Origin of the sequence: Polyangium jinanense, assembly GCF_028435265.1 — a bacterium.
Lineage (GTDB): Bacteria > Myxococcota_A > Polyangia > Polyangiales > Polyangiaceae > Polyangium > Polyangium jinanense.
The window spans coordinates 57,672-171,271 of sequence record NZ_JAGTJK010000024.1 but is presented as its reverse complement, the minus strand read 5'-3'; the positions used below and the strand labels follow the sequence as shown (position 1 = coordinate 171,271).

Sequence of the window (113,600 nt, the reverse complement as noted above, 5' to 3'; positions counted from 1 at the left end):
GCCGCCGGCGGTACCGGAGGCACCGGCGGCACCGGCAGCACAGGCGGTAACGGCGGCACCGGCGGCACAGGCAGCACAGGCAGCACCGGTGGCACCGGCGGCACCGGCGGCGGTGAATGCATGACCAGCGACAAGGCCATTCGGTTTGGCAAGCTCGTCAATCCCGAGGATGGCTCGGTCATCGACAAGGCGATCGTCGTGATCCACGAAGATCGGATCAGCTACGTCGGCACGGACGAAAAGCAGATTCCGTGCGGAGCCAGCGTCACCGACTGGACGGCGTACACCGGGCTCCCCGGGCTCGTCGACGCACATGTTCACTTCTCTTACCAGACCGACCAGGAGCCGGGCACGCTCCCGTGGACCCGTGTCACCTGGCTGATGAACAACAACGTCTACAAGCTCATGGACCTGGCCCGCGGCGCCGCTCTGGCGACGCTCAAGACCGGCGTCACCACCGCGATCGACAAGGGAGGCCGCGACTTCATCCTGAACCCCCTGCGCGCCGAGATCATGTCCGGCAAGACGCTGGGACCGCGGATGTACAACTCCATCGGCGGAATCTCCAATTACAAGTACCCGGCCTCGGTCCCCGCCGAGGAATTGAAGAACTGGGTGCATCTCCAGGTGCTGCGCGGCGCCGATCTCGTGAAAGTATGGGCCGACAAGTGCACCGACCAGACGCTCGATTGCACGCCGACGTTCACGTTCGACGAGCTCAAGCTGCTGGTCGACACATCCCACGAGGAGGGGTTGCCCATCGCGATCCACGCATACCACCAGGACACGGCCAAGCTCGCCATCATGGCCGGCCCGGACTCGATCGAGCACCCGGAGGGCCTCGACACGGTGGACTGCGGCAACATGATCGACAGGGGGACGATCTACGTGCCGACCATCGATCACAACCGATATTACAAGGACAACCTCGCGTTCTTCGGCTACGCCCCCGACCTGGAGGCGAAGTTCGACGCCTATATCCAGGACAACCTCGCGAGCGCGGCCCAGGCGCACCTGGTGGGCGTGAAGATCGCAATGGGCTCGGACGCCGTGTTCACCGGCTTCGGCGAAAATACAAAGGAGCTCGCCTGGCTCGTGCAGGCCGGGATGACCCCGCTCGACGCGATCCGTGCCGCCACCATTCATGGAGCCGAGAGCATCGGCGCGCAGAACGAGATCGGAAAGGTCGCGGTGGGCTACTACGCCGACATCATCGCGGTCGAGGGCGACCCTCTGGCAGACATCAACGTCGTCATCAACGGGGTCCGCAAGGTGATGATGGGCGGGCGAGTCGCGGAGTTCTGACGAGTCCTGAGCATGGCCGCCGCGCCGGGGCGCTGCCCCGGACCCCGCGGGGGCTGTTCGCCCCTCGACCCGAACCAGGGCAAGCCCTGGACTCGTGGTGGAAGAACTGCGCGGTGCGCAGTTCTTCCAACGGGCCGGTGGCAAGACCGTGGACGGTGTGCCGGTCGAAATGGCAGCGCGGCGGTCTTGACGGGCAGGGTCGCTCCTGGTCTTGACTCGGCTGTTCGATGAACTGCGCATCGCGCAGTTCTTCGAACCCGGGTCCAGCGCTTGCGCTGGTCCGGGTCCAGGGGCGGATAGCCCCTGGTGGGGCCTGGGGCAACGCCCCAGCGCAGCGCCTCCCAGATGAAGCATCCTCTGCCTCATGCACATGTTACTGTAGCATCACGCTGGCCTCCTGCGGCATGACGAGTGCGAGGCTCTCCTCGGGGCCGCGCGAGGCGAGCACGACGTACGTCGCTGGGCAGAGCGAGACGATCTGCTCGAGCCATGCGTCTGCTTCGAACGCCGAGAGTTCGTCGTGCGACGATGTGATCCAGCAGAGCAGGCCGAGGAGCGAGGACGTGGCGAAGATCCGGAGCTCGGCGCGCCCGCCCTGGAAGATTCCTCGTGTGGCCGCGCCGCGGACGAACGACACCGAGAGCCTGAGGAGGCCCGCGGCCGGCTCGTACGCGAGGGTGAGCGTCGAGTCCACGGCGATACGCCGCATGGAGAGCCCTCCCGCCGGCGCGCCGGCGATCGGCGAGAAGCCCGCCTCGTGAAGGTGGCGCTCCGCGCGCTGGCAGAGATCCTCGTGCTCATGTTGCGTGTTGCAGTCCATGTCGAACTATAGTTGCAACTATGATGCGTTTGCAATATAGAAGCGCCCATCATGATCAAGCAGCCGGAGCCCGGCCTCTACCGGACCACGAAGCCCTACCCTGGCCAGGAGGAGGCGATCCCTGCCGGTGTCCTCGTGTACGTCGGCGTCGAGGACGGCGTCGCCTTCGTGGTTCGCCCCGGTCAGAACCGCCGGAATCGCTGGTTCTGGGGCAAACCCACCTACGTGCTCCGCTCCGTGAGCTGGGCCGAGTCGCTGAAACGGCTGCCTTCGGAGGGTTTTTACACCCTCCCCCACGACCTCACGCTCGACGGCGGCGGGCGCTGGCTCGAGAACGCGATCGTGCAGCTTGGATACAACGGCGAGGGGCGCGGGATCCTCTTCGTCGCCGAGGACCACGACGGCGAACCGCGCAACGTGCTCGTCTTCTCGGACCGCGGGGTGCTCGTGAGCGACGAGCTGCTCGCGAAGCTCGTCTGGGCGCCGATCCTGCCGGTGCGCCCGGGAGCGTCCTCATGACGAACCTCGCCGTCCTCCCTCTCGAGGCGGCCCCCCGCACGAGCAGCGCCGAGGAGTCGGGGCTCCTGCGCCCCGGCGCCTTGGTTCGTCGGATGAAACCGGGCGACGTCGGTTTCCTCAAGGGAAAGGGATTCCCGGGCCATGAGCGGCGCGGCGCCGTCCACCGATCGCCGCCGGAGACGGGCGCGGAGGCGCCCCGCTTGCTCCTCACCCTCGACCCTCTCGATTGACCGTATTCATGAGCCTCCCTCTCACCCTCGGCGTGGGCATGCTCCTCGGCGCGCGGCACGCCGTCGACGCCGATCACCTCGTCGTCGTCGCCGCCATGCTCGAGCGCGAGCGTGGTTTGGGGGGCGCCCTCCGCACCGCGGCGCTCTGGGGCTTGGGGCATTCCCTCACGTTCCTCGGCCTCGGGCTCGCGATCGTCGCGCTCGGGCTGCGTGTCCCCGCCTCGTTCGAGCGTGCCGCGGAGCTCTCGGTGGCCGTGATGCTCATCGGGCTCGGGCTCCTGCACATGACGAGCCGCGCGCCTGGCGTCGAGGGCAAACCACGGATGAAACACCGCTCGGTTTTCCGGCCGCTCGCCGCGGGAATCGTACATGGGCTCGCGGGCTCGGCGGGCATCGCACTCCTCGCGCTCACGACCATCCCGTCCGTGCGCGGCGCCATTCTTTATCTGCTCGCCTTCTGCGCGGGCACCGTGCTCGGGATGGGCGTCTCGACCGCGCTGCTCTCGTTTCCCCTCGGTTTGTCGAAGCGTGCCTCCCCGGCGGTTCGCCGCGGCATCACCCTCGCCGCCGGCGCCTCGAGCATCGGCCTCGGCTTGATCCTCGGCAGCGGAGCGCTGACGGGCGGCTGAACAACGAATCACGATTCACCCACGGAGAACCATTCGAAACATGATACCCACGCGGAAGGATGGTCGAATCCCCGTCACCGTGCTCACGGGGTTTCTCGGCGCGGGCAAGACCACGCTCCTGAACCGGATCCTCACGGAAAACCACGGTCGTCGTATCGCGGTGATCGAGAACGAGTTCGGCGAGATCGGCATCGACCAGGCCCTCGTCATCCAGGCGGACGAGGAAATTTTCGAGATGAACAACGGGTGCATCTGCTGCACCGTGCGCGGCGACCTGATCCGCATCCTCGAGAGCCTCGCGAAGCGGCGCGACAAGTTCGATCGGGTCATCGTCGAGACGACCGGAATGGCCGATCCAGGGCCCGTGGCGCAGACGTTCTTCGTGGACGAGGAGGTGTCGGAGCAATTCGCGCTCGACGGGATCGTGACGGTCGTGGACGCGAAGCACGTCGCGCTGCACCTCGACGAGAGCGACGAATGCAAGGAGCAGATCGCCTTCGGGGACGTCATCCTCCTGAACAAGACGGACCTCGTCTCCTCCCCGGAGCTCGATCGTCTGGAAAAACGTATCCGCTCGATGAACGCGATGGCCGAGGTGCACCGCACGGTGACCGCATCCGTGCCGCTCGACGTGGTGCTCGACGTCGGCGGGTTCGACCTCGAGCGCGCGCTCCAGAAGAAGCCGACGTTCCTCGAACCGGAGTATCCTTTCGAATGGCTCGGTGTGTACCTCCTTCCGGAGGGCACGACGGAGCTTTGGCTCGACGACGGGCCCGATCCGACGATGGATGTGGCCTTGATCCCGATCGCCAGCACGGACGACGCGGAGCTCGGTCACGCGGCGGAGGCGGCGATGCGCGTGTTCTCGGACGAGCCGTGCCGCACGCGATCGGGCGGCACGATCGGCCCTGAGCTGCGCCCGTTTCGGCTCGATCTCACGACTCCCGGGCGGAAAGGCTTCGTCATCGAGGTGCCCCGCTCCGGTCCTCATGTGCTCGCGACGCAGCACTTGCCCGAAGAGTTTTCCCTCTCGCTCGCGTCCGGCGGCGAGCGGATCGTGCCGGTCGCCGAGAAGACCTTCGCGGCGGGGCACACGCACGACGAGACCGTCACCTCGGTCGGCATTCATTCGGATCGTGTGGTGGACCGCGCCAAACTCGAAGCGTGGCTCGGCGAGCTCCTGCGCGAGAAGGGCTCGGACATCTTCCGGATGAAGGGGATCCTGAGCATCGCGGGCGAGGACAAACGGTTCGTCTTCCAGGGCGTCCACATGCTCTTCGACGGCAAGCCGGAAAAGCCCTGGGGCGACGCAGAGCGCTCGAGCGACCTCGTGTTCATCGGGAGAAACCTCGATCGTGCCGCGCTCACGGAGGGTTTTTCGCGATGCCTCACCTGAGCGAAGTGGAGAAGCGGCCCGCGAAGCACGAGATGCCGCTCGTTTGGTCGGGGGAGGTCGACGACTGGGCGACGTGTTTGTCGTGGTCCAGCGACGCGCTCGTTTGCGCCGTGGGCTCGGCTTCGGGCCTGGTGCGCCTCTTCGACGGGCGGACCGGGGCGGTCTTGCAATCGATCGCGGCGCACCCGGGCGGGGTGCTCGATCTCGCGTTTTCCCCGACGAAGCGCCTCCTCGCCACGGCCGGGCAAGACGGGACGGCGCGGCTGTGGAGCGGAAGCGACGGCGCGCTCGTCGCGAAGCTCCCGGGCACGAGCGCGTGGGTCGAGCGCGTCGCGTGGTGCCCCGATGGGAAGAAGCTCGCGACGGCGTCCGGAAAAACCGTGCGATTGTGGACCGCCGAGGGCGCGCCGCTCCTCGAGACCGAGCCCCACGAGAGCACGGTGACGGGCCTTGTGTTCTCCCGCAAGGGGAGCGACCTCGCGACCTCTTGTTATGGCGGCATCCGCGTCTTTCGTATCGCCGCGGGCGGCAAGTCGAAGCACCACGCCTGGAAGGGCTCGATCATCTCGCTCGCGTGGAGCCCGGACGACCGCGTGATCGCTTGCGGCGGGCAGGATTGCAGCATCCACTTCTGGCGATTGCCCTCCGGCAAGGACTCGTTCATGGAGGGGTATCGCAGCAAGCCGAAGGCGCTCGCGTGGTCGGCGGATTCGACGTTGCTCGCCACGGGAGGCGAGGCGATCGTCACGATATGGGATTTCGGGGGCAAAGGCCCCGAGGGTACGGAGCCGATCCTGCTCTCCGGACACCTCGGGCTCGTCACGGATCTCTGCTTTCAAAGGCGCGGGACGATCCTCGCCTCGGGTGCGCAGGACACGGGCGTGCTCGTCTGGGATCCGCGTCGCGGCGCGGAGCCGCTCGGCTTTGCGTTCCTTCGGGATCGGGTGAGCAAGCTCGGCTTCCGGCCGAATCACGATCACCTCGCCGGGATCGACGCGGCTGGCACGGTCGCGTGCTGGGCGCTGCCGGCGTGAACGTCAGAAGGCGCGCGGCGCCGGGGCCGCGATGATCTCGAAATCGGCGCCGCTGTCTTCCGTGTCCGCGAGGACCTTCCTGCCGTCTTTCTCGGCGACGACCCGCCGCCGTGCACTCTCGCCGGTGTAGGTCCCGGATGCGAAGACGAACCCCTTGTCGAGCGCCGCGGGCACACGCTTGTAAGCACCGCTCTTTTCGTCCTGGAGCGCCTCGAAGGCGTCGATGACGAGTGCGTTCGGCACCTTGATACGCGGGCCGAGCTCACTCGCGCCGGGGATGTCGACACGCTCGAGCGTCGCCGGGTCGTCGGCCCGGAAGATCACCACCGCCGCGCCGAACACCGGCAAGAGCCAGTCGAACCCCCCCGTGAAATGCACACGGACGAGGTTCGGCGCGAGCGGCCAGTCAGTGTCCTTCATGTCGTCGCGCTCGTTGTACGTCTCGAAATCGGCGTCCGTGAGGTCGATCGTGCTGTCGGGTTGATGGTTCGTCCCGTCCTGCGCGATGATCAGGCTGGCTCCCGCCGGCACGGGGTGTTCCTGCCCGCTCCCCGGGATTTGCCAGACGCTGTTCAGGTACACGTGCTCGGTATCCGAGGCGAAAGGCGACGCCTCCTGCCCCGGGTTGATCTCCCCGGCGGGCCCGTACACGTCGCCGATCAGGAGCCCGTCTGCGTACAACGTGCCATTCGCCGCGTTGGAGAGCTCCAGGAACTGATCGTGGAAGTAATGCTCCCCGGCCGCGCCGGGCGAGCCTGGCCAGTAGACCTCCTCGAACACGAAATCGCCGACGATGGGCGCGGACGGAGTGGACCCACCCGCGGTCGGTTCTCCCTCCGCAGGCCCACAACCGGCGAGCCAACCCCACGCAAGCATCGTCGCACACACGAAGCGCTTTCTGCTCATGCCCGCAGATGCTAATGTAATTGACATCATGTTACAAGAGCATCCAACCGTTCGCCTCCATCTCGGCGTCCTTTCGCTCGCGCTCTCGCTCGTCACGGGCGGGTGCGGGACGGACGAGGCCGCGCCTCCCGTCACGGCGGAGCCCCCGCGGATCGAGCTGGGCGCGGGGCGGGTCGATTTCGTCCCGATCCCGCCGGACGGCTCCGTGGAGATCGTCTCCGGGCCGCAGGGGGGGTTTCACCTGGAGCTCACGGTCCGCCTCTTTCACCTCGATCCCGAGGGGCTCGTCCTCGACTACGACGTCAGCGACGCGGAGACCGGGGCGCTTTTGTCGTTCGCGGCGCAGTACGCCATCAGCGCCGACCGCGTGCTCGACCGCGGCGACCACCTGCTCCGCGTGGGGGATCGCGCGGTCCTCGTGGTCCCGTCGGCAGAAGCCGCGCGCGGGCGTGTGGCATCCATCACCTGCCGCGCCGTGCACGGCGAAGTCGTGACGGCGGAAGACGCGCGCGAGGTCACGCTGGTCGACGAGGTCGACGAGCTTGGCCCTTGAGTATGCAGTTGCAATTTTGTTGCATCTTACAAACAGCGCGGTAGATGGAGGGCTTCCCATGCTCCAGCACGCCTCTCTCCCTTCCTCTTCGCGCCTCGTGGCTCCCGAGGACGGCTCGTTCCGCATCGGCGGTGATAGCGACGTCCTCACGTCCATCCACGATCCCTCCGTGAACGTCGCCATTTGGGCGCGCCTCCTCCCACCCGACCTCGGCCCCGAAATCGCGGCGCGGGCCAGCCGCAAGGACGACTTCGAGGGGATCTTCGACGCCGCGGAGATAAAAGAGGGCCGGCTGTTCGATCCCGCGGACGAGGCGAGCCCGCTCCGCGCGGATGTCGGGCGCCTGCTCCAGCTCTTCGCGGCTCTCTCAGGCGTGCCGCGCATCCAGGTGTTTTTCGGAGCCGTACGCAACGATCAATGCCGCAAGTTCCACGTGGATTACGTGCGCCTGCGCCTCGTCACCACGTACCTTGGCCCCGGAACGGAGTGGTTGCCGGAGGACGCCGTATGCCGGGAAGAGCTCGATCTCGCGCCGCCTTCCCCCGCGGAGGCCAATCGGCGGATCGTGCGTGATGCCAGCAAGATTCGCCGGGCCAACGCAGGCGACGTCGTGCTTCTCAAAGGGGAGCGTTATCCGGACCATGAACGGGCGGCGGTGCATCGATCGCCGCCGATCCAGGAGCTCGGCCTCACCCGCGTCGTGCTCGTCGCGACGACCTACGACAAGGGCTCGTGATCGCGCTCCAGCAACAGCATCATAGTTGCAACTGTAACATCGGCCTGCTAGGGTCTGCCCCGGACGCGGACGTCTCCCTCCTCCACGCGCGGCCCTCTCTGCCAGCGTTGGTGACGTCCGCGCCCTTTTTCTTTTCCAAAGGAGTGTCATGCGAATTCTCAGGTGGATGCTGATCGCGTCCCTCGTGATGGGCGCCTTCGGCTGCGAGGACGGTGGAAGCAATGGCCAGGGCGGCGGCGGTGGGCAGGGCGGGACAGGCGGCCAGGGCGGCGCCGGCGGCGGCCAGGGCGGGACAGGCGGAGCAGGCGGCGAGGGTGGCGGAGGCGGCGGATCCGGCGGATCCATCACGCCTGCGTGCTTCACGGGCACGGCGACGTGCAATCCGCTGACGAACGCGGGGTGCATGGGTGCGGGCGAAGCCTGCGACTTCGGGGAAAAACAGGGCAAGCCAGGGTTCTCTTGTTACCCGCCCCCGAACGAGGCCAAGGAGGGCGAGGCGTGTAACAATGCCAGCGGCCCCTTCTGCGCGCCGACGTTGCATTGTTACGGCACGTGCAAGAAGTTCTGCTGCGCGAGTGCCGAGTGCGCCCAAGGCGAGACGTGCGAGCCATTCGACGCGGCGCTCGGGACGCTCGGCTTCTGCCGTGATCCGAGCGCCTGCTCACCCGCGGGCGGGCCTTGCCAGAAGCCCGAGGATTGCTGCTCGATGGATTGCCACGTGGACCATTGCCACTGAGCGGATCCTCAGTGCGCGCCGGGCGCGAGGTCGATGTTCCTCGCGTCGAGCCCAAGCACCACGATCCCGCTCGGCGCGCCTCCGAGGACGTGCCGCTCGACCATCACGAGCGGCTCGGCGTCGATCTCCAGGACCTCACCCGAGCCGGGTGCCGTCACGAATACCCGATCGGGCATGAGCGCGAGCCCGTGCCTCGGCCCCTGCCCCTCGCAGGCGAACGGCGGAACGATGCCGTCGAGCATTGTAATCGCACCTGTCGCGAGCTCGATCCGCCGAAGGGCGCCATCGCTCGTTAAGGCGAAAAGCGCCTCGCCGCGCGGCTCGATCCCGAAGAGGCACGTCTCTGCGCCCACGTCGAAGCGCGCCGAGGCTCCCGTGCCTGCATCGATACGAAACACGGCCGCAGGGCCGAGATTGCCGACGACGATGCCGCTCGGGCCATGCCCCACGAGAGCGCACGCAGGGCCGTCTCCGGGATATGGCCACTTGGTGCCGATCATGCCCTCGCCGCCCTCGGATGGCTCCACGACGAGCACACCGTCCTCGCATGCGAAGGCCACGCGGCGTTCGACGGGTGCCGCCCCCGAAAGCGCGGGGCAGCTCGGCAGGATCACCTCCGCGCTGCCGCTGTCGTTCACGAACGAGACGCCCTCGGCTCGCCCTTCCGGGTCGCCCGGAAGGGGGCGCGTGACGAGGGCGCCTCCCTCCACGGCCGCCGCCGCCCCGCGATGGGGCGCCTCTGCGACGAACCACTTCGGCACCGGCGTCTCGCCACGAATCCGGAGCGCCTCCTCCGAGACCACGGCGGCTTGCGCAGGTGCTCCGTCCGCCGCCGATCCCTCGAAGAAAAGCGCGACCTGCCCCGCGCTGGAGAGGACGGCCCCCGGCGCCGCGCCCTCGATCGTGAGCTCGTGCAGGCTCGGCTCGAATTTATAGATGTGGAGGTGGTCGTCGTGCGGCGCGACGGACACACCCGCGCGCAAGAAATGCCCTTCGCCCCGCCCGGAGGAGATCAGCACCGCGAAATCGCCGGACTCCGTCGCGTGCATCGATACGGGGCCGTCCCCTGGGAGCGCAGCCATCCACGCGTCCTCTGCGACGTCGAAGATCGAGAGCGCGCCCGAAACGCCATCCGCGACGGCCACCCGCGCGCGGCGCCAAGAGGGGTGGCGGGCTTCGACAGCCGCCGCGGGACCCGCGGCTTCGCCGTCGGGACCACACGCCGCCCCCACGAGCGCGGAAAGGACGAACCCGAGGCGCGACAAACCAGCACGTTTCGTATGAAAAAACCGGTCGAGCATCCGCTCGTTCCTATCACGCGCAGATTGTTGTTGCAACTCAGATGCTTTAGCAGTACAGACCACCCACCGTGACCCTCGGTTCGTCTGGGAAAGGACAGGCCCCGATGTGGGCTCGTGTCGCGAGGTGCTGCGCGCGCCGGTTCGTGCCGGTGGTGCTTGCCTGCGCGCCGGGGCTCGCGTCCGCGGACGAGCTCTCGCCGCCGGCGAAGGACGCGCCCCTCGCGACAAACGCGCCGGCCGGCGTGTACGTGGGGCCGCCGCGCAAGAATGCGGCCTCGAATGAGCCCATCAGCGAGACGAAAAAGCCGGCGACGAGCAGGCCAGACGAGCCTGGGGAGCCGCCCGGCGAGGTGGTCGTGCTCGGTTCGTCACGGCCGCCGCCGCCCAGCGCGGCCGGGGATCACCGCATCCGCGTGGGGCAACTCGCCGACGTGCCGCGGCGCTCGGCCGAGCAATTGCTGACGCTCGCGCCCGGGTTTCTCCTGCAAAACCATGGCGGCGAGGGGCACCCGTCGGCGATCTTTCTGCGGGGCTTCAGCGCGGCCGAGGGGCAAGACCTCGAGATGTCCGTGGGCGGCATCCCGCTGAACGAGCCATCGAACGCGCACGGTCACGGATACGCCGATACGCATTTCGTGATCCCGGAGCTCGTGGAGGAACTGCGCGTGGTGGAAGGCCCCTTCGACCCACGCCAGGGTGATTTCGCGGTCGCCGGGTCGGTCGCGTACACGCTCGGGCTCGCAGAGCGGGGGCTCGTCGTGCAGGCGGGTCTCGGCTCGTTCGATACGAAGCGCCTCCTCCTGCTGTGGGGCCCCGGGGGCGCGCCGCGCGGGACGTTCGTCGGCCTTTCCGTGACCGACAGCGACGGGTTCGGGCGGAACCGCGCGAGCACGGCGGCCCGCTCGATGGCGCAATACGAGCACCGTTTCGGCGACGGGCGGCTCGTCGCGCTCGTCTCGGCGTACACGACACGCTTCGACGGCGCGGGTGTGGTGCGTCAGGACGATTTCGAGGCACGCAGGCTCGATTGCCCCAAAGACCACGACAGCCAGTTCTTCTGCACCTACGACCCGAACCAGGGCGGCGCGACGGCGCGGCTCGACGCATCCCTCCGATTCGAGCACAAGGGCACGCGCGAGGAACATGCGCACCAGGTCTTCGCCACGATCCGAAAGACCCGGCTCCGCGAGAACTTCACGGGGTTCGTCACGGACATGCGTCCCTCGGGCGAACCGCAGCGCGGGGACGGGACAGAGCAGATCTACGATGCGACGACGTTCGGCGCGCGGGGGAGTTTTACGAGGGCCGCGGACGCGTGGGGACATAGGCAATCGCTGGAGCTCGGTTATTTCGCGCGGCACGATCGGGGCGACACCCTGCAGCGGAGGCTCCGGCGGGTGGGCGGTGTGCCGTACCGTGTGGATTTCGAGAGCGGCCTCGCGCTCACGAACATCGCGGGATACGCGGCGGGCAAGCTCCGGCCCGCGTCGTGGCTCACGCTCCGCGGCGGGATCCGGCTCGATACATTCGGCTTCGTGGTCGAGGATCGGAACAAGCCCGAGAAGGATCGCAGCGGTTCGCGGGAGCCGTCGGATACCATCGAGGCCTTCGGGATCACGCTCGGGCCCCGCGCTTCCTTGGAGATCAGCCTCGCGAGGGGGCTCGCGTGGATGACGAGTTACGGCGCCGGATCGCGTTCGAGCGACGCGCAAGCGCTCTCGGACGGCGAGAGCGCGCCGTTTGCCCGGGTCCACGCTTTCGAGACGGGCGTGGTCTTCGAGCGATCCGAGGGGAAGACGCTCGACGTCTCTGCGCGAGCGCTCGCTTATTTTACGCGCGTGGATCGGGATCTCGTATTCGACGCGGCGCGCGGGCGTAATGTCCTCGTGGGGACGTCGAACCGGTTCGGCGCGTCAATCTCCGGGCGGCTCACTTCACGCGCGGGCATCGACACGCAGGGGAGCTTGACGTACGCGGAGGCCCACCTGCCCGAGGCGGGCGCGCCGTGGTATGCGATCACCAGCGGCAAGCGGCTCCCCTACATCCCCCGCTGGGTGGCGCGGCTGGATACCTCGCTCCGCAAGGACCTCCAGATCTCGGGCGTGCGCCTCCGCGCCACGGGCGCGCTCGGAACGACGTACGTGGCGCCGCGGCCCCTGCCGCTCGAGCAGTTCGGCCACGAGATCTTCACGGTCGATATCGCGGCGCGCCTCCGGTATCGCTTCGTCGAGGTGGGAATCGAGGCGACGAACGTGCTCGATCGGCGCAACCGAGCGGCCGAGTTCAATTACCCGTCGAATTTCAGCTTGCCCGACGCGCCGGCTTCGCGGCTCGCGCACCCGCATTTCGCGGCAGCGCCGCCGCGGCAGATCCTGGGGACGATTCGTTTCCATCTGGAGGCGGCGAAGGGCGAGGAGGAGGCTCTGCGATGAACTTCGACCCTCGTTTCGCGTTCGCGCTCTTCGCCTTCGGGGGACTCGGCTCTGCCGGCTGCGATCTGCCGAGCGGAACCGGCGGGCGCGCGATCGAATTCGAGATGCAGCTCGGCGCGGCGTCGAAGCCGGGGCTCCCGATCGGCTCATTCGAGACGAGCACCGGCTGGAAGGTCGAGCTCGGGGAGGCCCTTGTGGCAATCGGGCCCGTGTACGTCCACGAGAATCCGCCGCCGCTCGCGGGGCTCGTGGCGCCGAGGGGCAAATCTTTGTCCGGCATGCTGTGGGACGTGGTGGTCCCTGACGCGCATGCCCACGCAGGGGACCAGCATTTCGACGGCGGCGAGGTGAAGGGGGAATGGTTGGATCAGCGCGCCTTCGACGTGCTCGACCCCGGCGGCGTCCGTATCGGCCCCGTGCCAGGGACGGAGGGGCGCGCGCGTTCCCTGTCGATCCGGCTCGATCCGCCACGCGCGTCGATCGGGGGCGACGGCGCCGCCTTGCACGGCCATCACGCATACGTGATCGGCGTGGCGGAGAAGGACGGGCTCGTCATCCCCTTCGAGGGGGGGCTCGACATCGAGGAGGAGGGCACAAAGCGCAGCGTCGACGGCATTCCCGTCGACGTGTCGCTCGGCGACGGCACTATCGTGGGGATCGTGATCCACCCGAGCGCCTGGTTCGACGGCGCCCATTTCGACCGGCTGACGGAGAAAAACGCGGCGGGGCGGTTCGTGATCACGCCCGAGAGCCAGGTGCGAACGGCCTGGTTCCTGGGCGCCCGGAGTTTTTCCGCATTCTCGGCGGAGACGCGCGACGCGCAGTGAGGCGGATCCGCCGCCCTCGGCGCGTCCAATCGGAGGACATGACGATGAAAACGATGGTCGGGTTCGTCCTTTCTCTTTTCTCTGCAATCGTGATAGGCTGCGGCGGGGAGGACGCCTCGAGCGGCGCGGGCGCGCTCGCCGTCCGCATCACGGGCGAGGACGCGGCGAAGACGGGGTTCCCGGTCGAGGAGGAGGGCGAAACGATTGCCTTCGCGGATGGATGGACCATACAGTTTTCGAAGGTGCTCGTCTCGTTCGGGGGGCTGGACCTGCGCAGCGCGGACGGCGCAGTGGCAATCGAATCGAAAGGGTGGTGGGTAGCCGATCTCCACGCCGGAGACGCGTCCTTGCCGGTGTTCGAAGCGCTCGAGGCGAGGCGCTGGGATCGGTTCGGCTACGAGATCGCCGCGCCCGACGCGAGCGCCGTAGCCCTCGGCAGCGTCGCCCAGGCCGACGTGCAGGCCATGATCGACGGAAAATTCAATTATTGGATGGAGGGGACGGCGACCAGAGCCGGTGATACCTACACGTTCGCCTGGGGCCTCTCGAACCCGACCCGGAATACGAATTGCACGAACGGGCTCGACGGGACAGACGGAGTGGTCATCCGGAGCAACACGACGACCGAGGCGGAAATCACGATTCACCTCGACCATCTCTTCTGGGACACGCTCGGCACCGAGGAGGCATCGCTCCGCTTCGACGCGTTCGCGGCAGCCGCCGGGGCCGACAAGGAAATTTCGCTCGAGGATCTCGCGACACAGGCGTTGTCGGACCTGAAGGGACTCGACGGAATGCCACTCGTAGACGCCGAGGGCAAGCCAATCGTCTACAACCCCGGGAGCGTGCCGCTCGCCTCGCAGGACCTCCTGTCCTTCATGCTCGCATCGTCAGCGTCAATGGGCCACCTCAACGGCGAGGGGCTCTGCACGGTCGGCCCCCTGTGACCTCCAGCTGAGCATTGGTCTCATCCGGGAGGCGCTTCGCCGGGGCGCTGCCCCGGACCCCGCGGGGGCTGTCCGCCCCTCGACCCGGACCAGCGCAAGCGCTGGACCTTTTGTGGAAGAACTGCGCGATGCGCAGTTCTTCCAAGGCGCCGGTGGCAAGACCATGAAGGTGCGTTTCACGCTGGCGGTCACGTTGCCAGTTGAATCGTCCGTGGTGGGCAGGGTCGTCGTTGGTCTTGACCTGGCCTGTTCGATGAACTGCGCATCGCGCAGTTCATCGACCCCGGGTCCAGCCCCTGGCTGGTCCGGGTCCAGGGGCGGATAGCCCCTGGTGGGGCCTGGGGCAACGCCCCAGCGAGGCAAGCGCCAAGAACATGTTTACACGCCCTCCCCGCTCGCTGATAATCGGCGGATGGGTCACGCCAAAATTCAGGTCTTTTATCCCGTGACGCGGGGGCGCGTCGTGCTCCGGACGGAATTCGACTGGAATCGGTCCGTCGAGCCCACGTATGTCAGCGACGATCGCACGATCACGGAGTTCGCGATCGACTCCGACCAGAAGTACTTCTACTTCAAACCCGGCCTCGAAGGCGAGGACGGCGGCTTCACTTGGTCGCAGGGCGACAATTACCTCGCCACCACGATCGACACCACGATTCGCCGGTGTTATCCGCACTTCTTCTGTCCCGCACGGGGCACGTTTTCCCCGGTCGTCCGGATTCCGGAGGGCGACGTGGAGGCGAATCACCTCGTCCGGGTCTACTTTCCTCCGGGCTACGACGAGAACAGCTTGAAGCGGTATCCCGTGCTCTACATGCACGACGGGACGAACCTCTTCTTCGGGGACGAGGCTTTCGGCGGCAACGAGTGGCGCGTCGACGAGAACGTCGAGCTCCTCCATTCGATGAACCTCATCGACAAGGTCATCGTCGTCGGCATCTACGCCAAGGACCGCATGTACGAGTACACGAAGCCCGGGTACGAGCGGTACGGCGATTTCATGGTGAACCAGCTCAAACCGTTCATCGACGCGCGCCTGCGCACCCTCACCGACCCGCAGAACACGGCCGTGATGGGCTCCTCGCTCGGCGGCGTGGTCTCGTTTTTCCTGGGCTGGCATTACCCGCACGTTTTCGGCAAGGCGGCCTGCCTGTCGAGCACGTTCGGCTACCAGGACGACCTCATCGAGCGCGTGGCGTCCGAGCCCAAGCGGAACGTGCGTTTCTACATCGACAGCGGCTGGCCGCGCGACAACTACGAGCGCACCACGGCCATGCGCGATCAGCTCCTCACGAAGGGCTACGAGTTCGGCAAGGACCTGCTCTATTTCGCCTTCCCCGGCGCCCTCCACAACGAGGACTCCTGGGCCGCTCGCAGCCACGTCCCCTTCCAGTATTTCTTCGGCAAGGCCGCGCGCGTCTGACACGCCCCGGCCCCGCCCGCTCGGCCCCGAGGGCCGACGGCTCGCGTCTTGCTCCGACGCGTCCCCATGCCGTTCGGATTCCTGTTCGTCATGTTGCTGATCGTCGCCGGCCTGGTGCTGGGCATCTGGGCGACGTTCAGCGTGCTCGGCGTGCTCGTCACCCTGGCCATTGCCGCTCTCGTCGGCTGGGTCGCCGATCGCATCGTACCCGGCCGCCTGCCGTACGGCTGGGCTGGCGCGATGGTGGCGGGCCTGCTCGGCAGCTGGATCGGCTCCCTGCTCATCGGCCCCGTCGGCCCCACGATCGCGCGGATCCCGATCATCCCGGCGATCCTCGGCGCGGTGATCGTGGCCTTCGCGGTCCAGTTTCTCATGAAGCGTGGCATCGTCGGCCCGCGCCCGCCGGGGCCGGAGACACGCGTGTAGCGCAGCGCCTCCCACCTCGCGCGCTCGTCGGGCGCGACATTTTTCTCGTCCGTGCCTATCGTTCCGCTCGCATGACCGTCGAGCGTGCCCCCTACCCGCCTGTCGAGATGGGCCCCCACCGGGTGCAGCGGGAGGGGCCCATCGTGCATGTCTCGATTCGCGGCAACACTTCGCTCACGGAGATGCAAACGCTCGTCTCCGTCTACCAGGCGACCGTCGACGAGTTCGGCTACCTCCTGATCCTGCTCGACATGAGGGCCTCGGGGGATCTCACCACCCCGGCCCGCAAGCACGTCACCGAATTCGTCCAGGCGCACCCGACGAAGATCGCCTCCGCCATCTACGGCACCACGTTTTACCTCCGGATCACGCTGGAGCTCATCAGCCGCAGCGTCCGGGTCCTCGCCCACCACACCCCTGCCATGGCGTTCCACGCTACCGAGGCAGAGGCCCGCCGCTGGCTCGCCGCGCAGGTCCCTCTCCTCCACGCGAAGGGATGAACGACGACGGGTCGCCGGAGCCGTTGCTCGCGCGCCGGGCGTGCGCCTATCCTGGAAGGGTTGATCGGCCGTAAGCTCCAGGAAAGGTTCGAGATCCTCCGCGCCATCGGCCATGGCGGCATGGGGACCGTCTACGAGGCGCGCTCGCTCTCCGGGAACGAGCGGGTCGCGATCAAATGGATGCACGCGCGTCCCTTCGCGAAGGAAGATCCGGAACTGCTCCGCTTCGTGCAGGAGGCGCGCATCGTGGGCGCGCTCGAATCGCCGCACGTGCCGCGCCTCGTCGAGCTCGCGCAGGACCCGGATGTCCAGGTGCCGTACCAGGTGATGGAGCTGCTCTCCGGGGAGGACCTCGGCGCGCTCCTCGATCGCGTCGGCGCGCTCTCGCCCGACGTGGCGCTCCGCGTCGCCGCGCAGGCGTGCAAGGGGCTCGCCGTGGCCCACGCAGCGGGCGTCGTGCATCGCGACGTCAAGCCGCAGAACCTCTTCCTGTCGCGGCAGGACGGGGGGGCGCTGGTGGTCAAGGTGCTCGATTTCGGGGTCGCCAAGATCCGCCGCGCCCCCGCGGGCGCGCCGAAGGGCCTGACGGCGCCTTCCAGGTCGATGACGGACAGCGGCCAGGTCGTCGGGACGCCGCTCTACATGGCGCCCGAGCAGCTCGAAGGCGCCAAGCACGTCGACGCGCGGAGCGACGTGTATTCGATGGGCGTGACGCTGTATGCATTGCTCGCGGGAAAACCGCCCCACGCGGACGCGAAATCGCTGCTCGAGCTCTTGAGCCGGCTGGTCAGCGGGCCCCCGCCCTCCCTCGCGGAGGTGGCGCCCTGGGTGTCGCCCGCGATCCAGGCCGTCGTCGCGCGGGCCATGTCGCCGGACAAGGAGCTTCGGTATCGGGATGCCGGCGAGATGCTCGAAGCGCTCCTGCCGCTCTTGCCTGAAGGCGCGGATCTCACGGAGGAAATGCTCGTCCCGGTGGACGAGGCGGCAAAACGAGAGGCGCTCGCGCAAAAGGAGCAGGCGAAGGGCGCGGCGGGCGGAGGCGCCGCGGCGGAAAAGCGTGCGCCCGAGGTGCAACGAAGGTCGCCGGGGCGAGCGATTGCCGTCGCCGTGCTGATCGCGGCCCTGATCGTCGGGATTTTGGCGCTGCTCCGCAGGTGATGGCTGGCGCCTGCAGGCGCCAGGCGGACCTCTGAGGTCGGCCCCGGCGAGGATGCGGCGCGTGAAGGGCATTTCGTGGTGGCATGGCCCCTACTATGCCTCGATCGTGCCCTCCAAGGAGCCTGTCATGAGATACCACGCTGGCGACGGGCACGTTGCCCGCTGGCGGGTCGTCGTTGGTCTTGACCTCGCCTGTTCGATGAACAGCGCATCGCGCAGTTCATCGACCCCGAGTCCAGCGCTTGCGCTGGTCCGGGTCCAGGGGTGGACAACCCCTGGTCGGGGTCCGGGGTGAAACCCCGGGGCGCTACGCTGCCGCGTCCGCTCGGCGATGGGCTCGGTGCGCTCGCTCGTGCAGACGCGTGTCGTTTGGTCGGGACGAACGAAAAGCGTGCAGTGCGGTTTCTGTCTCCCTGGCACTGCCGTTGCTGATGTTTCGTCTGCGAGCGAAAGGAGATCGACTCATGATCCGACGCTACCTGGTTCACGCCGCGGCATGCGTTGCCTCGGTCCTGCTCTTTGGCTGCGGGGGTGACGAAGGGGGTACGGCCGAGCGCGACACGGGTCATTTTACCGCGAAATGGACGATCAGCAACCAGCGAGCCCCGAACTACTGCGTGGCGTACGATGCGACGGGGGCGTTGATCGACATCCGCAACGACAAGGAGGAGTTTGTCGCGCAGATTCGGGTGCCGTGCGACCAGTTCGAGTCGAGCATCGAGCTGCCCGTGGACAATTATCACGCGTCGATCGTCCTCGTGAAGGAGAACGGGGACGCCGTCGGCAACAAGATCGACCTTGGCACGTTCAAGGTCGGTGCCGGCGCCGATATTACCCGCGAAGCGACCTTCGCGATGCCGCCGCCCGAGTCCTGACGCAAAACTACAGCAATGCCACCCCAGGGCTCCCGAGCGTCCGCGCTCTGGAGCCCTTTTTCGCGTCCGCCCGCACGGAATCGGTCAGGTTGCCCTCGTCTCCGGGAGGCATTTCTTCTATCCTGGTCGCCGCCGTGGCGCCTCTGCCCGGCGATTTCGGACATCTTTCCAGGAGAGATTCTTCATGCAGCCTCGAAGCCTCACGCGTCTGCGTGTGTCCCTCGCGCTGTCCTTCGCTTTCCTCGCCTTCCCGTCCGCTGCCTCGGCGATCGTCGCGGCGCCCTACGCGCATCGCTGGTATTTCGACGAGGAGGACGGCGCCGTCGCGTACGACGAAGCCGGCGTCTTCGACGGGACCCTCGGCGACCATGCCACGCGAACGGCGGGCCCCTTCGGCTCGAACGTGCTCACGATCGTGCCCACGAGCACCACCGACTACCGTGGATACGTCGACTTCGGCAAATCCGTGGCCTTCGGGACCGCCGACTTCACGATCAGCCACTGGTACAAGACGACGTTCAGCGGCAGCGGCCTTCGAGGCGAGATTCTCGGCAACCGGATGAAGGACGCGAAGGGGAACTTCATCTCCGTGTACCTGGGCGGCGACGGAAGGGTCACGGTCGAGCTTTGCGAGGACCCCTACGGCAAGAACTACGTCTCGTTGGTCTCGGACCCTTCCCTCCCCGTGAACGACGGGCAATGGCACCACCTCGCCTACGTCCGCGAGGGAGGCATGGTCTCGCTCTACATCGACGGCCAGTTTGCCGCCTGGAGCAACACGGGAGGCTGGGAGCCCACGAACCTCGACGGGCTCCAGTCGTTCCGCATCGGTCGGCGCCTCCCGGCATTCTACACCGACTTCCACACGATCCCGGCGTCCTACGAGGACCTGCGCATCTTCGACCGCGCCCTGACCGACACCGAGGTCCTCGACGTGGTCGACGGCGTGCTCTGAGCGCCCCTGCCTTCCCTCTGCCCGCTGCGCCGGGCGCTGCCCCGGACCCCGCGGGGGCTGTTCGCCCCTCGACCCGAACCAGGCACGGCCTGGACCGAGGGTGGAAGAACTGCGCGATGCGCAGTTCTTCCAGCGGACCGGTGGCAAGACCGTGGAGGTCTGGTTCACGCTGGCAACGGGGACACCCGTGCCGATTGAAACGTCCGGCGCTGCCGTCTTGGCCGGCAAAACTACCGAAGAGCGCTGCCCGTGCGGGTCCTGGGCGAGCCCGCGCGGGTCCCACGGGAACGCCTGCGGAAAGCGATTCCCAGGGCCAGCGCAATCAGCGCACTCGGCGCGAGGGACCTCGCGCGGGGCGCACCCGCCACCTTGCATCCGCAACCTTCATCGCCCGTGGAATCGCGCCCGCCGGAGCCGGAGGAAGCGCCACCACCGAAGCCGCCTACGCCGCCCCCGGAGCCGCCCACGCCGCCCCCGGAGCCGCCCATGCCGCCCACGCCGCCACCGGAGCCGCCGGTACCGGAGCTGCTGCTGGCGCCGCCGCCGGTACCGGAGCTGCTGCTCGAGCCGCTCTGCATCATGGGCTCACACCATTTCATCGCGACGTTGCACACGTACCCCGCGGCGCACGCCGTGTCGTCCGTGCAGCTCGTCGCGCACTTGTTCCCGACGCACGCATATCCTTCCACGCAGCTCATCTGCGTACCCGGGGCGCACGTGCCGCTTCCGTCGCATTGCGAAGGGTTCGCCTGCGTGGTGCCCATGCACGAGCCTGCCGCGCACTGCGTACCCGCCGCATAAAGCGAGCAGGCGCCGGCCCCGTTGCATTGACCATCGAGCCCGCAGCTCGAAGGCGGCTGCGCCGCGCACTCGTCGTCGGGATCCGTGCCCGTCTTGATGGGCGCGCACTGCCCGTCGGCCCCCTGCCCCTTCTTGGCGGCCGTGCAGGCCTCGCAGGATCCCTCGCAGGCCGTATCGCAGCAAACGCCGTCCACACAAAAGCCCGAGCTGCAATCGGCGCCGGCCGCGCAGGGGACTCCCGGCATCCCCGGAGGCTTGCAGGCCCCGGCCAGACAGATGTTGCCGGACAGGCACTCGTTGTCGTTCGTGCACGGGTTCTTGCACGATCCCGCCGAGCAGACATAGGGCGCGCAATCCTTCCCCGCCGGATCGGTCACGCACTGGCCCATACCATCGCAGATCTGCCCCTTGACCACGGTCCCCTGGCAAAGCGAGGCCCCGCAGGAGGTCCCCTGGGGGTGGAGCTGACAGGCCCCCGCGCCGTTGCATTGGCCGTTCTGCCCGCAGCTCCCGGCGGCTTCGAGCGCGCATTCGTTCTCGGGGTCCGTCCCGCTCGCGATCGGCCCGCACACGCCGTCCGCGCCGACGCCCTTCTTCGCCGCGGTGCAGGCCTCGCAGAGCCCGGTGCATGCCGTGTTGCAGCAGACACCGTCGACGCACGCGCCCGATTGACACCAGACATCACTCGAGCACGCGGCGCCGTTCGGCGCGAGCTTGCCGCAGACGCCGGCAACGCACACGTTCCCCGCCGCGCAATCGCCATCCGCGGCGCAGGTCGTGTTGCACGCGCCCGCCACGCAGGCGTACGGCGCGCAGTTCGTGGATGCACCCGCGGCGGTGCACGTGCCCGTTCCGTTGCACGCATTCGATTGCGCGGCGTCCCCCACGCAGACCGCTCCGCACGACGTACCCTGGGCGTGCATCGCACACGCGCCCGCGCCATTGCAGCTCCCCGTCGTGCCGCAGGTGCTCGCGCCTTGCTCCGCGCATTCGCTATCCGGATCCGCGCCCGTGGCCACGGGACCACACGCGCCGTCGACGCCCGCGCCCTTCTTCGCCGCCGTGCACGCCACGCAGGTGCCATTGCATGCCGTGTCGCAGCAGACCCCGTCGACGCACGCGCCGCTCTCACACGTGGCCCCGGTCTGGCACGATACGCCATTCACGCCGAGCGTCGGGTCCGTGACGAGACGCGCCCAGACCCGATCGGCGCCATAAGGCTGCGCGGTGTCGAAGTGCTGGTAGACGAGCAACGCCTCCTTGGAAGGCCCTGCGGCAATCGCGGGGGCGAGCTCGTTTTGCGCCGGATCATTCGCGAGGACGATGCCCGTCGTATCCGTCACGACCCCGCCGGGCGTGAGGCGCGCGCCGTAAATGTCTTGGCGGCCACTCACCGCGCGGTCGTCTTGCCAGACGACCCAGTACTGCGTGCCGTCCCAGATCGCTCGCGCCGCGCGTTGCGTGTTCGCCGCCGTGGAGATGCCGATCCCCATAGGATCGAGCACGGCGCCGGTGCTCCCCACCCGCGCACCACGAACGTCGGCGCTATTGTCCCACGTGACCAGCCAGTCGACACCATTCGACGTGACGGAGGCGTTGTTCTCGCTCCCGGAGGCGGCTGCGACGTTGATGGCGAAATTGCCCGTGTCGAGCACGACGCCGGCCGGCGTCAGGCGCGCCGCCGCGATGTCGTACCCCATCGCTCCGGGCCTCGACCATGCGACGAGGTAGTTCGTCCCATTGTAGCCCACCGCGGGCATCCAGCCGCCGCCCGTCGAAATTTGAATTCCCGAGGCATCGAGCACCGTCGCGGCCGGGGAGACGCGGCTCGCCCAGATCTCGGCGTTGGCGGAGTCGTACCAGGTCACGAGCCAGTTCGTCCCGTCGGACGAGACCGCGGGGTTGCTCTGGCTGCCCGTGGCGGTCCTGATCGGCACGCCTGACGGATCCAGCACGCTCCCGGCGCCGCTGACGCGCGCGGCGTAGATGTCGTCGTTGCCGGCGCGGGTATCGTTCCAGGCGACCAGCCAATCGCCGCCGAGCGAGGCGATCGAGGGATAGGATTCGCTGCCCGTGGCCTGCGAAATCGCGATCCCGCTCGGATCGAGCACCGCGCCGCTTGTCGTCAAGCGGGCGCCATAGATGTCCGTCGTCGTGCCCGGGCGCCGGTCCTCCCAGACCGCGAGGTAATTCGTCCCGTTGTAGGCCACGGCGGGGCGCGTCTCCGCGTTCGCCGCGCGAGAGACGAGCTGGCTCGTCGCGTCGACCTTGGTGAGCGCGTTCGAGACGCGCAGCCCGAACACGTCCGACGGGCTGTACGAGTTCGACAGCCGCGTATCCGTGAAGGCGAGGAAGAAGTTCGTCCCGTCGTGTGCCGCCGCCGCCATCGAGCTCGAGCCGGGCTCGGCGACGAGGGCCGTCTTCGGGATCGTCACGTTGCCGAGCAAATCGACGAAGAGCCCGTAGATTTCGCTGCTCGTCGTCCCGAACACGCCATAGCCATTGCCCGCGAAGGCCACCGAGAGGCCGATGGCCGAGTCCGCGAGGTATTTGCCGGAGATCGTGTCGAGCACCGCGCCCGCATTCGTGATGCGCTGGCCGCGGATGCCGCTGTCCGCCCGCCACACGGCAAACCAGTTCGTGCCATCGGAAGCGACGTCGAGGTCGCTCGTACTGCAATAGGCGCAAATCGTGAGGTTCGACGCGTCGAGCACCGTGCCCGAGGGCGAGACGCGGCGGCCGTGGACGTAGCTGGTGCTCGCGTCGATGTTGTCGAACGCCACCAGATAGTTCGCCCCGTTGAACGCGATGCTGATGTCGTCGAGGTAGATATTGTTGCTGGACGCGAACGTGAACTCCGGGGTCATCGTCCCATCGGGCGCGATCAAACGACCATAGAGGTCGTAGCTCCGCCTGTAGGCGACGAGATGGTGCGTGCTGCCGAACGCGACGGCCGCCGGCCCCTCCCCGCCCGCCACATCCGCCGTGGCAACCGGGATCCCGCCGGGATCGAGCACGGCGCCGCTGCTGCTCACGCGGGCGGCGTAGATGTCCCCCTGAGGGTCTTCCCGCTGGTCGGTCCACGTGACCATCCAGTTCGTTCCATCGTAGGCAATGTCGGGCTTCTGCTGGATGCCAGCGGCATTGGAGATCACGATCCCGGAGGTATCGAGGATCGTACCCGTGCTCGAGACGCGAACACCATAAAGGTCATCCGTACCCGCACGTGCGTCACGCCAGACGACGAGGTAATTCCCACCGCCGAAGGCGATGGCCGACTCGGTTTGGGTCCCGGCAGCTCCGCCCTGGATGGCCCCGTCGATCCCGATCTCGGGTCCGATGACGGGATCGAGCACCGCCGGAAAAACGCTCTCGTCGAGCGCGCGCTCCGGGACACGCAAGACGATGTGCCCCGCCTCGAAGTCGATGGGCACCGCGGTCTTCTGCCCGCGCGCGTCGATCCACGTCGCGACGCCATACCGCACGCCGAGCCCCGTCTCGGGATCCACGAAATGAAGCCCCGTCTCGGTTTCCTGCGTGAAGACCTCCCCCGACACCGCGATCCGGACCTCGAGATCCCCGCGTCCCTCGGGCTTCGTCGCGAAGGAAAAGCTCTGCTCGACGCCCTCCTCGGTGTTCTCGAGGTGCTCGACGACGTCGCCGCGCGTGACGGCGACGCGCGAGCTCGGATCGAGGTCCGCCCGCGCGCTGCCCGCGTCGAGAACGGACACGCCGGCGCGCTCGATCGACGTCAGGGTGGCGACGAACGCAGCGGCTTTGACCCCCTCGCGCACAGGCCCATCCGCCGCGGGTCGATACGGCGCGACCTCGAACGAGCGCGCATCCGCGCGCACCGCATACGTCGTGTGGCCCCCCTGGAACGAATCACCTTCGGGGCGAAACGCGAAGTGGACACGCCGCATGACATCGCCAAGCCCGAGCTGCCCCGCCGCGGAGGCCGGGTGCGGGGGCGTCGCAGCGGCCTGTGCTCCGTCCTCGGGCCGCTGCTCGTTCGTACATCCGAGCGAGGCGCCCATCAGCGCCACGCACAACGCGACCCGCTCCGTGCGCGGCCGCGTTCGACTCATGAACCCAAGGAAGCGCGACGCTCGCCTGACCGTAGACATGCCAGTTTCCTCGCAGGATGTTGGCGAGCCTCGCGCAGGAGAGCCGAGGCTGCGCTCATTGCGGCGCGATCTGGAAACATGTAAGCGCAGCTGTCAACCGAAATTACGCGCCGCGCAACATCCACGATCCCCGGTCAGTGCGCCGCGTACCACGCTGCCCAGGTGGTCCACAGGTGCACCTGGTGGGCCGGCTCCCCGAAGCCGTGTGGCTCGCGGGGGTAGCGGTGGAACCGCACCTCGCAGCCGATGTCGGTGAGCGCGCGGTAGAGGAGCAAGCCATTGATGGGGGGCACGCGCGAATCCTCATCGCCGTGCGCGATCAAGGTCGGGGTGACGACCTTGCTCACCCAGCGCAGCGGATTCGAATCGGCAAACTCCTCGGGCTGCTTCCAGGGATCGCCGCGGAACTCCCATTGCGCGGCAGCGCCGTGGTTGATGTCGGATCCGGCGTACTGCGCCACCACGTCGACGACGCCCGCGCCGACCATCGCGGCGCGATACCGGCGCGTGTGGCCGATGGTCCACGCGGTGACGTACCCTCCCCAGGACCAACCCCCATAATAGAGGCGCTGCGGATCGGCGCGTCCGGAGGCGATGAGCGCGTCCACGCCACTCTCGATGTCGGCGAGCTCGACCTCGCCCAGGCGGCCCCGATTGGCCGCGTAGAATGCCTGGCCATAACCGAAGCTGCCGCGGTAGTTCGGGCGCAGGACGGAGTAGCCGCGCGCCGCCATGTACTGCACGAAGGGATTGAACCCGTCCTGGCTCACGTCGTCGGGCCCGCCATGCGGGGCGACGAGCAGCGGCGCCGGGCCCGCGCCCGCATGCGGCGAGACCGTGAGAAGGCCCTCGATCTCGGTGCCATCCGCGTTTTTCCACCGCACCACCTCGGTCTTCGCGACCGTCCACCCCGCGATCCGATTCGATTGCGGCGCGACCACCTGCAGGGCGCCCGTCTGCAGGTCGACCACCGTCGGCGCTTGGGGATCGGTCGGCGTGGACGAGAGCGCCGTCGCAAAGCGCCCCGATCGGTCCGTGGTACCCAGGGGCCCAAGCAGGCGCGTCGTCCGGCCGAGCTGGGTGGCGCTACCGCCCGCAGCGGGGACGCGCACGAGCTTGGTCCCGGTCCGCTCGGCGACGACCAGGGTCAGGTTCCGGCCATCCCCCGACCAGGCGAAGCTTCCAATCGTGGCGTCGAGCTTGTCCACCACGTCCCAGGACCGCCCGCTCTCGGCCTCGTACACATTGAGCGCATTGAGTAGCGAGAGCGTGTTCTTCCCGCTGTGCACGGCCACGTAACGCCCATCCGGCGACCAGGCGACGCTCCCCAGCGGTCGCGGCTCCCGGGTCAGATCACGGACGACGGTGCCATCAGCGGCGCTGAGGATCCGCGCCGATTGCCGCATCGCCGCGTCGTGGGGTTCCGACGAAGGCGAGGTGATCACCGCGAACCTCCGCCCGTCCGGCGACCAGCGGAACGCGAGCACGTTCTCCTGGCCCGTGGTGACACGCCGTGGGGCCTTGCCGCCTCGTTCCAGGACCCAGAGCTGTGACGCTCGGTGGCGGGCGGCCTCGTCGACCACACCACCGCTGCGCCACGCGGCCTCCTTCTCGGCCGCGGTGAGCGGCGGCGCGGCAGTGAAGGCGATGGAGCGGCCGTCGGGCGCGAGCTCGTAATCCTCGAATTCGAGCTCGCCGACATCCAGCACCTCGGCCTCGCCGCCGTCGACCGGCAGGACGTGGATCTTGCGTCCGCCGCCATTCGAGCGCACGAACGCGATGGCGCGGCTATCGGGCAACCATTTCGGGTCTCCGACCGGTTTGTCGGCCCGCGTGAGCTGCCTGGGCGCGCCGCCCGCGCGCCCCACCACCCAGAGCTGCGCCTCGGACTTCCAACCGCCGGAGGTATCGCTGTCCGAGGGTTGTGCTTCCGGATTGAACCGCGTTTCTTTCACCACATAGGCAATCTGCTGGCCGTCCGGGGAAATGGTGACCCCCTGGATCCGCGGCAGAGACGCGACATCCACCGCGAGCGGCCGCGTCTCGGGATGCGGCACCGCCGGGAGCGTGGACACGGCGGCCGGCGCAGGCGCGGCGGGCGTGGAGGGCGTCGGTGTCGCAGTCCACGGAGGGAGTGCAGCCGCACTCGGAGACGTGGGAGCGGTGGATGCATCGGAAGGCGTGGCAGGCCCCGGAGCCGGGGCCGCGCCGCAGCCAAGGAGGGAAAGTGCCAGGAAGGTCGAGAAGCGGGCGCGCATGGCCGGCGACGCTAGCACGCCTCCGGGCATCTGAGCATGGGACGTGGAGCCGGGGCGCTGCCCCGGGCCCCGCGGGGGCTGTTCGCCCCTCGACCCGAACCAGCGCAAGCGCTGGACCCGGGGTCGATGAACTGCGCGATGCGCAGTTCATCGAACAGGCCGAAGCAAGACCGGCAGGCGATCCTGCCAAGCAACGAAGGGCCCTCACGCGCCGAAGAAGCGCAGATAGTAGGCGCGGTTCTCTTCGTCGGAGAGCCCCCGGACGCCGAAATGCTCGAGATCGTCATCCGGAAAGCGCAGCGATTGGAGCGCGCGCCCGACACGCTCACGGACACGAAGCTCCCTGCCGTCGTCGATGGTGCCCCCCGCGTTCGGCGCGTCGCCGGTGCGGATTCGAACGACGCCGCCCGGGAGCGTAGCCATCTGCACGGACGGCGCGAGCGAGGTGAGCTCCTTGTTCACTTGCTTCGCGAAATCACGCCCGAGCAACGTGATCCACCCGATGTGGAGGAGGAACGGTTGATTGGCCCAGATCGTGTACACGTACGGCTCTCCCACGGTGATCCCGGGGAAGTCGCGGCTCCACGAAGCATAACTCGGAAGCCCTCGTTCGCGCAGGGGTCCCCATTGGTCTTCGAGCCATCGCCGCGCGTCTCCGTCGGGGCCGAGGTACTGGGAAATGCCGCACCAACCGGAGGTGAGGTCGAGGCCTCCGCAGAGCTCGTCCACGAGGGTCGCAAGCTCGGAAGGGCGCGACGCCCATGCGATCGGGAGGTACCCGCGCGCCGCGGCGCCTTCGGCCATGAGCTGCCCGACGAGCGCCGGGGGCTCGGGGGAGCGCGCGTTTTTTCCGGCGGCGAGCGAATGCACGCCCATGACCCGCCGATTCTTCGCGTCGAAATGGGAGGACCACGACGCTTCGGTCTGCGCGACGCTCGACGCGCGATATGCCTTGTGGTCTCCCCCCTTCGAGAGAAGGCCCGTGTCAGGGAACCGCGCGAGCCAGCGCGCGCCGAATTCGCGGACCGCCGCGCGCACGGTCGCGTTTTCCCCGGCCGCCAGCACCACGATCTCGACGCAAGGAAACACGAGCACCTCCTGCGTGTCCGGATGGCGAAGGCCGAGAGGCTCGAAGGCGCCGAACGCCGATGCCTCCGTCGCTCCCACGGCATGCTCTTTCGGGGCGGCGCCACGCGGCGGCGGCTCGGCGCGCACGGGCGCGAGCTCCTGATACAGGCGGAGCTCGACGAGCGCTTCACGCCATTGGCTCCGGAGCCGCGTCCGGAGCCACGTGCTCGCCTTGGGCGGCAGGAGGAGACCCTCCACGGAGCACTCCACATCGTGGCCACTGGACCAGACAAAGGACGCGCCGCCCGACATGCCGCCGTGCTGGGATACCTCGTCGAGCAGATGAAGCACGCTCGACTCGACCTCGGATCGCGTGATCCCGTCGGCATCCGCCGCAAAACGAAGGTTCAGGAACGCGGGCTCGGTGGGCACGACGCTCTTTGGCCAATCGATCGTGGCGGAGGAGCGGGCGGGGCGGTTTGCCATGGCGCCCGCCCCGTAACCCGGGCCTCGACGCGGCGCAAGGGCCGCCGTTCGGAGATCGGATGGATCACTTCCGCAAAAGCGCCACGATCCGAAGTGGTCCGCCTGTCCCGTGCGCGATTTTCATGGGCAACGCGATCACCCACGCGCCGCGCTCGGGCACGCGATCGAGGTTCGCGAGGTTCTCGAACCCCGGCACCTCCGCCTCGCTGGCAATCCTGTGGACGATGAAATCACGCGACGGGCCGTGATCGATGCTCGCCGAATCGACGCCGATGGCGGCGACGTGCCGCTCGCCGATGAGCAGACGTGCCGCGTCCTCCCCATACGAGGGGAAATGAAGCTTGTCGATCGCGCCCGGCGTATCATCCCCGAAATAGGCTTTTCGATTGGGATAACGTTTCCCCCAGCCGGTGCGCAAGAGCACGATGGTCCCGGGCGTGATGGGCTCATGCCGCGACTCCCACGCAAGAACGTCGGCGGCGGTGAGCCGGTAGTCGGGGTTCTCCGCTGCTTTCGCGGCGACATCGATGACGACGGCGGGAGCGATGAGCCGCGCGAGTGGGACCTCCGCCGCGGTCATCTTTCCCTCGGCGAAGTGGATCGGCGCGTCCATGTGCGTCCCGCCGTGCTCCGGCGTGCAGAATGCGTTCGCCGCGTAGAAGTACCCCGCCTGCGTCCGTCCGTAGGCGAGCTTTTGCAGCTCGAACGCGCTCGGTGCGTTCGGCCAGTAGAGCGTGTGCTCGTCGAAGGTGTACGTGAGATCGACGAGCTCGGAATGGTCGATGTCGACGAGCGGGCGCGACGCGGCGCATCCGCCAAGGACGATGAGCGCGGGAACGAGAAAAGCGTGTCGCATGAGGGTCCCCCTTTCGAGAGGGTACCTCCACACGGCGAGGCATGCATTCTCGAAAAACTCGGATCTCGACCCCAGCGACCGAGCGCCCATAACGGGAACCTCATTCCGCCTCGCGCCGTCTCCCCCGCGTGCGATTCATCGGCCTCCGCGGCGCGTGGTCGTGGCCGTCATGATCGACGTCGGCCCCGAGGAAAATGCGTTCCTGGCCCCGCTCTTCACGCACCTGCCCCAGAAGGAAGGCGAAGGGACCTGTCTCCAGACCGAGGGCCTCGCCGACGTGCTCCTCGGCGACCGCGGCGGCTTCTATCGGTACGACGGCTCTCTCACGACGCCCGATTGCAGCGAGCACGTGCAATGGATCCTCATGGAGAGGCCGATCCTCGCCTCGGCCGAGCAAATCGGCCGGTTCATCTCGGTCTTCCCGGACAACGCGCGCCACGTGCAGCCGACGGGTGGCCGCACGATCACGTTTTATCCGGGAGGGCCTGCGCACTTGTGACGTTCACGAAATACGGCCTGATGGCGTCTCCGCCGAGCCCGGACGCCGGCGCGAGCGCTTCTAGCTCTCTTCGACGCGGATCGGGATCCAGTCGAATCCGGTGACGCCTGCATCGAGGAAGATGCGGCGGACCTTGGGGGTGACGAGGAACAGGGGACAGGGGAACACGGCTTTGCTCACGTCGCCGTTGAACTTCACCTCGCCGTACCATTCCCAGGTCACGTTCACGTCGCGGATATCGGCGACGTCCGTGGCGCGGTAGGCGAGGCGCATAGGGACCTCTGCAGGGTTCGTGAAGCTGCTCCGCCCGCAAGCGCACGGCTTGTAGGGTTCGATCCCGGTCGAACGCGGCGACATGCGAGGCAAGGTGTGCGCCGCGCAGATCTGCCGCCACGGGAGCTCTATGGGGCCCTTCTCCTCGAAGGCGGCAAAGACGCCGCGGAAGGAGATCCCGGTTAGGCCACTCTCCGCGAGCGTGCCGGCGAGCTTCTCGTCGACGAGCATGTCTTTGTAGTAGGTCGCGGACGCGCGTCGACCTTCGAGTTTGGGCAAATCTTCGCCGTCGATGAACATCGCCGACGTCTGCCGGGCCCCCGCGCCGCAGCGCGGACAAGCCTCGGACATGTCGTACGTCGTGCCCAATCGCGGCCCTCCGAAGACCGTCTCGTTGTTGTCGTACGACATGATGAGCAGGCGCGCCGCGTCGAGCTCCTCCTCGGTGTACTCGTCCCAGCGACGCTCGAGCGGCTCGAGGCCGAGCGCCTGGAAGCGCCCTTGCAGGATGGGGAGCCGCGGGTCGTCGCTATAGAGCTCGACGACGAGGTAGGCGAAGCGCATGCCCTGAATGTCGTCGTCCGTCACCTCGGCCACCTCGGGCCCGCAGCCTGCTGGTTCCAGAATGGATCGCTTCGGATCTGGGATATCGGCGGTGTTCTCGAAGAATCGAACCTTGGTTCTCATGTTGGTTGGTCCGTCCTCCCGCAAGTACGACAAGCTCGTTCAGTCCGCGAAATACGATTCGATAGCCTTGAGCCAGTGCGGACTGTCCTTGTAGACCTTCTGGTACATCTTCCACACGTCCGATTTCTTCAAATCCTCCGGAAGACGCTTCGTCGCCTCCCTCAGTTGCTTCCCTATCGCGATGTGCTGCTCCTTCGTCAAGAGCACACATGGCCCGTCCTTCGGGTCGAACCCGAAGTCCCTCATCTTCGCCGTCTCGAAGATGTGGTGCGCCTCCCACTGGCCTCCCCGGCCCTTCGTGAACTTGCCCATGAGCTTGTACGGGCCAATCGCGCCGAGGCTGTGCAGCGTATCCGCGATCGCCGGCCCGACCTTGCTGTTGCTCAAGAGCTTGGCCATGTCCTCACTGAGATCCGCCTCCGTGAGCACGAGCCGCGTCTTGTTTTTCGCCGCTTGCCGTAGCTTCTTGAAAAACGCCCTCGCCTCCGCTTTCCCAGCGGCCGAAAGCGCGATGAGGCTCGCGACGGTCTGGGCTACGGGGTTGTCGAAGCCGTCCGGGTTCTGGCCGCCGATGATCCCGGAGCGCTTGCCGTCGGCCTGCTTCGTGTCCTCGTTCAAGTTCCCGTCGACCATCGCCGCGAGGAAGGCGAGCTCTTCCGCGAGCTGCTCGGCAGTGGTCTTCTCCTCGCCGTCGCCTTCGCCGTCGCCCGTGCCCTTGCCGTTGCCCTTGCATCCCTCCTTCGTCTGCTCGCACGACGCCACACTGGACACCGGCGCCCCAGGACGAAACACGCGCTCCGGCAGCGCCCCGCCCCGATCCACCAGCGTGCAATGCTCGTCCACGCACTTCGGCGGGTGCACATCGTCCTTCTTCGGCAAGGTCGACGTCGACGGCAACAGCGGCTCGTTCGACAGCACGCCCTCGGGCGGAGGCGGCGCGGGCCGCGGCTTCTCCGGCGGGCGCTCCGGCATCTTCTTCACGCCCGGCGGCACGACCTCCACCTGTTCGTCCTTCGCCGCCTGGGGCGCCGGCTTCGGCGACTCCGAGGCTTCGGCGGCCGGCGCCGCTCCCGCCTTGTTCTCCTCGGCCGGGTCCTTCGGCGCGCTCTTCGACGGCGCCGGCTTCGGACGCGGCGGCGGCTTCGGACATTGCAGCTTGTTGTAGGGCGGCGGCAAGAACCGGACGTTTTCTGGCGGCGCCCAAGGGTCATAGGCGAAGGTCGTGAGGCCGTTGGTCTTGGCCGTGAAGACCTGCCAGCTCTGGGTCATCACGGTCGCGCTCCCCGACAGGGCCCACTGGTCCATCTTCGGGTGCCCCGGGAGCCGCACACAGACGCGGATCTCCGCGCGGACGAGAGACGGCACACACAGGACGAGGAGGAGCGCGAGCAAGAAGAGGGCCCCAGGGCGACGCATGCGAGCCTGGTCACCGAAAGTATGCACGCGGGGCAACTTTCCACCCAAACCGCACGCCGACCCGTCTGGCGCCGATATCGGAAGGTCGAACCGCCGGACGACCCTTCCTCGCCGAAAAAACGGTTCCGTTTTTTTGTCGCTCGACCCTTCCTTTACAAAAAACGGAAGGCTCAGCGGCGCCGCGACCCTTCCTTGCCGGACCGCGCCTCTCCTCGACGCGCCGCGGACGGGTCAGAAGGAGATTTGGAAGACCATCGTTTCGCAGGCGACCCTTCCGCGGCAAATTTGGGAGAGGCCTTCCGCACAAAAGACGCGTCGCGAAGCGATTCAGGGAACCGTTTTTTCGTCGAGGAAGGGTCGAACGCCGGATCGGGAAACCGATATCTGGCGAAGACGGGTCGAAACGCTTCTTTTTCCCCGGTTCCGCTGCCGGAAGAGGGAACGGGAGCCGATGTCACGCGAGCGACAACGCCTTCAAGCGCTCCCGGGCGAGGCGCAGGCGACCGTGAACGGTCTTCGTCTTCAGCCCGAGCGATTCGGCGATCTCCTGGATGGAACGCCCCTCCAGGTACGGAATCATCACGGCTCGAACGCGCGCCCCCACCTTCTCGAGGAATCGAAAGCTTTCGATGATTGCGCGCATGGTTGAGCCCGATCACCACGAGCCACGGACGCGCCTGCTCCGGCGTGCTGTCGTCCATGGGGGAACGAATGCCCGACCTGGCCGCCGAGCTGCAAACGGTGGTAAACTTCTATGGCCAACGGGCCGCGGAAGAAGTCGGCAACCTGAACAAGGCCAGGTTGAAGAGGTAGAGGGCGGGGGCGCTTGCCGCTTCCGCTCCCGCTCCCGCTTCCGCTTCCGCTTCGGATTCCGGAGGCCTTCAGCCGTCGTAACCCGATGGTTCTGCGTCCTGCTGACGGGGTAGCCGAAGCAAGCAAAATCACCCCGCCGTCAGCGTTGACCTAACATCCGAACTCCGAAATTTGGCCACAGATGGTAGTTTCGTGCAGACGAGCCGTTCGTGAGCGAACCGACGAGAGAACCGATGGATTCAACTGACGAGACGCCACGCACTCCGCTCGAATGCATCGACGGCGAACCCTTCGTGTTTGCGGCCGTTTCGCCCATCCCCGGCCGCTCGCCGCGTCTCGGTCTCCCGCTGGCCTGCGTGGGCCCCGCGATCGATCACTACTCGTCGCAGCACGCGCCGCAGGGGCTCGTCGCGTATCGTCTGCGTCGGGGGGACGTGGCGGTCCTCGATGACGTGACGCGCGCCCTCTCGCGTGTGCCAGAAGCGGAAGGCAGCGATGCCGGCACGGCCTATGGGTATCGCGTGTGCGCTTTGCTTTGCGACGATTCGATCGGGCCGAAGATCGTCTCTTGGCTAGAGAGCTGCCTTGCCGACGAGTCCATTCCCCGCGCGGCGCGCGCGGCGCTGGCTCGAACGATCGCCTCCGATCCGCGATGCGCTTCGCTCACGCTCGACGCACTCTTCGCGTCGGCCGTCGTCGACGACGAAGCACGACAGACGTATGCTGCGCGGTGCGGTGCGGGGCAAGGCGCACGCACCGAGCCCTCCGAGCCGGAGCCCGACGATGCGCGGCGCGCGCTGCTCGCGAATCCGTTCCTCGCGGTGCGTGAGCTGAGAGATGGCGCGCGTGAGGTGCTCGCGGCTCACCCCGAGCTTCGCGGGGACGTGCTCGCCGCTCTCACGGTCGCGGTCACGGACGAGACCGAGCAATACTACGTCCGCTTTCACGCGCTCGAGCAGCTCGCGGAGCTCGATCGCGCGTACGCGGTCGCCATCGCCGAGATGGTGGAAGACCCTCGGATGGCCCCGCTCGTCGCGCCGCTCGTGAAGTTTCCCGAGCCCGGCGCGCTTGCGCGCTACGCGCACAACGTCGGGCTTCTCCCCGAGCTCACCGACGGGGAGCTTCGTGCGGTCACGATCGAAAACGTCCTCGGCTCGCGTACAGCCCTCTTCGCGAAGGAGACCGACGAGTACCCGAATCACTACGACCGCGTGCTCGCTCGCTTGGCGCGACTCGTGTCGCCGGTGCTCGACGACGTCCTCTTCGAGGAGGTGCCACACCATGAGTTCTTCGATGACGATGACGACGACGAGGACGACGACGAGGACGCGTATCGACCGGTAAACGACCCCGATCAGTTGCGCGACGCGTACAGGCTGCGCGCGTTCTTGCCGGATTGCACCTACGAGATCATCGCCGGCAACACCACGGATTGGATCACGGTGGAGCCGGTGCTGGGGCTCCTGAACACGCTGTGCGAGGCGCGCGGGTCGGACCTACGCTTCGTCGAGCTTCCGACCGGCTCGCAAGACGCGTGCGTGCTCGCGGCGCCAGCGCGGGCCATTCAAACCGCCGTCGACGAAGGCATCCTCGTCGTGATATGGCCGAGCTGAGAGGTGAGACGGTGACGAAGGTCGTGACGGGATGCTCGTGCAAAGCCTTTGCCGACGCACGCAACTACGGATTCGTGCGCGAGGATGCAACGGGCTTCTGGCTCGCCGATCTCGAGCAGGGCTCGTCCGGCATGGGGGGTTATCAGCGGACGTATGGCCCCGCGATCGCGTTCTGCCCGTTCTGCGGCACGAAGCTCGCGACGGCGCCGCGCGACGCAAGCGGTCCGCGCGGCTAAGACCGGCCTGCCGCCGGGTGGGTTCATCGAGTACCGTGCGCCCATGTGGCGCCTCTTCGCGAGCCTCGTCATCGCCCTCTTCGTCACCTTCCCGCTGTGCTTCGCCGCCGTCGGCCTCGCCGTCGAGTACGCGGCCGGCAGGCTGGTCGTCGACGATACCGCTCTGCCGGTGAGCATCGGCCTGGTCGTGCTCATCGCCCTCTCGTCTTTCGGCGCGCTCCGCCTCTTCCAGGCCTGGCGCCGGACCCGCCCGCCGCGCAACGAGACCACCGAGACCCGCGGCTTCCTCGAGCGCTTCGCCCTCGCCAATCCCGGCCTCTTCGAGAGCGCCCTCAGCTTCAACGGCTTCGGCCTGCGCTACCTCGACCCGCACCACCGCGGCCCCGGCGGCGCCCTGACCATGACCTTGTGGCTGACCGTCGCCTTCCTGCCGGTCGCGCCGGTCCGTCGCGAGCGCCTGCGCTTCCTCGGCCCCGAGAAGCAGCGCGGCCTGCCCTTCGTCCTCACCTGGCAGACCGCCACGATCCAGACCGGCGAGCGCCTCCCCGTCGACCGCCCGCGTAGCCGCCGCGTCTACGGCTTCTACTACGGCATCTTCCTGCCGCTCCTCGTCGCCCCGCCCGTCGTCGGCTTCGTGATGGTGGTGCAGCGCCACTTCGACGGCGCGCCCTGGCAGTTCTTTACCGCGGTCGCGCTCTACCTCGTCTGGGGCATCGGCCTCGTCTTCCTCGAGCGCCGCGTCATGGGCACCCCCGACGCCCTGTGAGCCGCGGTTGGAAGCGCAAAGCGGTCTCGGCGATCAAGACCGACCCGCTCGGGAGTGAACAGATCGCCCGAAGACGCCCCCTTCTAGCGACAATGGGACGGTCGACTCGGTGGCAGACGCGAGTCAGCGGCGCGCACACGGCTTGTCGAACCGAACGGCCCCGTCTATGGTCGCGCCGATGTCGGCACAGCGTATTCCGAAGTGGTTCCGGGCGGTCGCGGGAGCAACAGCGGGCCTCTGGATCATCGTCAGCATCTACTACTGGCTCGGCGCCGGAGGCGTGCGCGCCCATGGCGCGTCGATGTCGTTCGAGCGTCAGCACGACTTCGCGCTCCTGCAGATCGACGATGGTCGCGCCTTCCGTGTCGACAAGTACGGCGTCAGCATCACGAAGTACCGACGGGGCACGTTTCCCTTCTGCCCTCTTTGCGGAGTGAACGAGTCGGCCGGAACGGTCATGAACGGCGCGCAGTACCGCAAAGGCGACTGGGTCTACACGGATTACCCGCAGCCGTTCAACGAGGCGGTGAACCTCAAGACCGGCGAGGTGATCGATATCCCGGCGGCCGAAGACCAGCTCGAAAAGCCGCCGTCCGAGTTCGCCGCGCGCGGGCTCGACTTCGAGAGCGAAAGCAAGCTCGACGCGGGCCGCTTCCTCGCCGAGTTCACGCCGCTCTCGACGATCAACGAAAGCTGCATCGTGTTCAACATGGCGTTCCTCTTGATCTTCGCGGTGCTCCTCGTGGTGGGGATCGTGCTCGCGATCCGTCGGCCGAAGGAGGCTTGAGGGCCGACGCCGCCTGCGTAGCCCCACGAGCGAGGTGGATGCCTGTGGCATGCTACACTCCGCCCGTGCGCCAGGCCGCCCCCCTCCTCGCCCCGCTCCTCGCCCTCGCGTGCGCGAGCGCGAATCCACCCTCCAGCGCGAAGCCCGCGGAAAACCCCCCCACGCCCGCCCGGGCCGACAACCCCGCGCCCGCGCCTGCGCCCAGGCGCCCCGCTTTCACGATGACGAAGGCGATGGTCCCCATGCGTGACGGGGTGAAGCTCGAGACGGTGATCTTCTCGCCCGTCGACGCGAAGAAGCCATTGCCCGTGCTCTTCATTCGCTCGCCTTATGGCATCCCCGAGGACGCCTCTGACCTGGAAAACCCCGGGGTAGACGCGCTCCGCGCGGACGGCTACATCATCGCGGCCCAGAACTGCCGCGGGCGCTTCGGCTCCGAGGGGACGTTCGTCATCACCCCGCCGCCGCACGACCCGGCCGACCCGCGCGGCGTGGACGACGCCACCGACGCGCACGACTCCATCGAATGGTTCGTGAAGAACGTGCCCGGCAACAATGGCCGCGTGGGGATGATGGGCACCTCGTACGGCGCCTGGACGGCCACCATGGCCCTGCTCGAGCCGCACCCCGCATTGCGAGTGATCGTCGAGGAGGCCTCTCCCGCCGACGAGTTCACCGGCGACGACTTCCGCCACAACGGCGCATTCCGGCTGGCCTACGGCTTCGAGTACGTCGCCAGGATGGAGACGAGCAAGGAGGCGAACACGGTCTTCTCGTACGGCCGCTCCGATCTCTACGATTTTTTCCTCGACCTCGGGCCGCTCGCCAACGTCGACGCGCGCCATTTCCACGGCAAGATGCCGACCTGGAACGATTTCGTCGCGCACCCGAACCTGGACGCGTTCCTCGAGCGGCGCGCGATCGTGTCGCACCTGCGCAAGGCGACGATCCCCATCCTCAACGTCGCGGGCTGGTGGGATCAGGAGGATTTTTACGGGCCCTTCGGCATCTACGCGACGCTGGAGAAGAGCGACGCCGCGCGCAAGAACCACCTCGTCGTGGGCCCCTGGAACCACGGCGGATGGGGCAGCCCCGGGCGCAAGCTCGGACCCGTGGATTTCGGCAGCGACACCGGCGTGCATTACCGGGACAAAATCGTGGTCCCCTGGCTCGCCCACTGGCTCCACGACAAACCCACCGAGGACCAGCCCGAGGCGACGATCTTCGAGACCGGCACGAACCGCTGGCGCACCTTCGATCGCTGGCCGCCCGAGGCCGGCGTCACCAAGAAAAAGCTCTACCTGCGCGCGGGCCGGGCCTTGTCGTTCGAGCCGCCCACGGAGACGGGCCGGGGCGCCGCCGACAGCTACGTCTCCGATCCGCAGAACCCGGTGCCCTTTGTCCCTCGCCCGATCCAGCCGCTCCTCACGGGCAGCCAGTGGCGGACGTGGATGGTAGAGGACCAGCGCTTCGTCGATCATCGGCCCGATGTGCTGAGCTTCTCGACGGGCCCGCTCGACGCGGATCTCACGGTGGCCGGCGATATCGTCGCCGAGCTTTTCGCGTCGACGTCGGGCACGGACAGCGACTGGATCGTGAAGCTCATCGACGTCTACCCGGAGGGCGATCCGATGCCTCCGCCCGAGCCGCAGGCGGACGGTGAAAAACCCGCCGAGCCGGACGCCGACATGCGCGGCTATCAGCTCATGGTCGCGAGCAGGGTCCTGCGCGGGCGCTTCCGAGACAGCTTCGCCAAGCCCGCGCCCATCCCGCCCGGCAAGGTGCTGCGTTATGCCATCGACCTCGAGACCCGCGCCCACACGTTCCGCAAGGGGCACCGGATCATGGTGCAGGTGCAGAGCACCTGGTTCCCGGTCATTGATCGCAATCCGCAGCGCTACGTGGACAGCATCTTTGCGGCGAAGGAGTCCGATTACGTGGCCGCCACCCAGACGATCGCGCGCTCGCGCGAGGCGCCCTCGGCGATCGTCCTGCCGGTCCTGTCGCCGTGACGCTCTCAGTGCCGGCGCGCTGCGGCTCTTACGTAGGAAACGCGCTGAAAGCCGATTACGTCAACTCGAAGGGGACCGGGTCACAAAAGGCTTGACAGCTGTGGAACCGTTCGGGTGTCCTATCCCCCGATTCTACCCTACCGTTTCGCTGGCGACTTTGGAAGGGACGCGCCCCATGACCACTTTGCCCAAAGGCCCCACCAACAACATCCTGGTGAACATACAGGGGATCATGGACCCGATCGGCTACACGCTGCGCTTGCGGGAGCGCTACGGCGATCCGATGTCGTGCCCGAAGATGAACGGCAAACCGGTGCTGGCCACCGGCAGCGTGGAGGGTCTGCGCTCCGTGTTCGCGGTGCCGCCGGAGGCCCTCGATCAGATGCTGGCCGAGAGCTTCACCGCGGCGATGGGAGAGTCGTCGCTGTTCGTGCTCTCGGGCGCGCGGCACACGGCCATGCGCAAGCTGCTCATGCCGCCATTTCACGGGCAGCGCATGCGCCTCTATGGGAAGCAGATCTGCGACCTCAGCCTGCAGCACTCCCGGGACCTCAGGCCGGGCCGAGAGATCGTGGCGCAGGACCTCATGCACAAGATCTCGCTGCAGACGATCATCCACCTCGTGTTCGGAGTCACTGCACCGGCGGAAGTGGCGCGCCTCGAGAAGCTGCTCGAGGCGCTGCGCGAGAGCTTCTCCTTGGGCCTGAACATCACCCTCATGATTCCCTGGCTGCGCCGGGAGTTCGGGGGCTTCGGCCCGTGGGCGCGCAGGGTGCGCGCGACCCAGGACCTGCGCAGCTTCCTCGATCCGGAGCTCGCCCGCCGCCGCGCCGAGCCCGCCGAGCGCACCGATATCCTGAGTCTGCTCCTGGAAGCCCGCCAGGAAGACGGGACGGCGCTGAGCGACCTGCAAATCTTCGAGCAGCTGCACACGCTGCTCTTCGCGGGGCACACCACGACCGCGGGCGCGCTCACCTGGGTGCTCTATTTTCTCGGAAACGCGCCCGCCGTGTTGCGCCGGCTGCAGGACGAGCTTACGGCGCTGGGCGCGGATCCGGATCCCGAGGCGCTGGCCAAGGCGCCGTATCTGGAAGCGGTGATCAACGAGACGCTGCGCCTGCGCCCGCCCAGCCCGGGGGTGGGACGCAAATTGAATGCGCCGATGCAGATCGCGGGCTACGACTTGCCGGCGGGCTCAGGCGTGTTCGCGCAAATCATCTGGGCCCACCACGATCCCAAGGTATTTCCGGAGTCTGCGGTGTTTCGTCCCGAGCGATTCCTGGAGCGAACCTATTCCCCCTTCGAATTCCTGCCGTTTGGCGGCGGGAATCGGCGCTGCATCGGGGCCGCCTTTGCGCTGTACGAGATGAAGCTGGTCCTGGGGACGCTGCTGCGGCGCTACAGCTTCGAACTCGTGTCCAAGAAGCCGGTGCGGGTGGGGCTGCAAGGTCTGCCCGGCTCTCCGGTGCGCGTGATCGTCCGCTGATTCCTGCGCCCGGGGGGGGGGGCCCGGGGGGGCCCGGGGGGCGGGGGCCCCCCGCCCCGGCGCGGTGGCCCCAAGGATCCTCCACGACGGATTTCCACCATCGCGAGTGCACGATGGCCGTTGCGGTGGGACATTCTCCGCGTGGCCATCTCAAAAGAGAAAATGCAAAGCTGGGCGATGCGGATGATCGAAGAGGCTCGCCCGCCGTCGCGGACGATCACCGCCATCGACGACCTGCTTGCGTTACGCAGCTTCTTCCACGGGGACCGGACGCTCTTGTTCGGCATGAAGACGACGCCCGACGCGTTCGAGGATCCGAGTGCGCTCATCGAGGAGGCGCGGGGCGCGCTTCGCGAATGGTTCGATCACTTCGCCGAGATCGGCGATGCGAAAGAGCAGGCACGGCTCTACTACCGACTCGAGCACATGATCGACATCCCCGAGCCCGAGCTCGTACGCCAAGAACGCGCGGCCAACGAGGCGCGCGAATCTGCGAAGCGCGACGCATTGAGCGTGCTGCCACGACCGCTCGATGCGGTCGCCGCGGTCTCTCCGTCGCTCGCGGCCGCGCTGCAGAACCCCCAGGGCGAACGTTCGGAGGACTTCTTCGCCGAGTACGGGGAAGCGCTGACGCCCAAGGGCAACACGTCGCTCGACATGTCGAACTTCGATTGGCTGAGCGCCGATCCTGACTGGGACGAACTCGTCGGCTCCCGATTCGACGCGCCGTTCTTCCCCATCGCCGGATCGGATGGCGACTACGTCGGCGTGCTCGTCTTCCTCGAGGCTCCGGACGACGACGCCGTCGTCCTCTACTACTCGCACGAAGAGGGCTTCTTCTTCATGGCCGAGAGCCTTCAGCACTGGAATGCGATGTGCGACGCGGCCTCGGCCGGCGGTCGTGGAGTGAAGAAGAAGGCCGACCGCGCTCGCGGCAGCGCACCGCGTTGGAAAATCGACGGCGCTCTTCCGCCGAACGCCTACGGCGATGCGCTCGCGCGGGCGGAGGCGATCATCGAACGCCTCCACCGCGGCAGCTGAAGACGCGAACGCTCACTTCTGAGTACTCGAGCGCCCCCCTCAGAGCGGCGTCGTGGTGATGTTCGCGGGGACCGCGCGCATCACGAAATTCTCGGCGTAGTTGCAGAGCGAATAGAGTCGACTGCGCGTCGCATCGAAGGCGATGCCGCAGTCGACGCTGCCGAACTGCTGGCTCGCGTGCCGCGCGAGGCTCGTCTTCACCCAGCGATTGTTCGCGACGTCGTAGCCAACCTGCTGGTTGTCGACCCACATCTGCACGAAGAGCACGAGATCCAGGGCCTCGATGTAGACCATCTCGCGAACACGGTTGAGGGCTTGTGACGAGGGGCTGTTGTCGATGAAGGCGCGGTTCGTCGGCTCGAGCGCCGTCGCGTTCGCGGAAGCGAAGTCGTAGGCCCAGACCTGCCCGCCGGCGTCCTCGTATCCCTGCGCGGCGAACATGAGCATGCGATTGCGCTTCGAGTCGTAGACCATTCCACTCTCGTCACCACCGACCAGGGAGGCAAAGGTGCCCATGACCGGAAGAGCTTCCCACGCGTGCTTGTCGGCGACGAATTTTCCGAAGAATCCGCCGGCCGACGGACCCCCCGTCCACGCCACGACGCCGACGGGGGTTGATGCCGTCTTGACGGAGTAGAGGTCGTAGCCGAAGGGCTGCGTCGGAACGAAATCGACCCAGTCTCCGAGCGCAGGATCATACACGTGCGTGCCTGCGCGGTGCGGCGCGATGAGCAGACCGGACACGGGATCGAGCGCGACCGCGTTGTACGTGTGGTTGTTGCAGTCGGGGCGCCCGCTGAACGTATTGCCGATGGACAGGGCCTCCGCGACGTGCCCGATGCTGTAGCGACCGGTCTCGAGGTGGAGATGTTGCACGGTATTCGTCGGGTCGGACTGGTGGCCGCCGGTCCAGTGCAGGAGCTGATGATTCTTCTCGTCGAAAATCGTGCTGCCCCAGGAACGTGAGGTACTGGGGCGCTCCACGGTCGGCAGCGCCGTCCAGACGTTCTCGGGCAATCCGTCGATCCACGCGCCGAACGTGCCTTCCGGATCGCGCGGCGCTTCGTCGTACCACGCCGGCGACCAACCGCTCGCGGCTTCGGCGCGTGAGAACGAGGTGCCGGGGTCGACGCCTTTCGTGGCCGTGGCTTCTGCGTCGAGCGTATTCGGATCGAGGCGGAGCGCCCACGTGCTCGATCGCTGCAAACTCGGGTACTCCGAACCGCCGTTCGCGACCGCGAGCATCGTATCGCCTCCGACGTGCGTCGCGCCGACGATGCGCATCATGGACGCCTCCTCCTCCGCGGGCACGCTCGCGACGAAGGACCACTGCATTGTCGTCGCGTCGAAGAGCCACGCCTCGGTCGGGAGCTTCTCGTCCGGGTTTTGTGGTTCGATCTTCCGGCGGAACGTGTTGCCCCCGACGAGCAGCGCGCGACCGCCCGTCATGCCGATGAAGCGGGCGCCCTGGCGCGGGCTCGGCGAGCGCTCGGGCCAAAGCTGCCGGTATCGCTGGGAGGCGAAGTCGTAGATCCAGGTGTCGGCCGTCGCGAAATCCCCGTGGGTTCCACCAAAAAGGACGAGGCCGCTGCAATCCGGCAACACGGCGACGGAGGCAGCCAAGCGCGGAGGCGGCTCGGGGGCGAGGGCCCATGCGGCTTCTCGAACCTTGAGGGCGACACGATCGAGCGCGGTGAGCGTCTCGCCGGCGAGCGCGCCGGCGAGCGCCTCCGTGCCGGCCGTATAGGCCGTGACAGCTTCGTCGAATCTGGTCTTGCCCATCGTGATGCTTTGCTCATCGAGCCCGGACTTGCCACCGAGCGCGGCCACGCGGTCCTTCAGCCCTTTGAGCTCGGCGTCGAGCCCCTGCCACGCCGGGACGACGTCGGTCTGGACCCACATGGCGAGATCGCTCGGCGGCAAACCGCGATGCCACGCGGCGCGGGCGCGCGCGACGACGAGCCGGAGCTTGTTCGAGGTCGTTTCCAGATCGGTAAAAAGGCTGCGCGCGATGTCCGTGCCTCGTGGCGACGCCCGCCAGGTGTTGGCCTTGGGATCAAACGTAAAGCTCCCGAACGTCCCAAGGGCTGCGCCGGGCGCCTGTCCGCCGAGAAGCAACACTTCCGCGTGCGCGGAGTCCCACACGAGATTCGCGTCGACGATGGATCCGAACGGACTGCCGTAGTCGCGAAACGCCGCCCACGTCGGCGTCACGGCGGCCTTCCACGTCTCATCACCGACCGCGGTATTCGTGAACGTCGCGAGATCGACCTTTTCGAGCAACGTCGACGTCTCGTATTTCTTCGTGAACACGTACGCGGCGTCCGGCGCGAACGCCGCCTGAATGGCCCCCGACAACGACGCCCCGAACATCGTGGGTGTCGTCGACCAGGCGCGCGCCGCGAGGTCGAAGGTCATGACGGGGCTGCGCATCACGTCCGCCGGCTCGGAGCCGGGCTCGGCCTTGGGCGAGGCGAGGACCACCTTGCCCTCGTGGAGGAACATGAGCGTGTCTCCGCGGATGCCGGTCGTGTCGACGTCGATCTTCGTCAGGGTATTCGCCGGGATGTCGAGCGGCGAGGACGAAGCGGAGCCCGGTTTGCATACGAGGGCGAGGTTCTCGGCGGGTGTCGGATCGATAGGTTCGGTCCCCGCGTCGTCGGAGGTATTCGGCGGCCTGTCATCGTCGGGGCTGCTGCATGCGACGGCGAGAAGGCAGGTTGCGACGGGGAGAAAGAGAGAGCGTCGACCGGAAAGGTAGCGCATGCGTGCATTCGAGCATGCAATGCGCTCAGGCGGTAGTTGATTTCGAGATCGATCGCATGCGAGCGGCACCGATTGCAGCCTCGCGGCACATTTGGGCTCCGAGGAGAGGGCAAGCGATGGCCGCTCTCCGCGAGGCGCGGAGGCGGAGGCGGAGGCGGAGGCGCGTGCGCTTGCGCGTGCGCGTGCGCTTGCGCGTGCGCAGGCGGATCAGGCGAGCGCGAGCGTTTGCAGGTGCCGTCGGGCGAGGGAGATGCGGGCGTAGGCGGTCTTCGTCTTAATGCCGAGCGCTTCGGCGATCTCCCGGATCGAACGGCCTTCCAGGTAAGGCACCACGACCGCACGGATGCGCGGGCCGATCCTCAAGAGGAATCGCTTGAGCCGGAAGAGCCCGTACGTCGCCAGCACGAGCGCCTCCGTCGACTCCGCTTCGTCCTCCCGCTCGGGAAAGTCATCCGAAAGGCCCGCGAGAACCTCCCGTTCGCAACGCGCCAGCTTTCGATGATTGCGCGCACGGTTGAGCCCGATCATCAGGAGCCAAGGGCGCGCCTGCTCCGGCGTGACAAGACATTCGAGGCGTCGCCAGGCCGTGATGAAGATTTCCTGCACGACGTCGTCCACGTCGCCACGTCGCGGGGAGGGATGGCCTGTCCAAGAAGAAGGCGGCGCAGGAAATCGCGGTGTTCCAGGTAAAGGCGCCCAAGCAGGGCGTGCGCCGCCGTAAAGTTTGCCGGCGGCGAATGGAGCTGTATCGTAGCCATACTCATGACTCCGGTTTGGTCGGGGTTGTGGGGAGACGCCGGTCGGTGTTAGGTGCGCCGGCTGGCGTCGCTTGCTTTGTCTCATGGATTGCGGCCGGAGGCAATTGGAAAAGAGCGGATTGGTTCGTCGGCGGAGAACCCACGATCCGCCGCGAATGGGGCGAGGGGCGTTGGAATGGGAGCTGTGATCCTGGGCTGAAAGTCCCTCACCCCCAACCCCTCTCCCGTCCCGGGAGAGGGGCGAGAGAGGCTTCTCTTACGAGGCGCGGCGGTAGACGAGGCGGGTGAGGGTGGCGATGACGTGGTCCATTCGGTCGAGGACCTTTGCGTCGACGTTGCCGATATAGCGCATGGCCTGGGCGACCTGGACGCAGGCCAGCACCTCCCTTGCCGACCCGAGTGCGGAGGAGTAGCGCTGTCGCTTGTTTCCGGCGTGGTTGCCCATGCCTTCTGCCGCGTTCAACGCGACGCTATGCATGGCCCTACGCATTTGCCGCGCCAGATCCGAATCCTTTCGCTCAATCTGTCCTGCAATGCTTGCCGCGTCCCCCGCCATGGCCAAAACGACTTCGTAGATCTTCAGCATGGATGATTCCTCCGCCCGACGGCCCAATCGCCGGGACCCCCGTCCCACACCGTCGCGCGCAGGCCTTTTCAAGGCTGCGCAGCACCGCGCGGACCCGCCCGCAGCGCGAAGCGCGAGGACGGGGAGCACGGCTTGGCCTTGAAGAGGCCGAGCACGACGGTACGCTCGCCGTCCCCGAGTGGAACCCCTGCATACCGTTCCCCAAGCGCACGCACACGCGCAAGCGCACGCTCAAGCGCACGCTCAAGCGCACGCGCACGCGCACGCGCAAGCGCACGCGCACGCGCCTCCGCCTCCGCCCCCGCCTCCGCCTCCGCCCCCGCCCCCGCTCGATGACCGCACGCTCACGTTTTCTCCGGAAGAGCCGGCCCCCCTGTGACCTTCGCTCGCCTCGGGATCCACACAACGAACGTCGTCCCCTCTTCATCCGTCGAGCGCACCTCGATCCGGCCGCCATGAGCCTCCACAATCGCTTTCACAATGTAGAGCCCGAGGCCCACACTCCGGCCCCGCGGATCCCCTGGCACGTCGCCTCGTTGCATCGGCGCGAACAGACCCGGCCGGATCGCATCGGGAATCGCGGGCCCCCAGTTGTGCACCGCGAGCGCGAGCTCATTCACCGTCCCCTCGGTCCGCACCGTCACCGCCGTCCCGGGCGTCCCATATTGCACGGCATTGCTCGTGATGTTCGTGACCACCTGCGCGACCCTGTCCGTATCGAAGACACCCCGACCATCGCCCACGTGCTCCGCGCGAAAGACTCGCTCCGGGAAGGCGACATGCACCTCGTCGAGCACGCCCGCCACGACCGCATGAAAATCGGCTTCACGGGGCGCGATCGGGATCCCTCGGCCGAGACGCGCGGCCGTGAAATCGAGCAGATCGTGGATCAAGCGAATGGCGCGCTCCGCCGAGGATAGGATCCGCGCCGCCGTCTTCGTGGCGCGCTCGTCGAGATCCTCGCGGCGCAGCAGCACCGTGGCTGCGAGCGTGATCGCGGTGAGCGGATTGCGGAGATCGTGCGATACGATCCCGATGAGCTGTTGCTCGAATTCCAGGCGGCTCCGATCCTCCGATTCGCGTCGCTTTCGCTCCGAGATGTCCGTGGCGAGCGATACGTAGCCGAGGACGCGGCCCTCGGCCGAGAGCTGCGGGACGAGCACGAGATGAATGAATCCCCGGCGCCCGCCCCGGAACACGAAAGGTAATTCGCGCTCGACCGTCTCGCCGCGGAGCGCGCGATCGATGAGCGGTTTGAGCCATCGGTAATTCTCTTCGCCGATCACCTCGACGACACGTTTTCCCTGGAGCGATGCCGGCGGCTCGCCGAACCAGACCTCGTAGGCCTTGTTGTTCAGCCGATACCGCTCGTCCGCGCCGACGAAGTTGATGAGGTACGGCAAGCTGTCGACGACGAGCCGGAGCCGCTGCTCGCTCTCCAGGAGCGCGACCTGGCTCTGCCGGAGCGCCTGTTCGGCGGCCTTCTGGTCGGTGATGTCCTGCACGACGACGCCGAGGCCGAGGATCGTGTCGTCGGGGCCGCGGACCGGAAAATAACTGCTGAATCCCACCCGCTGGCCGCTGCCAGGCGGCCATTCCGCGACGACCTCTCGCCCGAGGAGGGGCTTTCCCGTCGCGACCACCTGCTTCAGGATCCTTTCGGTCTCCTCGACGATCGGCGGGGGCACGAATTTGCAAAAAGGCTGCCCCGGATACTCTTCGAGTCGCCTCCTTTGGAGCTCGGCCATGGCCGTGTTGACCCGCATGACGCGCAGATCGGAATCGAGAAAGGCGAGGCCGAGGGGCGAGGATTCCATGAACGTCGCGAGCATGGCGAGGGCGGCGCAGGTCTCGTCGTGGCTCTGCTTGAGCGCCAGGATCGCGGCCGCGCGCGCCGCGAGCGTGCGCACGATGAGCCGATCCTCGTCGGAGAGGGCCCGCGCCGTCGCGGCTCCGATCACGATCACGGCCGCGACGCAGCCCCCAATCTCGAGCGGGACCGCGTACGCCGAGCAAACTTTTTCCTTGTCGATCGCCGCGCTCACGCGCGGATCGCCGCGGGTATCGACGCTGTCGATCGGAGCTGCCGCGAGCAGGGCGCGGCCCGCCAGGCATTCGCCGCGAGCGACCCGCGTCCCCAGCGACGCCTCCTGCGCAGGACCCAGGGCCGCGCGGACGACGAGGTCCTCCCCCTCGACCACGTAAATCGCGGCGGAATCGACGACCGGCGAAGTTTCACGCAATGCGACGAGGAAGCTCTGGAGAAAATTCTGGATGCCCTGGCTGTTCAGCGCCGCGTTGGACATGGCGTCGAGCGCGCGCAGGGTCCGCTCGCGCGCGGCGGTGTATGTCGCGACGGCCGCAAAGGCCGCCTCGTCGATGGCCCGATCGAAGGCCAGGACGTCGCAGATGGGCGCGAGATCCCCGGCCTCCTCGGCCCAGAGCTCGAGGACGCAGCGGCGGAGTATGGCATATTCGGTCACCACCTCCCGCAGATCGAACCCCACTTCGAGCCGCGCGAGGGCGTGAATGTCCGGGGCGCGTTCTTGCTTGGGGCAGCCCGCGTGCCCGTTTGGGTCGAGGGCACAGGCGAGCGCTTCGAGGATGTGCGGGAGGTGATCCCGCAAGAGGCCGTCTGGCAATGCCTGCGCGGCTGGCAAGGCGCGGACGCGGTCGACCCATTCACGGAGGATCCGCTCGCCGCTCGATCGGAGAAAGGCCCCGAGCCGCAGAGGCCCACCGGGGGACCGATCGAGTTGAGCTTCGTCCGCCATCTTTTCCCCTGGCCGCACGGGGCCGCATTCGAGGTATTTGGTGCAGCGGGAGCGGAGGCGGGAGCGGGGGCTTGGATGTAGGGGGCCCGTCGAGGACACATCCAATCCGTGACGGGCATACGTCCGCGTCATTCCCGTCCATCGCTCGCTCGCCTCTCCGCTCCGATGGCCTTACCTACTGGCCACGATGACAGACGAACTCTCGAGGGCTGCTCAGCCCGGCGCGCACGTGGCCCATGCCCCCCGCGCGGCTCTGCTCCTCGGCGCGCTCGGCATCGTCTTCGGTGATATCGGCACGAGCCCGCTTTACGCCATCAAGGAATGCTTCAGCCCGGCCGCCTCGCACCGGGTCGAGCCCACGCCGGAGAACATCCTCGGGATTCTCTCGCTCGTGTTCTGGACGCTCCTGATGGTGGTGTCGGTCAAATACCTCGGGTTCATCCTGAAAGCCGACAACCATGGATCGGGCGGGACGATGGCATTGCTCGCGCTCGTGCCGCCGCGGAAAGGGCCAGGGACGGGGCCGCTCGTCCTGCTCGTCCTGCTCGGAGCGTCGCTACTTTATGGCGAGGGCGTCATCACGCCGGCCATCTCGGTGCTCTCGGCCATGGAGGGGCTCGAGGTCGCGTATCACCCGCTGAAGCCCCTCATCGTGCCGCTCACGGTCGCCATTCTGATCGGGCTTTTCCTCGTGCAGAAGCGGGGCACGGGGAACATCGGCAATGTCTTCGGGATCGTCACGCTCGTCTGGTTTTTGACCATCGCGACCCTCGGGCTTCGCTGGATCCTCGTCAATCGGAGCGTGCTCGCCGCCGTGGACCCCCGGTATGGCGTCCATTTTTTCCTGGAGCACCGAGGCCACGGTTTTTTGCTGCTCGGCGCCGTGGTCCTCTGCATCACGGGTTGCGAGGCGCTTTACGCGGACATGGGCCATTTCGGCCGCGGGCCGATCCGAAGGGTCTGGTTCGCCGTCGTCTGGCCCGCGCTCCTGCTCAATTATTTTGGGCAGGGTGCGTTTTTGCTCCAGCACCCCGAAGGCGCGGCGAATCCCTTTTACGCCCTCGTCCCCTCCTGGGCCCTCTATCCGACGATCGCCATCGCCACCGCGGCCACGATCGTCGCATCGCAGGCCTTGATTTCCGGGGCGTTCTCGCTGACGCAGCAGGCGGTCCAGCTCGGGTATTTTCCGCGTGTGACGATCGTGCATACGTCGAAGCACACCGAAGGGCAGATCTACATCCCCGAGATCAACCGCGCGCTCCTCGTGGCCTGTGTGTTCCTCGTCCTGCTCTTCAAGACGTCGAGCGCGCTCGCAGCGGCCTACGGCATCGCGGTCACGGCCACGATGACCATCACGACGGTCGTGTATTTCGTGGTCGTCACGCGGCGCTGGGGCTGGCCGCTGTGGAAGGCCTTGCCGCCGGTGCTGACCTTCCTGATCATCGATCTATCGTTTTTCACGGCAAATGCGGCCAAATTCTTCCACGGCGGCTGGTTCCCCGTCGCCATGGCCCTCGGCATCTTCACGGTGATGACGACCTGGAAGACGGGGCGGCGCATCCTCGGCGAGGCCTTCAAGGCCGATCTCCTGCCGCTCGATCAATTTCTGCACGACGTGGCCCGAATCAAGCCGTTCCGCGTGCACGGGACCGCCGTCTTCATGGCCTCGAACCCGCACGGGACGCCGCCCGTCCTGCTCCACCATTTCAAGCACAACCAGGTCCTCCACGAGCAGGTCGTCCTGCTCTCGGTGACGAACGAGCGCGTCCCCGAGATCCCGCCCGAGGAGCGCATCAGCATCATCGACAAGGGAAACGGCTTTTATCGGGTGCGGGCGCGTTACGGCTTCATGCAGACGCCCCACGTGCCGAGCGTGCTGCTCGCCTGCAAGGCGCACGGGCTCGTCATCGAGCTGAAACGCACGAGTTATTACCTCGGCCGCGAGACGCTCCTGCCCACGGGGCGGTCGAAGATGATGCGATGGCGAAAAGGCCTCTTCGCCTTCATTTCCCGGAACGCAAGGCCCGCGACCGCGTACTTCGGGCTACCGCCGGGGCGCGTCGTGGAGTTCGGGATGCAGATCAACCTGTGAAGCCAGGACGGCTCGCCCCTCCCCAGGGTCCAAGCTCTGCGCTAGAACGACTCCCCCATGCCGTCCACCCACGATTTCGTCGACACCTACCTGCGCGAGACGGCCGAGATCGCCCTCGGCACGAGCCGAGATGACCTCACGGCCGTCATCGACATCCTCTTCGACGCCTGGAAAAACGACCGCACCATCTACACCTGCGGCAACGGCGGCAGCGCCGCGAACGCAAGCCACCTCGCCTGCGACATCGCGAAGTTCACCTGGGCGGAAGGGAAAAAACGCTTCAAGTGCCGCTCGCTCTGCGACAACGCGGCCCTGATCAGCGCGCTCACGAACGACGTGGGGTTCAACCGGATTTTTCTCGAGCAGCTCGACGGCTCGATGGGCCCGGGCGACGTGCTCGTTTGCCTGAGCGTCCACGGCGGCTCGGGCGCGGACAAGGCCGGGCCCTGGTCGCAGAACCTGGTCGCCGCGGCCGACTTCGTGAAGAAGCACGGCGGCAAGGTGGTCGCGCTCGTGGGCTACGACGGCGGCGCGCTCCGGCAGATGGCCGACGCGTCGATCATCGTCCCGCGGACCTCGGGCGGGCACACGTCGACGCCGCACGTCGAGGGGTTCCACGAGGTCTATCACCACCTGATCTGCGAGCGGCTGCGGCAGATGGTGGCCGAGGCATGAACGGGCCCGCGCGCCCCGGCGTGATCCTCGACCGCGACGGGACGCTCATCGACTTCGTCCGCGACCCCGAGCTCGGCGCCGTGGTGAGCGCCTTCCACCCCGATCACGTCCGCTTCCTGCCCGGCGTCGTGCAAGGGCTCGCTCTCCTGCAAGACGCGGGGTTCGTCCTGGCCATGGCCACGAACCAGCCAGGCGCGGCGAAGGGCCAGATCCCCGAGAGCGCCATCACCCGCACGAACCAGGCGCTCGTCGACACGCTCGCCCGCGAGGGCATCCGCATCGAGGCGGTGCGCGCCTGCCTGCATCACCCGGAAGGAGGGCCGGGCGGGGATCCCTCGCTCGCCACGGACTGCGCGTGCCGCAAGCCGAAGCCGGGGATGCTGCTCTCGCTCGTGGAGGAGCTCAGGCTCGATCCGGCACGCTCGTGGATGGTCGGCGACGCGGCGGTGGACGTGCTGGCGGCGCGCGGGGCGGGGCTTCGCGCGGGGCTTTTGTTCGAGTGGGGGCGCTGCGAAATGTGCCCGGTGCGCGGGGGTTTTGACGACATCCCGCTCATCCGGCCGGACGCGTCGGCGAGCCGCTTCGACGAGCTCGCCCGGCGCCTCAGAGATCTGCTCGCCACGGCGCCGGGCTGATCTATGCTCCGCGGCCCCCGGCGCCCGCCGGGCGCGCAGCTCGGAGTGTACATGCTCTTTCTCGACAGCTCGGATCCCAAGGAGATCAAGGACATCTTCGCGTGGGGGGTGATCGCCGGGGTCACGACGAACCCGCTCATCCTCGCGCGGGAAGCCGGGGCGGTGGACCTCGAGCAGCGCATCCGCGAGGTCGTCGCCGCCTCGAAGGGCCCGGTCTCCGTCGAGCTCGTGAGCGAGTCCGAGGGCGCGATGATGGAAGAGGCCCACCGCTACCACACGTGGGCGCCAGGCCGGATCGTCATCAAGGTGCCGTTCGGCGAGGCGGGCCTGCGCGTGACGCACGCGCTCGCGTCGCAGGGCATCGAGACGAACGTGACGTGCATCATGAGCTTCAACCAGGCCTACCTGGCGGCGCTCGCAGGCGGGACGTACGTGTCGATCTTCAGCGGTCGGGTGCGGGACATGGGCTACGACGTGCGGCCCGTCATCGCGGAGACGCGGGCGCAGCTCGACAGGGAAAACCTCGGGGCGAAGATCATCGTGGGGTCGATCCGGCACATCCTCGACGTGAACGAGGCGCTCGCGCACGGGGCGCACGTAGTGACGGTGCCGCCGGCCATCCTGCGGAAGATGCTGCACAACCCGAAGACCGACGAGACGATCCGCGAGTTCAACGCGGCCTGGGCGAGCCGTGCTAAGTAGCCCCGCCGTGACGGCAAACGGCACTTCCCCCGCCGAGGGCGCGACGAACACGAAGTACGTCGTCGAGGAGCAGAACATGGCGCTCGTGGACGCCATCGGCCGGCCGCGCCGGGTGCTCGACGTGGGCTGCGGGGTGGGCCTGAACGGCGAGGCCGCGAAGAAGCGCGGAGCGCACGTGACCGGGATCGAGATCGTCCCGGCCTCGATCGAGCGAGCCAAGGCGCGGCTCGACGAGGTGCTCGCCCTCGACGTGACCAGCGACGAGGCCGTGAAGAAGGGCCTCGCCGGCCGGAGTTTCGACCTCCTCCTCTTCGCCGACATGCTGGAGCACGTCACCGATCCGATCGCGGTGATCCGGAGGTTGCTCCCGTACCTGGAGGACGGGGGGCACGTGATCGTGTCGTTGCCGAACGTGGCGGCGTGGACGGTGCGGCTGGGCCTGCTCGCCGGGAAGTTCGAGTACACGCAGAGCGGGATCCTCGACGACTCGCACCTGCGCTTCTTCACGCGCGAGACGGGCCGGCAGATGCTGGAGCGCGCGGGGCTCGAGGTGCTGCGGATGGAGCAGAACCCGATGCTCGTGCGCGCCGCGAAGGACGTGGTGCTCTCCACGCAACGGGCGATCGCGCCGGGCGGGAATCCCGATCCGGAGAGCCTGCGCAAGTCCTTGCCGTACAAGCTCTACCAGGGGCTCGTGCGCCCGGTGGAGGACGTGGTGGCGGCGCGCGCGCCGGAGCTTTTGTCCTTCCAGAACGTGTACGTCGCCCGCAAGCCGCCGAAGGCGCGCAAGCTCAGCCTGACCGTCGGCATGTTGACGATGAACGAGGAGGACAGCATCGAGGCGATGATGGGCGAGATCCGCAAGGTCGCGCCCGACGCCAAGATCCTCTGCGTCGACAGCTCGACGGACCGGACGCCCGAGATCGCAGCAAGGCTCGGGGCGCGCGTGCTCAGGCAAATCCCGCCGCGCGGGCACGGGCCGGCGATGGAGCTGCTCATGTACAGCGCCGCGGTCGAGAGCGATCTCTTGATCTACCTCGACTGCGACTTCACGTACCCGGCCGAGTACATCCCGGTGCTGCGCAAGCTCGTCGAGGAAGAGGGTGTGGACGTGGTGAACTGCGCCCGCACGCGCACGCGGCCCGCGGCCATGCCGCTGCCGAACTACCTGGCGAACCGCTCGTTCGCGGCCCTCGCGCACCTGATGCACGGCATCCCGACCTGCGACGTGCACAGCGGCATGCGGGCGTATCGATCGAGCATGGTGCGCGCGTTCGATTTCGACGGCGAAGGCGACGCGCTGCCCATCGACACGCTGCTTTTCCCGGCGAAATGCGGCTACCGGGTTGTGGAGATGCCCATCGACTACCAGGAGCGCGTGGGGCAGTCGAAGCTCCGGAAGATCGCCGGCACGGTCTGGACGATGATCCGGCTCGTGAACGCGCTGCCCGTGGGAAAACGCGGTTCGTCGCGGTACGAGATCCGGTAACGGCCGTTCAGGGATGCGCGGTCGGCGCCGTGCGCGGGGGCGGCGAGGTGTCGCCCGAGAGGAGCGACAGCCCGGCCACGATGGTCCCGATCCCGAGCAGGGCGAGCAGGACGATCAGGAGCGCCGAGCTCTTGCGGGATTCGTCCGGCGCAACCGTGACGGGCAGGACCTCCGGCGGGCGCAACGCCGCATCCCGGACCTCGGCCGGGATGCGATCGGAGATCTCCTTGAGCGAGGAAAGCTTGGGCCGGCGCATCGAGCCCGTGGTCGTGCTCGATCCGAACGGCCGCGATCCCGGCGACGAGCTGCGATTCGTGACGAGCGGGAACGAGGTGCGGCTCGTGCGCTCCTCGGCCTCGACGCCAAGCGCGCGCTCGAACTCGTCGGCGACCTCCTTGGCCGCGGAGTAGCGCGCGGTGGGATCGCGCTGAAGGGCCTTGGCGAAGAAGGAGTCGACGGCGCTCGGGAGGCCGGGCACGAGCGTGGTGACCGGCTCGAACCGGCCCTCTTCGATGGCGTTGCCGAAGCCCTCGAGGTTCGCGCCGCTGAAGGGGACGCGGCCGCTGAGCGCGAAATACGCGAGGACCGCGAGAGCCCAGAGGTCGGCGCGGAAATCGACGTCCTTCTGGCCGAAGATCTGCTCCGGGCTCATGAACTCGGGCGAGATCATGTGCGTCGCGTCGCTCGTGGTCCGGCCCATCGAGGAGATGCCCGCGCGGACCGAGAGGCCGAGGTCCAGAACCTTGGCCTCGAAATCGCCGTTCTCGCCCTCGGTGAGGAAGATGTTGCCGGGCTTCAGGTTCCGGTGGACGAGGCCGAGGAGATGCGCCTTGCCGAGGCCCTTGGCGAGCTGCGCGACGAGGCGCACGGCGTCTTTGGGGGACATCGGGCCGGTCTTCGCGATGCGGCTGCCGAGGTCTTCCCCTTGGAGCAGCTCCATCACGAGGTAGGGCATGCCCGTGCGCGTGAGGCCGTGCTCGAGGATCTGCGCGACGTGCGGGCTCTTGATCTGCCGCGTCGCGACGTCCGCCTCGCGCTGGAAGCGGTGGAGGGGCGAGGAGTTGCGCGACAAGGCGCGCCCCATGAGCTTGACGGCGACATCCTTGCCGAAGCCCACGTGCTCGGCGACCCAAACCTGGGATTTGCCCTCCTGCCCGAGGTGCCTCGAGAGCCGCATCTTGGGAGTGATCTGGTCTCCTTCCAACATCTCGCTTCCGTGGCGCGGTCCCCAGACGTCGGTCCAAACCGACACGTGGAGAGGGCTCTCTCACTCGCCTCGACGTTACATCACGCAGCGAGCCCAAAGTAAAGAAGCGCGCCCGGGGGCTTTCGGTTTCAAGGGGCGGGCAAGGACACGTCGGCCGGCGCCACGCCGGCAGCCACCGCCGGATAATTGGCGCTCTTCGTACGACCCGCGCGTTGCGTCGAAAAAAGCAATGTATGGCCAGGGCGTACGAGGACGCAGGGCTCGTGCGGTCCGAGCGAGCTGCCGCTGCCGAACACGGGGCTCGCGGCGCGCTCCAGGGACTTTTCGCTGCCCGGATCGAATCGCGCGGCGAGACCCACGACGGCCCGGCCGAGGCTGTCCCGGGCGGCGTAATACACGCGCAGAATCGGGCGGCCCTCGGCTGATCGGGCGAGCACGGGCGCGGGCGCACCGACCCAGGCGCCGTCGTAAGGAGGCTCGGCCCCCTCCCCGGCCGGCGCGGGCGCGAGCGCGGGGCCGTCGCCGACGCGGGTCCAGGTGACGCCGTCGTCGGAGCGCGCCTCGCCGATGCGCGCCGCGTCGCCAGGCCCCGGGACCTCGTAAAAGAGCCGGAACGAGCCGTCGTCGAGCACGACCACACCCGGGCTGCGCGGCACGGCGCCGGCTTCCCAGCCGGACGCGTCGGGCCCGAGGACAGCGCCGGGCACCCGCGCGAAAACGCTGCCGTCGAGGCTCCGCGCGAGCCCGATGCCGCCGGCCGCGGCGTAGTACAGGAAGATCTCGTCGCCCACGCGGACGACCGACGGCGCGCCGACGGTCCCGCCTTCCCACGGCGCCTCGGGCGTGAGCACCACGAGCGGCGCGCGATCGAAGGAGCGGCCGTCCTCGGCGCCGTACCGGACGATGGCGCCGGACGGCGCCGTGAGATCGGGTTCCTCGCCCGGCACCTCGGGGTTCATCGAGAAGTAGCCGAAGACGGCGGGCGTCGCGGGATCTCCGTCGGCGTCGAGGACGGCGGGATCGCGGGGAAAGGTCTCGTCGTCTGCGAGGGCATTCGGCGCGGAGCGCAGGTTGCCGAGCTCGCCCGTGCGAAGGGCGCGGAACGGGCCGGCGGCTGCGTTCGGCAGGTTCTCCCCGCCGGTCTCGGTGTCGGCGAGCGTGGCGCAGCCGGACAGGAGCGCGAGGGCGAGGAGGAACGAACCCGGGTGTTCCGTGCGCATCGGTATGCCCTCAAAACGAAGCGGTGAGCGTGGCGCCGCCCGCGATCATGGTGCCATCGGCCCGGTAGTCTCCGACGAAATCGGCGGGGTTCGCCTTCTGCGTGATGCGCTCGGGCAGCACGGAGAGGGCCACGTGTGTGTCGAGGCGGAGCGCGCCGCGGAGGACGGAAAACGGCGCGTTGAGGACGAGGCCCGCGCCGAGGGAGATCGTGTGCCGATCGGCGTCGACGAAGTTCGTCGGGCCCTCCTGCGGCGGCACGGGCGAGCGCTCGTAGGCGTAGCCGGCGCGCAAGGGGATCTCGACGGCCTTGGCAGGCGCGTCGCGCCCCGACACACGCCGCTCGGCGCCGAAGGCGAGGACGTACTCGACACCGAGGCGCGGGACGAAGCGGTCCTGGAACGCGGGCGGGACGATCACGACGGGCTTGGGATCCTCGGGCAGCTCGACGCCTACGCCGGGCGGGGGCTCGGCTTCGAGGTGGGCGGAGGTCCGGGGGGTCGGGCTCTCATAGGCCGACCAGTTCACCCAGCCGAGATCGAAGTTCGCGCGGAGGCGGGGCACGGCCTGGAAGGACAAACCGAGGACGACCTGCTGCGGCTGGAAGGCGTCGAGCGTGCGCGTCTCGAGGGTGTAGCGGAGCGGGACGTCGACGCCGGCGAAGTCGACGATGCCTTCGAGGTTCGCCTGGAGCGCGAGGTCGAGCTTGGTTTGTCCACGGTAGGCGACGCCGAGGTAGCCGAAGCGGCCGAGTTTTACGCGCGCGCCGGCGATGGGATAGCGGATCGAGGTGAGATCGGCGTCGACCTCGTGGGAGAGCTGCGAGTCGTAGGGGCTCAAAACGTCGGCCTCGCCGCGGATGCCGAAGCGGCCGCGCGTGGCGGCGAGGAAGGCGAGTCCGCCGCCGAGCTCGAGCCACGGGAGCGGACGGACGGCGAGGTGGACCGAGAGGAACAGGATGGTGGGCCGGTCGTTGTAGAGCTCCCAGCGCGGCGTCTCCTGGCGAAGGGCGCGGATGCGGGACAGGCCGTTGTCGGGGATGTACGTGGCGATGCCGAACGCGAACGGGACCGAGAGGATCTTGCCAGGCGCGACGATGCCCGCCATGAGGCCGTGGACGTCGGCGACGTCGTTGTCCTTGCCGTTGATGCGGAGGCGATTGTCCGCGTAGACGTAGCCGAGGGAGAGCTCGAGCCCGGGCGCGGAGACGAGGCCGGCGGGGTTGTAAAAGCAGCCCGAGAAGTCCGCGGCGTCGGCGGTGACCGCGCCGGAGAGCGCGCCGGCGCGTGAGCCCATGCCGTAGGTGCCGGGCGCGCTTGCGTGCGCCTCGGGCGCCACGAGGAGCCACGCCGCGGCGAGCGCGGGCAGGAGCGAGCGCGCGTGTTTCGTCATCAGAACCCGACCCCCACGGTGGCCGCGCCGGCGACGACGACGCCGCTCGTGCGCACGGAAGGCGCGCCGGGATTCGTGGCAGGCACGTCCGCGGCCTTGTCGTGCGCGCGAGGATGGAGGACCTGCACCTGCCCGGCGAGATCGAAGCGCAGGTTCGGAAAGGGCGCGGTGAGCTCGAGCCCGTAGCCGAGGCCGAAGACGCTGCGGGTGTTCTCGTAGATGTTCCCGGCGGTCGTCTGCGCAGGCGAGGGCGAGAGCTCGAGGAAGTAGCCGGCGCGGAGCATCATGGAGACGGACTTCTTCGGCGAGAGGACACGCTCGACGCCGACGCGCGGAACGAACGTGTCCGTGTACCCGAGCGGCGCAGGCGTGAGGGCGCCGCAAGGTTCCTCGGGCGGCGCGCCCGTGGACGGGTCGATCGCGGGGCAACGGACGGTGGCCTCGGCGGGGCCGGGATAGGCCGACCAGCGCTTGTACGTCGCGCCCGCGGTGACGCGCCACGGGCCGCGGACGCGCGCGACTTCGAGTGCGATCTGCGCGGGATCGTACTGCGCGAGGCCTGCGATGTTGAGCGGAGGCACGACGATCTGGCCGAGATCCTTCACCTCGATGACGACGTTGAAGCGCCCGACGAGCTCGCCGCGGTAGGTGAGCCCGACGCGGTAGGCGCCACGCTCGTAGCTCGCGCCGAGGATGGGGCCGTAGCTCGCGACGAGCGTGTCCTCGACGACGGTGCCGATGCGGCCGGAGGCGTCGGTGGCGACGAGGACGGAGCCGGTGAGCGCCGCGAGCGCCGCGAAGCCACCGCCGATCCGCACGCCATAACCGACGTCGACGCCAAGCCCGACCTGAACTGCGACGGAGGCCGTGCGATCCGCGAGCGGGAACTGCTTGGTCTCGGGGTAGAGGATGCGGCCGCGGACGATGAGGTCGAAGGGCGTGAAGAAGCCGAGGCCGATGGTGATGCGGTCCTTCAAGACCCCAGCGAACGGCACGGGCAAGACCGCGCCGATGAAGCCGCCCGCGAGTTTGTCGTAGCTCAGGCGCTCGGGCGCGCGGAGGTCGAAGACCGAGCCGAGCAGGCCGATCGTGAGCTCACGTCGATGCTCGAGGCTGAGAAGCGCGGGGTTGCTCCAGACGGCCTCGAAGCCGCGGCCGAGCGCGGCGCCGGTGCCGCCCATCGCCATGGAACGCGGGCCGAAGCCGTACACGTCCTCGGGGGAGCTCCACGCATCACCGGCCGGCAGCGCCGTGAGGGCGGCCGAGGCGACGGCGAGCAAGAGGGCGCGGCAGCGGGCCATGCGGGGGCGACGGTAGACCCATGCACGGCGGGAAGGAAGAGGGCGCGGATGCTCAGCGACGAACCGGTCCGCTGTCCTCCTCGACCTCGACGAACACGTCGTCGAGCGAGCTCGCCGCGTAGGAGCGTTTCGCCCACCGGGACAAGGTCGCGCCGGTCGCGGTCGCGACGCGCGCCTGCATGGCCTCCGGGAGCTCGCCGAAGCGCTCGCGCAGGACTTCGAGCAGCATCTCGCGGCGGCCCTCTTCGCGGCCCTCCTCGCGGCCCTCCTCGCGGCCCTTCTCTTCCGCGCTTTGCTTGATCGCCAGGATCTCCGGGTTCCCCTTGCGCTCGAGCGCCCGCGCGGCCTCGCGCTCCGCGACCGCGCCGTCGAGCAGCGCGCGCACCTGGATCGGCCGTATGAAACAGGGATCCTCGATCATTCCGTCGAGGTCGAGCGGCACGAACGCGGCCATCTCGCGCGACCACTCGCAGACCTCGCCACGCTTCACGTGGATCGCGAACACGCGGCGGACGCCTCGCTCCGCGAGGTCCTCGGCCTTCTCGCGCACCACGCCCGGCGCCTGCTCGTTCACGATCTCGAACGAAACCTCTTCGAGGTGCCTCCTGCCCGTCGCGGGATCCGTGCCGTCGCGACGGATCGACAGGTCCGTCGCGAAGTTCGATCCCTCCGAGACCCGCGTGAGCAGATCGATCGAGGCGCGATACCCCTCGCGGACGTGCAAGCGGATCACGGCGCCGAGGTTCGCGTGTGCGTCACCGTGGGGCTCGAGCGCGGGCTGGGCGATGATCTTCCGGCCGCGTATCATCTCGTCGCGCGTCTTCTCGGGGACGACGACGTGCTGATCGACGGGCGGGAACCGGCGAGGCGGATCCGCGGGAGGAAACGAGAGCGCGGCTCCCCCCCGGGCGGACGGCGCGAGCATCATCGAGGGGCCATCGCGCTTCGGATCCATCATCGACAAGGAGGGTAGCAGGATCCGCGGAGGATGGGGAGAACGAGACGGGTGCGTCCAGGGTCCCGCTCGACTAGAACGATGCCGCCGTGCCCCTCGCCCTCCAGGCCATTCTCCCCGACGAGCTCGCCCGCGTTTGCAACATCGACGTGACGGACGCGCGGCGGATCGTTTCGCTCGTGCATCGAACGGGCGGTTTGCCCGAGCGCTCGCCCGCGACGATCCGGCGCGCCGCGCTCGACGCCGCCCGCGAAGCCGGGCACGTGCCCACGATCCACATCGAGAGCCGCGCCGCGAGCGCGCTCGATCCGTTCGTCAAGTACGCCTTCCGCCTGCACGACGGGGCCATCATCGAGACCGTGCGCATCCCCCTCGAGCACCCGGGCCGCTTCTCCGTCTGCGTGTCCTCGCAGGTCGGCTGCGCGCTCGCGTGCGCGTTCTGCGCGACGGGCCGCATGGGCCTCGGCCGCAACCTCGAGCCGTGGGAGATCGTCGAGCAGGTGCGCCGCGTGCGCGAGGAGCTCGCAAACGATCCGCCGGCAAACCTCGTCGCCGCCGGGATCCGGCCGCGCGTGCACGGCGTGCTCTTCCAGGGCATGGGCGAGCCCATGGCGAACATCGAACGTGTGATCCACGCGATCCGCGTGATGAGCGAGCCGAGCGCGCTCGCCATCGACATGCGCAACATCACGGTGTGCACCTCGGGCTTGCCGACCGGGATCCGCACGCTGCTCCGCGAGGTGCCCGCGGTGCGGCTCGGCGTCTCGCTCGGCTCGGCGCGGCCGGGGCAGCGGCGCGCGCTCATGCCCATCGAAAACGCGCATCCGCTCGAAGAGGTGCTCGCGGCTGCGGGGGAGCACGCGCGGGCGACGGGCCGATCGCCGATGTTCGCGTACACGCTGCTCGCCGGTCGAAACGACGCGGACGAGGATGCCGCGGCGCTCGCGGATCTGTGCCTGTCCTTTGCCGCGGCGCATGGGCAGAGGCCGCGGCTCAGCTTGATCCCTTACAACGCGATCACGGACGGCACCGAGCCGGATCCGTTCCAGCCTTCGACCCGCCTCGAGGCTTTCCGCGCGGTCCTGCTCGGGCGCGGGGTGGGCACGATCGTGCGGTATTCGGGCGGGGGCGACGTGGGGGCGGCGTGTGGTCAGCTCGCGCGGCCGCTCGTGCGGAAGGGAGGAGGGAGGCGTCTCCCGGTGGATTCCGAACCCACGGCGCGCTAGCTTGCTCGCGTGTTCGGATTGAGCTTCGGCGAGATGGTCGTGGTCGTGCTCGTGGCCATCGTGGTGGTGGGCCCGCGGCACTTGCCGAGCATGATGCGGACGGCCGGTCAGTGGGTCACGCGCATCCGCCGCATGAGCACGGACCTCCGAGCGCAGAGCGGCATCGACCAGCTCCTCCGCGAAGAGGGCATCGACCGCAGCATCCAGGAGATCCGCGCGCTCTCGAACGTGAACGTGCTCGACGGCCTGGAGAAGCTCGCCGTCCCGACCGCCGCCACGACCTCTCCCGCGACCGCGGCTGCGACCGTGACGGCTGCCGCGGCGAGCGCGCCTCTGCCGAGCGCTGAGACGGTCGAGATCTTACGCGAGCGCGAGTATCCGCGGGTAGGCTGCGACGCGTACGACGCGATGCCCGACGACGCGGCCCCGTACGTGGATGGGCAGCCCGAGCCCCTCGCCCACCTTCCGCTGGGTGTCGTGGCGACCGACGATCCGACGAGCCGGGTCGTCACGAAGGAGCCGAGCGCGGCGTCATGAGTGATTCCAAGGCGAAGGCGGTCAAGGACGCGGCGCCCGCTCCGATCGAGGACGAAGAGGGCACTCCCATGACGTTCTGGGAGCACCTCGACGAGCTCCGCAAGCGCCTGGTCTATTGCTTCGTCGCGTTCCTGATCTGCTGCGTGCTCACCTGGGAGTACCGCGATCCCCTGCTCGACATCATCTCGCGCCCGTTCAAGGGCGCGTGGACGGCGCAGGGCCTGCCGAACCAGGCCACGTTGCACTTCGAGTCGCCCCAGGCCGCGTTCATCGGGTACTTCCAGCTCTCGCTGCTCGGCTCGATCGTGCTCAGCGCGCCGGTCATCTTCTACCAGCTCTGGGCCTTCGTCGCGCCCGGGCTCTACGCGCGCGAAAAACGCTTCGTGATCCCCTTCGTGCTCTCGGCGTCGGGGCTCTTCGTGGGCGGCTGTTATTTCGGCTGGCGCGTCGCCTTCCCCATCACGTTCAACTACTTCCTCGGCCTCGCCGGCACCGTCGGCGGCGGCCAGGGCGTGACGATCACGCCGACCGTGATGCTGGGCGAGTACATCGACTTCGTGACCCGGATGCTGCTCGCGTTCGGGATCGTCTTCGAGATCCCGCTGCTCATCTTGTTCCTGTCGCTCGCGGGCATCGTCAATTACTTGCAGCTCATCCGATTCGGCCGCTGGTTCGTCCTGCTCTCGTTCATCATCGCGGCCGTCGTCACGCCGCCCGACATCACGAGCCAGATCGTGATGGCCGTGCCGATGCTGGTCCTCTACGCGCTCTCGATCGGCCTCGCCTTCGTCTTCGGCAAGAAGCCGACGGAGGCCCAGCGCGAGGCGTACCGGAAGAGCAAAGAGAAGCCGAAAGCGGTCTAGAAAAACGCCTCGATCAGTGGGCGTACGGCTCGCCGCGCAGGATCGTCATCGCGCGGTAGATCTGCTCCACGAGCACGAGCCGCGCGAGCCTGTGCGGAAACGTGAGCGTCGAGAGGCTCAGCCGATCGTGCGCGGCGCGCGACGTCTCCGGGGGGATGCCGTCGGCGCCGCCGATCAGGAACGAGACCACACCCTTGCCGCGGGATCCGGCGCGCTCGATCGTCCGGGCGAACGAGGGGCTGTCGAGCGCGCGTCCCATCACCTCGAGCGCGATCGTCGTCGAGCCGTCGGTCTTCTTCGCGAAGAGCTCGACGAGGCGCGCGGGCGGCGCATCCTCGAGCTCGATCTCGTCACAAGGCATGTACCGGCGCACGCGGCCGAGGTAGTCGTCGAGCGCCGCGCGGAGCGGTTTGTCCTTCACGCGGCCCACGGCGACGACGACGATACGCATACGATCCGGCTCTACTCTTCCTCGCTCCGATCCTCGGCCTCGTCGTCACCGAACCCCTCGCCCGCGTCCGCTTGCGCGCGGTTCACCGGCGACGAGGCAGGCCGCGCGCCCGGCGCGCCTTCGGGCACGGCCACGCGGCTCGCGTCCATCCACAGGCCCTCGATGTCGTAGAGCTGCCGCGCGTCCTCCTGGAAGACGTGCACGACGACGTCGCCGTAGTCGAGCAGCACCCACGTGGCCGCGGACATACCCTCGACCGAGATCGGCGCGATCTTCTTCTTGCCGAGCTCCTCCTCGATCCCCTGCGCGATCGAGCCGACGTGCCGATCACTCCGGCCCGTCATGAGCACCAGGAAATCCGCGTAATCGACGCGCCCGCGCACGTCGAGGATCTCCACGCCGAGCGCCTTCTTGTCGAGGCCGGCGGTCGCCACCGCGACCGCGAGCTCGCGCGCCGGAGAAGCCGTCTCCGGGATGGGTGCCTTGCGTCCGGCCGCTCGCTTGGGCGCCGCCAGCGGCGCCTTCTTCACGCCGGGCGCGCCCTTGCCGCGGAGCTCGCCTTCCGACTTGCGCCGCGGCAGCCCTGGCCGCTTCGTGGTCTTGGCGCCACCGGGCGCGCGCACCGCCTGCCCGCTCGCGTGCGAGGCGCGGAGCTTCGGCCGGGCCGACTTCTTCGCCGCCTTCACCGCCGCCTTCACGACGGACGGCGCCACGTGCGTGTCCCGCTCGCCCGAGCCCTCGCCCGGATCCACGTCGCGCGCCGGACGCGCCGCGCCCGTCTTCGTCGTCTTCGTCGTCTTCGTCGCCGCTGTCTTGCTGCGAGCCGGCTTGGGCGACTCGCCCCCGCCGTCCGATCGCTTCTTCGTTGCCAAGTTTTACCTCACTCCGGGATTACCGAATTTGCCCCTCGCCGAAGACGATCCACTTCTTCGCGGTGAGGCTCTCGAGCCCCATCGGTCCATAGGCATGGAGCTTCGTCGTCGAGATGCCGATCTCCGCGCCGAGACCGAGCTCGCCGCCGTCGTTGAAGCGCGTGGACGCGTTGACGATCACGCAGCTCGCGTCGACGGCCCGGGAGAAACGCTGCGCCCGCTCGTAGCTCCGCGTGCAGATCGCCTCGGTGTGGTTCGAGCCGTACTGCGCGATGTGATCGAGCGCCTCGTCGAGCGAGCCGACGATCCGAACCGCAAGGATCGGGGCGAGGAACTCCTGCCCATAATCCTCGGGCGATGCGGGTTTGGCCGACGGGAGCACCGCGCGTGTGGCCTGATCGCCGCGGATCTCGAGCCCCTGCGCCGCGAGCTTTCCGACCCGCGGCAAGAACGCGAGCGCCACGCTCTCGTGCACGAGCAAGCCCTCGAGCGCGTTGCAGACGCCGGGCCGGCTGAGCTTGCCGTTCTCCACGAGCCGGAGCGCCATGTTGAGATCGGCGCCCTCGTCGACGTAGAGGTGACAAACCCCCTTGTAGTGCTGGATGACCGGCACGCGGGCGTGCTCGGTCACGAAGCGGATGAGCCCCTCGCCGCCGCGCGGGATCACGAGATCGATCATCCCCGTGAGCCGCACGAGCTCGCGAATCCCCTCGCGATCACCGGACGGAACGATCTGCACGGCGTCCGCAGGCAGACCGGCGGACGCGACCGCGTTCCGCACGAGCTCGCCGAGCGCCGCGTTCGATCGCGACGCTTCCTTGCCGCCGCGCAAGAGCACGGCGTTGCCGCTCTTCAAGCAGAGCGCGGCCGCGTCGACCGTCACGTTCGGACGCGCCTCGTAGATCATCGCGATCACGCCGAGCGGGATGCGCACCTGACCCACGCTGAGTCCGTTCGGGCGCTGCTTCATGCCGAGCACCTCGCCCACGGGATCCTCGAACGAGGCGATCTGCGTGACGGCCGCGGCGATGTCGAGGATGCGCTGTTCGTCGAGGATCAACCGATCGACGAGCGCGGCGGCGAGCCCCGCCACGCGCGCGGTCTCGATGTCCTCGGCGTTCGCGATGCGCAGGGGCGAGCCCTCGGCGGCCTGCGCGCGCAGCGCCTCCGCGATCGCGACGAGTGCGCGATCCTTGACCTCGCGCGACGCAGTCGAAAGCGTACGCGCGGCCTTTCGGGCGCGCTTTGCGAGCTCGATGAGCTCTTCGGTCTGGATTGCGGTGCTCTCCACGGCGTCGAAACCTAACGCGGCTGCCCTCACAAGGCCAAGGGCGTGCTAGCGTGGGCTCGTGTCGGCTCGCCCGCGCGGTATCCCCGCCTGGTTCCTCCTCCTGTCCTTTGCCGTGCCCACGTGGCTCGGTTGCGGCTCTCACGACGACGAGGGGCCGGCGAGCGCCGCGCCCGCAGCCACGATGATCCCGATGGGCGCCCCCGGCGCCGAGGGCGCCAAATACGACCCGGCCCCGGAGGCGCCTCCTGCCAAACCCACCGATCTGCGCCAGAAGATCGACGGTTCGCCCGATACGTCCGCGCCCCCGAGCCCGTTCGGCCTGCCGCCCGGGAACGAGCACGAGGGCCCCGTGACCCCGCCTCCGCCGACGAACATCAAGAAGAAGGGGACCAAGATATGAGGACCTGGTTCGTCCCCGTGCTCGCGTCGCTCGTCGTGTTCGCCGCGGGCGCGTGCTGCAGCCCGCCGAAGCCGAAGCCGCTGCCCGGAGGCCCGCCGCCCGAGTACGAGGCGCCGCGGAGCTTCGAGCTTCCCGGCACACAGGCGCCGCCAGCCGAAGCAGCGCCGCCGCCGGCCGAGGCGCCCGAGTCTCAGCAGCCCTGAGGGCGTAGCGCCGGGGTTTCACCCCGGACCCGACGAGGGGCTGTCCGCCCCTCGACCCGGACCAGGGCACAGCCCTGGACCTCTGGGCATCGACTGCGCGAAGCGCAGTCGATGCGGGGAAATTAGTTTGTAGCTATCCGCCCCCCTTCGCAGCGCACAGCCCTGGACGTCTGGTGCAAAGGCCGCGACGCGGTCGATGCAGAGGAGAGAGCGCTCGGGGACCTCTTGCCAGGCGCCTTCGTGCGGGACCTCCGACGCAATGCGGACGACGTCCGCGTCGGAGGAGACGAACAAGCTCCGGCCAAAGCGATGGGCATAAAGCACGTTCCCATCGCTCAAAAGGAAATTGACGGCGCCGAACCGGGGCCTGTCCGTCGCTGCCTCGATGGCCCGGGCGATCGCGTGGTGGGTCGCGTCGCTCGACGCGCGTTGGCTTCCGTGCGTGGCGCCGACCTCGTCGAGCGTGGTCATCAGGAATGCGAAGAACCGCTCGCTGTCCGTATCCCCCGTGATTTCCCGCTTGCGTGATTGCGAGGTGCGCCGTTCGAGCCACGCGACATCGGAAATGGTGCCGTTGTGCGCGAAGACCCAAGCGTCCCGGCGGAACGGATGGGTATTGTCGAGGCCGGTTTTTCCGACCGTGGCTTTGCGGACGTGGGCGAGGACGACCCGCCCGCGGGCGTTCGAGGCCACGGCGCGGAACGCCGGGTCGGCGTGGGCGCAGGTGGGGCTCTTGTGGATCGCCCAGGATTTGCCGTCATGGGCGGCGATCCCCCATCCGTGCGGGTGCTCGGGCGAGAGCGCCGCGAGGCTTTTTGGAGCCGTAGCGAGGGGCTCGGGGTGAGGTTCGACGTGCCTCGAAACGACGCCGAAGAGGCGACACATCGTTGCAGAGGATAGCCGAGGGAGCGAGGACCGGCCAGCTTGCACGGGAAAAACGGTTACGGACGGGCGCGCGCGGCTGGGGTGGGATCTGCTAGGATCGGCGACGGCACCATGGACGCTGCTCGGAAGTTCGCGACGCACGAGGATCTGCTGGCTCTGCCCGAGGACCAGAAGGCCGAGATCATCGGGGGCAGCCTGGTGACGCTGCCGTCGCCGCGCCCCAGACACTCGAACGTGCAGGGGACCCTGCGCGTGTTCATTGGGAGACCGTTCCACGACGACGACGGCTTCGGCGGGCCCGGCGGCTGGTGGATCTTCCTCGACGTAGATGTCGCGCTCGGCCGGCACGACATCGTTCGCCCGGACCTCGTCGGCGTCCGTCGCGAGCGGCTGCCCGATCCGGATGTCCTCCCGATCCCGGTCGTGCCCGACTGGATTTGCGAGGTGCTGTCGCCCTCGAACGAGCCGCACGATCGGGTGACCAAGAAAAACCTTTATGCGCGATATGGCGTGCGCTGGTACTGGATCGTGGATCCCGCGGCGCGCATTCTGGAGGTCTTCGAGCTGCGCGATGGTCTATGGGTGAACCTCGCGTCGTACGACGAGCACGCGACGGCGCGCGTCCCGCCCTTCGAGGCCGTCGAGCTGCCGATGGCGCGCATTTTCTTGCCGCGCCCGCCGAGCAGCGAAGGGGCGTGACCGCGGCTGGCGCCGGGCGCGGGGGCTCCACGCCTCGCCATCGCCCGCACGCTCGAGGATGGGAGGGTTGGGCGGTGCAGGATCGTCCGTACGCTGGCACGTGGGGCATCCCGGCCGCGCAGGATCGTCCGTACGCTGGCACGTGGGGCATCCCGGCCGCGCAGAATCGTCCGTACGCTGGCACGTAGATGAGCCCGGGGCTCAGAGGGTGTTCCACAGGCGTCGCGCGTGAAACCCATGCGCTTGTGCATCGACCGCATCGCGGTCGATGCATCAGAGGTCCAGGGCTGGCCCTGGTCCGGGTCGAGGGGCGGACAGCCCCTCGTCGGGTCCGGGGTGAAACCCCGGCGCTACGCTGCGGCAGCACCCTCTCAGGTGTTCGTGGGGGGCTCGGCTTTCTTCCGAGAAGGCGCGGCGTCGTAGAAGAAGGCCTTCACGTACTGCGTCTGGCGGGGGAATCGGTCGAGGAGGCGCTTCTCCAACTTATACAGCGCGTCGGAGCCGGCGGCGACCGCGACCTTGACCGCGCTGGTGAGGGACGCTGCCTTCACGGCGGCCGCGTCCCGGTCGACGAAGTTCTGCTGCTGTCGCGTCGCGCGCCCCTTCAAGTCGGCCTCCATTTCGGCCTTGCCCGGGAAGCTCGGGACCTGCGCGAACTTGCCGACGGCCTGGAGCACGAGGCCCGGCTCCTTGGCCCGCTCGGCTTGAATGATGTCGCTGACGTCGGTCCCGAAGACGTGATCGGCGCCCTCCTCCATCGCCGATCCCTTGAGCTCGACCTTCATCCGCGCCTTGGCCCGGCTGACGCCCCGATCGAGAATGGTATCGCCGAGCTGTACACGCGCCTGTTTGGCTTGCACCACGAGGAGCGAATACGACGTCGCCTCGCGCTCGGCCGCGAACAGGGTATCGAAGAAGGGCTTCAAGGCTTCCCGCTCGACGGCGAAGAATTCACGGTCGTCCGGGGTGCGGTCGACGTCGAGCTCGACAGCGGCGTTGAGCGCGCCGATCGTGGTGGAGAGGGCGACCAGCATCGTCGAAGCGGTCGAATCGGGCGGGGCAATCATGGCAGCGGAGGGTACGGGAGGGGGGTCGAAGGGATCAAGGGGATTCTGGACGAGAGCGCGGCGGCAAAGCTCGAGGCGGGCAGCCCCTCACGAACGGCCCGCCCGCACCCGTCCCCTCAAACGACCGTCATCCCGCCATCCGCCACGAAGCTCGCTCCGTGGCAATAACTCGAATCGTCCGACGCGAGGAACAGCGCGAGCTTCGACATTTCTTCATTCGTGGCGACGCGACGCGCCGGGATCATCTGCCGATAGCCCGCCCGCAGCTCCTCGGCGTGGCCCGGGGCCATTTGCTCGGTGAACGCCATCATCATGCGGTTGTCGACGCCGCCCGGGACCATCGCATTGACCCGGATGTTCTGGGGCGCGAGCTCCGACGCCGCCGTGCGCACGAGCGCGAGCAGCGCGGCTTTGCTCGCCGCATACGCGGCGCACCCCGGGAACGACGTGATGGCCGCCGTCGACGACACCACCACGATGCTCCCCCCGCCCCGCTCCAGCATACGCGGAATGACCTTTTGCATGCCCAGGAACGTCCCCCGCACGTGAATTGTATGAAGGTCGTCGAGCACCGACACGTCGAGATCCACGATCGGCGCGATCTTCCCCTCGTACCCCGCATTCGCGAACAGCACGTCGACCCCGCCGAACGCCTGGATCGCCGTGTCGACGTATCGCTCCGTGTCTTCGTTCTTTCGGACGTCGGCCACGACCGTGCGCGTCCGCGCAGGATCACACCCTTCCGCGGCCTGCCGCAGCCGCTCCTCGTCGCGACCGACCAGCACGAGCTTGGCTCCCTCGCGCGAAAACAGCGCGGCCGTCGCCGTCCCGATACCCCCCGAAGCGCCCGTGATGATAGCAACCTTGTCTGTCAGCTTCCCCATGGCCGCGACACGCTACCAATTCCCTCTTGGTTTTACCAGCGCGATGAGCGGCCAAACGCTGTTCGTGGAACATCACGGCCGGGGAGCGGCGGCCTTTGCTTTGACCTCGAACCGCGGATCCCCCTCGAACACCCATTCCAGCGCGGAACGTGTGGTCTCCGCGACCGGCCCATCGTAGCGGTGCCCCACGTCCGAGCTTTTCGCAATCTTCGTCTTGGCCCCAGCTTTCTCCAGCCGCGACGCCGCCCACCGCGCATCCGCGGCGCACCCGCTCTGCGAGCACACGAACAGCACACGCGCGCCCTCGATCTTCGCGAATGCGCTCACGACCTCGGGCTTCCAGGCCGCGTGTCCGCCCTCGATCAGGACGAGCCGCGGCGAACGTTCGGGGCGTCGTCCCGCGATGGCCACGCCCTGGATCGCGCCCAGCGAAAACCCCGCATGGACGACCGGTCCCGGATCGACGAAATCGGGGTACGTGGCAGAAAGCGCCGCAAGGCCAGCGTCGATTTCGCGCTCCAGCGCGGCATTGTTTTCGTAGGTGAAACGCACGTCGTCGGGGGAAGGAGAATCCGGCCTGCGCACGCCGCGCGGGCACAGGACGAAGACGTGATTCGCGCGGGCACCGAGCAGCGAGCGCCAGACGTCGCATTGCCATTCGGGGCGATCGTAATTGCCGTGCGCCGCGATGATCACGGGCCGTTTGGACGTGGTGCCGACCGGGAGCGAGACGACGGCGGCGGGATGGCCGGGAATGGGCAGGTCGACGATGGCGGAGGCGGACGTGAGCGCGGGAGCGGGTGCAGACGCAGAAGCGGAAGCAGGCGCGGAAGCGGAAACGGGCGCGGACGCCGCAGCGGGCGCGGACGCCGCAGCGGGCGCAGACGCGGGTGGGCTTTCGCAAGCCGAAACGGTCGACACACAGAAAAGCAAAGCCACGAAGCCCGCGCGATCCATGCGAGCTTCAGCCTACACCGGGATGATACCCTCGCCCCTCGTGATCCGGCCTGGCTCGCTCGTCCTCCCTGCCCTGCTCCTCGCCCTCCCCGCCTGCTCCCGCGGCAGCGACGCCCCGACCGACGCCTCGCCGCCCTCCGTCATCTCTTCCCAACCCGCGCCCCCGCCCCGCCCCGCCGGCCCTGCCGAGCTCGCCCTCGTCGCCCCCCTCGCGCCCGGCAGCACACTCGACGGCTTTACGGTGCGCGAAATCCTCGCGGTTCAGGACGGCGTCCTCACCCTCGTTTGCGCAAAGGATCGCGCTGTCGTGCGCCTCTCCGTCGCGCTCGCCGCGGACGGCGGCCCCGCGCCGCCTGCTCTCGCCGGAAAATACGCGGTCTTCTACTCGGCGCGCGGCAGCGATCCGGCGGACGGCGAGCGGCTCGCCAAGGCCCTCGCGGCCGTCCTGGAGAAACACCCCGACGTCCCCGTTCCGCCGGGGATGACCTCGTTCGTCCCGACGCCCATTCCCATCTAGCTCCTTCGTCCCCTCTCCGACTCGCCCCCTCTCGCGAAAAGTGCTAGCGCGGCGACCATGCTCACTGGCCGACGGGACCTCGTCCTGATCCTGGATTTCGGTTCGCAATACACCCAGCTCATCGCCCGCCGGATCCGCGAGGCCTCCGTGTACTGCGAGGTCTACCGCTACGACCTACCGATCGAGCGCATCCGCGAGCTCGCCCCCCGCGGCATCATCCTCTCGGGCGGCCCCTCGAGCGTCTACGGCGAAGGCGCCCCGCACATCTCTGCCGAGCTCTTCTCCGTCGGCATCCCGATCCTCGGCATCTGCTACGGCATGCAGCTCCTCTCGCATCTGCTCGGCGGCAAGGTCGAGCGCGGCACCGAGGGCGAATACGGGCCGGCGCTCGTCCGCACGACCCGCGCCGCCGGCGTCTTCAGCCGGTTCAACGACGGCGACGTTCTCGATGTCTGGATGAGCCACGGCGACAAGGTCGTCGAGCTCCCGCCGGGCTTCTCCACGCTCGGCACGACCGACACGACGCCGTTCGCCGCGATCGCCGACGACGAGCGCCACATCTACGGCCTGCAGTTCCACCCCGAGGTCGCGCACACGCGCCGCGGCAAGGACCTGCTCGAAGCGTTCCTCTTCGACGTCTGCGGCCTCGAGCCCACGTGGACCCCGGCCTCGTTCGTCGAGGAGTCCGTCGAGGTGATCCGCCAGAAAGTCGGCCCCGCCGCGAGCGCCGTGTGTGGCCTCTCGGGCGGCGTCGACTCCTCCGTCGCCGCGATCCTTTGCCACCGCGCGCTCGGCGACCGGCTCGTCTGCATCTTCGTCGACAACGGCCTCCTCCGGAAAGGCGAGGCCGAGCAGGTCGTGAAGATGTTCGGCGACCACTACCACCTTCGGCTCGTGCATGTTGACGCGCGCGCACGCTTCCTCGACGCGCTCTCCGGCGTCACGGATCCCGAGCAGAAGCGCAAGACGATCGGCCGCGTCTTCATCGAGGTCTTCGAGGAAGAGGCGAAGAAGATCGAGGATTGCCGCTTCCTCGTGCAGGGCACGCTCTACCCTGATGTGATCGAGAGCGTCTCGGCGAAAGGCCCGAGCGCGGTGATCAAGAGCCACCACAACGTCGGCGGCTTGCCCGAGCGCATGAAGCTCGGCCTCGTCGAGCCTCTGCGCGAGCTCTTCAAGGACGAGGTGCGCGCGGTCGGCGCGACGATGGGCATCCCGCACCACCTGCTCTGGCGCCACCCCTTCCCCGGCCCGGGCCTCGCCGTGCGTTGCCTCGGCACGCTCACGGAGGAGCGCTTGCATGTCCTGCGCGAGGCCGACGCGATCTTCGAGGAGGAGATCCGCGAGGCGGGGCTCTACGACAAGATCTGGCAGAGCTTCTGCGTGCTCTTGCCCGTGCGCACCGTCGGCGTGATGGGCGACGAACGCACGTACGACGAGGTGATCGCGCTTCGCGCCGTGGAGTCGAAGGACGGCATGACGGCCGACTGGGCGCGGATCCCGCACGAGGTGCTCGGACGAACGAGCGCGCGGATCATCAACGAGGTCCGCGGCGTGAACCGCGTCGTGTACGATGTCTCGTCGAAGCCTCCGGCCACGATCGAGTGGGAATGATGCAAACGAGCGCGAAACGCGGGGTCCTTGCGGCCCTCGTCGGGTGGTCCCTCCTCGCAGCCGCGTGCGCGCCGAGCACGCCGGCCACAGTCTCCTTGCGGGTGAAGGGCAACGCCCCGGACGCGTCGGTCACGATCGACGACATGTACATCGGGGCGCTCGCGTTCGTGGCGAAACGCGGCGTCGCCCTGCCCCCGGGCAAGCACCGGATCACCGTGGAGAAGCCGGGCTTTTTTCCGTGGGACAAGCTCGTCGAGGCCCGCGAGGGGGATCCGCCGATCCGCCTCGAGGTGGACCTCGTGAAGATCCCGGACTGATCCGGGTCCGTTCAGGTAAGAAGGACTTGACTCTGCGGGGGGTTTCGCTACCGTCCCGCGCTCCCCGAGGACAGACATGGCGAACACCCCGAAGTGGAACATCCGGTTGCGGCACGAGTGGCTCTCCACGCCGCTGAAGAAGAAGCGGATCAAGCGCGGCCAGAAGGCGCGTATTGGCCTGCTGGACGCCGAGGCGCGGAAGAAGACCAAGGCCGAGAAGGCCCCGAAGACCGAACAGGCGTCCTGACCGGACGTTCGGACCCCTCGCCGGCACGCGTAAAAACGCGCGTACGCTGATCCGAGACGAAAAGGCGTCACCCCCTCGCCACAACGGGAGGGGTGGACGCCTTTTTCCGTCCGTAAGGCTTCGCCTTTTGGCATGCTGGCGCAGCACGACGCACACGCGTCGGGGTTCTAGATGAACGAAACCAGCGAGGCCCTGCGTGAATCCGAGGAGCGTTACCGCACGCTCTTCGAACAGGCGCCCGTCGGCGTGTTCCTGTACGACCGGGAGCTCCGGCTCACCACGTGGAACGCGCGCTTCGTGCAGCTCCTCCAGACGACGAACGAGCGGCTCACGTCCCTCGACATGCACGGGCTGCGCGATCGCACCGTGCTGCCCTCGATCGAGCGTGCCCTCGCAGGCGAGTCGAGCACGTACGAGGGCCGCTACCAGGCGACCACGAGCGACGCCGTCGTGTGGGTCTCGATGCGGCTTTGCCCGCTGCGGAATGCGAGCGGCGCCGTCATCGGCGGCATGGGCGTGGTCGAGGACCTCACGGATCGAAACCGCGCGCTCTCCGCGCTGCGCGAGAGCGAGCAGCGCCACGCGCTCTACGTCAAGCGCAGCCCCCTCGGCGTGATCGTGTGGAACACGCGCTTCGAGGTGCTCGAGTGGAACCCGTCGGCGACGCGGATCTTCGGCTACACCGAGGAGGAGGCCATCGGCAAGCGCGAGCCGGGCTTCATCGTGCCCGACAGCGCTTGGCCTTTCGTCAGCGCGCTTTGGGACGGTCTCCTCGAGCAGACGGGCGTCGAGCGGAGCCGCAACGAGAACCGACGGAAGGATGGCCGGATCATCTGCGGCGAGTGGTCTGCCACGGCGCTCGTCGACGCGCAGGGCGTGGTGATCGGCGTCGCGGCCCTCGTCGAGGACGTGACGGAGAAGCAAGCCGCCGAAGAAGCGCTGAAGCGCTCGGAGGCAAGGTTTCGCGCGCTGATCGAGCACGCGCCCGACGCCATCGGCGTGGTGCGTCAAGGCCGGTGGATCTATGCAAACCCGGCGCTCGTCACGTACCTCGGTTACGAGCGCGCGGGCGAGCTCATCGGGCGCCTCGCGCGAGACTCGGTGCACCCCGAGGATCGCTCCACGCAGGACCAACACCACACCGAGGTCGAGCGTGGCACGTCGGTCTCGCCGCAGGAGTACCGGCTGCTCCGTCGCGATGGATCCATCGTGCACGCGGAGGTCGTGAGCCTGCACGTCGACTACGACGGCGCGCCGGCGATCCTCGGCATCGCGCGCGATCTGACTGAGCGCAAGCAGATGCAAGCGCGCCTCGTGCAAGCCGAGCGCATGGCGGCGGTCGGCACGCTCGCGGCCGGGGTGGCGCACGAGATCAACAGCCCCCTCGCCTACGTGCTCACGCAGCTCGCGGTCGCGACCGCGGAGGCGCTGCCCGCATTGAAGCGACGCGTCGAAGCCCTGGAGCGCGCGGTGGATCTCAGCCCGGGCGAGATCACGCAGCTCGCCGTGGAGCTCGAAGCGGCGATCGACGGCGCGCGCGAGGCAGCCGAGCGCATGCGCAGCATCGTGCGTGACTTGCGAACGTTCTCCCGCGCGGACGACGGCGAGATCGCGCCGACCGACGTGCGCCGCGTGCTCGACACGTCGCTCAACATGGTCTTCGGCGAGATCCGCCACCGCGCGCGCCTCGTGAAGGAGTACGACGACGTGCCGCTCGTCGACGCCAACGAGGCGCGGCTCGGCCAGGTCTTCGTGAACCTGCTCGTCAACGCGGCGCAGGCGCTGCCCGAAGGAAACGCGGCGGCGAACCTGATCCGGCTGCGCACCTACATCGGCGACGCAGGACGCGTGGTCGTCGAGGTGATGGACTCGGGGCCGGGCATCCCCGACGATGTCAAAGCGCAGATTTTTGATCCCTTCTTCACGACGAAGCCCGCGGGCGTGGGCACGGGCCTCGGGCTGTGGATCTGCCAGGGAATCGTCACGCGCCTCGGCGGCACGATCGAGCTTGCATCGAGACCCGGCGAGACGATCTTTCGTGTCGTCCTCCCGCCCGGCGCCGCGGCCGGAAAAACCGTCGACGGCGCGCGCGCGATCCGCGCCGACGAGCCGAACCTCGCCCAGAAGCCACCCATGAAGCCAAAGCCCCCCGAGGCCAAGCCCCGCCGCGGCCGCGTGCTCGTGATCGACGACGAGGCGCCGCTCGCGAACGCGCTCAAGATGTTCCTCGCCGACGAGCACGACGTCGTGGTCTCGACGAGCGGCCGCGACGCGCTCGCGCTCCTCGAAAAGGACCCGTCGTTCGACGCGATCCTCTGCGACCTGATGATGCCCGACGTGACAGGCGTGGACGTGCACGAGGCGCTGCGCCAGCGCGCGCCCGACGTCGCCGCGCGCCTCGTCTTCGTGACGGGCGGCGCGTTCACGCCGCGCATGCGGGCCTTCCTCGAGGAGGTTCGAAACCCCCAGCTCGAGAAGCCGTTCGACCTCCCGAAGCTCCGCGCCCTGCTACGTCAACTGGTCTCGGCGCGCTAGCAGCCTGTGGACTTATCTGCTGCGCGCCCCGAATCGTCCGTCGACATCGCTCGAAATCCTTCAGGATTCCTCGCGGTGTCGCCCTAGCTTCGGGGCGCTCGCGACGATCATTCCACAGGCTGCTAGCTCAGCGCGGCCCGCGCGCCGCGAACCAGTCGCGGTAGTGCTGGTACAGCGTCGCATACCGCACGTACGTCTCGCGATCCGCCGCGAAGCGCCGCTGCCAGGCCTCGGTCTCGGCCGTGTGCGCCGTGTCCGTGAGCCCGTACTTCGCACGGATCTCGGCGAGCGCCGCGGGGTTCACCGCGATCTCCGCGGCGAACGCCGCGTACCGTTCGAGGCTGAGCTGCGGGCCCTGGGCGACCGCCGGGAAACCCGCGAGCGTCATCGGCTGCGGCACCGTCGGCGGCATGGGAACGGGCGTCGGGCGCTGCGAGTACGACGAGCTCGACACCGGCGCCCCCGTGCTCGCAGGTCCGGCTGCGGCCGGTGATCCGGGCGCCGGCGGATATCCGTACCCCGCGGGCTGCTGCGGCTGCTGCGGGGCCGCACCGATCGGCTTGGGAGGCGGCGCGGGCGGCGGCAGGACCGCGGCCATCATGCCCGGCGACGACTGCTTGGGAGGAGGAGGCGGCGGAAGCGGCGCGGGCGGCGCGGCCTGGAACGGGAGCGCGGGCCTGCTGGGCGTCGCCGGCATGGGCTGCGTCTGCCGCGCCGGAAGCGGATCCGGAATCGTCGCGACGCGCGCCCGCATCGGCGGCGTGTGCTCGTCCGGCGGCACCTTTGCGCCCGGCGCGCTCTCTCTCGGCGGCGGCGGCGGCCCCTTCACGGCAGGCGCGCCGGTCACCGTCGGCGCCAGCGGCGTCGCGCCCTCGCCGGCCGCTGCTGCGGCGGCGGCCCTTCGCGCGCGGAGCCTCGCGAGGAGCTGCTCCGGATCGGCCGTCGGCAACATGGGCACGGTGTCCATGAGCCCGAGCGGCACCGAGTGCGCGCGCGGCGGCGTCGGCTCGTCCTCGCCGCCACCGGCTCCGGCGCGCGCCTTGCGGGCCTCGATGGCCCGCGACCGCGCTTCGAAGGCTGCCTTGTAGCGGGCCTCCAGCGCGTTGCGCGTCGCCTCTGGCTCGCGCGACATTCGCTCCATCCAGGCGTTGCGGCTCACGCCCCACGCCTCGGCGGACAGCGCCTCGACGCGCAAAACCTCCTCGAGGGGCGTCCCAGCCTCGACCTCCGCACATAACGCGGCGAATCGTTCGAGCTCGATTTCCGGTTCCATCACGTCGGGGCGCCCGTGAGCGCTCGGCAGACCATACGCCGGCTGTGGTCCGAGGTCGAGAGCGCCGCGCGACGTTTCAGCACGTTGCCGACGACTGGGCTTGCCCCCCGTCCGTCAAACCGTGGTACTAAGCGAGGTAGAAACGATGAACTCGAGTCTCCGCACCTTTCTCGGTCTTGCCCTCTTCGTCGCCCCCCTCTCGGCGGGCTGTGCCTCTCGCACGGCGCCCTTCGATCAGATGGACCAGGCGCAAATCACCGTGCTGCGCCTGACCGCGCCGCCGCCGCCCGTCGCCGCGACGCCGGCGACGCCGGGCGCGCTCCCGGGCATCCCGGGCCTGCCCATCCCGCCCGAGATGCAGGCTGCGGGGCAGCAGCTCCTTCAAGGCCTGAACCAGGCGGCTCCGGGCCTCATCCCGCCGGGCCTCCTTCCCGGCGGCCAGACCCAGCAGCCGGCCGCGCAGCAGCAGGTCCCGCTCTGGAACGGCCTCGCGATCGTGGCCCAGACGCCCGTCACGAACGAGGACATGAAGAACGACCTCCTCGACCTCTTCGGCGACGAGGACAGCTTCCAGGCCGGCGCGAACAATTGCACGACGGCGCCTGGCATGGGCGTCTCGTTCGTTCGTCCGGGCCAGCCGAACACCGACCTCGTGGTGTGGTTCACCTGCTCCAAGGCCGCCGGCGTCACGCCCTTCACGCTCCCCTACGGCAAGGACATGCTCACGGGTGAGTCGCATCAGAAGCTGAGCCAGATCTACCAGGCTCTCTTCGGCATGGCCGTTCCGCCCGGCTCCTGATCTCCGCGCCCTCGAGGGCCTCGATCCTGCGAGGCCCTCCGCACCCTCCCCCTCGGCACGCCCTGATCGTCGGCAACGCCTCGAACGGCCCTTTTGCGCGTTCGTGGCGGAGAATGCGGCCTGGATGCTAGGATGACGCATCGGCGCCGTGTTCATGGCGCTTGCTGGGCCTTCCGATGACCCAACAAGAGAACCTCTCCCCAGGGATGGTGCTCGGCCGCTACGAGCTGCTCCTGCCGATCGCACAGGGAGGCATGGCCACGGTCTGGGCGGCGCGGCAGAAGGGCTCGCGTGGGTTTCAGAAGACGGTGGCCATCAAGACGATGCTCCCGTCGCTCTCGGACGACCCGCAGTTCGAGCAGATGTTCCTCGACGAGGCCTCGCTCGCGGCGCGCATCCATCACCCGAACGTCGCGGAGATCCTCGACGTCGGCGAGCAGGACGAGACGATCTACATCGTCATGGAGTGGGTCGACGGCGAGGCGCTCAGCGTCATCACGAAGACCGCCAAGCGTAGCAACGTCCCCGTGCCGCAGCGCATCGCGCTCCGCATCGTCCGCCAGGCCTGCGCGGGCCTGCACGGCGCGCACGAGCTACGCAACGATGACGATCAGCTCCTCAACCTGGTGCATCGCGACGTCTCGCCGCAGAACATCCTCGTCTCGTACGACGGCATCGTGAAGCTCGTCGATTTCGGCGTGGCGAAGGCCCTCGGCCGCGCGGGCGGCGAGACGACGGCGGGGCAGCTCAAGGGCAAAGTGCCGTACATGTCGCCCGAGCAGGCCCTTGGGCAGAAGGTCGATCGGCGCACCGACATCTTCGCGATGGGCATCGTGCTCTACCGGCTCACGACGGGCCTGCACCCGTTCCTCGGCGAGAACGATCTCGCGACGATGAAGAACATCATCTCGCGCCCGCTGCTCCCGCCGCGCATGAAAAACCCGAGCTTCCCCGTCGAGCTCGAGCGCGTGCTGCTCACCTGCCTGAAGAAGGATCCGAACGAGCGCTACCAGACGATGCTGGAGCTCGACGCGGCCCTCGAGCGTGTCCTCGCCTTGTCCGGCGCATCGGTCGTCGACGACGACATCGGCGCGTTCACGCGTTCGGTGATGGGCGATCGGGGCCAGAAGCGACGTGCTGCGCTGCGTGACGCCGTGCGCGCCGCCGACGAGCGCGCCGCGGGCATCGGGATGTCGCCGGGCGCCGCGCAGCCGCACGTGCACGAGGCGGTCTCGGACATCGCGATCACGCGGATGAACTCGGCGCTCACGAGCTTCCCGACGAGCATGCCGCGGAACTCCTCGACCTCGATCATCCCGCCGTCGCCCGAATCGTACGCGGGCGGAGCAATGTCGGGTTCGCTCGTGCCGTCGACGCCGCCGCAAAAGAACAAGCGTGCGGGGCTCTTCATGGCCGTCGGCGCGGTGACCGCGCTCTCGCTCGCGGGCACGTTCATGTTCCTGCGCACCACGATGGAACCGCGGGCGGCAGCGGGGAACGCAGGCGGAAACGTGTCGCCCACGCCGCCGAGCCCGCCCGCCCCCACGCAGGCCGCGCAGACCGCTGCGGCTCCAGCGCCCTCGGCGAGCACGGGCGGAGGCACGGTTCTCGACATCAACGATCTCCCGTCCGCCGATCCGAACCCCGAAGCGACGACGAAACGAGACGACAAACCCGCGGGCACGACGAAAGGCACGGGCGCGACGAAGCCCCCTGCCACGACGACCGCGACCACAAAGCCCACCGGGGCACCGACGAGCACGACGTGGGTACCCAAAGTCACGGATCCCGGCTTCTGAGCAAGGGCACGACGCCCCACTGGCTCCGCGATCTCGCGGTGGTCGGCCTCTGCGCCGCCATCGTGGTGATCGGCTCCGCCGCGCGCAGCGAGGACGAGGGCGCGGATGCGAAGAACACGGAAACGTCCGAGGGCGCCGAGTCCACGCTCACGATGTCGCCGCTTCCGAGCGGCGCGCCTGGCAAGCCCGCGGCGCTCGTCTCGGAGGCCGCGCCTCGCGGCGGCTGCGATTTCCCGGACAACGGCTTCGGCGACTACCTCGGCTGGCGACCGCTCCCGCTCGGCCGCATGCTCGTCCCTTCGAGCCTCACCGTCCCGCCCGACGGCGGCTTCGATCTGCTCGTCCACTTCCACGGCACCGAGCCCATCCGCAAGCAGCTCGCGCCCCTCGGCCTCGGCCTCGTGATCGCCGGGCTCGACACGGGCACGCTGTCGAGCGGCTACAAGAGCACGTTCGAATCCGAAGGCACGTTCGACGCGATGCTCTCGGCGATCAGCCGCGAGGTCGCGCTCGCCACGAAAAACCCTGCCGCTCGCCCGCGCAGCATCGTCCTCTCGTCGTGGAGCGCGGGCTACGGCGCGATCTCGCGGATCCTCGCGGGAGGTCGCGACGACGTCGACGCCGTCATCCTGCTCGACTCGCTCTACGCGAGCTACACGTCCGGCGCCAAGATGCCCGATCCCACGGAGCTTGCGCCCTTCTCGTCCTTCGCGCGCGCCGCGGCGAACGGCGGACCTCTCCTCTTCGTCACGCACACGGCCGTCCCCACGCCCGACTACGCCTCCACGCTGGAGACCGGCACGTTCCTCCTGCGCGAGATCGGCGCCGACGTCCCGGCCACGCCGCCCGCGCAGGATCCGTTCGGCCTCTCGCGCGCCCACGATCAGAACCACTTCTTCCTCCGCGGATACGCGGGCTCGGACGGCGACGCGCACTGCGGCCAGCTCCGGCTCCTGCCCGACATCCTGCGTGATCACGTCCTCCCCGCGTCCCGCCCGTAGGAGCCCCTCGGCCTTGGCCACACCTCGCTCTTCGCCGCTCTACCACGACGACGCGAAGCTCTTCTCGTTCCGCGGCGTCGTCATCGCCCACGAGACGCACGCCGGCCGCCCGAGCGTGCTGCTCGATCGCACCGCGTTTTACCCCGAGTCCGGCGGGCAGATGGCCGATCGCGGCCGCCTCGACGAGGCCGCCGTCGTCGACGTGCAGGTCGACGACGAGGGCCGCATCCATCACGTGCTCGAAGGCCCGCTGCCCGCGATCGGCGCCGAGGTCTCGGGCTCGATCGACAAGCCGCGCCGCCTCATCCACATGGCGCAGCACACCGGGCAGCACATGCTCTCGCGCGCGCTCGCCGACGTCGCCCGCGCCGAGACCGTCTCCTCGCGCCTCGGCGAAAGCGCGTGCACGATCGACCTCGACGTCGCCGCCCTCGACGAGCGCGCCGTCGCCGAGGCCGAGGCTCTCGTCAACGCCGTCATCGACGACGACGCTCCGATCCGCGCGTTTTTCCCCTCCGAGGACGAGCTCCGCGCGCTCCCGCTGCGAAGGCAGCCCAAGGTGCACGAGAACGTGCGTGTCGTCGCGATCGGCGACTTCGACGTCTCCCCCTGCGGCGGCACGCACTGCACGAACACCGCGCAGGTCGGCTTCGTTCGCATCGACGGGCTCGAGCGGTACAAGGGCAAGATGCGCGTCACGTTCTCCGCGGGCGTGCGGGCCCGGACGAAGCTCTCCCGCGAGGCGGACGTCGTGCGCGCGCTCGCCCGCGATCTCACCTGCGGTCCGGACGACGTGCCCGCGGGCATCGAGAAGCTGCGTCGCGAGCTCGACGAGGCGCGTCAGGCGCTCGGACGCGTGCGAGGACGCGTGGCCGGGGCGATCGCCGAGGCGCTCGTGAAAGAGACGCGGGCGCGGGGCGAGCGAGCGGTGATCGGCGTCATCGACGATGCTTCGCTCGACCTCGTGCGCGCGGTGGCCGGGCGCATCACGGCCGAAGGAGATCTCGTCGCGCTGCTCGCGGGCGAGGCCGACGGCGGCACGATCGTGCTCGCGGCGCGTGGCCCCTCGAGCGACTTCGACTGCGGCGCCTTCCTGAAACGCGCGGCGATCGCGGCGGGCGGGCGCGGCGGCGGCAGGCCCGAGCGCGCCGAGGGCCGCTTGCCCGCGGGGATCGACTGGAAGGCGATCGCGGCCGCGACGCTCGTTACGCCCGGCCGCTGATCACACGCTCGTTCACAGGTTGCTGCATGCGTCGGTGATGGGATCGGTCTCCACCGGGCATCCACCGGAGCTCGGCGGGGACGGCATCACCGGCCCGAGCATGGCCGCGTCCGCCTCGAAGTTCATGCCGAACGACAGCGCCTCGCAGGGCGTGTCCTTGTCGGTCGCGTCGGTGAGCAGCACGTCGGCCGCGCGACACGTGATCTGCCGCGTCGCCGGGTAGAGCGTCGCATCCGTGCAGAGCGGGTTTCCCTTCGTGTCGCGGAAGCTCGCGAGCGTGGGGAACAGCGCAGACACGGGCAACTTCGCGCCGATCCTGCCCTCGCGCAGCTGGTACAGCCCACCCGCCGTCCGATCGATGCGCGCCACGAGCACCAGGTTCGACAGCGCCGCCTGCATCGACGCGAGCGCGCCGTCCGAGATCACGAGCGGAGCTTGGGGCAGCCGGGCGACGAGCTTGCCGCCCGTCACGTACGCAGCGCCGTCGACGAACTGCGGCGCGTACGGATCCATCGGGATCGGCGCGAGAAACTCCTGCCGGATCGACCACGCATCCGCGCCTTGCCACGCCGGCGACGCCGAGAGCCCGAGGCTCCCGTACCAGCCGACCTCCACCTGATCGTCGTCGCTCCCCCCGCTGTAGCCTCGCACGCGGACGAGCACGCTCCACTGCCCGGACTCGACGAGCCCGCGCAGGAAGCTCGACATGCTCTCCACATTGAGGATGTACGCGAGCGCGCCGAAGAGCGCGTAACTCGCGGCGTCGTGACCGCTGTCGTCGTCGCAATACCCTTTGTCGTCCGACGGATCGACCGACCCGCACCCGCGCTTGTCCTCGGTGCACGAGCACAACCCGTCGAGGTTCAGCCCGGGCAGCGCGTCGTTCAGGCCTTTTTCCATGTCGATCGTGCGGAGCGCCACGACGAACTCCCCCTCGCCGCTCCCGCCCGCCACCATCGGCGGCGCGGGGATCTCGTCGCGCACGCACATCGCCGGCGCCGCGCCCGTGCCTCCGCCGCCTGCCCCGAGCGAGAGCTCGTCCGGGATGCCGCCCAGAACCTGGCACCCGGCCGCCCCTGAAAGTACGACGAAGAGCCCACGTGTAGCGCTCCTCCGAACCGCCATCGCTCCTCCTGAAAGGGCAGGACCGCGCGCGGAGATCACGGCGCGCGCCCGCGATCGAGCAGATCACGATTGGGGCGGGCCGTCCACCCGCACCCCGAGCGTCGCGGCGGACGCCCGGGGCGGGCGCGCGGCGAGCTCGTGTGTTTTGCCTGGCATCGAGCCGGTCCATCGGCTACGCCGGCCCCATGCGCCGCCGGACCCTCGCGCTCGTGCCGCTCGTCGCCCTCGCCCTCGCGAGCACGGCGTGCGACGAGACGTCCGACACCGACATCGATCTCGACGCCACGACGACCGTGCCGACCAGCATCGTGGTCGACCCGAGCCTCTTCCTGGGCGACGTGCCTTGCTCCGCTGCGAGCGGCGCCATGCAGAGCTACGTGGCCACCGTCCTCGACGTCACCGACGTGTCCGCGCCCTTCCCGCTCCCCTCGTCGCCGCCCATCACCTGCACGGCGAGCGTCATCTTCCGGCAGATCCTCGTCGGCCACGCCTACCGCGTCCAGATCGACGGCTACGACGTCCCCGCCGCGGAGCTCACGCCCATCGGCGGCAGCTCCTCCGGCAGCCGCAGCATGGTCCGCCGCGCCGCGCCGGCCGCGGGCACCGTCGCGCCGGTCTGGTCCACCTTCTGCGAGGACCTCACCGCGCAGAAGAACGTCCGCTCCACGCCGAAGACGTGCGAGGAGCTTGCGCCGCTCTCCACCGAGACCGGCGTGCTCGTCAATCCCCGCGCCACCCTCGCCGGCACGAGCGCCATCCCCGGCCTCGAGCTCACGTGCACGCAGGCCTCGCTCGATCCGCTGGGCAACCCCGTGATCACCGGCGACGTCGCGAGCTTCGACGTGCGCCCGACCGATCCGGCCCTCGCCCCGCTCGTGAACCTCCCCTGCACGAGCCCTGCGCCTGCGCCGTACACGCAGAACATCAAGCCTGGCCAGAGCTACGGCTTCCGCGTCGAGGCGCGTGCCGTGGCCGGCGGACCCGTCACGTGGGGCGCCTCCTGCACGGCGCTCGCCGTGGAAGGCCTCGTGGTCCATGCGCTCTGCGATCCGCTGAGCAAGGACGGCGCGCTCGACCTCTCCCTCGCGGACGTCTTCGCGGCTGCGGGCACCTCGTGCGCGAAGGAGAACGTCGTGACGTACGATGCCGTCCTCGGCGCGCCCGGCGATCTCGAGGCTGACGCCATCGATTGCAGCAAGCCCATCCGCTTCACGCCGATCGCCCCCGGCGCCTACGCGGACATCAAGCTCGTCGGCCGCGACGCTGCGGGCGCTGTGGCCGTGACCGCCACGTGCACCGCCGAGATCGCCCCCGGCGCGGTCAGCACGGCCACTTGCACGCTCACGCCTTGAGCCTCTTCGCGGACGGCCCAGACGGACCGACCGAGCCAGCGCCGCGACGCACCGATTCCTGGGCACAAAACCCTCGAACCTGATTGCAGGTTCACGGGTCGTATACTACCTGAGAGCGTCCTCCGGCCGGCGTGAGACGAGGCTTTTTCCGGGCCTCCGCGTGCGCCAGGCCCAGGCCCGAGCGGCGGTATGGAAGATACCTCGAACATCCAGCAGAAGATCCCCGTCAGCATCCAGGACGAGCTCAGGAACAGCTACCTCGATTACGCGATGAGCGTGATCATCGGTCGCGCCATCCCCGACGTGCGCGACGGGCTCAAGCCGGTGCACCGCCGGATCCTCTACTCGATGCACGAGCAGAAGATCGGCCCGAGCGGGTCGCACAAGAAATGCGCGCGCGTCGTCGGCGACGTGCTCGGCAAGTATCACCCGCACGGGGATATGGCCGTGTACGACGCGCTCGTCCGCATGGCGCAGCCGTTCAGCCTCCGGTATCCGCTCATCGACGGACAGGGAAACTTCGGCTCCATCGACGGCGACTCGGCTGCGGCCATGCGCTACACGGAGTCGCGCCTCGCCCGCGTCGCGACCGAGCTCCTCACCGACATCGAAAAAGAGACCGTCGATTTCGCCCCGAACTACGACGACTCCGAGCTCGAGCCCACGGTCCTGCCGGCGAAGTTCCCCCAGCTCCTCGTCAATGGCTCGGGCGGCATCGCGGTCGGCATGGCGACGAACATCCCGCCGCACAACCTCGGCGAGATCATCGACGCCACGGTCCTGCTCATCAGGAACCCCGACGCGACCGTCGATGACCTGATGCAGCACGTGAAGGGCCCCGATTTCCCCACGGGCGGCCTCATCTACGGCAAGAGCGGCATCGACCAGGCGTATCGCACGGGACGCGGCACCATCGTCATGCGCGGCCGCTGCATCGTCGAGAAGACCTTGAAGGGCGATCGCGAGCAGATCATCGTCACCGAGATCCCCTACCAGGTCAACAAGGCCAAGCTCGTCGCCAAGATCGCCGAGTGCATCAAGGAAAAGCGCATCGAGGGCATCTCCGAGGTGCGCGACGAGAGCGACCGCGAGGGCATGCGGGTCGTCGTCGAGCTCAAGAAGGACGTCTTCCCCCAGGTCGTCCAGAACCAGCTCTACCGCCTCACGGACCTGCAATCGACGTTCGGCGTCATCAACCTCTCGATCGCCAACGGCCGCCCCGCCGTCCTGGGCCTCAAGGAAACGCTCGCGCACTTCGTCGAGCACCGGCGCGAGGTCGTCACGCGGCGCACGCGTTACGAGCTCCGCCAGGCCGAAGCGCAGCGCGAGCTCGTCGAGGGCCTCGGCATGGCGACGACCGACGTCGACGTCATCGTCACCACCATCCGCTCCTCGCAGGATCCCGAAGAGGCGCGTGATCGCCTGCAGAAGCTCCCGTTGCGTGGCTTCGGCGACTTCCTGCGCCGCGCGGGCCGCCCCGAGCCCGAGTGCAAAGACGCCGACGGACGCGGCGACTACTTCCTCTCCGAGCGTCAGGCCAAGGCCATCCTCGAGATGCGCCTCTCGCGCCTCACGGGCCTCGAGCGCGAAAAGCTCGCCCGCGAGTACGGCGAGATCGTCGAGGAGATCACCCGCCTCACCGGCATCCTCGCGGACGAACAAAAGCTCATGGACGTCATCGTGGGCGAGCTCGAGGACATCAAGAGCCGCTACAACGACGTGCGCCGCACCGAGATCGTCCCGACCGAGGCCGAGATCCAGGTCGAGGACCTCATCCAGGAGGAGGACATGGTCGTCACCATCTCCCACCTGGGCTACGTCAAGCGCACGCCCGTGACGACGTACCGGGCCCAGCGCCGCGGCGGCAAGGGCATGGTCGGCATGGAGGCGCGGGACGAGGACTGGGTGAGCCAGCTCTTCGTCGCCTCCACGCACAGCTACGTCTTCTTCTTCAGCGACAAGGGCAAGGTCTATGTCAAGAAGGTCTACGAGATCCCGAGCGCGGCGCGAAACGCCAAGGGCCGGGCGATCGTGAACTTCGTCGGGATGGAGCAGGGCGAGAAGATCACCGCCATCACGCCCGTCCCGCGCATCGAGACCGGCTGGTTCGTCGTCACGCTCACGCGGCGCGGCCAGATCAAGAAGACCGCGCTCGAGGAGTACGAGAACTTCCGCGACAAGGGCATCATCGGCGTGCGCATCGAGGAGGACGATCAGCTCCTCTCCGCGGCGATCACCGACGGCAGCCGCGAGTTCCTCATCGCCACGCACAAGGGCATGTCGATCCGCTTCGCCGAGGAGGAGGTCCGCCCGACGGGCCGCGCCACCATGGGCGTGAAGGGCATCGAGCTCAACGAGGGCGATTTCGTGGTCGGCCTCTGCGTCACGGACGGCGGGCGTGATCGGGTCCTCGCGGTCTGCGAGCGTGGGTATGGCAAGCGCACGCCGCTCGAGGAGTTCCGCCTCCAGAGCCGCGGCGGCAAGGGCGTCATCCTCATCGACGCGAGCGAGCGTAATGGTCCGGTCGTCGGCGTCGCCATGGTGTCGCCGGCGGATCAGATCATGCTCGTGACGGATCGTGGACAAACCCTGCGCACCAAGGCCAGCGAGATCCGCGAGACCGGCCGCAATGCCCAGGGCGTGCGCCTCATGAACGTCGACGGCGACGAGCGCGTCGTGGCGATCGAGGCCTTTGCCGAGGCCGAGGAAGGCACGGTCCCGCCCCCGCCGCTCGAGACGAACGGCGCGCCTGGCACGAACGACACGAACGGCACGAGTCACGACGGGACGAACGGCGTCGCCGAGTGACAACCCGCCCCCCTGGCACCTCGCGTGACCAGGAGCTAACGTAAGTCCTGTCACACAGCATCGCCGGGGCTCACCCGGTCACCCGGGGGGGCCCCCGGGGGTTTGGGGGCGTAGCTCGGCTCGTCCGGGCGCAGCCCCCAAGCGTTGACGGGAGGAGCTTGGGGGGTGCGGCGCGCAGGATCGGATGCGTGTGGGCCCTCCATTGCCTGGGGGGGCAACATGCTCGAGCTATTTCGGTCGCGTCGCCGTGCCATCGTATGGTTCGTCGAGGCTGCCCTGCTCGTATCGCTCGTCTGCGCGGGTGCGGCGGCGATCGAGGGGTATCGTGACGTCGCCACGCTTTCCCGCGTGCTCGACGCCGCGGCGATCACGCTCGTGGCGCAGGCGTCGCTCTATTACCATGGCCTTTACGGACCTTCGCCCATTCGCGACCTCCGTACCCTGGCCTGGAAAGTCGCGCGCGCCCTCGCCGTCTCGGTGCTCCTGCTCTGGCTCGTCTTCCAGGGTTTTTCGGACGACGCGGGCGAGCGCTTCGGCGCCGTGGCGCTCGGGCTCGCGGCGGGCGCGCTCGTCTTGCCCCTCTTTCGCACCGGGCTCGCGCGTGCCGCGGCGAGTGATCGGCTCTGCAAGCGGACCCTGGTTCTCGGTTCGGGGCCGCTCGCGGACGCGGTGATCACGGGCGCCCGGACCCACGACACCGGCGGCATGCGTTTCGTCGGCCGGCTCGTGCAGGAGGGCGACCCGGGCCGCGCCGCCCCCGACGTCCTCGGCACGTACGACGAATTGCCGCGCATCGCCGCGGCTCACGGCGTCCGGCACATCATCGTCTGCGCCGCGGATCGCCGGGGCAAATTGCCCATCGATGCGCTTCTCGAGCTCAAATTCCGGGGCATCGAGATCGAGGAAGGCGTGGAGTTCTACGAGCGCATCACGGGCAAAATCTTCGTCCGTGAATTACGCCCGAGCCAGCTCGTGTTCGCGCACGGGTTCCGCGTCGCGAAGCGGACGCTCCTCGGCAAGCGTATTCTCGACGTCGTCTGCGCCTCGCTCGGCCTCGTGCTCGCCTCTCCGCTGATGCTGCTCACGGCGCTCGCGATCAAGCTCGACTCGGCGGGCCCGGTCCTTTATTCGCAGGTGCGTGCCGGCGTCTACGGCCGGCCCTTCACCATTTACAAGTTCCGCTCGATGCGCACGGACGCGGAGGCCGATGGAAAAGCGCGCTGGGCATCGGAGGACGATCCGCGCGTGACGCGTGTGGGCCGGTTCATTCGCAAGACCCGTCTCGACGAGCTGCCGCAGCTCTGGAACGTGCTCGCCGGCGACATGAGCCTGGTCGGTCCGCGGCCGGAGCGGCCGAACTTCACGGAGGAGCTCGAAAAAGCGATTCCCTTCTTCCGGCAGCGGCTCTTCGTCAAGCCGGGCCTGACGGGTTATGCCCAGGTCCGCTACCATTACGGAGCGACGACCGAGGACCAGCTCGAAAAGCTCCAGCACGACCTGTTCTACATCAAGACGCTGTCGGTGTGGTTCGACCTGTCGATTTTGCTCGATACGGTGAAGGTGGTGCTCCTCCGGATTGGAGCGCGCTGAATCTCGGCTGGGGCCGCTGCGCTGGGGCGTTGCCCCAGGCCCCACCGGGGCTATCCGCCCCTGGACCCGGACCAGCGCAAGCGCTGGACCGTTGGTCGATGAACTGCGCAATGCGCAGTTCATCGAACGGGCCGAGTCAAGACCAGCGAAGGCCCTGCCAACCGAGACCGCCGCGCTGACCTTTCGATCGGCAACGCTGTCCCTGGTCTTCCAACGGGCCCGTTGGAAGAACTGCGCATCGCGCAGTTCTTCCACCCTCGGTCCAGGCCGTGCCTGGTCCGGGTCGAGGGGCGGACAGCCCCCGCGGGGTCCGGGGCAGCGCCCCGGCGCGACGGCCTCGATCCCCGCCTGGATCGCCCCTAGCGCCTCGCGCAACGGGGTCACTCGACGCCTGGATCGCACCTTGCGCCTCACGCAACCGGGTCGATCGAGACCTCGATCGCACCCGGCGCGTCACGCAACTGGGTCGATCTAGACCTCGATCGCACCTCGCGCCTCACGTGCGAGGGTCACTCGACACTTGGATCGCACCCGGCGCCTCACGCAACTGTGTCGATCCAGGTCTCGATCCACCCAGTTTCGCAAGTTGCACTACATATTCGTCACTCCTCGTAGAACGCGTCTTCGTCCTCCTCCGTCGTCCCCTTCCGCCCCGCCGCCCCGCCTGCCGCGCGCGCCTCCTCCTCATCGAGTACCGCTGGCCGCGCTTCCTGGTCCTGCAGGTCCGGATCCCGCGGCATGCGCCGCATCGGATCCGTCGAGCCGATCGCCGAGATTGCCACCGTCACCATCGTCCGGAACGTCGGCGCCGACGCGCCCGTTGGGTCCGGCTCGAAGCGCATGTTGATGAGCTCGAGATCGACCCCGCCCGTCAGGATGAGCCCCGTCGCCAGCGGGATTCCGAGTGAGCCGCCTGCGGCCACTGCCGTCGTTACGAATTTGCCCTCGGGCAGCGGTGTTCCCGCCGGCAATCCGAGCCTCGGCTGCGTCGCGAGGGGCGCCTCTCCGTGGCGGAAGCGCAGGATCCAGCGGGCGATCACGCTCCGGAACTCCCGCCCTCCCCGCGGCCGGCTCCACATTTCGAGCCCCGCCGCGTGCTGCGCCCCGAACCCGATTCGCGGGCCGAGCGACGAGTACGAAAATCCGTACGTCCCGACAATCCCGTATCCGCGCCCGGCATATCGCGCGTCGATCCGCGCGTCCGGCGCGATCACGCTCGAGGACTCGTCCTTGAGGAACGTCGGCGGACTCGCGACCGTCATCCCGAGCGCCGCGGCACCTCGGATCCGCCGGGAAATCTCGAACGTCGCGGATGCGAGGCCCGAGACGGTGGTGATGTCCGCCGGCCCGCGCGTGAGGTCCACGTCGAGCAGTGCGTGCTCGAAATGGGTGTAGCCTGCCCGCACGATGGGCCCGAGGCGGAATCGACGGCCGGCGAGCCACGAAAACGACGCGCTCCCGAGGACCGCGTGGCTATCGAGCCCCACCGCCTCGGGGTGATCCGCGGCGACGGCCCCCGCTTGCGTGTATCCCGCCTCGAAACGCGCATATGACCGCGGCGTCGTGGTCGCGGTGAATCCGACGCGGCTTCCGAGCGTGTAAATGACCCTTCCCTGGAGAAAAGGATCCCGCGCCGTCAGATCATTCGTGGCGCGGAGGCCGAGCCGCGACGCGAGCAGGCCGTCCGCGGAGAAAGAAAAGGCCGTGCGGGGCGAGGTCACGACATCGAGCCGCGTCACCGCCGTGCCTGCGATGTCCTGTGGGGACAAGGCGCCCCGCGTCGCCGCCAGCGCACGCCCGTAACGCCCGGAAATATCGAACAAAAAGGCCGCGCGGGTGGCGCGCGAGACGATCCTCGCCGCGCCGTCCACGCTCGTCAGCGCGATGCCATAACCGCCCGTGGGCGTGATACCCGTGACCGCGCTTTGCTCGACTGTGACCGACGCCGTCGCGTCCGTGACGGCGAGCCCTCCTGCGGGGAAAAGACCCAGCATGCGCCTCCTGTTCGTCCCGAGCCGTTCGGCACTCTATCGAGCCGTCAGCCGCTCCGGCTCCGCGTCCCGCAATGGCTCCTGCGCATACCGCGCGAGCCCGACCGCGAAGCCGAGCCCGTGCGCGAGGTGCATCACGGGAAACATCGCTGCCACGAGGAAAACCAGGCGCCCGTCGCCGCGCCGCGAAGCCCACGCCGCCGCCGCGAAAATGGCCAGCGTATACACGGACACGGCCGCGCCGAGGACCGGCCTCGCCGGCGGATAAAAGGCCGCGAGCGCCGCGAGCACGGTGAACGTGACCAGCGTCGCGAACGGGATCAAGGGCCGGATCGACGGCGGCAATCCTCGCCGGAGGATCGTCCGTGCGCGCCCCGCGCCGTAATTGAAATATTGCTGGAACAACGTGGGAAACGATGACCGCGGATAATAATGACCCACGATGTCGCGCGACTGGTAGATGCGCCCGCCGCGCTCCAGGATCCGCTGGTTCAGCTCCGCGTCCTCGTTCGTCCGCGCGTCCGGGTCGAAGAGGCCCGCGAGCTCGAAGGCCTCGCGGCGGAAGGCCCCGCACCACACGCTCTCGACGTATCCCTCGCGATGCGGGTCGCGGGACGCCGATCCGCCCACGCCGAGCGGGCTCCCGAGCGCCGCGCAGAGCGCCTTCTGAAACGTGGTCTTCGCCCGCGGCCGCATGGCGCCGCCCACATTGAGCGCCCCCGTCCGCCGAAGCGCCGCGACGGACGCGGCCACGTAGCCGGGATCGTAATCGGCGTGGGCGTCCATGCGCACGATCACGTCCCCGCGGGAGCGCTTGATCGCCATGTTCATGGCCGCGGCCTGGAGGCGCTGGGGATTGTCGAGCAGGATGATCCGGGGATCCTCGTCAGCGAGCGCGCGCACGATGTCCCGCGTCCTGTCGAGGGAGCGGCCGTCGACGACGAAGATCTCCAGGCGATCGGCTGGATATCGTTGTCCGGCCGCCGCATGCACGACCCGCTCGATGTGCTCCTCTTCATTGTAACACGGAATCACGATCGAACAGAAGGGACGTTCGGCGAGCGTCCGAAGGATCACGCCGCCGCGCCCCGACTCGGGTCCCCAATCATCCATCCAAAGCCCCCCGAAAAGCCACGAGAAGAGCTCGAACCCGAAAGGCCCGGCCCCAGACCACGACGCGGCCAGCATCCCACAACGTGACTCCTTTTCAATCGGGCGAAATCCGAGTCCGATTGCAGGGTGCCCCGGGCGGGCGGATCCAGCGAATCCGAGTTCACGAACATGCGAGTTGCGAACGCGAATTCGCATGCAATGCTGGTAGGTGTTGCTCGGGACAACCCATTTTTCCACTGGTGAAGGCGGGCGGCTGCGTGTCCTCGCCGTGACGCGGATTTTCCCCAATCGGGTGGAGCCGCTCGCGTGCCCATTCCAGCGCCGGCAGCTCGCCGCGCTGTCGCGCCTCGCGGACGTAAAGGTGCTCGGCGTCGTGCCCTGGGTGCCCGGCGCTTCGCTGATTGGTGATCGCGCCCGGGTCGGAAAGCTCAGTCGCGTGCCCGCGGAGGACACGATCGACGGCCTGCCCGTCGTGCACCCGCGCGCGCCCTACCTGCCGCTCGCAGGTCCGTGGCTCTCCGGCGTGAACGGGCCGCTCTATCTCGCGGGCCTCGTCCCGCACCTCGCCGCGCTGCGCCGCCGCTTCGACGTCGTGCTCGGCGCGTTCCTCTTCCCCGACGCGTGGGCCGCGCAGCACCTCGCCCGCGCCCTCGGCCTGCCGTACGCCGTGAAGGCGCACGGCACCGACGTGAACGTGATCGCGCGCTGGCCGTCCGTGCGCGCGCTCGTGCACGCGACGCTGCGCCGCGCGGGCGCGGTGATCGGCGTGAGCCGTCCGATGCTCGACGCCCTCGCCGCGCTCGGCGCGCCGCGCGATCGCGTGACGCTCGTCCCGAACGGCGTCGATCGCACGCTCTTCCAGCCGCGAAGCCGCGCCGAGGCGCGCGCGGCGCTCGGGCTCGATCCGCGTTCGAAGGTGCTCGTCTACGTCGGAAGGCTCGAACAAGAGAAGGGCCTGCACGAGCTCTGCGATGCGCTCGCGTCGCTCGAAGCACGCGCCCCGAAGCAGTTCACGGTCGCGCTCGTGGGTGATGGCTCGATGCGCAAGACGCTCGAAGAGAAGCGCGACGCGGGCTTGCCGCTGCTCGTCGCCGGCGCGCGTCCGGCCGAGGAGGTCGCGCAGTTCCTCGCCGCCTCCGATGCGCTCGTGCTCCCGAGCTGGAACGAGGGCACGCCCAACGTCGTGCTCGAAGCGCTCGCCGCGGGCCGACCTGTCGTCGCGACGCGCGTAGGTGGCATCCCCGACGTCGTCTCGCGCGAGCGCACGGGCCTGCTCGTGCCCGCGCGCGACGCGGCTGCGCTCGCGGCGGCGATCGAGCAAGCGACGAGCCGCGCGTGGGACGAGGACGAGCTCACGCGTGCCGCACCGCCCGGCTGGGATCGAAGCGCGGAGACCCTGCTCGCGGCGCTCGAGCGCGCGAGGTCGGTGCACGCATGAAGCGGGGGACGAGCGCGGCGTCGGCCCTCGCGCTCCTCTTCCTCGCGACCGCGGCGGCGGCCGGTGGGCCCCGCGTCGTCGTGGTGGACGACGGCGTGCGCGTGCGGCGCGAAGGGCCCGATCTCGATCGAGCGATCACGCGGGGGCATGCGCTCGGCGGCGCGGATCGCCCGATCGAGCTCGCGGCGCTCCGTGGCGAGGTGGTCGCGATCCAGGTGTTCATCGAGGCCGGCGACACACCACTCGACGCCGTCACCGTGGAGCTCGCGCCGCCGCGCGCGCCGATCCGCGTCGATCGTTTCATCGAGTCCTACGTCGAGATCACCGCGCGATCCCGCAACGATCGCCACGCGGGTGAGTCGCTCGGCTGGACCCCTTCGTCACGACCTCCGGACGAGGACGTGCTCGGCGCCGTGCCCGACGCGCTCGTCCCCGTGGAGCACGCGCCTTCCTGGCTCCCCTACCCTCTGCGGATCCAACCTCGATCCCGCGGCGCGATCTGGATCGACGTCGAGGTCCCCACGAGCACACCGCCCGGCCCCTACACGACCGAACTCATCGTGACCCACGCAGGCGGCGCCCTCTCGCGTTTGCCCGTGGTGCTCGACGTCGCGAGCGCCGAGCTCCCCTACCGCGCCACGAGCTTCCTCGCCTACTACGAGCCACGAAACCTCGTCCAGCGCATCGGCGCCCTCGAACCCGCCGAGAAACAACTCTTCCAGCTCCTGCATCGGCATCACGTCGACGCGCTCGGATCGATCCGCAGCGAGGCCGACCTCGAGCGCCTCCGCCCCGCGCTCACGGGTGCTTTGTACACGAACGAACACGGCTACACGGGCCCGGGGGAAGGCATCCCGAAGGCGGCCGTCACGCTCGGCGCCTACGGCACGCTCGGTGATCCGCACCCCGACAAACTCCGCGCGATCGAGACCCTCGTCCCGAAGATCCCGGACGTGATCGAAGACATCTTCCTCTACGCGATCGACGAGCAGTGCGAGAGCCCGCGTGGCCCTACGTGGCGCTCGCTCCTCGCGCGTTCGCCCGCGCAGAAGCGCGTGCGCGTGGCGCACTCCTGCGCCGAGGATCCACGCCACCAGAAGGTCGACCTCGTCCTCTTGCCGTCGCAGACCTTCCAGCAAGACGCGGCGCTCGGCACCCGCGATCAAGGCCGCGACGTGTGGGTCTACAACGGAAAACTCCCGCACTCGGGCCCGCTCATGCTCGACGCGCCCGCCACGAGCTTGCTCGCGGACGCCTGGATCGCGGCCACGCGGCCCACGGGCCGCTGGTTCCTCTGGGAGACCACGTTCTGGAACGACAGTAACCGCGGCGGCCGCGGCCCGATCGATCCCTTCATCGTCGCCGAGACCTTCCACAACGACGACGGCGACAGCGCGCTCGGCGACGGCGTGCTCGTCTACCCGGGCAAACAGATGGGCCGCTTCGCGCACCACTCGGCCGGCTTCGACGGCGTCTTCCCTTCGATGCGGTTGAAGCTTTTGCGCCGTGGCATCCAGGACGCGGGTTACCTCGCGCTCGCGCGGAGCGCACATCCAGTCGAGGCCGATGCGATCACCACACGCCTGCTTCCTCGCGCGCTCGACGAGGTCGACCTCGACGAAGCCACGCCTTTTCCCACGGACGCCGCCGCATACACGGCCGCGCGCGAGGCACTCCGCGCGCTCATTCCGGAAGGCTCGCGCCTCGATCGCCGCCAAACCGCGGCCGTCCTCGACGCGGGTCGCGCAGCGCGTCAAATGACGCAGAAGCCTCTGTTTCGCGGCAAAACCCGCCTCGTCGTGGCCTTCGCCACCCTCGCGTTCGTCGCCACTGCGCTCGCCGGGTGGCTCGTCGGGCGCACAAGACGCCGTGCTTCGTGATCCGCGGACGGGCGGCCTGGGGTAAGCTCGCCCTCGCGAATGCCCCCGAAGAAACCCCCGTCTGCGTCCTCGCCTCCGCCTTCCGACGTGGGGCTTTTCGAGGAGATCGGCGGCGGTTTTCTCAGCGCGGCGGCCACCGTCGGAGGCATGGGCCTGCTCGGCTACCAGATCCTCCGCAGGCTCGTCACCTTCCGCATCGATCGCGCCGAGACCCTCCGAAACCTCTACCGGATGGGCGTGAAATCGATCCCGATCGTGATCGTCACGGCGCTCTTCACAGGCGCGATCATGGTCATCCAGGCGGCTCCGCTCGTCGTGCGCCTCGGCGCGCAGGGCCTGCTCGGCTGGGGCGCGGGCTTCGGCATCCTGCGCGAGATCGCGCCGCTGCTCACCGCGCTCATGATCAACGGACGCGTCGGCGCGAACAACACCGCCGAGCTCGGCACCATGGTCGTCACCGAGCAGATCGACGCGCTGCGCGTGCTCGCGATCGATCCCATCGCGTTCCTCATCGCGCCGCGCTTCGTCGCGATGGTGACCACGCTCTTCCTGTCCACGATCTTCGCCGACACGCTCGCGCTGCTCGGCGCCGCATACGGCGGCCTCGGCCTGCTCGGCGTCGAGCCGAAGACGTTTTACAACGGCCTCACGAGCGGCCTCCTCGGCTTGAGCGACGTCACGAGTGGCCTCATCAAGAGCATCGTCTTCGGCATCGTGATCGCGCTGTCGAGCTGCCAGTACGGGCTCGGCGTGAAGGGCGGCGCGCCGGGCGTCGGACGGGCCGTCAACGCGACCGTCGTGGCCTCGGCCGCGGGCATCTTCGTCCTCGACTACTTCGTCTCCTTCACGCTGGACTGAGGCACGTGAGCGCGGCGAAGACCCACGACGAACCCGCGCCGCCGAGTGGCATCGATCAGGCCGCCGAAGCGCCGGACACGTCGATCGCCGCCGTGGTCGGCGCGCAGGCGATCCACTTCGTGGGCATGGGCCTCGAGATCGCCTCCGTGTTCATCCGGACGCTCTACTACTGCGTCCGCGGCCGTCCGGACTTCGGCGCCGTCGTGCGGCAGATGTTCGAGATCGGCAACCGCTCGGTCGTCTTCTTGACCGTGGTGATGGGCTTCATCGGAATGATCCTGGTCCTCCAGGGCGGCCTTCAGGTGAAGCGCATCCTGCCCGAGTTCAGCATGGTCGGCGCCTCGTACCTGGAGCTGCTCGTCCGTGATCTCGCGGCCACGATCAGCGCGCTCATGCTGGCCACGCGCGTCGGCGCGGGCATCGCGGCCGAGATCGGCTCGATGGTCGTCACCGAGCAGGTCGACGCGCTGCGCATGTGCGCGGCCGACCCGATCGACTACCTCATCAAGCCGCGGTTCCTCGCGAGCCTCGTCATGACCATCTGCCTCGTCATCTGGGCGGCGGGCGTGGCGATGCTGACGGGCATGCTCACCGCGTACATGATGTTCGATGTCAACCCGAGGACGTTCTTCAACCTGCACCTCGTCGACACGGGCGACCTCGTCGTGGGCCTGGCGAAGTGCCTGGCCTACGGCGCCGCGATCCCGGTCGTCGCGGGCCACTCGGGGCTCACCACGCACGGCGGCAGCGAGGGCGTCGGCTGGGCGACCACGCGGGCCGTGGTGAACGCCTCGCTCGCGGTGATCGTGCTCGATTTGATCCTCTCCGCGGCTGGCTACGTGCTCCTCGGTCCCTAAGTTCGTTCCGACGAACCATGCCCGAGCTGCCCGAGGTCGAGCACCAGGCGCGCGCGCTCCGCCGGATCCTCGAAGGTGCGCGCATCGAGCGCGCCGAGGCCGACGCGACGCCCGTTCTGAAAGGAAAAACCACGCCGGCCACGTTCGCGGAGGCCCTCGCGGGTCGCTCGCTCGAACGGATCGAGCGCGTGGGCAAGCAGCTTTTGCTCTCGTTCGACGCGGGAACGGGCCTCGCCTGCCACCTCGGCATGACGGGCAAGTGGCGCTCTCGCGTGGGCGACGAACCTCCGCGCCACGGCCGCGCGCGCCTCTTTTTGCACGACGGCTGCGTGCTCGACTACGTCGACATGCGGATGCTCGGACGGCTGGAGATCGTGCCCCGCGATGCGTTCGCGAGGATCGTCTCGTCCCTCGGCCCCGATCCGCTGCGCGACGGCCTCGACGCGTCTCGCCTCGCTGCGCGAATCGCCGGTACGCCGCGACCGATCAAGAACGTCCTGCTCGATCAGACCGTCCTCGCCGGGCTCGGCAACATCCATGCGACCGAGGCCCTCTTCCGCGCCCGCGTGCATCCTTCCCGCGCGGCCGACTCGCTCACGCCTGCCGAAGTCGAAGCGCTCGCCGACGGCATCCTCGCGACGATCACGCACGCGCTCGCTGCGCACGAACGCGACGACGAGATCGTCTACCTCTCGGATCGGACCGACGCGCCGAACCCGTTCCTCGTCTACGGCCGCGCCTCCGAACCTTGTCCACGCTGCGGCACTCCGATCCGCACCCTCACGATCGCCGGCCGCACGAGCCCCTTCTGCCCGCGCTGCCAGCGCCTCATTCAATCGGGCCCTCGGCGCGGCCGTTGATGAACTGCTGGATGATCGCGTCGCTCGAGGCCTTGAAGTCGTCCGGGGTCCCGATGAGACGGACAAACCCCTTGTAGAGCATCACGATCCGATCGGCGATCGAGAAGATGCTCACGAGGTCGTGGCTCACGACGATGCTCGTCACGCCGAGCGTGTCGCTGAGCTCGCGGATGAGTTTGTCCACGCGCCGCGCGCTCACCGGATCGAGGCTCGTCGTCGGCTCGTCGAAGAGCACGTAACGCGGATCGAGCGTGAGCGCGCGCGCGATGGCCACGCGCTTGCGCATGCCGTCGCCGAGCTCGGGCGGGAAGCGGTCGGCGAACTCGCGCATGTGCACCTGATCGAGCCGCTTTCGCGCCTCGGCGAGCGCCTCCTTCGGCTTCAGGCCTTTGTGCTTGCGCAGCGGCAGCGCCACGTTCTCCGCGCAGGTCATCGAATCGAAGAGCGTCGAGTGCTGGAAGACCATCGCGCACTTCATCCGCACCGGGTACATCTGCTCCTCGTCGAAGCGGCTGATCTCCTCGCCGTCGAGCCAGATCTCGCCCGCGTCCGGGTAGAGCAGGCCCACGAGGTGCTTGATGAGCACGCTCTTGCCCACGCCCGATTGACCGATGATGAAAAAAACCTCCCCGTCTTGAACGTCGAAGCTGACGTCCTCGATGACCTTCTTCGTTCCGAAGGATTTGGCGAGGTTGCGGAAGGAAATCATGACGCAGTGAGCCGCGTGCTCGAAGCTACGCGGGTCTGGGTTTGCCGCTGAACATCGTGCATAGTGGACGCATGGCGAGCCCGCGTTCGATCGAGGTCAAGGTCGGCATTCTGATCCTGACGGCCACCGTGCTCCTCGCGGTGTTCATCCTCGTCATGGGCGGCATCAACTTCCAGCCCACGTATGGCCTCTTCGTCGACTTCGACAACCCCGGCGGCCTGCAAAGCGGTGCACCTGTAAAGATCGCCGGAGTCAAAGTAGGAAAAATCACCGAAATACAGTTCCGGGGTGGAGAGGTGCCGGGCGGCGGGGGCAAACGCGATCCGCTCGTGCGGGTGAAGGTCGAGCTCGAGAAGCGGTATCAGCCGAGCGTGCGTGACAACGCGGTCTTTTACGTGACCTCGTCGAGCGTGCTCGGCGAGCAGTTCCTCGCGCTCGATCCGGGCTCGGGCGATCGTCCCGTACTCGCGGAGAACGCGATCGTGCGAGGCCTCGATCCGCCGCGCCTCGACATGCTGATCGCGAAGGCGTACGACCTGCTCGACACGACGGTCAACGCGCTCTCGGGCAACAAGGACGAGATCGGCACCGCGCTGAACGGCCTCTCGCGCACGCTGAAGGGCACCGGAGATTTCTTCGAGAAGAACGGCGACCGGCTCGATCGCATCGCGGCGAACGTCGAGCAGATCACGGTGGACACGCAGGACACCGTGCGCGAGGCGAAGCAGAAGTACGTCGAGAACCCGCAGATCGATCGCATCCTCGCGAACGTGGACAAGACGACGGGCGCGCTCGCAGAGGACGCGCCGCCCCTGCTCGCGGACGCAAAGGCCACGCTCGCCAACGTCAAGCGCGTGAGCGAGACCGTCGGCGGCGAGAACGAGCAGGCGAAGATCCGGCAGGCGATCGGCGACCTCGCCGAGATCGCGAAGAACACGAAGGGCATCACCCAGGACGCGCAGACGATCGCCTCGAGCGTGCGGCGCGGCAAGGGCACGGTGGGCGCGCTCGTGATGGACGAGCAACTCTACGACGACCTCCAGGAGCTCGTGCGCGACCTCAAGCACAACCCCTGGAAGTTCTTCTGGCGCGAGTAAGCTCGCGCCGCCTCAGCTCACGCGAATCACTCGAACTCGAAGAGGGCCTCGCCTTCCTTCACGGCCTTGCCCTCCTCCGTGAGGATCTTCGAGATCGTGCCCTCGTCCTCGGCCTCGACGGGCATCTCCATCTTCATGGACTCGAGGATCGCGACGGTCGTCCCTTCCTCGATCCTGTCGCCGACCTTGACCTCGATCTTCCACACGTTGCCCGTGATATGCGCCTTGATGACCTTTGCCATGGGGCCGCGACGCTAGCGGAGGTCCGTCTCGATGGGAAGCGTGGACGAACCGGTCCTCGGGTGCGCCCCGCGTCCGGGGCCGCGGCTGATCCCGGAAACGGCGCGGTCGTCAAGCGGGAAAACGCAGATTGGGGCCCTCGGGCACGGAGTTCACCCGTCTTCCGGGACGAAATCCCGAAGCGGGGTGACCCCTCGGGAAAAGAATCGACTCCACCCAATTGACAGGCATCTTGGGGAGTTGATACCGACAGGCGCCGCGGTACTCTCACATTGGCGGGTGTCCTCGGAAAGGTGCGGTCGTGCTGTGGAAGCACGGCGGTCCTCCCCCGGGGCGAACGGCGAGCGCGCTGCTTTCGAAGGAGCCACGACGCATGTCCGAACAGAAGGAAAGCTCGGTCCTGTTCTCCCTCAAGGAGCTCATGAACCTCGAGGAGGACCGAATCAAGCAGGAGGAGGATGCGAAGGCCGCCGCTGCGGCCGCCGCAGAACGAGCCCGGCTCGACGAGGAACGCCGGAAGCGCGACGAAGAAGAAGCGCGCATCCGGGCCGAGGACGAGCGCAGGGCCCTGGAAGAGCGCAAGGCCCGTGAAGAGGCCGCGCGTCTCGAAGCGATCCGTCAGGCCGAGGTCGAGAAGGCCCGCGTCGAGGCCGAGCAGAGGGCCCGCCTCGAGGCGATGAACGCGCAGCAGCAGCACGAGCGCAAGCTCGCCGAGCTGCAGCACGACGAGTCGAAGAAGAAGCTGCGCAAGACGCTCTACGGCGTGGTCGCGGCGGTCGTCGTTCTCGGCGGCGCGACGGCCGGTATCATCATCAACCAGAGCCAAAAGGCCGAGCAGGAGCGCCAGGCCCTCGCCGATCAGGCGCGGCAGGCCGAGGAAGAGCGCAAGAAGGCCGAGCAGCAGGCGAAGGAGCAGCAGCAGAAGATCGACAGCCTGCTCAGCCAATTGACGAGCGCGAAGGACGAGGCGACGCGTCTCGCCCTGCAGAAGCAGCTCGACGAAGAGAAGGCGAAGCAGGACGCGGCCAAGAAGGGCGGCGGTGGTGGTGGTCGTCCGGCAGCGGGCGGCGGCGCGGCCAAGCCCTGCAACTGCGCGCCCGGCGATCCGCTCTGCAGCTGCCTCTGAGAACAGCGAGCGGCCCGCACAATCCCAACGCGGGCCGCCGTTTGCATCCCCCAGGTGCAAACGCATGAAGCGCACGGCTCCCGAGACGGCTACGGACACCTCGTCCAGCAGCCCATCCCCGTCCCCCCATGACCCCGAAGAAGCCCCGATGAACGACGCGACGAGGCGGCTCGTCTTCCCGCTCGACTACGGTTCGCTCGACGAAGCCCGGGCCGGCGCGCGTGTCGTCGCTCCCTCCGTCGGCGTGCTCAAAGTCGGGCTCGAGCTCTTCGTGCGAGAAGGGCAAGCCGCGATCGCGGCGTGTCACGATCTCGGCCGGGACGTTTTTCTCGATCTGAAGCTGCACGACATCCCGGAGACCGTAGGCCGCGCAGTGCAAAGCGCAGCGGCACTCGGCGTCCGGTACCTGACGGTGCACGCACATGGAGGCCGCGCGATGCTCGAACGCGCAGCCGCAGAAGCCGCACGCGCAAGCGCGCCGCTCACGATCCTGGCGGTGACGGTGTTGACGTCGCTCGACGCGGCAGATCTCGCTGCGCTCGGTTTGTCGGTGTCGCCCGCGGAGCAAGCAGAGCGGGTCGCGCGGCTCGCATGGGACGCAGGCGTGCGAGGGTTCGTCGCGTCCGCTTCGGAGGCAGCGACGCTGAGGAGCGCGCTCGGTCCGGAGGCGCTGCTCGTCACACCAGGGATTCGGCCCGCCGGCAGCGCGGCCGGGGATCAGAAGCGGATCACGACGCCAGCGCAGGCGATCGCAGCGGGGGCGGATCTGCTCGTCGTCGGGCGGCCGATCCGCGATGCAGCGAGCCCGCTCGATGCCGCACGTTCCGTCGTGGCCGAGATCGAAGGCGCGCTCGCAGCGAGGAGCACATGAGCCGACTCGTATATGGCCTGCAGCCAGTCCGCGAAGCCGTGCGCGTGCACGGCGACGCGCTCGAACGTGTCGTCGTCGAGCAAGGCGGGAGCCCCAAGATCCAGGCCGTCGGACGTTTCGCCGAGGGCCGCGGCGTCCGCGTCGAGACCGCACCACGCGCCGAGCTCGATCGTCGCACCGGCGGCGGCAGGCACCAGGGCGTCGTCGCAGTCGCGCCGGATCTCAAGATCCGCGGCGTGGATCAGCTCGCCGTCGAGCCAACGTCCATCGTCGTCGCGCTCGACGGGATCATGGATCCGCAAAACTTCGGAGCGATCGTCCGCAGCGCCGTCGCACTCGGCGCCACAGGGATCCTCTGGCCCGAGCACAGCTCCGCGCCCCTCTCGCCAGCGATGTTCCGCGCATCCGCAGGCGCCATCGAGCACGCCATGCTCTGTCGCGTTTCGTCCTTGCCAGAGGCGCTGCGATCCCTCGCGGATCGAGGCGTGACCGTGATCGCGCTCGACGCGCAGGGTCCAACCACGCTCGGCGCGGTCGATCTGCGCGGGCCCGTGGCCATCGTGATCGGCGCCGAAGACAAGGGCGCACGCAAGCCCGTGCTCCGCGCCTGTCAGCACATCGCGCGTCTGCCGATGGCAGGGCCGATCGGCTCGCTCAACGCCTCGGTCGCAGGCGCGCTCGCGCTGTACGAAGTCCTCCGCCAGCGGCAGGTGCCCGCCTGAGAGGGACGATGCGCGTGCGCGGCGGGGCGTTGCCCCGCACCCCAGCAGGGGGCTGTCCGCCCCCTGCACCCCGGACCAGGCACGGCCTGGACCGAGGGCCGAGAAACCGCGCGATGCGCGGTTTCTCGGACGGGCCTGTGGCAAGACCACGAGCCATGTTGCCAACCGAGACAGCAGCGCTGCCCTGCCAGGTGGCGACGTTTTCCCTGTCGCCAGCGCGCATCGCGCGCTGGCGCCCCGCGTCCAGGGCTTGCCCTGGTCCGGGTCCAGGGGTGGACAACCCCTGGTCGGGTCCGGGGTGAAACCCCGGCGCTACGCTGCGCTCATCGTCCTCGCTGCCGTGCCGCTTCGGCTCGCGCTTGCGCTTGGGACGGATCTCTCCCCCGACGAGGCGTACTACCTCGCGGCTGCGCGTGCGCCGGGGCTGCTCCCGCCGCTTGTCGACCACCCGCCGCTCGTCCCGCTCCTGCTCCGGCTGGTGGATCGGCTCACGACGTTGCCTGTCGAGCTCCGCGTCCGGCTCGTCCCGCTTGTGTTTTCGCTGGGACTCTCGGTTGCCACCGTGGCCCTCGCGCGACGCCGTGGTGCGGAGGCTTCCGGGCAGAACCTCGCGGCCTTCCTCTCGAGCTTTGCGCTCCTCCCGGTCGCGGGTGGCTTCGTCGCCACCCCGGATGGACCGGCCCTCCTTGCCCTCGTCCTCGCCTTGCTCTGGGCCGACCCGGCGCCCGAGACCGCCGCCGCGTCCCTCCCACGCAGGCTCGCCGTCGCGCTCGGCCTTGGGCTCGTGGGGGCCGCGGGCGCGCTCGCCAAGGTGGTCGTCCTGCCGCTCTTCCCGCTCGTCGTCGTCCTGGCTGCGCGCCGCCGCCTTGGCGAGCGCCTCCTCGCCCTTGCGCCCCTTGCCCTCGCCGCTCCGCTCCTCGCCCCGAGCCTCGCGTTCCAGCTCCGGCATGCTTATGCCCAGCAGGCGCCCTCGTTCACGCTCCTCGGTGCGCTCGGGGCCCTCGCTGCGGCTGCGCTTGCCCAGGTGCTTCTCTGGACGCCGTGGCCTATCTTCCACGGCGCTCGCGCCCTCCGCGCCTCTCCGCTTGCTGACCGGGCCGTCGTCCTGCTCATGACGGCCCTCGTCGCCGGCTCGGCCCTCGCGCGGGCCGTGCCCCCTGAGCCGAACTGGTATGCGCCTTCGGCTTTGATCCTCGTCGTTGCGTTCGCCCGGACTGGTAAGGATTTGGCCCCGCGCGCGCGACTTGCCATGCTGCTCGCCGTCCTCGTGCCCACGGCGATCGCGGCCGCGCACACGATCCATCCTTTTTTGCCGCTGCCGCTCCGAGCTGATCCCACCGCCCGCCTCCATGGCTGGCGGACCGGGGACGGGCCTGTCGACGCGCCCGGCGTGGGCCCCTATGGCGCCGCCGCGGAGCGATGTGTGTACCAGGAAACGTGCTCAGAAATAAACGATTACTTCCGAGCACTTAACGAGTAACCTTCAACGTTCTACTTCATCACCGAATTTGACTGAACGAGCGGCCAGGGAATGGCCCTGTTCGTTCGTTTCAAGCGAATGACCCTCGCGCGTCAGAAGATCGCCGAATTGTTGATCAAATTCGCATACTTGGACATGCCGCTCGGAGAAACTTCTCGCATTTCGCGCAGATAGTTCAGGCGATACGCGAAGGGAGACCGGCCGGCCGCCAAGCGCGCGATATCGATCCGGTTCTTCCGGGAACCAGCTCGAAGCAAGGTCGCCAACATCGGGTTTGGGAAGACGAACCCGTTCGGCGTGCGCGAACGTGAGCCGGTCGGCAGGACGAACGTTCAGGAAGCGGGGCGGGTGCGTCCGAGGACGCGGGCGAAGCGCGCGAGGGCCTCGTCGACGTCGTCCGCGGTGGTCTCCTCGCCCAGCGAGATCCGCACCGCCGCGAGCGCGCGCGCCTCGCCCACCATCGCCGCGAGCACCGGCGAAGGCTCGGCCGTGCCCGCGCTGCAAGCCGACCCACTGGAGACGGCCACACGCTCGAGGTCGAGCGCCGCGCAGAGCTCCTCGCCGCGCCAACCCGGAAAGGAGAGGTTCGTCACGTGGGGCGCGCGTTCGGCGTCGCCGTTGGGGAGAGGCTCGGCCCCGGCCTCGTGGCCCAGCCGGACGAGCTCGGCCTGGAGGCGATCACGGAGCGGCGCGAGCTCGGCATAACGGGCGGGCGTTCGTCGGGCCCGCTCGGCCGCGACGGCGAACCCCGCGGCGGCGACCGGATCCTGCGTCCCCGGCCTGAGCCCGCGCTCTTGAGAGCCACCGTACAAGAGACGCGACAGCCGCACCGACGGCGCCGTGAGCAGCGCGCCGATACCCTTGGGCCCCCGGATCTTGTGCGCGGCCACGCTGACGAGGTCCGCGCCCTCGAACGTGGAGCGCGGCAGCTTGCCCACAGCCTGCACCGCGTCGACGTGGAGGAGCGCACCTCGCGACCGGCAGAGCGAAGCAACGGCCGCGACGGGCTGGATGACGCCGGTCTCGTGATTCACGGCCTGGAGCGCGACGAGCCGCACGGAGGCCCCGGCCGAAGCCGCGCGATCCATCGCCTCGGCCACGGCTTCGGGCGCGATCCGCCCCGAAGGCTCCGGCTCCACCCACGCGACGAGGACCCCACGCGCCGCGAGGTGCTCGGCGAACCGGACGACGCTCGGGTGCTCGATGCGGCTGACGACGAGCGCCGGCTGCGCCGAACCACCACTCACCGCGGCGAACGCATGGTGGAGCGCGAGGTTGTTCGCCTCGGTCCCGCCCGACGTGAGCACGACGTCGCGCGGATCGAACCCCACGAGCGCGGCGACCGCCTCGCGCGCATCCTCCACGCGGGACCGCGCCCGCCGCCCCGGCCCATGCACGCTCGCCGGGTTGCCCCACGACGAGGTTGCCGTCTCGACCATCGCGGCGACGACGTCCGGGTGTGGTGGCGTCGTCGCGTTCCAGTCGAGGTAGACGACCCTCACCGCTCCTTCTCCGCGTCCGGCGACGGAAGCTCGCCCGGCGCGCGCTGCGCGACCGTCAGGAAAAACGCCGCACCGCCGAGCCGCACGCTCTCGATGATCTCGTTGCAGGGCGAAGCAAGCTTCAGCTCGCCGCCGAGGCCGCGGGCCGTGCGCCGCGCGATCGCGAGCCCCACCCCTACGCCCCCGTGCTCGCGCGTGACCGAGCCGTCGACCTGGTAAAACGGGTCGAAGATCCTCTGCTGCTGATCGGGCGGGATGCCCGGCCCGGTGTCGGCCACGCAGAGCTCGTAGTGCCCCGAGGCGAGGCGCGCCACACGCACGCCCACGGTGCCGCCGGACGGCGTGAACTTCGCCGCGTTCTCCAGGAGATGCACCATCGCGCGTTGAAGCCTTCCCGCATCTCCCCAGCCGGGAAGCGGGCCGCGCGGAAGATCTTCGACGAGGTGGATCCGCGCCTCGGCGAGGTTGTCCGCGACCTGCGCGACGGCACGCCGCGTCGTGTCGAGAAAGTCGTAGTCGACGTGGATGAAGCGCATGCGCCCCGTCTCGAGCCCCGTCACGTCGAGCAGGTTGTCCATGAGCGATCGCAGCCGCCGGACGCAGTCGTCCATCGCGCGGAGCGCCTTGCCCTGCGCCCGCGTGAGCGGCCCGAGCTCCTCGTCGAGCAAGAGTTTTACGTAGCCGACGATCGGCGTCATCGGCGTGGCCAGCTCGTGCGAAATGTTCCGGTAGAACTCGGTGCGGGCGGCATCGAGCTCACGCAGACGCGCGTTCGCTCGGCTGAGCTCGGCGACCTTCTCTTCGAGGTGCTGCACGATGCGCTGGCTCTGCTGGCGCAGCCGCACCGCGCCCGCCGAGACCGGCATGTTTTCGCGCGTGCCTTGCTGGATGTAACGCTCGATCACGCTCGCAAACGAGCGGGCGTCGATCGGCTTCTGCAGGAAGCCGTCGCAGCCGACGGCGAGGCTCGTCTCGCGATCGCCCTCGGCCGTGATGGCCACGATGGGCACGCCCGCGAGCTGGGGCTCGCCGCGCAGGCGCAGCGTCACCTCGAACCCGTCGAGCCCGGGGATGTTGAGGTCGACCAGGATGAGGTCGGGCGCCATGCCGCTGACCGCCAGCCGGACGCCCTCGAGCCCGTCGGCAGCGTCGATCACCTCGTGGCCTGCCTTCTGAAGAAGCTTGCGCACGAGCAGGCGGTTCGCGGGATCGTCCTCGATGTGCAGGATTCGGGGCATTCTCGGGGTCATCGTACCCCGACCTGGGCGACCTTTCGCTGCAAACGCGCAGGTTGACGGCCGGCCGGACGTCGGCAATACGTGCCGGCCATGCGCCTGCGTCTCCTCGCGAACATCGCGCTCCTCTTCGTGGCCACCGGTTGCTGCAACGCGGGCTCCGATTCGAGCCAGAACGCTTTGCCGGCCGAGAGCGCCGCGGCCCCCTTGCCCTCGGCCGCAGCGCCAAGCGCGCCGTCCGCGGCCGAAACGCCCGCGCCCGCGCCCACGGCGGAGCGGCAGATCGCGGGCGCCGCGCACATTCTCGTCGCCTGGAAGGGCGCCGAGCGCGCGCCGAAGACGGTGACGCGCTCCAAGGAAGAGGCGAAAAAGCGCGCCCAGGAAGTGCACAAGCTCGTGAAGGACGGCAAACAGACCTTCGAAGAGCTCGTCGCAAAGTACACGGACGATGAGATCTCGAAGGCCGCAAACGGCGCCATCGGGAACTTCGAACGCAACGCGATGCCGCCGGCGTTCGCGGACGCGACCTTCGCCATGGAGGTCGGCACGATCTCGGACGTCGTCGAGACGGCCCAGGGCTTCCACATCATCAAGCGGACCAGGTGACCATGTCTGAAGGGGAGGCGACGCAGGATCCGAGCGCCGAGGACGTCACGAAGAGCGCCGAGGCCGACGAGGCGAACGCGCCGGAAGGCGAAGCCAAAGGCACGGCCACGAAGGCGAAGTCCAAGGCGAAGGCGAAGGCCAAGGACGACGCCAAGGCGTGGAACCCCGTGGGCGCGCTGCCGGCGAAGCAGGCATACGCGCTCGCGACGCTGAGCGGTTTGCTCTACTTCCTCGGCTTCCCGGGCGTCGACATCTGGCCGCTCTCGCTCGTCGCGCTCGTGCCGCTGATCGTGGCGCTGCGCGGTCAGCCCGTGCGACGCGCCGCGGGGCTCGGGTGGATGGCCGGCTTCACGATGACGATGACCGGCTTCTACTGGCTGCTGGAGATGCTGAAGGTCTTCAGCGGCTTCCCGGTGCCGCTGTGCATCCTCTTCATGGCGATCCTCTGCGCCTACCAGGGCGGTCGCATCGCGCTCGCCGGCTGGCTCTACGGACGCGCCGAGTCGCGCGGATGGCCCGCGTCGATCGTCTTCGCGCTCGCCTTCGCCGCGAGCGAGCTCGTCTTCCCGCTGCTCTTCCCCTGGTACTTCGGCGCCTCGGTGCACAACGCACCCGTGCTGATGCAGGTCGCCGATCTCGGCGGCCCAATCCTCGTCGGCCTCGTGCTCGTCTGCGCGAACCTCGGCCTCGCCGAGATCATCCTCGCCTGGCGGCGGAAGGAGAAGGCCGACAACCGCATCGTCGCGATCGGCATCGCGGTCCCGCTGCTCGCGGCCGGCTACGGATTCCTACGGGTTCGTACGATCGGCCAGACGATGGCCGAAGCGAAGAAGGTGCGCATCGGCATCGTGCAGGGGAACATGGGCCTCTTCGATCGGAAGAACGCCTACCAGGTCTACGTGAACCGCACGAAGGAGCTCGCGAAGTCGAAGGAGGTCGACCTCGTCGTGTGGAGCGAAGGCGCCGTGCCCGCCCCGCGCACCGTGACCGAGGCGAGCTACAAGGACGAGGTCCAGAAGAGTCTCACGAAGCAACTCGGCGTGCCGACGATCGTGGGCTCAGTGCTGCGCACGCCACCGAGCGCGCCAGGCGGTCGGATGACGTACTTCAACACGGCACTCATGGCCGGCGACGAGGGCAAGATCCTCGGTCGCTACGACAAGCAGTACCTGCTCGCATTCGGCGAGTACCTGCCGTTCGGCGACATCTTCCCGGTGCTCTACAAGTGGTCGCCGAACTCGGGCCACTTCACGCCGGGCACGTCGCTCGATTCGCTGCCCTGGGGCGAGCACAAGATCGGCGCGCTCATCTGCTACGAGGACATCCTGCCCTCATTCGTGCAGAAGCTCGTGAAGCACGGCGATCCCGATCTGCTCGTGAACCTCACGAACGACGCATGGTTCGGCGACTCGACCGAGCCGTGGATCCACCTCGCACTGGCAAAGCTACGCGCCGTCGAGCACCGGCGCTTCCTCGTGCGCGCAACGAACAGCGGCGTGAGCGCGATCGTCGACGCAACAGGACGCGTGGTCGCACACGGCGGCACATTCCGCGAGGAGACGATCGTCGGCGAAGGTCGCTTCATGCGAGCATGGACGCTCTACGGAGCCATCGGCGACGCGCCGTGGTACCTCGCAACCGCAGCGATCGCGGCGATGGGGATCTGGAGCCGGCCGAAGCGCGCAGCAGCGAAGGCAGCGTAGCGCCGGGGTTTCACCCCGGACCCGACCAGGGGCTATCCGCCCCTGGACCCGGACCAGCGCAAGCGCTGGACTCGTGGTCGATGAACTGCGCTACGCGCAGTTCATCGAACGGGCCGAGGAACGACCCCTGCCAACCAAGACAGCGGCGCTGACGTGTCGACTGGCAACGCGGTCCCTAGTCTTGCCACCGGCCTGCTGGAAGAACTGCGCGCAGCGCAGTTCTTCCACCCCGAGTCCAGGGCTTGCCCTGGTTCGGGTCGAGGGGCGAACAGCCCCCGCGGGGTCCGGGGCAGAGCCCCGGCGCGGCGCCCCCGGCTCTAGCTCTTCTTACGCGGAAGAACCTTCGCCGACGCAGGCTCGGGCGGCGGCGTCACCGGGCTGCTCCGGTATGGCAGCGTCGTTCGCAGCACCTCGCGTGGGATGTGCGGCACCGGCACGTGGGGACCTGACGCGGCCATCTCCTTCTCGATTGCGTCGATCGTCTCGGAGCCGACCCTTCGCGCGGGCTCGACTGAGATCTCTGGTGACGTGTCCCGGCCGCGCCGCGACCTTCGGCTCGACGCGGCTGGCACCATCTCGCCCGCGTGCGCCACCTTCTCGGCTGCGCGGTTGATCATTGGCTCGATCGCGCGGAGGCCGATCCGGAGTGCGTTCGTCACACGCCGCGCCTCCGTGCCGCCCCGCACGACGAGACAGAGCACGGCCCGGTTTGCCGCCACGCCGACGTGACAGTCGAGTCCTAGCGTGCCTGCTCGTGACACGAGCTCGCCGTGCGCGAGCCGGACCAGGACGACGCGATCCGTGCCTGCTACGACGTCTGCGGCCGACGAGAGCGTCTTTCGCGCTCCCTCGGGGATCTCCCGCGGCCCTCCCTTCGTGACGAGCTCGCCACGACGGGAGAGCACGAACGCATAGATCGCGTCCGCGTCGACCCGGACACGCTCCACGACGTCATCGAGTTGAGACATTGCCCCTGAGTCTACCAGGGGCGGGCGCCCTCGCGTCGGACAACCTCAGTACGACTTCGCGAACACCACCCGCTGCCGGCTCGGCTTCCCGGACACGATGCAGCGCCCCTCTTCTTGGAGGTCCTTCGCGTCGGCCACGCCATCGATCCCCGTCAGCGGGATGCAGCGGATCGTCACCTTGAACTTGTCCTTCAGATGCGCCTCGACCTCGGGCTCGCCCGACCAGTGCGCGAGCGCGAACCCGCCGTGGATCTCGGGCTTGTCCTCGTTCTTGGCGGTGAAGAACTTTTCGAAGTCCTTCATGTCGTCGATGCGCTTCGTGTTCGCGGCGCGGTTCTGCTTGGCCTTTGCGAGCAGACCGCTCTGGATGTCGGCGAGGATCTCGGGGATCTTCGTGACGAGCTCGGCGCGCCCGAGCGTCGCCTTGTCCTTCGTCCCGCGATCGCGGCGCGCCACCATCACCACGTTCCCGTCGACGTCGCGCGGACCGATCTCGATCCGGATCGGCGCGCCCTTCTTGATCCACTCCCACTGCTTGTCGCCGCCGCGGATGTCGCGCTTGTCGACCTCGACCTCGATCGGCCGACCTGCGTAGCTCGTGTTCCTGAGCTCCGCCGCGACCGCGTCGACGTACTCCATCACCTTCGCCTTCGTGTCGTCGCCGCGCAGCACGGGCAGGATGACCACGTGCGCGGGCGCGAGCCGCGGCGGCAGGATCAGCCCGTCGTCATCCGCGTGCGTCATCACGAGGCCGCCGACGAGCCGCGTCGACACGCCCCACGACGTCGTCCACGCGTACTCCTCCGTCTCCTTCGCCGTCTGGAACTTGATCCCGCTCGCCTTGGCGAAGTTCTGCCCGAGGAAGTGCGACGTCCCGGCTTGCAGCGCCTTGCGGTCCTGCATCATCGCCTCGATCGCGTACGTGTCGACCGCGCCGGGGAACCGCTCGCTCGCCGTCTTCGGCCCCTTGATCACGGGCATCGCCATGAACTCCTCGGCGAACGTCGCGTACACGTCGAGCATCTGCCTCGTCTCCGCGCGCGCCTCCTCCTCGGTCGCGTGCGCCGTGTGCCCCTCTTGCCAGAGGAACTCCGCCGTCCGCAAAAAGAGCCTCGTACGAAGCTCCCAGCGCACCACGTTCGCCCACTGGTTGATGAGCAGCGGCAGATCTCGGTAGCTCTGCACCCAGCTCGCGAACGCCGCGCCGATGATCGTCTCCGACGTCGGACGCACGATGAGCGGCTCTTCGAGCTTCGCCTCGGGATCCGGCACGAGCCCGCCCTCGGGCCCGGCGACGAGACGGTGGTGCGTCACGATCGCACACTCCTTCGCGAACCCCTCGACGTGCTCCGCCTCTTTCTCGAGGAAGGACTTCGGGATGAAGAGCGGGAAGTACGCGTTCTTGTGGCCCGTGGCCTTGAACATCCGGTCGAGCTCGCGCTGGATGTTCTCCCAGAGCGCGTAGCCCCACGGCTTGATCACCATGCAGCCGCGCACGGGCGAGCTCTCGGCGAGATCGGCGGCGCGCACGACCTGCTGGTACCACTCGGCGTAGTCCTCGGCGCGGGTCGGGCTGATGGCAGTCTTCGGGGCGTCGTTCTTGGCCACAGTCGTTCCTCCGCGGCCGCCTCTATCACTTTTCCGGCGAGAGGGCGAACAAGCGAACACGAGCCCCCCGCAAACTTACCCCAAACCCCTCCGCGAAAAACGGGAACCGTGATAACCGTGGCGCGCCTTGGCCCACGACAAGCCCGAAGCGAGCGCGCCCGGCGCGCACGGTAAAGATGGCCATCTCCAGCGCGGACCCCTCATCGCCATCGGCGGTGCGGAGGACAAAGTCGGCGCGCGGAACGTCCTGCGTGAAGTCGTCCGTCACGCGGGCGGCCCGAAGCAAGCACGGATCGCTGTCTTCCCCACGGCCTCCAGCATCCCCACCGAGCTCGCGGGGACCTACGAGGCGATCTTCCGCGAGCTCGGCGCCGACGTGCACGTCGTCCGCATCGAGACGCGCGCCGACGGCGAGGATCCACGCACCCTCGCGCTCATCCAGGAGATGACCGGCATCTTCTTCACGGGCGGCGATCAAGGCCGCATCGTGACGATGCTTGGCGGCACCGAGCTCGCGCGCACCATCCGCCGCGCGCACCGGGGCGGCTGCGTCGTCGCCGGCACCTCCGCGGGCGCGAGCGTCCTCTGCGACCACATGATCGCGCAGGGCAAGAAGGGCTACGCGCCGCGCCGCGAGCTCGTCATGCTCGCGCCGGGACTCGGGCTCACGCGCAAGCTCGTCATCGACCAGCACTTCGCGCAGCGCCACCGCATCGGCCGCCTCTTCTCCGCCGTCGCGATGAACCCCTTCTTGATCGGCGTCGGCATCGACGAGGACACGGCGATCGTCCTGCGCGCCGACAAGAAGATGGACGTCATCGGCCGCGGCACGGTCACGGTCATCGACGGCTCGAAGATCCAGCACACCGACATCCACGAGGTCCCGCGAAACTCGTCCGCGGCGCTGCTTGGTTTGTCCGTCCACGTCCTCACGCAGGGCTGCGGCTACGACATCGACGGCCGCCAGCCCTCGTGGCCATCCCGCAGCAAAGAGGCACCGTGAAACTGCTCGAAACGCGCGTCTACCGCGGCCCCAACCTCTACGGCTACCGCCCCGTCATTCGCCTGACCCTCGACCTCGAGGAGCTCGAGCAGTACCCGAGCAACAAGATCCCTGGCTTCGTGGATCGGCTGCTCGCCGACGTGCCCACGCTGCACGAGCACGGCTGCTCCTACGGCGAGCCCGGCGGCTTCATCCGCAGGCTCCACGACGGCACGTGGTTCGGCCACATCACCGAGCACATCGCGCTCGAGCTCCAGTGCCTCGCGGGCACGCCCGTCACGTACGGCAAGACGCGCACGGCGTACCGCGAGGGCGTCTACCACGTCGTCTACAGTTTTGAGGAGGAGTCGGTCGGTAGGCGCGCCGGTGAGCTCGCGCTGCGTTACTTGCAGGGCCTCCTGCCCGATCACTTCCCCGATCACCTCCCGAAGCTCGCCGACCTGAACGCCGAGATCGAGGACCTCGCGCGGCTCGCGGAGCGCATGGCGCTCGGCCCCTCGACGCGTAGCCTCGTCGACGAAGCGAAGCGCCGCGGCATCCCGACGATGCGCCTCAACAAGCACAGCCTCGTGCAGTTCGGCTGGGGCACGCATCAGAAGCGCATCCAGGCCACGGTCACGAGCGAGACGCGGCACATCGCCGTCGAGATCGCGCAGGACAAGGAGCTCACGAACTCGCTGCTCGAGCGCGCGGGCCTGCCCGTGCCGCACCAGGAGCGCGTCTACTCCGCCGACGAGGCCGCCCTTGCCGCCGAGCGCATCGGCTACCCCGTCGTCGTCAAGCCCATGGACCTCTCGCACGGCCGCGGCGTCGCGCTGAACCTCACGACGCCCGAGGCCGTGCGCGACGCGTACACCAAGGCCTACGACCTCTCGAGCTACGTCCTCGTCGAGACCTACCAGCCCGGCAAGGATCATCGCGTGCTCGTGGTGAACGGCGAAGTCGTCGCCGTCTCCGAGCGCGTGCCCGGCCATGTCGTCGGCGACGGCAAGAGCACGATCAAAGAGCTCGTCGACGTCGTGAACAGCGACCCGCGCCGCGGCGTCGGCCACGAAAAAGTCCTCACGCGGATCGAGATCGACGATCAGGCAAACCGCCTCATGAGCCAGGCCGGCATCACGCTGGAGACCGTGCTTCCCGCAGGCCAGGTCTTCGCGCTCCGCTCGACGGGCAACCTCTCCACGGGCGGCACCGCGATCGACCGCACCGACGTGATCCACCCGGACAACATCGACGTCAGCGTGCGCGCGGCGAAGGTCGTCGGCCTCGACGTCTCGGGCATCGATCTCATCTGCCCCGACATCTCGAAGAGCGTGCGCGAGCACGGCGGCGTCATCGTCGAGGTCAACGCCGCGCCCGGCTTCCGCATGCACGTCTCGCCGACCGTGGGCACGCCGCGCAACGTCGCCGCGCCCGTGCTCGACATGCTCTTCCCGAACGGCGCGCCGGCGCGCATCCCGCTCGCGGCGATCACCGGCACGAACGGCAAGACCACGACGAGCCGCATGGTCGCGCACATCCTCAAGATGAGCGGCAAGCGCACGGGCCTCACCACGACGGACGGCATCTACATCGACGGCGAGCGCATCCTGAAGGGCGACATGACGGGCCCGTGGAGCGCGCGCGTCGTGCTCACGGATCCGACCGTCGAAGCCGCGGTGCTCGAGACCGCGCGCGGCGGCATTCTTCGTGAAGGGCTCGGCTGGGATCGGTGCG

Annotated in this window: 100 protein-coding genes (2 of these 100 cut by a window edge); 64 read left to right on the top strand and 36 right to left on the bottom strand. The window is 68.6% G+C overall.

Translation table 11 applies throughout. The annotated features are described in order from the left end of the window. A protein-coding gene (locus KEG38_RS33500; protein WP_272424197.1) for an amidohydrolase family protein crosses the window boundary here: on the top strand, positions 1-1,305 show its 3' portion. Its footprint begins 69 nt before the window's first position; 1,305 of the gene's 1,374 nt are visible here — the last part of the coding sequence; its start codon lies off the left edge, out of view; the stop codon is at positions 1,303-1,305. Between the two features lie 373 nt (positions 1,306-1,678). Here the strand turns inward: KEG38_RS33500 and KEG38_RS33495 are convergent, their stop codons facing one another. Then, a complete protein-coding gene (locus KEG38_RS33495; RefSeq protein ID WP_272424195.1) occupies positions 1,679-2,125 on the bottom strand; it encodes a hypothetical protein in 447 nt (148 codons plus the stop codon). Between the two features lie 51 nt (positions 2,126-2,176). Between KEG38_RS33495 and KEG38_RS33490 the strand changes: the two genes are divergently transcribed. From KEG38_RS33490 to KEG38_RS33470, 5 genes are read left to right on the top strand one after another with little or no spacing between them, the layout of a single operon-like run. Then, positions 2,177-2,644, top strand: a complete 468-nt coding sequence (locus KEG38_RS33490; RefSeq protein WP_272424193.1) for a hypothetical protein — start codon at positions 2,177-2,179, stop codon at positions 2,642-2,644. After that, positions 2,641-2,874 (top strand): DUF1826 domain-containing protein, encoded by a 234-nt coding sequence (locus tag KEG38_RS33485; RefSeq protein WP_272424192.1) that lies wholly within the window; start codon positions 2,641-2,643, stop codon positions 2,872-2,874. The genes KEG38_RS33490 and KEG38_RS33485 overlap by 4 nt, the downstream gene beginning before the upstream one ends. A gap of 8 nt (positions 2,875-2,882) precedes the next feature. Next, complete coding sequence (locus KEG38_RS33480) at positions 2,883-3,503, top strand: hypothetical protein (RefSeq protein ID WP_272424190.1); 621 nt, start codon at positions 2,883-2,885, stop codon at positions 3,501-3,503. A gap of 40 nt (positions 3,504-3,543) precedes the next feature. Then, positions 3,544-4,899 carry a CobW family GTP-binding protein gene (locus tag KEG38_RS33475; RefSeq protein WP_272424189.1) on the top strand — a complete coding sequence of 452 codons (1,356 nt, stop codon included), beginning with the start codon at positions 3,544-3,546 and terminating at the stop codon, positions 4,897-4,899. Further along, a complete protein-coding gene (locus KEG38_RS33470) occupies positions 4,887-5,933 on the top strand; it encodes a WD40 repeat domain-containing protein (RefSeq protein ID WP_272424188.1) in 1,047 nt (348 codons plus the stop codon). The genes KEG38_RS33475 and KEG38_RS33470 overlap by 13 nt, the downstream gene beginning before the upstream one ends. Before the next feature lie 3 nt (positions 5,934-5,936). On the opposite strand, the gene KEG38_RS33465 is transcribed toward KEG38_RS33470, so the two are convergent. Then, a complete protein-coding gene (locus KEG38_RS33465; RefSeq protein WP_272424187.1) occupies positions 5,937-6,839 on the bottom strand; it encodes a DUF4876 domain-containing protein in 903 nt (300 codons plus the stop codon). A 28-nt stretch (positions 6,840-6,867) separates the two neighbouring features. Between KEG38_RS33465 and KEG38_RS33460 the strand changes: the two genes are divergently transcribed. The 3 genes from KEG38_RS33460 to KEG38_RS33450 all read left to right on the top strand — a co-directional run bounded on the left by KEG38_RS33460 (position 6,868) and on the right by KEG38_RS33450 (position 8,864). After that, on the top strand, positions 6,868-7,392 hold the full coding sequence (locus KEG38_RS33460) for a hypothetical protein (protein ID WP_272424186.1): 525 nt from the start codon (positions 6,868-6,870) through the stop codon (positions 7,390-7,392). A 58-nt stretch (positions 7,393-7,450) separates the two neighbouring features. Next, the gene (locus KEG38_RS33455) at positions 7,451-8,128 is read left to right on the top strand and encodes a DUF1826 domain-containing protein (RefSeq protein WP_272424185.1); all 678 of its coding nucleotides are present in this window, start codon (positions 7,451-7,453) and stop codon (positions 8,126-8,128) included. A 148-nt stretch (positions 8,129-8,276) separates the two neighbouring features. Next, the gene (locus KEG38_RS33450) at positions 8,277-8,864 is read left to right on the top strand and encodes a hypothetical protein (RefSeq protein ID WP_272424183.1); all 588 of its coding nucleotides are present in this window, start codon (positions 8,277-8,279) and stop codon (positions 8,862-8,864) included. 8 nt (positions 8,865-8,872) lie between these two features. On the opposite strand, the gene KEG38_RS33445 is transcribed toward KEG38_RS33450, so the two are convergent. After that, positions 8,873-10,165 carry a YncE family protein gene (locus KEG38_RS33445; protein WP_272424181.1) on the bottom strand — a complete coding sequence of 431 codons (1,293 nt, stop codon included), beginning with the start codon at positions 10,163-10,165 and terminating at the stop codon, positions 8,873-8,875. Positions 10,166-10,269: 104 nt separating this feature from the next. Here KEG38_RS33445 and KEG38_RS33440 point away from each other — a divergent pair, with 104 nt between their 5' ends. From KEG38_RS33440 to KEG38_RS33400, 9 genes are all read left to right on the top strand, one after another. After that, positions 10,270-12,597, top strand: coding sequence for a TonB-dependent receptor (locus KEG38_RS33440; protein ID WP_272424180.1), 2,328 nt, complete (start codon positions 10,270-10,272; stop codon positions 12,595-12,597). Continuing rightward, on the top strand, positions 12,594-13,424 hold the full coding sequence (locus KEG38_RS33435; RefSeq protein ID WP_272424179.1) for a hypothetical protein: 831 nt from the start codon (positions 12,594-12,596) through the stop codon (positions 13,422-13,424). The genes KEG38_RS33440 and KEG38_RS33435 overlap by 4 nt, the downstream gene beginning before the upstream one ends. Positions 13,425-13,468: 44 nt before the next feature. Beyond that, positions 13,469-14,371, top strand: a complete 903-nt coding sequence (locus KEG38_RS33430) for a hypothetical protein (protein ID WP_272424177.1) — start codon at positions 13,469-13,471, stop codon at positions 14,369-14,371. Between the two features lie 412 nt (positions 14,372-14,783). Continuing rightward, positions 14,784-15,794 carry an alpha/beta hydrolase gene (locus KEG38_RS33425; RefSeq protein ID WP_272424176.1) on the top strand — a complete coding sequence of 337 codons (1,011 nt, stop codon included), beginning with the start codon at positions 14,784-14,786 and terminating at the stop codon, positions 15,792-15,794. A 66-nt stretch (positions 15,795-15,860) separates the two neighbouring features. Beyond that, entirely contained in the window at positions 15,861-16,220 is a 360-nt protein-coding gene (locus tag KEG38_RS33420; protein WP_272424175.1) for a GlsB/YeaQ/YmgE family stress response membrane protein, read from the top strand. Positions 16,221-16,291: 71 nt separating this feature from the next. Continuing rightward, positions 16,292-16,720 carry a SpoIIAA family protein gene (locus tag KEG38_RS33415; protein ID WP_272424174.1) on the top strand — a complete coding sequence of 143 codons (429 nt, stop codon included), beginning with the start codon at positions 16,292-16,294 and terminating at the stop codon, positions 16,718-16,720. 60 nt (positions 16,721-16,780) lie between these two features. Then, complete coding sequence (locus KEG38_RS33410) at positions 16,781-17,878, top strand: serine/threonine-protein kinase (protein WP_272424173.1); 1,098 nt, start codon at positions 16,781-16,783, stop codon at positions 17,876-17,878. A gap of 464 nt (positions 17,879-18,342) precedes the next feature. Then, positions 18,343-18,753: a hypothetical protein gene (locus tag KEG38_RS33405; protein WP_272424172.1), complete on the top strand. Its 411-nt coding sequence runs from the start codon at positions 18,343-18,345 to the stop codon at positions 18,751-18,753. Between the two features lie 184 nt (positions 18,754-18,937). Beyond that, entirely contained in the window at positions 18,938-19,708 is a 771-nt protein-coding gene (locus KEG38_RS33400) for a LamG domain-containing protein (RefSeq protein ID WP_272424171.1), read from the top strand. A 230-nt stretch (positions 19,709-19,938) separates the two neighbouring features. On the opposite strand, the gene KEG38_RS33395 is transcribed toward KEG38_RS33400, so the two are convergent. From KEG38_RS33395 to KEG38_RS33380, 4 genes are all read right to left on the bottom strand, one after another. After that, a complete protein-coding gene (locus tag KEG38_RS33395) occupies positions 19,939-24,597 on the bottom strand; it encodes a hypothetical protein (protein WP_272424169.1) in 4,659 nt (1,552 codons plus the stop codon). Positions 24,598-24,770: 173 nt separating this feature from the next. Beyond that, positions 24,771-26,711: a S9 family peptidase gene (locus KEG38_RS33390; RefSeq protein WP_272424167.1), complete on the bottom strand. Its 1,941-nt coding sequence runs from the start codon at positions 26,709-26,711 to the stop codon at positions 24,771-24,773. A 387-nt stretch (positions 26,712-27,098) separates the two neighbouring features. Beyond that, complete coding sequence (locus tag KEG38_RS33385) at positions 27,099-28,448, bottom strand: type VI immunity family protein (RefSeq protein WP_272424165.1); 1,350 nt, start codon at positions 28,446-28,448, stop codon at positions 27,099-27,101. Positions 28,449-28,512: 64 nt separating this feature from the next. Next, positions 28,513-29,304, bottom strand: a complete 792-nt coding sequence (locus tag KEG38_RS33380; RefSeq protein WP_272424163.1) for a cyclase family protein — start codon at positions 29,302-29,304, stop codon at positions 28,513-28,515. On the opposite strand from KEG38_RS33380, the gene KEG38_RS33375 reads away from it, so the two are divergent. Then, on the top strand, positions 29,231-29,803 hold the full coding sequence (locus KEG38_RS33375) for a carbonic anhydrase family protein (RefSeq protein WP_308216892.1): 573 nt from the start codon (positions 29,231-29,233) through the stop codon (positions 29,801-29,803). The genes KEG38_RS33380 and KEG38_RS33375 overlap by 74 nt on opposite strands. Before the next feature lie 60 nt (positions 29,804-29,863). Here KEG38_RS33375 and KEG38_RS33370 read toward each other — a convergent pair whose 3' ends face one another. From KEG38_RS33370 to KEG38_RS33360, 3 genes are all read right to left on the bottom strand, one after another. Further along, positions 29,864-30,763, bottom strand: coding sequence for a hypothetical protein (locus KEG38_RS33370; protein ID WP_272424160.1), 900 nt, complete (start codon positions 30,761-30,763; stop codon positions 29,864-29,866). 39 nt (positions 30,764-30,802) lie between these two features. Further along, positions 30,803-32,179, bottom strand: a complete 1,377-nt coding sequence (locus tag KEG38_RS33365) for a hypothetical protein (protein ID WP_272424159.1) — start codon at positions 32,177-32,179, stop codon at positions 30,803-30,805. A 454-nt stretch (positions 32,180-32,633) separates the two neighbouring features. Next, positions 32,634-32,822, bottom strand: a complete 189-nt coding sequence (locus tag KEG38_RS33360; RefSeq protein ID WP_272424156.1) for a sigma factor-like helix-turn-helix DNA-binding protein — start codon at positions 32,820-32,822, stop codon at positions 32,634-32,636. 2 nt (positions 32,823-32,824) lie between these two features. Between KEG38_RS33360 and KEG38_RS33355 the strand changes: the two genes are divergently transcribed. The 8 genes from KEG38_RS33355 (at position 32,825) to KEG38_RS33320 (ending at position 40,933) form a co-directional block, all read left to right on the top strand. Then, positions 32,825-32,992, top strand: a complete 168-nt coding sequence (locus KEG38_RS33355) for a hypothetical protein (protein WP_272424154.1) — start codon at positions 32,825-32,827, stop codon at positions 32,990-32,992. A gap of 233 nt (positions 32,993-33,225) precedes the next feature. After that, entirely contained in the window at positions 33,226-34,605 is a 1,380-nt protein-coding gene (locus KEG38_RS33350) for a hypothetical protein (protein ID WP_272424151.1), read from the top strand. Between the two features lie 11 nt (positions 34,606-34,616). Beyond that, entirely contained in the window at positions 34,617-34,841 is a 225-nt protein-coding gene (locus KEG38_RS33345; RefSeq protein ID WP_272424150.1) for a hypothetical protein, read from the top strand. Positions 34,842-34,884: 43 nt separating this feature from the next. Next, positions 34,885-35,607 (top strand): hypothetical protein, encoded by a 723-nt coding sequence (locus tag KEG38_RS33340; RefSeq protein ID WP_272424148.1) that lies wholly within the window; start codon positions 34,885-34,887, stop codon positions 35,605-35,607. A 178-nt stretch (positions 35,608-35,785) separates the two neighbouring features. Continuing rightward, complete coding sequence (locus KEG38_RS33335) at positions 35,786-36,394, top strand: hypothetical protein (RefSeq protein WP_272424147.1); 609 nt, start codon at positions 35,786-35,788, stop codon at positions 36,392-36,394. Positions 36,395-36,459: 65 nt separating this feature from the next. Beyond that, a complete protein-coding gene (locus KEG38_RS33330; RefSeq protein ID WP_272424145.1) occupies positions 36,460-38,406 on the top strand; it encodes a CocE/NonD family hydrolase in 1,947 nt (648 codons plus the stop codon). Positions 38,407-38,581: 175 nt separating this feature from the next. Further along, a complete protein-coding gene (locus KEG38_RS33325; RefSeq protein WP_272424144.1) occupies positions 38,582-39,892 on the top strand; it encodes a cytochrome P450 in 1,311 nt (436 codons plus the stop codon). 141 nt (positions 39,893-40,033) lie between these two features. Further along, a complete protein-coding gene (locus KEG38_RS33320) occupies positions 40,034-40,933 on the top strand; it encodes a hypothetical protein (RefSeq protein WP_272424143.1) in 900 nt (299 codons plus the stop codon). 39 nt (positions 40,934-40,972) lie between these two features. Here KEG38_RS33320 and KEG38_RS33315 read toward each other — a convergent pair whose 3' ends face one another. The 4 genes from KEG38_RS33315 to KEG38_RS33300 form a co-directional block, all read right to left on the bottom strand. Continuing rightward, on the bottom strand, positions 40,973-43,699 hold the full coding sequence (locus KEG38_RS33315; RefSeq protein ID WP_272424142.1) for a Kelch repeat-containing protein: 2,727 nt from the start codon (positions 43,697-43,699) through the stop codon (positions 40,973-40,975). A gap of 207 nt (positions 43,700-43,906) precedes the next feature. Then, a complete protein-coding gene (locus tag KEG38_RS55730) occupies positions 43,907-44,317 on the bottom strand; it encodes an RNA polymerase sigma factor (RefSeq protein ID WP_272424141.1) in 411 nt (136 codons plus the stop codon). Positions 44,318-44,713: 396 nt separating this feature from the next. After that, a complete protein-coding gene (locus KEG38_RS33305; protein WP_272424139.1) occupies positions 44,714-45,043 on the bottom strand; it encodes a four helix bundle protein in 330 nt (109 codons plus the stop codon). Positions 45,044-45,387: 344 nt separating this feature from the next. Beyond that, on the bottom strand, positions 45,388-47,817 hold the full coding sequence (locus tag KEG38_RS33300; RefSeq protein WP_272424138.1) for a PAS domain-containing protein: 2,430 nt from the start codon (positions 47,815-47,817) through the stop codon (positions 45,388-45,390). 187 nt (positions 47,818-48,004) lie between these two features. Here KEG38_RS33300 and KEG38_RS33295 point away from each other — a divergent pair, with 187 nt between their 5' ends. From KEG38_RS33295 to KEG38_RS33275, 5 genes are read left to right on the top strand one after another with little or no spacing between them, the layout of a single operon-like run. After that, on the top strand, positions 48,005-49,909 hold the full coding sequence (locus KEG38_RS33295; protein ID WP_272424136.1) for a potassium transporter Kup: 1,905 nt from the start codon (positions 48,005-48,007) through the stop codon (positions 49,907-49,909). Positions 49,910-49,966: 57 nt separating this feature from the next. Continuing rightward, complete coding sequence (locus KEG38_RS33290) at positions 49,967-50,584, top strand: D-sedoheptulose-7-phosphate isomerase (RefSeq protein ID WP_272424134.1); 618 nt, start codon at positions 49,967-49,969, stop codon at positions 50,582-50,584. Then, complete coding sequence (locus tag KEG38_RS33285) at positions 50,581-51,219, top strand: D-glycero-alpha-D-manno-heptose-1,7-bisphosphate 7-phosphatase (RefSeq protein WP_272424133.1); 639 nt, start codon at positions 50,581-50,583, stop codon at positions 51,217-51,219. Before KEG38_RS33290 ends, KEG38_RS33285 begins: the two co-directional genes overlap by 4 nt. Before the next feature lie 51 nt (positions 51,220-51,270). Next, entirely contained in the window at positions 51,271-51,921 is a 651-nt protein-coding gene (locus KEG38_RS33280; RefSeq protein ID WP_272424132.1) for a transaldolase family protein, read from the top strand. A gap of 7 nt (positions 51,922-51,928) precedes the next feature. Further along, the gene (locus KEG38_RS33275; RefSeq protein ID WP_272424130.1) at positions 51,929-53,410 is read left to right on the top strand and encodes a methyltransferase domain-containing protein; all 1,482 of its coding nucleotides are present in this window, start codon (positions 51,929-51,931) and stop codon (positions 53,408-53,410) included. A gap of 7 nt (positions 53,411-53,417) precedes the next feature. Here the strand turns inward: KEG38_RS33275 and KEG38_RS33270 are convergent, their stop codons facing one another. The 5 genes from KEG38_RS33270 to KEG38_RS33250 form a co-directional block, all read right to left on the bottom strand. Then, a complete protein-coding gene (locus KEG38_RS33270; protein WP_272424128.1) occupies positions 53,418-54,617 on the bottom strand; it encodes a serine/threonine-protein kinase in 1,200 nt (399 codons plus the stop codon). Between the two features lie 128 nt (positions 54,618-54,745). Next, the gene (locus KEG38_RS33265) at positions 54,746-55,837 is read right to left on the bottom strand and encodes a glycoside hydrolase family protein (protein WP_272424127.1); all 1,092 of its coding nucleotides are present in this window, start codon (positions 55,835-55,837) and stop codon (positions 54,746-54,748) included. A gap of 10 nt (positions 55,838-55,847) precedes the next feature. After that, complete coding sequence (locus KEG38_RS33260; RefSeq protein WP_272424126.1) at positions 55,848-57,227, bottom strand: OmpP1/FadL family transporter; 1,380 nt, start codon at positions 57,225-57,227, stop codon at positions 55,848-55,850. Continuing rightward, the gene (locus KEG38_RS33255) at positions 57,227-58,528 is read right to left on the bottom strand and encodes an OmpP1/FadL family transporter (protein ID WP_272424125.1); all 1,302 of its coding nucleotides are present in this window, start codon (positions 58,526-58,528) and stop codon (positions 57,227-57,229) included. The genes KEG38_RS33260 and KEG38_RS33255 overlap by 1 nt, the downstream gene beginning before the upstream one ends. A 52-nt stretch (positions 58,529-58,580) precedes the next feature. Beyond that, positions 58,581-59,486: a PDDEXK family nuclease gene (locus KEG38_RS33250; RefSeq protein WP_272424124.1), complete on the bottom strand. Its 906-nt coding sequence runs from the start codon at positions 59,484-59,486 to the stop codon at positions 58,581-58,583. 86 nt (positions 59,487-59,572) lie between these two features. On the opposite strand from KEG38_RS33250, the gene KEG38_RS33245 reads away from it, so the two are divergent. Genes KEG38_RS33245 through tatC form a run of 3 tightly spaced genes read left to right on the top strand, consistent with a single transcriptional unit; the run spans position 59,573 to position 62,109 of the window. Beyond that, positions 59,573-60,709 (top strand): radical SAM protein, encoded by a 1,137-nt coding sequence (locus tag KEG38_RS33245; protein WP_272424123.1) that lies wholly within the window; start codon positions 59,573-59,575, stop codon positions 60,707-60,709. A 9-nt stretch (positions 60,710-60,718) separates the two neighbouring features. Beyond that, complete coding sequence (gene tatB, locus KEG38_RS33240; protein WP_272424122.1) at positions 60,719-61,246, top strand: Sec-independent protein translocase protein TatB; 528 nt, start codon at positions 60,719-60,721, stop codon at positions 61,244-61,246. After that, positions 61,243-62,109 carry a twin-arginine translocase subunit TatC gene (gene tatC / locus KEG38_RS33235; protein ID WP_272424121.1) on the top strand — a complete coding sequence of 289 codons (867 nt, stop codon included), beginning with the start codon at positions 61,243-61,245 and terminating at the stop codon, positions 62,107-62,109. The genes tatB and tatC overlap by 4 nt, the downstream gene beginning before the upstream one ends. A gap of 13 nt (positions 62,110-62,122) precedes the next feature. On the opposite strand, the gene KEG38_RS33230 is transcribed toward tatC, so the two are convergent. The 3 genes from KEG38_RS33230 to KEG38_RS33220 are packed head-to-tail and all read right to left on the bottom strand — an operon-like array spanning position 62,123 to position 64,723. Next, positions 62,123-62,560, bottom strand: a complete 438-nt coding sequence (locus KEG38_RS33230; RefSeq protein ID WP_272424120.1) for a 23S rRNA (pseudouridine(1915)-N(3))-methyltransferase RlmH — start codon at positions 62,558-62,560, stop codon at positions 62,123-62,125. 11 nt (positions 62,561-62,571) lie between these two features. Beyond that, positions 62,572-63,432 (bottom strand): ribosome silencing factor, encoded by an 861-nt coding sequence (gene rsfS / locus KEG38_RS33225; protein WP_272424118.1) that lies wholly within the window; start codon positions 63,430-63,432, stop codon positions 62,572-62,574. Between the two features lie 19 nt (positions 63,433-63,451). Beyond that, positions 63,452-64,723 carry a glutamate-5-semialdehyde dehydrogenase gene (locus KEG38_RS33220; RefSeq protein ID WP_272424116.1) on the bottom strand — a complete coding sequence of 424 codons (1,272 nt, stop codon included), beginning with the start codon at positions 64,721-64,723 and terminating at the stop codon, positions 63,452-63,454. A gap of 58 nt (positions 64,724-64,781) precedes the next feature. Between KEG38_RS33220 and KEG38_RS33215 the strand changes: the two genes are divergently transcribed. After that, positions 64,782-65,123, top strand: a complete 342-nt coding sequence (locus KEG38_RS33215) for a hypothetical protein (RefSeq protein WP_272424114.1) — start codon at positions 64,782-64,784, stop codon at positions 65,121-65,123. After that, positions 65,120-65,326, top strand: coding sequence for a hypothetical protein (locus KEG38_RS33210; RefSeq protein ID WP_272424112.1), 207 nt, complete (start codon positions 65,120-65,122; stop codon positions 65,324-65,326). The genes KEG38_RS33215 and KEG38_RS33210 overlap by 4 nt, the downstream gene beginning before the upstream one ends. Before the next feature lie 18 nt (positions 65,327-65,344). Here KEG38_RS33210 and KEG38_RS33205 read toward each other — a convergent pair whose 3' ends face one another. Beyond that, positions 65,345-66,211 (bottom strand): class II glutamine amidotransferase, encoded by an 867-nt coding sequence (locus KEG38_RS33205; RefSeq protein ID WP_272424110.1) that lies wholly within the window; start codon positions 66,209-66,211, stop codon positions 65,345-65,347. A gap of 111 nt (positions 66,212-66,322) precedes the next feature. Between KEG38_RS33205 and KEG38_RS33200 the strand changes: the two genes are divergently transcribed. Then, positions 66,323-66,910 (top strand): Uma2 family endonuclease, encoded by a 588-nt coding sequence (locus KEG38_RS33200; protein WP_272424108.1) that lies wholly within the window; start codon positions 66,323-66,325, stop codon positions 66,908-66,910. Positions 66,911-67,281: 371 nt separating this feature from the next. Here the strand turns inward: KEG38_RS33200 and KEG38_RS33195 are convergent, their stop codons facing one another. From KEG38_RS33195 to KEG38_RS33185, 3 genes are all read right to left on the bottom strand, one after another. Continuing rightward, on the bottom strand, positions 67,282-67,977 hold the full coding sequence (locus KEG38_RS33195) for a hypothetical protein (protein ID WP_272424106.1): 696 nt from the start codon (positions 67,975-67,977) through the stop codon (positions 67,282-67,284). A 116-nt stretch (positions 67,978-68,093) separates the two neighbouring features. Further along, positions 68,094-68,861 (bottom strand): SDR family NAD(P)-dependent oxidoreductase, encoded by a 768-nt coding sequence (locus KEG38_RS33190; protein WP_272424105.1) that lies wholly within the window; start codon positions 68,859-68,861, stop codon positions 68,094-68,096. A 72-nt stretch (positions 68,862-68,933) separates the two neighbouring features. Continuing rightward, positions 68,934-69,782: an alpha/beta hydrolase gene (locus KEG38_RS33185; RefSeq protein ID WP_272424104.1), complete on the bottom strand. Its 849-nt coding sequence runs from the start codon at positions 69,780-69,782 to the stop codon at positions 68,934-68,936. A gap of 58 nt (positions 69,783-69,840) precedes the next feature. Between KEG38_RS33185 and KEG38_RS33180 the strand changes: the two genes are divergently transcribed. From KEG38_RS33180 to KEG38_RS33160, 5 genes are all read left to right on the top strand, one after another. Next, positions 69,841-70,335: a hypothetical protein gene (locus KEG38_RS33180; RefSeq protein ID WP_272424102.1), complete on the top strand. Its 495-nt coding sequence runs from the start codon at positions 69,841-69,843 to the stop codon at positions 70,333-70,335. A 57-nt stretch (positions 70,336-70,392) separates the two neighbouring features. Beyond that, entirely contained in the window at positions 70,393-71,949 is a 1,557-nt protein-coding gene (gene guaA / locus KEG38_RS33175; RefSeq protein ID WP_272424101.1) for a glutamine-hydrolyzing GMP synthase, read from the top strand. Further along, positions 71,949-72,266 carry a PEGA domain-containing protein gene (locus KEG38_RS33170; RefSeq protein ID WP_272424099.1) on the top strand — a complete coding sequence of 106 codons (318 nt, stop codon included), beginning with the start codon at positions 71,949-71,951 and terminating at the stop codon, positions 72,264-72,266. The genes guaA and KEG38_RS33170 overlap by 1 nt, the downstream gene beginning before the upstream one ends. A gap of 76 nt (positions 72,267-72,342) precedes the next feature. Next, positions 72,343-72,513 (top strand): hypothetical protein, encoded by a 171-nt coding sequence (locus tag KEG38_RS33165; RefSeq protein ID WP_272424098.1) that lies wholly within the window; start codon positions 72,343-72,345, stop codon positions 72,511-72,513. A 171-nt stretch (positions 72,514-72,684) separates the two neighbouring features. Next, positions 72,685-75,048: a hybrid sensor histidine kinase/response regulator gene (locus tag KEG38_RS33160; RefSeq protein ID WP_272424097.1), complete on the top strand. Its 2,364-nt coding sequence runs from the start codon at positions 72,685-72,687 to the stop codon at positions 75,046-75,048. 127 nt (positions 75,049-75,175) lie between these two features. Here KEG38_RS33160 and KEG38_RS33155 read toward each other — a convergent pair whose 3' ends face one another. Continuing rightward, positions 75,176-76,321, bottom strand: a complete 1,146-nt coding sequence (locus tag KEG38_RS33155) for a hypothetical protein (protein ID WP_272424095.1) — start codon at positions 76,319-76,321, stop codon at positions 75,176-75,178. Between the two features lie 145 nt (positions 76,322-76,466). Between KEG38_RS33155 and KEG38_RS33150 the strand changes: the two genes are divergently transcribed. The 4 genes from KEG38_RS33150 (at position 76,467) to KEG38_RS33135 (ending at position 81,142) form a co-directional block, all read left to right on the top strand. Next, entirely contained in the window at positions 76,467-77,120 is a 654-nt protein-coding gene (locus KEG38_RS33150; RefSeq protein WP_272424094.1) for a hypothetical protein, read from the top strand. A 176-nt stretch (positions 77,121-77,296) separates the two neighbouring features. Beyond that, positions 77,297-78,919 carry a serine/threonine-protein kinase gene (locus tag KEG38_RS33145; RefSeq protein WP_272424092.1) on the top strand — a complete coding sequence of 541 codons (1,623 nt, stop codon included), beginning with the start codon at positions 77,297-77,299 and terminating at the stop codon, positions 78,917-78,919. Beyond that, complete coding sequence (locus KEG38_RS33140; protein ID WP_272424090.1) at positions 78,886-79,920, top strand: hypothetical protein; 1,035 nt, start codon at positions 78,886-78,888, stop codon at positions 79,918-79,920. Before KEG38_RS33145 ends, KEG38_RS33140 begins: the two co-directional genes overlap by 34 nt. A 13-nt stretch (positions 79,921-79,933) precedes the next feature. After that, complete coding sequence (locus KEG38_RS33135) at positions 79,934-81,142, top strand: alanyl-tRNA editing protein (protein WP_272424088.1); 1,209 nt, start codon at positions 79,934-79,936, stop codon at positions 81,140-81,142. A gap of 12 nt (positions 81,143-81,154) precedes the next feature. On the opposite strand, the gene KEG38_RS33130 is transcribed toward KEG38_RS33135, so the two are convergent. Beyond that, positions 81,155-82,267, bottom strand: coding sequence for a hypothetical protein (locus tag KEG38_RS33130; protein ID WP_272424087.1), 1,113 nt, complete (start codon positions 82,265-82,267; stop codon positions 81,155-81,157). Between the two features lie 185 nt (positions 82,268-82,452). On the opposite strand from KEG38_RS33130, the gene KEG38_RS33125 reads away from it, so the two are divergent. The 3 genes from KEG38_RS33125 to KEG38_RS33115 all read left to right on the top strand — a co-directional run bounded on the left by KEG38_RS33125 (position 82,453) and on the right by KEG38_RS33115 (position 88,017). Next, on the top strand, positions 82,453-83,619 hold the full coding sequence (locus tag KEG38_RS33125) for a hypothetical protein (protein WP_272424085.1): 1,167 nt from the start codon (positions 82,453-82,455) through the stop codon (positions 83,617-83,619). Between the two features lie 189 nt (positions 83,620-83,808). Continuing rightward, a complete protein-coding gene (gene gyrA, locus KEG38_RS33120; RefSeq protein WP_272424084.1) occupies positions 83,809-86,427 on the top strand; it encodes a DNA gyrase subunit A in 2,619 nt (872 codons plus the stop codon). A 219-nt stretch (positions 86,428-86,646) separates the two neighbouring features. After that, positions 86,647-88,017 carry a TIGR03013 family XrtA/PEP-CTERM system glycosyltransferase gene (locus KEG38_RS33115; protein WP_272424083.1) on the top strand — a complete coding sequence of 457 codons (1,371 nt, stop codon included), beginning with the start codon at positions 86,647-86,649 and terminating at the stop codon, positions 88,015-88,017. 602 nt (positions 88,018-88,619) lie between these two features. On the opposite strand, the gene KEG38_RS33110 is transcribed toward KEG38_RS33115, so the two are convergent. Continuing rightward, on the bottom strand, positions 88,620-90,011 hold the full coding sequence (locus KEG38_RS33110) for a hypothetical protein (protein ID WP_272424081.1): 1,392 nt from the start codon (positions 90,009-90,011) through the stop codon (positions 88,620-88,622). Between the two features lie 33 nt (positions 90,012-90,044). Beyond that, on the bottom strand, positions 90,045-91,121 hold the full coding sequence (locus KEG38_RS33105; RefSeq protein WP_272424079.1) for a glycosyltransferase family 2 protein: 1,077 nt from the start codon (positions 91,119-91,121) through the stop codon (positions 90,045-90,047). Positions 91,122-91,389: 268 nt separating this feature from the next. Here KEG38_RS33105 and KEG38_RS33100 point away from each other — a divergent pair, with 268 nt between their 5' ends. From KEG38_RS33100 to mutM, 5 genes are read left to right on the top strand one after another with little or no spacing between them, the layout of a single operon-like run. Next, positions 91,390-92,559, top strand: a complete 1,170-nt coding sequence (locus tag KEG38_RS33100) for a glycosyltransferase (protein WP_272424078.1) — start codon at positions 91,390-91,392, stop codon at positions 92,557-92,559. Further along, the gene (locus KEG38_RS33095) at positions 92,556-94,439 is read left to right on the top strand and encodes a DUF4091 domain-containing protein (RefSeq protein ID WP_272424077.1); all 1,884 of its coding nucleotides are present in this window, start codon (positions 92,556-92,558) and stop codon (positions 94,437-94,439) included. The genes KEG38_RS33100 and KEG38_RS33095 overlap by 4 nt, the downstream gene beginning before the upstream one ends. Before the next feature lie 39 nt (positions 94,440-94,478). Continuing rightward, positions 94,479-95,297, top strand: a complete 819-nt coding sequence (locus KEG38_RS33090; protein WP_272424075.1) for an MlaE family ABC transporter permease — start codon at positions 94,479-94,481, stop codon at positions 95,295-95,297. A 5-nt stretch (positions 95,298-95,302) separates the two neighbouring features. Beyond that, entirely contained in the window at positions 95,303-96,154 is an 852-nt protein-coding gene (locus KEG38_RS33085; RefSeq protein ID WP_272424073.1) for an MlaE family ABC transporter permease, read from the top strand. A 17-nt stretch (positions 96,155-96,171) separates the two neighbouring features. Continuing rightward, positions 96,172-97,014, top strand: coding sequence for a bifunctional DNA-formamidopyrimidine glycosylase/DNA-(apurinic or apyrimidinic site) lyase (gene mutM / locus KEG38_RS33080; protein ID WP_272424072.1), 843 nt, complete (start codon positions 96,172-96,174; stop codon positions 97,012-97,014). Here mutM and KEG38_RS33075 read toward each other — a convergent pair. Then, positions 96,983-97,723, bottom strand: coding sequence for an ABC transporter ATP-binding protein (locus KEG38_RS33075; RefSeq protein ID WP_272424071.1), 741 nt, complete (start codon positions 97,721-97,723; stop codon positions 96,983-96,985). The two genes, mutM and KEG38_RS33075, sit on opposite strands and share 32 nt — an antisense overlap. A gap of 71 nt (positions 97,724-97,794) precedes the next feature. Here KEG38_RS33075 and KEG38_RS33070 point away from each other — a divergent pair, with 71 nt between their 5' ends. Further along, the gene (locus tag KEG38_RS33070; RefSeq protein WP_272424070.1) at positions 97,795-98,820 is read left to right on the top strand and encodes an MlaD family protein; all 1,026 of its coding nucleotides are present in this window, start codon (positions 97,795-97,797) and stop codon (positions 98,818-98,820) included. 26 nt (positions 98,821-98,846) lie between these two features. Here the strand turns inward: KEG38_RS33070 and KEG38_RS33065 are convergent, their stop codons facing one another. Then, positions 98,847-99,062: a biotin/lipoyl-binding carrier protein gene (locus KEG38_RS33065; protein WP_272424069.1), complete on the bottom strand. Its 216-nt coding sequence runs from the start codon at positions 99,060-99,062 to the stop codon at positions 98,847-98,849. A gap of 371 nt (positions 99,063-99,433) precedes the next feature. Here KEG38_RS33065 and KEG38_RS33060 point away from each other — a divergent pair, with 371 nt between their 5' ends. The 4 genes from KEG38_RS33060 (at position 99,434) to KEG38_RS33045 (ending at position 103,259) form a co-directional block, all read left to right on the top strand. Continuing rightward, entirely contained in the window at positions 99,434-100,186 is a 753-nt protein-coding gene (locus KEG38_RS33060) for a hypothetical protein (RefSeq protein ID WP_272424068.1), read from the top strand. Positions 100,187-100,334: 148 nt separating this feature from the next. Then, the gene (pyrF, locus tag KEG38_RS33055) at positions 100,335-101,057 is read left to right on the top strand and encodes an orotidine-5'-phosphate decarboxylase (protein WP_272424067.1); all 723 of its coding nucleotides are present in this window, start codon (positions 100,335-100,337) and stop codon (positions 101,055-101,057) included. Further along, positions 101,054-101,779 carry a 23S rRNA (guanosine(2251)-2'-O)-methyltransferase RlmB gene (gene rlmB, locus KEG38_RS33050; RefSeq protein WP_272424066.1) on the top strand — a complete coding sequence of 242 codons (726 nt, stop codon included), beginning with the start codon at positions 101,054-101,056 and terminating at the stop codon, positions 101,777-101,779. Before pyrF ends, rlmB begins: the two co-directional genes overlap by 4 nt. A gap of 340 nt (positions 101,780-102,119) precedes the next feature. Then, the gene (locus KEG38_RS33045; RefSeq protein ID WP_272424065.1) at positions 102,120-103,259 is read left to right on the top strand and encodes a hypothetical protein; all 1,140 of its coding nucleotides are present in this window, start codon (positions 102,120-102,122) and stop codon (positions 103,257-103,259) included. 332 nt (positions 103,260-103,591) lie between these two features. On the opposite strand, the gene KEG38_RS33040 is transcribed toward KEG38_RS33045, so the two are convergent. Together KEG38_RS33040 and KEG38_RS33035 are read right to left on the bottom strand one after the other, a co-directional pair. Next, positions 103,592-104,761 (bottom strand): cysteine desulfurase family protein, encoded by a 1,170-nt coding sequence (locus tag KEG38_RS33040; RefSeq protein ID WP_272424064.1) that lies wholly within the window; start codon positions 104,759-104,761, stop codon positions 103,592-103,594. Next, a complete protein-coding gene (locus KEG38_RS33035; RefSeq protein WP_272424063.1) occupies positions 104,758-105,999 on the bottom strand; it encodes a hybrid sensor histidine kinase/response regulator in 1,242 nt (413 codons plus the stop codon). The genes KEG38_RS33040 and KEG38_RS33035 overlap by 4 nt, the downstream gene beginning before the upstream one ends. A gap of 90 nt (positions 106,000-106,089) precedes the next feature. Between KEG38_RS33035 and KEG38_RS33030 the strand changes: the two genes are divergently transcribed. After that, positions 106,090-106,602, top strand: a complete 513-nt coding sequence (locus KEG38_RS33030; RefSeq protein WP_272424062.1) for a peptidylprolyl isomerase — start codon at positions 106,090-106,092, stop codon at positions 106,600-106,602. A gap of 2 nt (positions 106,603-106,604) precedes the next feature. Then, complete coding sequence (gene lnt / locus KEG38_RS33025) at positions 106,605-108,305, top strand: apolipoprotein N-acyltransferase (RefSeq protein WP_272424061.1); 1,701 nt, start codon at positions 106,605-106,607, stop codon at positions 108,303-108,305. A gap of 317 nt (positions 108,306-108,622) precedes the next feature. Here lnt and KEG38_RS33020 read toward each other — a convergent pair whose 3' ends face one another. Further along, positions 108,623-109,273 (bottom strand): hypothetical protein, encoded by a 651-nt coding sequence (locus KEG38_RS33020; RefSeq protein WP_272424060.1) that lies wholly within the window; start codon positions 109,271-109,273, stop codon positions 108,623-108,625. A gap of 45 nt (positions 109,274-109,318) precedes the next feature. Continuing rightward, entirely contained in the window at positions 109,319-110,881 is a 1,563-nt protein-coding gene (gene proS / locus KEG38_RS33015; protein ID WP_272424059.1) for a proline--tRNA ligase, read from the bottom strand. A gap of 127 nt (positions 110,882-111,008) precedes the next feature. On the opposite strand from proS, the gene KEG38_RS33010 reads away from it, so the two are divergent. Beyond that, positions 111,009-111,884, top strand: a complete 876-nt coding sequence (locus KEG38_RS33010; protein ID WP_272424058.1) for a cyanophycinase — start codon at positions 111,009-111,011, stop codon at positions 111,882-111,884. Next, positions 111,881-113,600, top strand: the 5' portion of a protein-coding gene (cphA, locus tag KEG38_RS33005) for a cyanophycin synthetase (RefSeq protein ID WP_272424057.1). The gene runs 950 nt beyond the window's last position; the window shows 1,720 of its 2,670 coding nt (coding positions 1-1,720); the start codon lies at positions 111,881-111,883; the stop codon falls past the right edge of the window. Before KEG38_RS33010 ends, cphA begins: the two co-directional genes overlap by 4 nt.

Excerpts from the sequence above, each read along its gene's own strand:
- KEG38_RS33350 (WP_272424151.1), top strand. The coding sequence starts at position 33,226 with ATGGATTCAACTGACGAGACGCCACGCACTCCGCTCGAATGCATCGAC.
- KEG38_RS33205 (WP_272424110.1), bottom strand. The coding sequence starts at position 66,211 with ATGTGTCGCCTCTTCGGCGTCGTTTCGAGGCACGTCGAACCTCACCCC.
- KEG38_RS33170 (WP_272424099.1), top strand. The coding sequence starts at position 71,949 with ATGCAAACGAGCGCGAAACGCGGGGTCCTTGCGGCCCTCGTCGGGTGG.
- KEG38_RS33485 (WP_272424192.1), top strand. The coding sequence starts at position 2,641 with ATGACGAACCTCGCCGTCCTCCCTCTCGAGGCGGCCCCCCGCACGAGC.
- KEG38_RS33370 (WP_272424160.1), bottom strand. The coding sequence starts at position 30,763 with ATGAGAACCAAGGTTCGATTCTTCGAGAACACCGCCGATATCCCAGAT.
- KEG38_RS33470 (WP_272424188.1), top strand. The coding sequence starts at position 4,887 with ATGCCTCACCTGAGCGAAGTGGAGAAGCGGCCCGCGAAGCACGAGATG.
- KEG38_RS33300 (WP_272424138.1), bottom strand. The coding sequence starts at position 47,817 with ATGGCGGACGAAGCTCAACTCGATCGGTCCCCCGGTGGGCCTCTGCGG.
- KEG38_RS33075 (WP_272424071.1), bottom strand. The coding sequence starts at position 97,723 with ATGATTTCCTTCCGCAACCTCGCCAAATCCTTCGGAACGAAGAAGGTC.
- KEG38_RS33385 (WP_272424165.1), bottom strand. The coding sequence starts at position 28,448 with ATGGCAAACCGCCCCGCCCGCTCCTCCGCCACGATCGATTGGCCAAAG.
- KEG38_RS33315 (WP_272424142.1), bottom strand. The coding sequence starts at position 43,699 with ATGCGCTACCTTTCCGGTCGACGCTCTCTCTTTCTCCCCGTCGCAACC.
- KEG38_RS33065 (WP_272424069.1), bottom strand. The coding sequence starts at position 99,062 with ATGGCAAAGGTCATCAAGGCGCATATCACGGGCAACGTGTGGAAGATC.
- rlmB (WP_272424066.1), top strand. The coding sequence starts at position 101,054 with ATGAGCCGACTCGTATATGGCCTGCAGCCAGTCCGCGAAGCCGTGCGC.
- KEG38_RS33210 (WP_272424112.1), top strand. The coding sequence starts at position 65,120 with ATGAGGACCTGGTTCGTCCCCGTGCTCGCGTCGCTCGTCGTGTTCGCC.
- KEG38_RS33480 (WP_272424190.1), top strand. The coding sequence starts at position 2,883 with ATGAGCCTCCCTCTCACCCTCGGCGTGGGCATGCTCCTCGGCGCGCGG.
- KEG38_RS33430 (WP_272424177.1), top strand. The coding sequence starts at position 13,469 with ATGAAAACGATGGTCGGGTTCGTCCTTTCTCTTTTCTCTGCAATCGTG.
- guaA (WP_272424101.1), top strand. The coding sequence starts at position 70,393 with ATGCTCACTGGCCGACGGGACCTCGTCCTGATCCTGGATTTCGGTTCG.
- KEG38_RS33450 (WP_272424183.1), top strand. The coding sequence starts at position 8,277 with ATGCGAATTCTCAGGTGGATGCTGATCGCGTCCCTCGTGATGGGCGCC.
- KEG38_RS33425 (WP_272424176.1), top strand. The coding sequence starts at position 14,784 with ATGGGTCACGCCAAAATTCAGGTCTTTTATCCCGTGACGCGGGGGCGC.
- gyrA (WP_272424084.1), top strand. The coding sequence starts at position 83,809 with ATGGAAGATACCTCGAACATCCAGCAGAAGATCCCCGTCAGCATCCAG.
- KEG38_RS33195 (WP_272424106.1), bottom strand. The coding sequence starts at position 67,977 with ATGATTGCCCCGCCCGATTCGACCGCTTCGACGATGCTGGTCGCCCTC.
- KEG38_RS33020 (WP_272424060.1), bottom strand. The coding sequence starts at position 109,273 with ATGTCTCAACTCGATGACGTCGTGGAGCGTGTCCGGGTCGACGCGGAC.
- KEG38_RS33060 (WP_272424068.1), top strand. The coding sequence starts at position 99,434 with ATGTCCGAACAGAAGGAAAGCTCGGTCCTGTTCTCCCTCAAGGAGCTC.
- KEG38_RS33155 (WP_272424095.1), bottom strand. The coding sequence starts at position 76,321 with ATGGAACCGGAAATCGAGCTCGAACGATTCGCCGCGTTATGTGCGGAG.
- KEG38_RS33435 (WP_272424179.1), top strand. The coding sequence starts at position 12,594 with ATGAACTTCGACCCTCGTTTCGCGTTCGCGCTCTTCGCCTTCGGGGGA.
- KEG38_RS33495 (WP_272424195.1), bottom strand. The coding sequence starts at position 2,125 with ATGGACTGCAACACGCAACATGAGCACGAGGATCTCTGCCAGCGCGCG.
- KEG38_RS33270 (WP_272424128.1), bottom strand. The coding sequence starts at position 54,617 with ATGTTGGAAGGAGACCAGATCACTCCCAAGATGCGGCTCTCGAGGCAC.
- KEG38_RS33360 (WP_272424156.1), bottom strand. The coding sequence starts at position 32,822 with ATGCGCGCAATCATCGAAAGCTTTCGATTCCTCGAGAAGGTGGGGGCG.
- KEG38_RS33280 (WP_272424132.1), top strand. The coding sequence starts at position 51,271 with ATGCTCTTTCTCGACAGCTCGGATCCCAAGGAGATCAAGGACATCTTC.
- KEG38_RS33150 (WP_272424094.1), top strand. The coding sequence starts at position 76,467 with ATGAACTCGAGTCTCCGCACCTTTCTCGGTCTTGCCCTCTTCGTCGCC.
- pyrF (WP_272424067.1), top strand. The coding sequence starts at position 100,335 with ATGAACGACGCGACGAGGCGGCTCGTCTTCCCGCTCGACTACGGTTCG.
- KEG38_RS33090 (WP_272424075.1), top strand. The coding sequence starts at position 94,479 with ATGCCCCCGAAGAAACCCCCGTCTGCGTCCTCGCCTCCGCCTTCCGAC.
- KEG38_RS33380 (WP_272424163.1), bottom strand. The coding sequence starts at position 29,304 with ATGCGACACGCTTTTCTCGTTCCCGCGCTCATCGTCCTTGGCGGATGC.
- KEG38_RS33325 (WP_272424144.1), top strand. The coding sequence starts at position 38,582 with ATGACCACTTTGCCCAAAGGCCCCACCAACAACATCCTGGTGAACATA.
- KEG38_RS33335 (WP_272424147.1), top strand. The coding sequence starts at position 35,786 with ATGTCGGCACAGCGTATTCCGAAGTGGTTCCGGGCGGTCGCGGGAGCA.
- KEG38_RS33145 (WP_272424092.1), top strand. The coding sequence starts at position 77,297 with ATGACCCAACAAGAGAACCTCTCCCCAGGGATGGTGCTCGGCCGCTAC.
- KEG38_RS33400 (WP_272424171.1), top strand. The coding sequence starts at position 18,938 with ATGCAGCCTCGAAGCCTCACGCGTCTGCGTGTGTCCCTCGCGCTGTCC.
- KEG38_RS33475 (WP_272424189.1), top strand. The coding sequence starts at position 3,544 with ATGATACCCACGCGGAAGGATGGTCGAATCCCCGTCACCGTGCTCACG.
- KEG38_RS33095 (WP_272424077.1), top strand. The coding sequence starts at position 92,556 with ATGAAGCGGGGGACGAGCGCGGCGTCGGCCCTCGCGCTCCTCTTCCTC.
- KEG38_RS33460 (WP_272424186.1), top strand. The coding sequence starts at position 6,868 with ATGTTACAAGAGCATCCAACCGTTCGCCTCCATCTCGGCGTCCTTTCG.
- KEG38_RS33190 (WP_272424105.1), bottom strand. The coding sequence starts at position 68,861 with ATGGGGAAGCTGACAGACAAGGTTGCTATCATCACGGGCGCTTCGGGG.
- KEG38_RS33295 (WP_272424136.1), top strand. The coding sequence starts at position 48,005 with ATGACAGACGAACTCTCGAGGGCTGCTCAGCCCGGCGCGCACGTGGCC.
- KEG38_RS33260 (WP_272424126.1), bottom strand. The coding sequence starts at position 57,227 with ATGACGAAACACGCGCGCTCGCTCCTGCCCGCGCTCGCCGCGGCGTGG.
- KEG38_RS33340 (WP_272424148.1), top strand. The coding sequence starts at position 34,885 with ATGTGGCGCCTCTTCGCGAGCCTCGTCATCGCCCTCTTCGTCACCTTC.
- KEG38_RS33395 (WP_272424169.1), bottom strand. The coding sequence starts at position 24,597 with ATGAGTCGAACGCGGCCGCGCACGGAGCGGGTCGCGTTGTGCGTGGCG.
- KEG38_RS33180 (WP_272424102.1), top strand. The coding sequence starts at position 69,841 with ATGATACCCTCGCCCCTCGTGATCCGGCCTGGCTCGCTCGTCCTCCCT.
- KEG38_RS33420 (WP_272424175.1), top strand. The coding sequence starts at position 15,861 with ATGCCGTTCGGATTCCTGTTCGTCATGTTGCTGATCGTCGCCGGCCTG.
- KEG38_RS33265 (WP_272424127.1), bottom strand. The coding sequence starts at position 55,837 with ATGCGCACGGAACACCCGGGTTCGTTCCTCCTCGCCCTCGCGCTCCTG.
- KEG38_RS33160 (WP_272424097.1), top strand. The coding sequence starts at position 72,685 with ATGAACGAAACCAGCGAGGCCCTGCGTGAATCCGAGGAGCGTTACCGC.
- KEG38_RS33030 (WP_272424062.1), top strand. The coding sequence starts at position 106,090 with ATGCGCCTGCGTCTCCTCGCGAACATCGCGCTCCTCTTCGTGGCCACC.
- KEG38_RS33490 (WP_272424193.1), top strand. The coding sequence starts at position 2,177 with ATGATCAAGCAGCCGGAGCCCGGCCTCTACCGGACCACGAAGCCCTAC.
- mutM (WP_272424072.1), top strand. The coding sequence starts at position 96,172 with ATGCCCGAGCTGCCCGAGGTCGAGCACCAGGCGCGCGCGCTCCGCCGG.
- KEG38_RS33445 (WP_272424181.1), bottom strand. The coding sequence starts at position 10,165 with ATGCTCGACCGGTTTTTTCATACGAAACGTGCTGGTTTGTCGCGCCTC.
- KEG38_RS33285 (WP_272424133.1), top strand. The coding sequence starts at position 50,581 with ATGAACGGGCCCGCGCGCCCCGGCGTGATCCTCGACCGCGACGGGACG.
- lnt (WP_272424061.1), top strand. The coding sequence starts at position 106,605 with ATGTCTGAAGGGGAGGCGACGCAGGATCCGAGCGCCGAGGACGTCACG.
- KEG38_RS33250 (WP_272424124.1), bottom strand. The coding sequence starts at position 59,486 with ATGATGGATCCGAAGCGCGATGGCCCCTCGATGATGCTCGCGCCGTCC.
- KEG38_RS33115 (WP_272424083.1), top strand. The coding sequence starts at position 86,647 with ATGCTCGAGCTATTTCGGTCGCGTCGCCGTGCCATCGTATGGTTCGTC.
- KEG38_RS33070 (WP_272424070.1), top strand. The coding sequence starts at position 97,795 with ATGGCGAGCCCGCGTTCGATCGAGGTCAAGGTCGGCATTCTGATCCTG.
- KEG38_RS33035 (WP_272424063.1), bottom strand. The coding sequence starts at position 105,999 with ATGCCCCGAATCCTGCACATCGAGGACGATCCCGCGAACCGCCTGCTC.
- KEG38_RS33290 (WP_272424134.1), top strand. The coding sequence starts at position 49,967 with ATGCCGTCCACCCACGATTTCGTCGACACCTACCTGCGCGAGACGGCC.
- KEG38_RS33125 (WP_272424085.1), top strand. The coding sequence starts at position 82,453 with ATGCGCCGCCGGACCCTCGCGCTCGTGCCGCTCGTCGCCCTCGCCCTC.
- KEG38_RS33375 (WP_308216892.1), top strand. The coding sequence starts at position 29,231 with ATGTCGACGAGCGGGCGCGACGCGGCGCATCCGCCAAGGACGATGAGC.
- KEG38_RS33105 (WP_272424079.1), bottom strand. The coding sequence starts at position 91,121 with ATGGATGATTGGGGACCCGAGTCGGGGCGCGGCGGCGTGATCCTTCGG.
- KEG38_RS33455 (WP_272424185.1), top strand. The coding sequence starts at position 7,451 with ATGCTCCAGCACGCCTCTCTCCCTTCCTCTTCGCGCCTCGTGGCTCCC.
- KEG38_RS33440 (WP_272424180.1), top strand. The coding sequence starts at position 10,270 with ATGTGGGCTCGTGTCGCGAGGTGCTGCGCGCGCCGGTTCGTGCCGGTG.
- KEG38_RS33255 (WP_272424125.1), bottom strand. The coding sequence starts at position 58,528 with ATGGCCCGCTGCCGCGCCCTCTTGCTCGCCGTCGCCTCGGCCGCCCTC.
- KEG38_RS33305 (WP_272424139.1), bottom strand. The coding sequence starts at position 45,043 with ATGCTGAAGATCTACGAAGTCGTTTTGGCCATGGCGGGGGACGCGGCA.
- KEG38_RS33165 (WP_272424098.1), top strand. The coding sequence starts at position 72,343 with ATGGCGAACACCCCGAAGTGGAACATCCGGTTGCGGCACGAGTGGCTC.
- KEG38_RS33405 (WP_272424172.1), top strand. The coding sequence starts at position 18,343 with ATGATCCGACGCTACCTGGTTCACGCCGCGGCATGCGTTGCCTCGGTC.
- tatC (WP_272424121.1), top strand. The coding sequence starts at position 61,243 with ATGAGTGATTCCAAGGCGAAGGCGGTCAAGGACGCGGCGCCCGCTCCG.
- KEG38_RS33365 (WP_272424159.1), bottom strand. The coding sequence starts at position 32,179 with ATGCGTCGCCCTGGGGCCCTCTTCTTGCTCGCGCTCCTCCTCGTCCTG.
- KEG38_RS33110 (WP_272424081.1), bottom strand. The coding sequence starts at position 90,011 with ATGCTGGGTCTTTTCCCCGCAGGAGGGCTCGCCGTCACGGACGCGACG.
- KEG38_RS33465 (WP_272424187.1), bottom strand. The coding sequence starts at position 6,839 with ATGAGCAGAAAGCGCTTCGTGTGTGCGACGATGCTTGCGTGGGGTTGG.
- KEG38_RS33230 (WP_272424120.1), bottom strand. The coding sequence starts at position 62,560 with ATGCGTATCGTCGTCGTCGCCGTGGGCCGCGTGAAGGACAAACCGCTC.
- KEG38_RS33130 (WP_272424087.1), bottom strand. The coding sequence starts at position 82,267 with ATGGCGGTTCGGAGGAGCGCTACACGTGGGCTCTTCGTCGTACTTTCA.
- KEG38_RS33415 (WP_272424174.1), top strand. The coding sequence starts at position 16,292 with ATGACCGTCGAGCGTGCCCCCTACCCGCCTGTCGAGATGGGCCCCCAC.
- KEG38_RS33200 (WP_272424108.1), top strand. The coding sequence starts at position 66,323 with ATGGACGCTGCTCGGAAGTTCGCGACGCACGAGGATCTGCTGGCTCTG.